The 115,343-nt window shown below is 49.4% G+C and carries 95 protein-coding genes and 2 tRNA genes; 60 read left to right on the forward strand and 37 right to left on the reverse strand.

Features of this window, described 5'->3' with window-relative positions:
• The 3 genes from NWE93_00005 to pyrE all read left to right on the forward strand — a co-directional run.
• A partial coding sequence (locus NWE93_00005; protein ID MCW3998605.1) for a hypothetical protein occupies positions 1-617 on the forward strand: 617 nt, incomplete at its 5' end.
• 447 nt (positions 618-1,064) lie between these two features.
• The gene (locus NWE93_00010; GenBank protein MCW3998606.1) at positions 1,065-1,763 is read left to right on the forward strand and encodes an MBL fold metallo-hydrolase; all 699 of its coding nucleotides are present in this window, start codon (positions 1,065-1,067) and stop codon (positions 1,761-1,763) included.
• Positions 1,760-2,389 (forward strand): orotate phosphoribosyltransferase, encoded by a 630-nt coding sequence (pyrE, locus tag NWE93_00015; GenBank protein MCW3998607.1) that lies wholly within the window; start codon positions 1,760-1,762, stop codon positions 2,387-2,389. Before NWE93_00010 ends, pyrE begins: the two co-directional genes overlap by 4 nt.
• Positions 2,390-2,394: 5 nt before the next feature.
• Here the strand turns inward: pyrE and NWE93_00020 are convergent, their stop codons facing one another.
• From NWE93_00020 to NWE93_00030, 3 genes are all read right to left on the reverse strand, one after another.
• Positions 2,395-2,955, reverse strand: coding sequence for a TATA-box-binding protein (locus tag NWE93_00020; protein MCW3998608.1), 561 nt, complete (start codon positions 2,953-2,955; stop codon positions 2,395-2,397).
• Between the two features lie 67 nt (positions 2,956-3,022).
• Positions 3,023-3,706, reverse strand: a complete 684-nt coding sequence (locus NWE93_00025; protein ID MCW3998609.1) for a S26 family signal peptidase — start codon at positions 3,704-3,706, stop codon at positions 3,023-3,025.
• A 97-nt stretch (positions 3,707-3,803) separates the two neighbouring features.
• Entirely contained in the window at positions 3,804-3,974 is a 171-nt protein-coding gene (locus tag NWE93_00030) for a chorismate-binding protein (GenBank protein MCW3998610.1), read from the reverse strand.
• A 317-nt stretch (positions 3,975-4,291) separates the two neighbouring features.
• Here NWE93_00030 and NWE93_00035 point away from each other — a divergent pair, with 317 nt between their 5' ends.
• From NWE93_00035 to NWE93_00060, 6 genes are all read left to right on the forward strand, one after another.
• On the forward strand, positions 4,292-7,168 hold the full coding sequence (locus tag NWE93_00035) for a DEAD/DEAH box helicase (protein MCW3998611.1): 2,877 nt from the start codon (positions 4,292-4,294) through the stop codon (positions 7,166-7,168).
• A 115-nt stretch (positions 7,169-7,283) separates the two neighbouring features.
• Positions 7,284-7,610 carry a hypothetical protein gene (locus tag NWE93_00040; protein MCW3998612.1) on the forward strand — a complete coding sequence of 109 codons (327 nt, stop codon included), beginning with the start codon at positions 7,284-7,286 and terminating at the stop codon, positions 7,608-7,610.
• A 38-nt stretch (positions 7,611-7,648) separates the two neighbouring features.
• Positions 7,649-8,125 (forward strand): class I SAM-dependent methyltransferase, encoded by a 477-nt coding sequence (locus tag NWE93_00045; protein MCW3998613.1) that lies wholly within the window; start codon positions 7,649-7,651, stop codon positions 8,123-8,125.
• A 333-nt stretch (positions 8,126-8,458) separates the two neighbouring features.
• Positions 8,459-8,956, forward strand: a complete 498-nt coding sequence (locus NWE93_00050; protein ID MCW3998614.1) for a YkgJ family cysteine cluster protein — start codon at positions 8,459-8,461, stop codon at positions 8,954-8,956.
• A gap of 125 nt (positions 8,957-9,081) precedes the next feature.
• On the forward strand, positions 9,082-14,646 hold the full coding sequence (locus tag NWE93_00055; protein ID MCW3998615.1) for a PQQ-binding-like beta-propeller repeat protein: 5,565 nt from the start codon (positions 9,082-9,084) through the stop codon (positions 14,644-14,646).
• Between the two features lie 108 nt (positions 14,647-14,754).
• Positions 14,755-15,537, forward strand: a complete 783-nt coding sequence (locus NWE93_00060) for a sugar phosphate isomerase/epimerase (GenBank protein ID MCW3998616.1) — start codon at positions 14,755-14,757, stop codon at positions 15,535-15,537.
• Here the strand turns inward: NWE93_00060 and rnz are convergent.
• From rnz to NWE93_00080, 4 genes are read right to left on the reverse strand one after another with little or no spacing between them, the layout of a single operon-like run.
• Positions 15,526-16,446: a ribonuclease Z gene (gene rnz, locus NWE93_00065; GenBank protein ID MCW3998617.1), complete on the reverse strand. Its 921-nt coding sequence runs from the start codon at positions 16,444-16,446 to the stop codon at positions 15,526-15,528. The genes NWE93_00060 and rnz overlap by 12 nt on opposite strands.
• Positions 16,443-17,492: a THUMP domain-containing protein gene (locus NWE93_00070; protein MCW3998618.1), complete on the reverse strand. Its 1,050-nt coding sequence runs from the start codon at positions 17,490-17,492 to the stop codon at positions 16,443-16,445. Before NWE93_00070 ends, rnz begins: the two co-directional genes overlap by 4 nt.
• Positions 17,492-18,373, reverse strand: coding sequence for a ribose-phosphate diphosphokinase (gene prs / locus NWE93_00075; GenBank protein ID MCW3998619.1), 882 nt, complete (start codon positions 18,371-18,373; stop codon positions 17,492-17,494). The genes NWE93_00070 and prs overlap by 1 nt, the downstream gene beginning before the upstream one ends.
• A gap of 52 nt (positions 18,374-18,425) precedes the next feature.
• Positions 18,426-18,596: a type II toxin-antitoxin system HicB family antitoxin gene (locus tag NWE93_00080; GenBank protein ID MCW3998620.1), complete on the reverse strand. Its 171-nt coding sequence runs from the start codon at positions 18,594-18,596 to the stop codon at positions 18,426-18,428.
• Positions 18,597-18,724: 128 nt separating this feature from the next.
• Between NWE93_00080 and NWE93_00085 the strand changes: the two genes are divergently transcribed.
• Positions 18,725-19,231, forward strand: a complete 507-nt coding sequence (locus tag NWE93_00085; GenBank protein ID MCW3998621.1) for a tetratricopeptide repeat protein — start codon at positions 18,725-18,727, stop codon at positions 19,229-19,231.
• 25 nt (positions 19,232-19,256) lie between these two features.
• Here NWE93_00085 and NWE93_00090 read toward each other — a convergent pair whose 3' ends face one another.
• Together NWE93_00090 and NWE93_00095 are read right to left on the reverse strand one after the other, a co-directional pair.
• Entirely contained in the window at positions 19,257-19,595 is a 339-nt protein-coding gene (locus NWE93_00090) for a UPF0175 family protein (GenBank protein MCW3998622.1), read from the reverse strand.
• Positions 19,585-20,097: a hypothetical protein gene (locus tag NWE93_00095; protein MCW3998623.1), complete on the reverse strand. Its 513-nt coding sequence runs from the start codon at positions 20,095-20,097 to the stop codon at positions 19,585-19,587. The genes NWE93_00090 and NWE93_00095 overlap by 11 nt, the downstream gene beginning before the upstream one ends.
• 115 nt (positions 20,098-20,212) lie before the next feature.
• On the opposite strand from NWE93_00095, the gene NWE93_00100 reads away from it, so the two are divergent.
• A complete protein-coding gene (locus tag NWE93_00100; protein ID MCW3998624.1) occupies positions 20,213-20,998 on the forward strand; it encodes a lipoate--protein ligase family protein in 786 nt (261 codons plus the stop codon).
• Here the strand turns inward: NWE93_00100 and cysS are convergent.
• Both cysS and NWE93_00110 read right to left on the reverse strand, forming a co-directional pair.
• Positions 20,995-22,413, reverse strand: coding sequence for a cysteine--tRNA ligase (gene cysS, locus NWE93_00105; GenBank protein MCW3998625.1), 1,419 nt, complete (start codon positions 22,411-22,413; stop codon positions 20,995-20,997). The two genes, NWE93_00100 and cysS, sit on opposite strands and share 4 nt — an antisense overlap.
• A gap of 228 nt (positions 22,414-22,641) precedes the next feature.
• Positions 22,642-22,866, reverse strand: a complete 225-nt coding sequence (locus NWE93_00110; protein MCW3998626.1) for a type II toxin-antitoxin system HicB family antitoxin — start codon at positions 22,864-22,866, stop codon at positions 22,642-22,644.
• A 339-nt stretch (positions 22,867-23,205) separates the two neighbouring features.
• Between NWE93_00110 and NWE93_00115 the strand changes: the two genes are divergently transcribed.
• Positions 23,206-24,051, forward strand: a complete 846-nt coding sequence (locus NWE93_00115; protein ID MCW3998627.1) for a PDC sensor domain-containing protein — start codon at positions 23,206-23,208, stop codon at positions 24,049-24,051.
• Positions 24,052-24,053: 2 nt separating this feature from the next.
• Here the strand turns inward: NWE93_00115 and NWE93_00120 are convergent, their stop codons facing one another.
• Positions 24,054-25,382 (reverse strand): tRNA (N(6)-L-threonylcarbamoyladenosine(37)-C(2))-methylthiotransferase, encoded by a 1,329-nt coding sequence (locus NWE93_00120; GenBank protein MCW3998628.1) that lies wholly within the window; start codon positions 25,380-25,382, stop codon positions 24,054-24,056.
• A gap of 207 nt (positions 25,383-25,589) precedes the next feature.
• Between NWE93_00120 and NWE93_00125 the strand changes: the two genes are divergently transcribed.
• The 7 genes from NWE93_00125 (at position 25,590) to NWE93_00155 (ending at position 32,106) form a co-directional block, all read left to right on the forward strand.
• Positions 25,590-25,745, forward strand: a complete 156-nt coding sequence (locus NWE93_00125; GenBank protein ID MCW3998629.1) for a ribbon-helix-helix domain-containing protein — start codon at positions 25,590-25,592, stop codon at positions 25,743-25,745.
• Entirely contained in the window at positions 25,738-26,025 is a 288-nt protein-coding gene (locus NWE93_00130; protein MCW3998630.1) for a hypothetical protein, read from the forward strand. The genes NWE93_00125 and NWE93_00130 overlap by 8 nt, the downstream gene beginning before the upstream one ends.
• Positions 26,026-26,105: 80 nt before the next feature.
• Positions 26,106-26,816, forward strand: coding sequence for a DNA alkylation repair protein (locus NWE93_00135; GenBank protein MCW3998631.1), 711 nt, complete (start codon positions 26,106-26,108; stop codon positions 26,814-26,816).
• A gap of 335 nt (positions 26,817-27,151) precedes the next feature.
• A complete protein-coding gene (locus tag NWE93_00140) occupies positions 27,152-27,961 on the forward strand; it encodes a hypothetical protein (protein MCW3998632.1) in 810 nt (269 codons plus the stop codon).
• A gap of 161 nt (positions 27,962-28,122) precedes the next feature.
• On the forward strand, positions 28,123-30,789 hold the full coding sequence (locus NWE93_00145; GenBank protein ID MCW3998633.1) for a PQQ-binding-like beta-propeller repeat protein: 2,667 nt from the start codon (positions 28,123-28,125) through the stop codon (positions 30,787-30,789).
• Between the two features lie 183 nt (positions 30,790-30,972).
• A complete protein-coding gene (locus NWE93_00150; GenBank protein ID MCW3998634.1) occupies positions 30,973-31,245 on the forward strand; it encodes a hypothetical protein in 273 nt (90 codons plus the stop codon).
• A 453-nt stretch (positions 31,246-31,698) separates the two neighbouring features.
• Positions 31,699-32,106 (forward strand): restriction endonuclease, encoded by a 408-nt coding sequence (locus NWE93_00155; protein MCW3998635.1) that lies wholly within the window; start codon positions 31,699-31,701, stop codon positions 32,104-32,106.
• A gap of 2 nt (positions 32,107-32,108) precedes the next feature.
• Here NWE93_00155 and NWE93_00160 read toward each other — a convergent pair whose 3' ends face one another.
• Genes NWE93_00160 through NWE93_00170 form a run of 3 tightly spaced genes read right to left on the reverse strand, consistent with a single transcriptional unit; the run spans position 32,109 to position 34,606 of the window.
• Positions 32,109-32,675 carry a YkgJ family cysteine cluster protein gene (locus NWE93_00160; GenBank protein ID MCW3998636.1) on the reverse strand — a complete coding sequence of 189 codons (567 nt, stop codon included), beginning with the start codon at positions 32,673-32,675 and terminating at the stop codon, positions 32,109-32,111.
• A 50-nt stretch (positions 32,676-32,725) separates the two neighbouring features.
• Complete coding sequence (locus NWE93_00165) at positions 32,726-33,535, reverse strand: DUF996 domain-containing protein (GenBank protein MCW3998637.1); 810 nt, start codon at positions 33,533-33,535, stop codon at positions 32,726-32,728.
• A 51-nt stretch (positions 33,536-33,586) separates the two neighbouring features.
• Positions 33,587-34,606 carry a hypothetical protein gene (locus tag NWE93_00170; protein MCW3998638.1) on the reverse strand — a complete coding sequence of 340 codons (1,020 nt, stop codon included), beginning with the start codon at positions 34,604-34,606 and terminating at the stop codon, positions 33,587-33,589.
• Between the two features lie 231 nt (positions 34,607-34,837).
• Between NWE93_00170 and NWE93_00175 the strand changes: the two genes are divergently transcribed.
• From NWE93_00175 to NWE93_00190, 4 genes are all read left to right on the forward strand, one after another.
• Complete coding sequence (locus NWE93_00175; protein ID MCW3998639.1) at positions 34,838-35,950, forward strand: glycosyltransferase family 2 protein; 1,113 nt, start codon at positions 34,838-34,840, stop codon at positions 35,948-35,950.
• A 134-nt stretch (positions 35,951-36,084) separates the two neighbouring features.
• Positions 36,085-36,159 (forward strand) — tRNA-Arg (locus NWE93_00180).
• A 230-nt stretch (positions 36,160-36,389) separates the two neighbouring features.
• Entirely contained in the window at positions 36,390-37,187 is a 798-nt protein-coding gene (locus NWE93_00185; GenBank protein MCW3998640.1) for a hypothetical protein, read from the forward strand.
• Positions 37,188-37,345: 158 nt separating this feature from the next.
• Positions 37,346-39,949: a PQQ-binding-like beta-propeller repeat protein gene (locus NWE93_00190; GenBank protein MCW3998641.1), complete on the forward strand. Its 2,604-nt coding sequence runs from the start codon at positions 37,346-37,348 to the stop codon at positions 39,947-39,949.
• A 251-nt stretch (positions 39,950-40,200) separates the two neighbouring features.
• Here NWE93_00190 and NWE93_00195 read toward each other — a convergent pair whose 3' ends face one another.
• A complete protein-coding gene (locus NWE93_00195; protein MCW3998642.1) occupies positions 40,201-41,013 on the reverse strand; it encodes a hypothetical protein in 813 nt (270 codons plus the stop codon).
• A gap of 137 nt (positions 41,014-41,150) precedes the next feature.
• Between NWE93_00195 and NWE93_00200 the strand changes: the two genes are divergently transcribed.
• Complete coding sequence (locus tag NWE93_00200) at positions 41,151-43,781, forward strand: hypothetical protein (protein MCW3998643.1); 2,631 nt, start codon at positions 41,151-41,153, stop codon at positions 43,779-43,781.
• A gap of 158 nt (positions 43,782-43,939) precedes the next feature.
• Here the strand turns inward: NWE93_00200 and NWE93_00205 are convergent, their stop codons facing one another.
• From NWE93_00205 to NWE93_00215, 3 genes are all read right to left on the reverse strand, one after another.
• Positions 43,940-44,947: an Lrp/AsnC family transcriptional regulator gene (locus NWE93_00205; GenBank protein MCW3998644.1), complete on the reverse strand. Its 1,008-nt coding sequence runs from the start codon at positions 44,945-44,947 to the stop codon at positions 43,940-43,942.
• Between the two features lie 23 nt (positions 44,948-44,970).
• On the reverse strand, positions 44,971-45,975 hold the full coding sequence (locus NWE93_00210; protein ID MCW3998645.1) for an Lrp/AsnC family transcriptional regulator: 1,005 nt from the start codon (positions 45,973-45,975) through the stop codon (positions 44,971-44,973).
• A gap of 273 nt (positions 45,976-46,248) precedes the next feature.
• Complete coding sequence (locus NWE93_00215; GenBank protein ID MCW3998646.1) at positions 46,249-46,680, reverse strand: CBS domain-containing protein; 432 nt, start codon at positions 46,678-46,680, stop codon at positions 46,249-46,251.
• Positions 46,681-46,873: 193 nt separating this feature from the next.
• On the opposite strand from NWE93_00215, the gene NWE93_00220 reads away from it, so the two are divergent.
• The 4 genes from NWE93_00220 (at position 46,874) to NWE93_00235 (ending at position 51,135) form a co-directional block, all read left to right on the forward strand.
• On the forward strand, positions 46,874-47,566 hold the full coding sequence (locus tag NWE93_00220; protein MCW3998647.1) for a hypothetical protein: 693 nt from the start codon (positions 46,874-46,876) through the stop codon (positions 47,564-47,566).
• Entirely contained in the window at positions 47,559-47,834 is a 276-nt protein-coding gene (locus NWE93_00225; protein MCW3998648.1) for a winged helix-turn-helix domain-containing protein, read from the forward strand. The genes NWE93_00220 and NWE93_00225 overlap by 8 nt, the downstream gene beginning before the upstream one ends.
• A 279-nt stretch (positions 47,835-48,113) precedes the next feature.
• Positions 48,114-50,891, forward strand: coding sequence for a PQQ-binding-like beta-propeller repeat protein (locus NWE93_00230; protein ID MCW3998649.1), 2,778 nt, complete (start codon positions 48,114-48,116; stop codon positions 50,889-50,891).
• 171 nt (positions 50,892-51,062) lie between these two features.
• Positions 51,063-51,135, forward strand: a tRNA-Gln gene (locus NWE93_00235).
• Positions 51,136-51,380: 245 nt separating this feature from the next.
• Here NWE93_00235 and NWE93_00240 read toward each other — a convergent pair.
• Positions 51,381-52,319 (reverse strand): serine/threonine protein phosphatase, encoded by a 939-nt coding sequence (locus NWE93_00240; GenBank protein ID MCW3998650.1) that lies wholly within the window; start codon positions 52,317-52,319, stop codon positions 51,381-51,383.
• A 574-nt stretch (positions 52,320-52,893) separates the two neighbouring features.
• Here NWE93_00240 and NWE93_00245 point away from each other — a divergent pair.
• The 6 genes from NWE93_00245 (at position 52,894) to NWE93_00270 (ending at position 67,396) form a co-directional block, all read left to right on the forward strand.
• On the forward strand, positions 52,894-53,943 hold the full coding sequence (locus NWE93_00245) for a serine/threonine protein kinase (GenBank protein MCW3998651.1): 1,050 nt from the start codon (positions 52,894-52,896) through the stop codon (positions 53,941-53,943).
• Between the two features lie 172 nt (positions 53,944-54,115).
• The gene (locus NWE93_00250; protein MCW3998652.1) at positions 54,116-54,712 is read left to right on the forward strand and encodes a nucleotide exchange factor GrpE; all 597 of its coding nucleotides are present in this window, start codon (positions 54,116-54,118) and stop codon (positions 54,710-54,712) included.
• A gap of 26 nt (positions 54,713-54,738) precedes the next feature.
• On the forward strand, positions 54,739-57,411 hold the full coding sequence (locus NWE93_00255) for an Hsp70 family protein (protein ID MCW3998653.1): 2,673 nt from the start codon (positions 54,739-54,741) through the stop codon (positions 57,409-57,411).
• A gap of 145 nt (positions 57,412-57,556) precedes the next feature.
• Positions 57,557-60,520: a hypothetical protein gene (locus tag NWE93_00260; GenBank protein ID MCW3998654.1), complete on the forward strand. Its 2,964-nt coding sequence runs from the start codon at positions 57,557-57,559 to the stop codon at positions 60,518-60,520.
• A gap of 101 nt (positions 60,521-60,621) precedes the next feature.
• Positions 60,622-63,267 carry a PKD domain-containing protein gene (locus tag NWE93_00265; GenBank protein ID MCW3998655.1) on the forward strand — a complete coding sequence of 882 codons (2,646 nt, stop codon included), beginning with the start codon at positions 60,622-60,624 and terminating at the stop codon, positions 63,265-63,267.
• A gap of 67 nt (positions 63,268-63,334) precedes the next feature.
• The gene (locus NWE93_00270; GenBank protein MCW3998656.1) at positions 63,335-67,396 is read left to right on the forward strand and encodes a protein kinase; all 4,062 of its coding nucleotides are present in this window, start codon (positions 63,335-63,337) and stop codon (positions 67,394-67,396) included.
• Between the two features lie 13 nt (positions 67,397-67,409).
• Here the strand turns inward: NWE93_00270 and NWE93_00275 are convergent, their stop codons facing one another.
• A complete protein-coding gene (locus NWE93_00275; protein ID MCW3998657.1) occupies positions 67,410-68,198 on the reverse strand; it encodes an ArsR family transcriptional regulator in 789 nt (262 codons plus the stop codon).
• A gap of 175 nt (positions 68,199-68,373) precedes the next feature.
• Here NWE93_00275 and NWE93_00280 point away from each other — a divergent pair, with 175 nt between their 5' ends.
• The 6 genes from NWE93_00280 to NWE93_00305 all read left to right on the forward strand — a co-directional run bounded on the left by NWE93_00280 (position 68,374) and on the right by NWE93_00305 (position 77,171).
• Positions 68,374-68,610: a hypothetical protein gene (locus tag NWE93_00280; GenBank protein MCW3998658.1), complete on the forward strand. Its 237-nt coding sequence runs from the start codon at positions 68,374-68,376 to the stop codon at positions 68,608-68,610.
• A 6-nt stretch (positions 68,611-68,616) separates the two neighbouring features.
• Positions 68,617-71,034, forward strand: a complete 2,418-nt coding sequence (locus NWE93_00285; GenBank protein ID MCW3998659.1) for an ATP-dependent Clp protease ATP-binding subunit — start codon at positions 68,617-68,619, stop codon at positions 71,032-71,034.
• A gap of 203 nt (positions 71,035-71,237) precedes the next feature.
• On the forward strand, positions 71,238-73,349 hold the full coding sequence (locus NWE93_00290; protein MCW3998660.1) for an AAA family ATPase: 2,112 nt from the start codon (positions 71,238-71,240) through the stop codon (positions 73,347-73,349).
• A 14-nt stretch (positions 73,350-73,363) separates the two neighbouring features.
• The gene (grpE, locus tag NWE93_00295; GenBank protein ID MCW3998661.1) at positions 73,364-73,909 is read left to right on the forward strand and encodes a nucleotide exchange factor GrpE; all 546 of its coding nucleotides are present in this window, start codon (positions 73,364-73,366) and stop codon (positions 73,907-73,909) included.
• 11 nt (positions 73,910-73,920) lie between these two features.
• Entirely contained in the window at positions 73,921-75,882 is a 1,962-nt protein-coding gene (locus NWE93_00300; protein ID MCW3998662.1) for an Hsp70 family protein, read from the forward strand.
• A 14-nt stretch (positions 75,883-75,896) separates the two neighbouring features.
• Entirely contained in the window at positions 75,897-77,171 is a 1,275-nt protein-coding gene (locus NWE93_00305) for a tetratricopeptide repeat protein (protein MCW3998663.1), read from the forward strand.
• Positions 77,172-77,624: 453 nt separating this feature from the next.
• Here the strand turns inward: NWE93_00305 and NWE93_00310 are convergent, their stop codons facing one another.
• The 5 genes from NWE93_00310 to NWE93_00330 all read right to left on the reverse strand — a co-directional run bounded on the left by NWE93_00310 (position 77,625) and on the right by NWE93_00330 (position 81,823).
• The gene (locus NWE93_00310) at positions 77,625-78,014 is read right to left on the reverse strand and encodes a PIN domain-containing protein (GenBank protein ID MCW3998664.1); all 390 of its coding nucleotides are present in this window, start codon (positions 78,012-78,014) and stop codon (positions 77,625-77,627) included.
• Positions 78,007-78,210 (reverse strand): AbrB/MazE/SpoVT family DNA-binding domain-containing protein, encoded by a 204-nt coding sequence (locus tag NWE93_00315; protein ID MCW3998665.1) that lies wholly within the window; start codon positions 78,208-78,210, stop codon positions 78,007-78,009. The genes NWE93_00310 and NWE93_00315 overlap by 8 nt, the downstream gene beginning before the upstream one ends.
• 149 nt (positions 78,211-78,359) lie before the next feature.
• Positions 78,360-79,457: an iron ABC transporter permease gene (locus NWE93_00320; protein ID MCW3998666.1), complete on the reverse strand. Its 1,098-nt coding sequence runs from the start codon at positions 79,455-79,457 to the stop codon at positions 78,360-78,362.
• On the reverse strand, positions 79,436-80,248 hold the full coding sequence (locus NWE93_00325; protein MCW3998667.1) for a methyltransferase domain-containing protein: 813 nt from the start codon (positions 80,246-80,248) through the stop codon (positions 79,436-79,438). Before NWE93_00325 ends, NWE93_00320 begins: the two co-directional genes overlap by 22 nt.
• 57 nt (positions 80,249-80,305) lie before the next feature.
• Positions 80,306-81,823, reverse strand: a complete 1,518-nt coding sequence (locus NWE93_00330) for an ABC transporter substrate-binding protein (GenBank protein ID MCW3998668.1) — start codon at positions 81,821-81,823, stop codon at positions 80,306-80,308.
• A gap of 115 nt (positions 81,824-81,938) precedes the next feature.
• Here NWE93_00330 and NWE93_00335 point away from each other — a divergent pair, with 115 nt between their 5' ends.
• The 14 genes from NWE93_00335 (at position 81,939) to NWE93_00400 (ending at position 98,751) form a co-directional block, all read left to right on the forward strand.
• On the forward strand, positions 81,939-82,712 hold the full coding sequence (locus NWE93_00335; GenBank protein ID MCW3998669.1) for an ABC transporter ATP-binding protein: 774 nt from the start codon (positions 81,939-81,941) through the stop codon (positions 82,710-82,712).
• Positions 82,713-82,844: 132 nt separating this feature from the next.
• Complete coding sequence (locus tag NWE93_00340) at positions 82,845-83,675, forward strand: winged helix-turn-helix transcriptional regulator (GenBank protein ID MCW3998670.1); 831 nt, start codon at positions 82,845-82,847, stop codon at positions 83,673-83,675.
• Between the two features lie 191 nt (positions 83,676-83,866).
• Positions 83,867-85,114 carry an ABC transporter substrate-binding protein gene (locus tag NWE93_00345; protein MCW3998671.1) on the forward strand — a complete coding sequence of 416 codons (1,248 nt, stop codon included), beginning with the start codon at positions 83,867-83,869 and terminating at the stop codon, positions 85,112-85,114.
• Entirely contained in the window at positions 85,111-86,187 is a 1,077-nt protein-coding gene (locus NWE93_00350) for an iron ABC transporter permease (GenBank protein ID MCW3998672.1), read from the forward strand. The genes NWE93_00345 and NWE93_00350 overlap by 4 nt, the downstream gene beginning before the upstream one ends.
• A 108-nt stretch (positions 86,188-86,295) precedes the next feature.
• Complete coding sequence (locus NWE93_00355; protein ID MCW3998673.1) at positions 86,296-88,320, forward strand: putative cobaltochelatase; 2,025 nt, start codon at positions 86,296-86,298, stop codon at positions 88,318-88,320.
• Positions 88,321-88,324: 4 nt separating this feature from the next.
• Positions 88,325-89,386 carry an ABC transporter substrate-binding protein gene (locus tag NWE93_00360; GenBank protein ID MCW3998674.1) on the forward strand — a complete coding sequence of 354 codons (1,062 nt, stop codon included), beginning with the start codon at positions 88,325-88,327 and terminating at the stop codon, positions 89,384-89,386.
• On the forward strand, positions 89,383-90,459 hold the full coding sequence (locus NWE93_00365; GenBank protein MCW3998675.1) for an iron ABC transporter permease: 1,077 nt from the start codon (positions 89,383-89,385) through the stop codon (positions 90,457-90,459). Before NWE93_00360 ends, NWE93_00365 begins: the two co-directional genes overlap by 4 nt.
• Positions 90,456-91,280 (forward strand): ABC transporter ATP-binding protein, encoded by an 825-nt coding sequence (locus tag NWE93_00370; GenBank protein MCW3998676.1) that lies wholly within the window; start codon positions 90,456-90,458, stop codon positions 91,278-91,280. The genes NWE93_00365 and NWE93_00370 overlap by 4 nt, the downstream gene beginning before the upstream one ends.
• Positions 91,277-95,053, forward strand: a complete 3,777-nt coding sequence (gene cobN, locus NWE93_00375; protein ID MCW3998677.1) for a cobaltochelatase subunit CobN — start codon at positions 91,277-91,279, stop codon at positions 95,051-95,053. The genes NWE93_00370 and cobN overlap by 4 nt, the downstream gene beginning before the upstream one ends.
• Positions 95,050-95,829 carry an adenosylcobinamide amidohydrolase gene (locus NWE93_00380; GenBank protein ID MCW3998678.1) on the forward strand — a complete coding sequence of 260 codons (780 nt, stop codon included), beginning with the start codon at positions 95,050-95,052 and terminating at the stop codon, positions 95,827-95,829. The genes cobN and NWE93_00380 overlap by 4 nt, the downstream gene beginning before the upstream one ends.
• Complete coding sequence (locus tag NWE93_00385; protein MCW3998679.1) at positions 95,826-96,686, forward strand: ATP-binding cassette domain-containing protein; 861 nt, start codon at positions 95,826-95,828, stop codon at positions 96,684-96,686. The genes NWE93_00380 and NWE93_00385 overlap by 4 nt, the downstream gene beginning before the upstream one ends.
• Positions 96,686-97,435: an ABC transporter permease gene (locus NWE93_00390; protein MCW3998680.1), complete on the forward strand. Its 750-nt coding sequence runs from the start codon at positions 96,686-96,688 to the stop codon at positions 97,433-97,435. The genes NWE93_00385 and NWE93_00390 overlap by 1 nt, the downstream gene beginning before the upstream one ends.
• A gap of 28 nt (positions 97,436-97,463) precedes the next feature.
• Positions 97,464-97,868, forward strand: coding sequence for a DUF3795 domain-containing protein (locus NWE93_00395; protein ID MCW3998681.1), 405 nt, complete (start codon positions 97,464-97,466; stop codon positions 97,866-97,868).
• A gap of 163 nt (positions 97,869-98,031) precedes the next feature.
• Positions 98,032-98,751 carry a YsnF/AvaK domain-containing protein gene (locus NWE93_00400; protein ID MCW3998682.1) on the forward strand — a complete coding sequence of 240 codons (720 nt, stop codon included), beginning with the start codon at positions 98,032-98,034 and terminating at the stop codon, positions 98,749-98,751.
• 286 nt (positions 98,752-99,037) lie between these two features.
• On the opposite strand, the gene NWE93_00405 is transcribed toward NWE93_00400, so the two are convergent.
• Positions 99,038-100,315 carry an alkaline phosphatase family protein gene (locus NWE93_00405; GenBank protein ID MCW3998683.1) on the reverse strand — a complete coding sequence of 426 codons (1,278 nt, stop codon included), beginning with the start codon at positions 100,313-100,315 and terminating at the stop codon, positions 99,038-99,040.
• Between the two features lie 362 nt (positions 100,316-100,677).
• Here NWE93_00405 and NWE93_00410 point away from each other — a divergent pair, with 362 nt between their 5' ends.
• Both NWE93_00410 and NWE93_00415 read left to right on the forward strand, forming a co-directional pair.
• Complete coding sequence (locus NWE93_00410) at positions 100,678-101,562, forward strand: alpha/beta hydrolase (GenBank protein MCW3998684.1); 885 nt, start codon at positions 100,678-100,680, stop codon at positions 101,560-101,562.
• 301 nt (positions 101,563-101,863) lie between these two features.
• A complete protein-coding gene (locus NWE93_00415; protein ID MCW3998685.1) occupies positions 101,864-102,859 on the forward strand; it encodes a TIGR03557 family F420-dependent LLM class oxidoreductase in 996 nt (331 codons plus the stop codon).
• A 41-nt stretch (positions 102,860-102,900) separates the two neighbouring features.
• Here NWE93_00415 and NWE93_00420 read toward each other — a convergent pair whose 3' ends face one another.
• The 8 genes from NWE93_00420 to NWE93_00455 all read right to left on the reverse strand — a co-directional run bounded on the left by NWE93_00420 (position 102,901) and on the right by NWE93_00455 (position 108,691).
• The gene (locus NWE93_00420) at positions 102,901-103,239 is read right to left on the reverse strand and encodes an ATP synthase subunit C (protein MCW3998686.1); all 339 of its coding nucleotides are present in this window, start codon (positions 103,237-103,239) and stop codon (positions 102,901-102,903) included.
• An 80-nt stretch (positions 103,240-103,319) separates the two neighbouring features.
• Positions 103,320-103,475 (reverse strand): hypothetical protein, encoded by a 156-nt coding sequence (locus NWE93_00425; protein ID MCW3998687.1) that lies wholly within the window; start codon positions 103,473-103,475, stop codon positions 103,320-103,322.
• A gap of 11 nt (positions 103,476-103,486) precedes the next feature.
• Positions 103,487-103,933 (reverse strand): universal stress protein, encoded by a 447-nt coding sequence (locus tag NWE93_00430; protein MCW3998688.1) that lies wholly within the window; start codon positions 103,931-103,933, stop codon positions 103,487-103,489.
• The gene (locus NWE93_00435) at positions 103,920-104,573 is read right to left on the reverse strand and encodes a V-type ATP synthase subunit D (GenBank protein MCW3998689.1); all 654 of its coding nucleotides are present in this window, start codon (positions 104,571-104,573) and stop codon (positions 103,920-103,922) included. Before NWE93_00435 ends, NWE93_00430 begins: the two co-directional genes overlap by 14 nt.
• A 2-nt stretch (positions 104,574-104,575) precedes the next feature.
• The gene (locus NWE93_00440) at positions 104,576-105,976 is read right to left on the reverse strand and encodes a V-type ATP synthase subunit B (protein MCW3998690.1); all 1,401 of its coding nucleotides are present in this window, start codon (positions 105,974-105,976) and stop codon (positions 104,576-104,578) included.
• 5 nt (positions 105,977-105,981) lie between these two features.
• On the reverse strand, positions 105,982-107,751 hold the full coding sequence (locus NWE93_00445; GenBank protein ID MCW3998691.1) for a V-type ATP synthase subunit A: 1,770 nt from the start codon (positions 107,749-107,751) through the stop codon (positions 105,982-105,984).
• Position 107,752: 1 nt separating this feature from the next.
• Positions 107,753-108,370, reverse strand: coding sequence for a V-type ATP synthase subunit E (locus NWE93_00450; GenBank protein MCW3998692.1), 618 nt, complete (start codon positions 108,368-108,370; stop codon positions 107,753-107,755).
• 12 nt (positions 108,371-108,382) lie between these two features.
• Positions 108,383-108,691 carry a V-type ATP synthase subunit F gene (locus tag NWE93_00455; GenBank protein MCW3998693.1) on the reverse strand — a complete coding sequence of 103 codons (309 nt, stop codon included), beginning with the start codon at positions 108,689-108,691 and terminating at the stop codon, positions 108,383-108,385.
• 74 nt (positions 108,692-108,765) lie between these two features.
• Between NWE93_00455 and NWE93_00460 the strand changes: the two genes are divergently transcribed.
• Positions 108,766-110,796, forward strand: coding sequence for a hypothetical protein (locus tag NWE93_00460; protein ID MCW3998694.1), 2,031 nt, complete (start codon positions 108,766-108,768; stop codon positions 110,794-110,796).
• Here the strand turns inward: NWE93_00460 and NWE93_00465 are convergent.
• Positions 110,793-111,806, reverse strand: coding sequence for a V-type ATPase subunit (locus NWE93_00465; protein MCW3998695.1), 1,014 nt, complete (start codon positions 111,804-111,806; stop codon positions 110,793-110,795). The genes NWE93_00460 and NWE93_00465 overlap by 4 nt on opposite strands.
• Positions 111,807-111,847: 41 nt before the next feature.
• On the reverse strand, positions 111,848-112,159 hold the full coding sequence (locus NWE93_00470; GenBank protein ID MCW3998696.1) for a hypothetical protein: 312 nt from the start codon (positions 112,157-112,159) through the stop codon (positions 111,848-111,850).
• A gap of 482 nt (positions 112,160-112,641) precedes the next feature.
• Between NWE93_00470 and NWE93_00475 the strand changes: the two genes are divergently transcribed.
• From NWE93_00475 to NWE93_00485, 3 genes are all read left to right on the forward strand, one after another.
• A complete protein-coding gene (locus tag NWE93_00475; GenBank protein ID MCW3998697.1) occupies positions 112,642-113,994 on the forward strand; it encodes a hypothetical protein in 1,353 nt (450 codons plus the stop codon).
• Between the two features lie 368 nt (positions 113,995-114,362).
• A complete protein-coding gene (locus NWE93_00480; protein ID MCW3998698.1) occupies positions 114,363-115,052 on the forward strand; it encodes a hypothetical protein in 690 nt (229 codons plus the stop codon).
• Positions 115,027-115,332: a winged helix-turn-helix domain-containing protein gene (locus NWE93_00485; GenBank protein ID MCW3998699.1), complete on the forward strand. Its 306-nt coding sequence runs from the start codon at positions 115,027-115,029 to the stop codon at positions 115,330-115,332. Before NWE93_00480 ends, NWE93_00485 begins: the two co-directional genes overlap by 26 nt.
• Positions 115,333-115,343 lie beyond the last annotated feature (11 nt).

Consider the following 115,343-nt stretch of genomic DNA (forward strand, 5'->3'; position numbering starts at 1 on the left):
TCTATGATGCCCCCTTTAACTATGTAAGGTTCACCGTCGAGTACCCCTACAATGTGTACAATGTTTACTTGGATTCGGTGCGTGTTGTGCCTTTGTTTTATCATGACCTTTCGGTTTCTTGTGTGGGGGAGGGTTTTACTTCTCCTTCGGGTACGGTGCAGTATGAGAATGGTACGTATGCTGGGGTGACTGCGTATCCGGCGCCAGCTTGGCTGTTTAGTTACTGGACACTGGACGGCCAATACGCAGGCGCCAGTCAAACGATATCGGTTAACATGACCCAGTATCATAGTTTGGTGGCGCATTTTGTTGAGGCGCAATCGCTCCAGTGGCTAACGGTGAATGCCTATGATGATTATTTGGGTCCGGATTATCCGTATGCGCCTGCGGTTTTTGTGGATGGCTACTATGTGGGTGTGGCGCCGGTTTCGTTGCAGGTGGCTGTGGGGAGGGATCATTGGGTTACGGTTGATTACAGCGTGTACAGTGAGTACTGGTTTTTGACTGCTTACCTCTATGATTTCACTGGCACCTACAACGGCTACTCTTATGAGTGCACCGTGTTTTTTTCGCCCAGCTACAGCACCACCATTAACGCGGAGTATCTGCCTTGGTAGCGGTGGCTGCTGCCCCTTTTTTCCTGGGCTACCCTGAGCAAGTGTTGGCGCCGCCAATGCATACGCTCCGCTATGTGTGGGGGAAAGCCCGTTTTTGTCTTTATATAAGGGGAGGGAGAGGCTGGTGGAGCAGCAGACGTTTGCGATATGTCTTTAATATATAGGATTGAAATGTTGTCTGTTCTGCTTGTGGCGGGCTCCACAACCAGCCTGCAATATGCCAAAGCGCCCAAAGCAAAAACGGGTTGTTTTACTCAATCCGTAGGTTGTTGTTGTGTAAAGAGGGGTCCCCCACAACAACTATAGAAAAAAAGCAAACACAGATTTTTGGTGTACCGGCAGCTGCCCCTGCTGGAATTGGGTTGCCGCAGCATCGAATAATGCTCCCCGCTTGGTTTGCGATACTTCTTTTAAACCAAACCTGCATACTAGAGGTGAGGAACCAATTTGTCCATCCAAAAAAACCCCCAAGCTAACACTGTCTATTTTGTGTGGCTTAACCAGTACAGCGGCATCCTGCTTAAAACCCCCACCGTAACCCTCGCCATCGACCCCGCAGACATCAAACCCAAAAGCCTCCCAGCCCTCGACGCCATCCTAATCACGCATGAACACTACGACCACCTCGACCAGCCCCTAATCGCCGCGCTCCAAGCAGCCACCAACTGCCAAGTAATCGCCGACGCAGCCTCAGCCCAAAAACTCCAACTCAACATCCCCCCCAGCAAGCTCCGCTCGGTCAAACCCGGCGACCAAGTCCAAGTCGGCGCAGTAACCGTGAAAGCCCAGAAATGCAACCACAACGCCAAAGCCCCCGTCACCTACATCGTGACCAGCGAAGACAACCTCAAGATATACCATACCGCCGACAGCTTGCCCTTTGGGGAGCTAGCGTTGTTGGCGCAGAAGGAACAGTTTGACGTGGTCTTCTGCTCGGTGGGGATTGCGCCTGGAGCCAGCCCCAAATCGGGGTTTGAGATTGCCCGCCTCACCAAGCCGCCGCTTGCTGTGCCCTACCATGCTGGTTCAGAGAGAAGCCTAAACGAGTTTGCTGCGTTGATTAAGCGGGATTTGCCTAAGACGGCATGTTTGGTTCCTCAGCTAAACAGGATTTATCAGGTTTCTAAAGGAAGTGAGAAAGAGTGAATACAGAAAAAGTAAGCGTGGACAAGAAAAGCCAGATGGCAAACATCCTCTACAAGATAGACGCAGTGAAATTCGGGGTCTTCCAGTTATCCTCAGGCAAAGCCAGCCCCTACTACATCGACCTCCGAGTCATACCCAGCTTCCCCGACGCCTTCAGAGAAATCTGCGACTTCTACGCCGCCGCCATCAGCAGCCAGCTTGGACTTAAAAGCTTCGACCGCATCGCCGGCATCCCCCTAGCAGGCATACCCTTTGCCTCGCAAATTGCCTATAACCTCCAAAAACCTTTCCTCTACGTCCGCAAAGACATAAAACTCCACGGCAGAGAACGACGCGTAGAAGGCATCTTGGTTTCAGGCGACAGGGTATTGCTGCTTGATGACTTGTTGACAACTGGTTTAACGTTGAAGAACGCGGTGGAAGCGGTTCGAGCCGAGGGCGGAGTGGTGTCTGATGCGGTGGTGTTTTTGGACCGCGAGGAAGGCGGAGATGAACTGCTTGCGGCAAGCGGCGTTACGGTGCATGCGCTGCTAAAAATCAGTGAGGTAGCGAACACACTCTATGACATAGGCGCCATCGACCGGGAAAGCCTCAAAACCATACTTAAACAGACAAAAAAACGTTAACTGCGCTACTCATAGTAGATCAGGTCGGTTTCTTCCAGCAGCGAATGCAATTTCTCCACGGCAGCATAGACGTCGGGTTCATGCTTGGCGCCTGTGCAGACCAGTTTGCCGCTGGCAAAGAGCAATATAACCACTTTAGGCTCCTCCATACGGTAGATTAAACCCGGGAACTGCTCAGGTTCATACATGGCATGCCCAAGACTGTAAGCTGCCTTTTCAAGGTCAATCATGCCGCCTAACCCCCCGGAAGCAACGATGTTTTGGATTTTCAATTCGGGTTTGCTGATGATGATTATTCCGCCCCGCTTAAGCTCCTTCACCACCTTCATGACGGCTCGCTTAGCCTCCTTTTCAGATTTAGCGCCTGTGCAAACCATTTTTCCGGAGCTGAAAATTAAAGTGGCCGTTTTGGGACGTTTAAGCCGGAAGACCAGGCCGGGGAACTGTTCGGGGCGATATTCCACGCCGGGGTAGCCCTTAACCACTGAGTTCAGGTCGACTTTCTGGTTAAGTGTTGCAGAAGCGACCACGTTTTCGATGCTTATTGAAGCTTTCACTTTGGGCATAAGTTCCCCCTCCTCTGAATAAACTGCCTTAGTTTGATTTTATCAGAGGCTGTGTTTATAAATACATCTATGGCTGCTTGACGCCGGGGTTTTGTTGTTCAGCAACCGCTTTTTTGCGCCGCAAAACCGGAGCAGCGAACTCAACGATGATTAGCAGCATAATGAGCACAACGATTAGGGGCAGCATCCACGAGTTGCTTTTCATAATCAGGGTCACCCAGCCAAAGTAAGGTATCCGCATGACCACTTTGCCCAAAACAAGGTCCTCAGATACCCCCTGGCCTGTTGTCCAGAGCGTGTGTGAGTCATACTGGGAAACATCCGGTGGTGAGGGCCATGTGTCTCCGTTGCCGTCGCCCTTAGTCTGGAAAAACCATGTGCCCTCTTCATCCTGGTACTTAGCGACAATGCGGTGAACGATAGGTGTAGCCTCCGAGTTGGCGCCGCCGACTGGTTTCTGGTAAACGATGATGTCGCTGTTGGGGTAATCAGCATTCAACTCTGCAGGATCCACGCTTTGGATAACGATAATGTCCCCTACATGCAAGGTTTGATCAAAAGGGTGACTAAAACCGTCGCATCCACCCTGCATGGTGCACATGCTGCCGCTTTCCACCACCCGCAATGGAACGCTGTTTCCTAAGGCTAACCCAAGCCCAAAGAAGAAGGCTAGGATAACGGCGGCGACTAGGCTGATGCTAACTGCGGTTTTTACGTATTCGTTTCTAAGAAGTCTTCTCAGGTCAGTCAATAGCTTTCACTGACTTGATACTTCCAAGGAGCATTTAAGCTTTAAAGTGGCTTCTGGAAAAGAAAAATAGAGAGTGCTTAAGGGAAGCACTGTTCATTTAGATTTTCTGTTTACTTAGTACTTCGCGGAATACGTTGCCGCATTTGGGGCATTCGTAGAGGCCGATTTCTAGCTGCATCCGTTTTCCTTCTTTGTCGGGGCGGCCTGCCATCTTCCATGTTTTCTTGGGTTTTGCTGCTTCGGTTCCGCATTTTGGACATTTCGCCATGGTTGTTTTCCTCCGTATTATCGCTTTGATGGCATTCGGCTGATAAGATAAAAAAGTTTCCATAGTGTTCGCATAGATATTTTTCTGTTCAACATGAAAATTAGACATCTAAATGTTAAATCCATGGAAACAGTGGTAAAGAAGTGTGGAAACCAAGCCATACACCCCTCGGTATTCATCAAGAACAACACCAATAGAACAGGAAACCAAACAAAACCAACGTAACTTCACCCCTGATATACGCAGCTTTGCATCCCCAACATTTTTTAAGGCACCGCGAAAGCTATACTTCTAATCGATTCGAGGCACACTTTGTATTGCAAGCAACTTCTGAGAACGCTTTTGAAATGCTTGTCAAGCCAGTGCGAAGGCTAATAGAGCAGAGAGGATTCTCTAAACCCACCGAACCCCAAGCTAAAGTCATCCCCAAAATCCTCGACGGCAAAAACGTCCTCCTCATATCGCCCACCGCAACCGGAAAAACCGAAGCCGCCTTCCTTCCCGTCCTCAGCATGCTTCTTCAGCAGCCCAAAACCCCCGGCATAAAAGTGCTCTACATCACGCCGCTACGTGCGCTCAACCGCGATTTGCTGGAGCGCCTCCAGTGGTGGTGCAACAACCTCGACATCAAGTTGGCGGTGCGCCACGGCGACACCGAACAGAAAGAACGCACCCGACAAAGCCAATGTCCACCCGACATATTAATCACCACACCCGAAACCCTGCAGGCAATCCTCTCTGGGTGGCTGCTGCGTCAGCATCTCCAAGCCCTTAAGTGGGTGGTGATTGATGAGGTGCATGAACTCGCCGACAGCAAACGGGGTAGCCAACTCTCGCTGGCGCTGGAGCGGGTGCGGGGGTTAATCGGCAGGGACTTCCAGATGATTGGGTTATCCGCCACCGTGGGCAGCCCAGAGAAGGTCGCGGAGTTCCTCGTCGGCGATAAACGCCCCGTTGAAACCGTGCGGGTATCCGTTGCCAAGATGGTTAAGCTCCAAGTAATTTTTCCCCAGCCCACCGAGGAAGATGTGCGTTTCGCTGGCAAAATCTACACTCACCCCGAGGTGGCGGCGCGCCTGCGGATCATCCGTGATTACATGGAGAAGCGCAAGTCAGTTTTGCTCTTCACTAACACTCGGTCGGTTTCGGAGGTTCTGGCTTCACGCTTCAAAGTCTGGGACGAAGACTTCCCCATCTCCATCCATCATGGTTCACTGGCAAAGCCCTCCCGCATCGCCGCGGAAACCGGCCTTAAACGTGGCGCACTCAAAGGCTTAATTGCCACAAGCAGCCTTGAACTCGGCATCGATGTTGGACACATTGATTTGGTGATTCAGTATATGAGTCCACGGCAGGTGTCGCGGCTTATCCAACGCGTCGGCAGAGCCGGGCACACCTACGGTGACCTCTCAGAGGGCATAATCATAGGCATGGACTCCGATGACACCCTTGAGGCCCTGGTGATTGCACGCCGCGCATTGCAGGAGCAGCTTGAACCCATAAGCCTGCCTGATAAACCCTACGATGTGCTGGCGCATCAAATCGCTGGGCTGCTGCTTAAAACCAGACGCTTAACCTTTAATGAAATCCTCGCAGTATGCCAGAACGCCGCGCCCTATCAGAATCTAACAGTTGAGGACGTCGAGAAAATCATTAGGTACATGCATCAGCGGTTTCCACGGCTGGCATGGGCGTCCTTTGAGGATCAGGTGGTTCTGCGTCCCCAACGCACCAAAGCCCTCTTTGAGTACTACTTTGATAATCTCTCCATGATTCCTGAGGAGAAGCAGTTTCTGGTCATAGATGAAACCGCAGATTCCTCCATCGGGGTACTCGACGAGGCCTTCATGGCTGAGTACGGTAAACCCGGAACCAAATTCATCATCCGCGGCAGCCCCTGGCAAATCATACATGCCACCGAAGACAAAGTCTACGTTCGCCCCGTCGAGGACCCCGCCGGCAGCATACCCAGCTGGATAGGCGAAGAAATCCCGGTGCCCTACGAGGTCGCCCAGGAATTAGCTGAGGTCCGCGGCTTTGTTGAGGAGCAGTGGCAACGCGGCGCCACCCCCGAGGAAACCAGCCAGATGCTCTCGGAACGTTACCCCGCCGACGCCCAGACCATCCTGCATGCCATAGCGGAGACCGCCGAGCAGGTGTACAGCGGCTTCCCCGTGCCTACGCCCGAGCGTATCGTGGTGGAGGAGTGGAGCGAATTTGTAATTGTGCATTCGAATTTTGGTTCGTTGACGAATCGCGCGTTGGCGCAGCTGCTTGGGCAAGTGCTCTCCGATAAGCTGGGACGCGGCATCGTCGTGCAGCATGATCCCTACCGCATATTTGTACAGACCATGGGCGCCATCTCCTCGGAACGTTTGGTGGAGGTGCTTAAAGAAATCAAGGATTTGCCCGAATCCACAGTCCGCAGCACCTTGACTGCCTCCACAATCAAAACGGGGCTGTTTAAGCGACGCGTCATCCAGGTTGCCCGCCGCTTCGGCGCCCTAAAGAAGTGGGCGGATTTTGGCAATGTGAGCCTGCAAAAACTCATCTCCAGCTTCGAAGGCACCCCAATATATGAGGAGGGCCTCAAGGAGGTGTTCAGCAAAGACCTTGACGCTGACGGATTGGTTATGGTTCTGGGGCGTCTGCGTGAGGGCAAGACGCGGTTGCAGGTGGTGAAGACAGGCGGTAACCCGACGCCGGTGGCTCGTGTGGGCATAGAGCGGGTAAGCATGAAGACTGATTTGATTCCGCCCGAGCAGATGCGGGCTGTGCTGGTGGATTCGGCTAAGGCGCGGCTGCTGAATGAAACAGGCAACTTTGTCTGTGCGGCATGCTGGGACTGGATGGCTATGGTGCGCATAAAGGATTTGCCTGATAAACCCCTGTGTCCCCACTGTGGCTCAGCCGCGATTGGGATGCTTAAGGTGGAGGAGGAGAAAGCGATGGGTCTGGTGGAGAAGCGGGGCGAGCATCTGGCTAAGAACGAAGTGAAGATGCAGGCGCATGCCAAGCAGACCGCGGAGCTTATTGAGCGGTACGGGAAAGCGGCGGCGGTGGCTTTGAGTGGACGCCGAATTTCAGCTAACGATGCCAAGGCGGTTCTGGAGAAGGAGCCTCGGGTTTCTGATGGCTTCTTTGAGTTGGTTTTGGAGGCTGAACGTAAGGCGCTGAGTCGTCGTTTCCGTTAAGCGACGTTTTGGTTAGCCTGCTGGCGAGTATTCAGACTTTTAACATCATCTTTTTAAGTGTAGAACCATTTATTTCTTGGTTGTTCGCTCGTTATGCATATAGGAGTATGCGTGTGTGGAAATAAGCCGAAAAAACCTACGCAAAGAAGTTCTGGAACGTATCAAATTCATGAAAACCTGCGTTATGGCCCGCGAGCTTTGTCTGCTAGTGCGCACCAACAGAGCAATTCTGGAGCCCAAGGACGTAAAGGATGTCTGCATGTACATTTCGAATCTATGCCGCGAGGAAGGCTGCGGTGAACCCAGCGAGTTATGCGCGAAGGCTGCACATGCAATCGGAGAGGCAGATGAGGAGAAGTATCTGGATTTATGCGCTCAGAGCTGCGTGAAATGCGGTGAGGCTCGGCGTCCGCAGGCTAAAAAAGATGCCTATGTTGCTTGACTTGTGAATGGCTTGTTTAGGGATGTGTGTTAAGAGAAATGTTTATCGCGCCTTTTGTTCCCAGCCCCAGCAGCGTGGTTGAGTATATGCTTAAGCTTGCCGGCTTGAAGTCAGGCGAGGTACTTTTTGATATGGGTTCAGGTGATGGCCGAACCGTGATTATGGCAGCTAAAACCTTTGGCGCCCGGGGCGTAGGGATCGAGTTACGTGAGGATTTAGCTAAAAAAGCCATGAGTAACATCCATGAGAGCGGACTTGAGGGCCGCGTGACAATCATAAACGACGACATGTTCAACGTGAATTTAACCAGCGCCGACGTGGTTTACCTGTACTTGACCACCAGCGCCAACGAGAAAATCAAACCTAAACTTGACCGGGACCTAAAACCTGGCGCCCGCGTGGTCTCCCATGACTACGAAGTGGTTGGGTGGCGGCCCGAGAAAATCGAGAACTTCTGTGAAAACCCCCAGTTGGGCTACCCCTCACATACGATTTATCTGTACCGCAAACCCTGAGTTTTGCTGGTGCTCACAGCAGACCTCCCTCCCCCTATTTAATAAGGAATCAAGACGGTCGGGTCCATTTTTTCTTAGTTGTTGCTTGGCAAGGCGCCTTTACACAACAACCTGTGGCGTTTGTGGGCGGCTGCTTTTCTGTTTTAGATTGTTTAGGCGGTTGCTGGCGAGTTGTGCAATATGCCACAAGCAGAGCCCCCGGGATTTTGATCCGCTCTGTCAGGGTGATTTGCCGCGGCTTGTGCCAATTGGCCTCACAGTAGAAGCATCAAAATCCTTTGGTGCCCAACAACAATTATAAGCTGGCGGCTCGTCAACAGAAAAGCGGTTTAAATGCAGTTTGTTCCATGGCAAAATGTGGCGGATTGGCGATGCAGAGGCTGCGGGTACTGCTGTAAACTCTACAGCGTCGTCTTGGGTTTTACCGAGTGGCTGCATCTCACCAAGACCTTCGGGGCAGAAACCACCGAGGCGGGGCTAAACCGCTTCTTCATCAAACGCTGCAGTGATGGTAGCTGCGCTTTTCTCTGTAGCAGCAACCGCAACTACTTCTGTGGGCTGCAAAGCATGAAGCCTCAGGCCTGCAAAATCTGGCCGTTTAAGGTGCTGGCGGAACCCAAATACGGCGAGGAAAAACAAGCCGCGTACCTGTACCGGGGCAGCACAATCTATGTTTACGTTGATACCATGTGTAACGGGTTGCGTTATGGGGCGCCGACCTGGGAGTTTGAGCGTGTGGTTGTGCGGGAGTTTGCGGAGTTATCGCTTGGGCTGCGGCAGGTGCAGGTTAATTCCACTAGGAGCCCGCCTGCGGAGTGGCGAAGGATTTAGCTTAATTTTTTATTTTACATATTCAGGTTCGGAATATATTGCATCTGATTTTGAAGACTTATTCATAATTCATAAACGTCAAATATGATTAGCGCCTGTCTGCTTGCTATATGGTGTGTTCAGATATGAGGCTAACAAAAACTTTAACTTCGATAGTAATTGCAGCATTAATCTTATCCTGTTTCATAACTTTATACAAAGCCGAGCCTGCCACGGCCGTATCATCAAATGGCACGATAAACTTTAACGTAAGCGGCTTAGCGGCTGGCACAAGCTGGACCGTGCAAGTGCAAACTACCAATCATACCCAAACCAGCAGCACCTACTCCACATCTTGGATCGAAGGAGTGCCCTGTCCATGGATTGTCTATGTGCCTGCCGGATACACTTCATCATCCACCCTATCCGGAACCGCATACGTAGCAGCGTACGGAACAACAAACATAAACGTGGCCTTCACGGCTATACCCGGTGCCTACGATGTGGTTTTTACCCAAACCGGTTTAGCCTCAGGCACACGCTGGAGCGTAACCCTCAACGGCAACACACAAACATCAACCACCGACACTGTCACATTCAGTGGCGTGTCCGATGGTTCATACAGCTACTTTGTCAATGCCCCCGGAGGATACAATGCCTCAGTAACCTTTGGCGCCATCACTGTGGATGGAGAAAACGTGGAGCAGTCAGTGCTGTTTACTTCTCAATCTGACAGCTGGAGTATGTTTGGGAATGGTCCAGCCCGCACTGCAAGCTCCACCTCGATTGGTCCCCTGACGAACTCTTTGGCGTGGTCAAAGTCTACCGGACAATTCGGAGAATACTACCTTGATTTTTCGCCTGCTGTGGTTGTGGGTGATGTTTTCTACATATGCTCAGGACATTACGTCTATGCTCTTAACGCATTCACTGGAGACCTGATTAATACATACGATTTGGGATCAACTTATAATGATGATTCCGGACCCGCTATGGTGGAGGATATTTTATACTTCGGTTCATCAGGCGGGAACGTTACTGCGTTAAATATTACTTCAGGCGACATCGTTTGGACCTATACAACTGGTTCATACATAACAGGGTCCCCGGTAGTAGCAAACGGAGTCCTCTACATAGGTTCATATGATGATAAACTGTACGCGCTAAATGCAACCAACGGCAACCTGGTCTGGTCATATAATACTGGCGCAGACGTGTGGACTTCACCAGCCGTCTCTAACGGGCTTGTCCTAGTCTACTCCAATGGGAAACTGTATGCAATAAACGCGCAGACGGGCAGCCAAGCGTGGAACTATTCCGTGGCAAGTGCTCAATATTATAACGATGCACCAGTTGTCCAAGATGGCATAGTTTATGGGTGCCTATTCCAAGGCTCTGGTGCCGGCGCCTTCTTTGCTTTAAACGTCACTAGTGGCGCAGAAATTTGGTCTTACAGCGCGTATTCTTTCGGTGGAGCCGCTGTAGCTAACGGCGTTGTTTACTTTAACGACGGTGATGATGGTTACCTGCGTGCTCTGAACGCCACTACAGGCGTCGGAATTTGGTCAAGGGACCTATCGCTGTATGATCAGGGCCCAATGGTTTCAGGTGACGTAGTGTATGTGGTGTCCTATAATGGAATTTATGCCTTGAATGCGACAACTGGCAACACCATCTGGTCTTATTCGTTTTATAATTACATGGGTTCGGACTCAGGTACGCCTATTATCGCTAACGGTATAGTTTACGTTTTCGTACCCGGCGATATGATGATGTTTGAGGAGGAAGGTACAATATACGCCTTCGGAAACCCTGAGCAATACACGTTAAACATGACAACTGTGGGTCAGGGCACCGTTGAACCAGGAAACCAAACTTACAATGCAGGAAGCACCGTTAACTTGGTCGCTATCCCCGATGCAGGCTGGAGCTTTAGCGGCTGGAGCGGCGACGCATCAGGCACAACCAACACAACCCTCAGCATGGACGGCAACAAAACTGTAACCGCCACCTTCACCCAAGACATCTACGCCTTAACCATGCTTACAGTAGGCAACGGCCAAGTCAACCCCGGAAACACCTCTGCTACCTACCGATACGGCGACACAGTAGATATCAAAGCAATCAACGATGCAGGCTGGTCTTTTAGCGGTTGGAGCGGTGATGCCTCTGGAACAAGTAACACAACCCTGATGATGGATGGCAACTTAACGGTTACTGCAACCTTCACTCTTATCCCAACCTACGATGTAACCTTCACGTGCACTGGTTTAGCTTTGGGCACAAGCTGGAATGTAACCCTTGACGGAAGCACCCAGACCTCAACCGCTGCCTCCATAACCTTCACGGGGCTCCTCAGCGGCAACTACGCCTACACGATAGGTGCGGTAGCTGATTATACTCTGCAATCTCTCTCATCAACAGGAACATTACCGGTAAATACGGACCTGGACATACCCTTAGCGTTTACTTATAATCTGGACTGGCCTATGTTTGGATACGACTTGGCACGTTGTGGTTCATCCCCCGTTAATGGACCCGCCACCAACTATACAAAATGGATCTATACGACTGGCGGCGTGATAAGTTCGTCTCCATCAATTTATGGGGGCGTGGTCTACGTGGGGTCAAACGATGGTTACCTGTATGCATTCAATGAATCCGACGGCAACATCCTTTGGACCTACAAAGTCAGCGGTATAATTCAGTCAAGCTCCGCTGTAGCTAACGGTGTCGTGTACATTGGCTCCTCCGAAAGCATCCTGTATGCCTTAAACGCCTCAACGGGCACCAGCATATGGAACTTCACAGCAGGCAACGTCATCTATTCTTCTCCAGCGGTTGCTAACGGCATTGTCTATGTAGGCTGTTACGATAAGAACCTCTACGCGATCAATGCCTCAACCGGCGCGTTAGTTTGGAGCTACACCACAGGCGGCCCCATAGACCTCTCTTCTCCCGCCATAGTAAACGGCGTCGTTTTCATAGGCTCAACAGACAGCAAGCTTTACGCAATTAATGCTTCGACCGGTGCTAAACTGTGGAGCAGCGATCTTGGTGGGGCAATATATTCGACTCCTGCGGTAGCCAACGGTTTAGTCTTTGTAGGTACAGAAGGCAGTAAAATATACGCTTTGAATGCAACTACAGGCGATGAATGCTGGCAACTCTCGACAGGCGGCGCAGTTTACTGTTCCGCCGCGGTTGACAACGGAGTAGTCTATATTGGCTCTTATGACAAAAAGATGTATGCACTCAACGCTTCCACTGGAGCAGAAATCTGGAGCTTTACTGTGGACGGCTACATTTTAGCTAAACCCTCAATTGCCAGCGGCGTCATATACTTCGGATCCTTTGACGGACAGCTCTACGCCTTAAACGCAACCGACGGGGAAGCAATCTGGAGCTACCAAACCGATGCAATCTATGTGTCCCCCGCAGTCACAGATGGTTCACTATATGTGGGTTCATCCAACAACAACATAATTGCTTTCTCTGCTCCTCAAGTGATAACCTTAACCATGAACACGGTTGGTCACGGCACAGTGCAGCCGGGCAACGGAACCCAACTGTACGGTTCAACAATAGACCTGCAAGCTATCCCCGATGAGGGCTGGAGCTTTGCTGGTTGGAGCGGCGATGCCTCTGGAACAAGTAACACAACCCTAATGATGGATGGCAACAAGACAATCACAGCCACATTCAGCAAAGACGTATGCATCTTAACCATGATAACCAAGGGCAAGGGCAGCGTGCTCCCCGGCAACGTATCTTACCTCTACGGTGACTCAGTTGACCTCAAAGCCATCGCTGATGCAGGCTGGAGCTTTGCTAACTGGACCGGCAGTGCTTCGGGTACATCCAACACCACCATTACGATGACGGGTAACTTTACGGTCACTGCAACCTTCACCCAGGACACCTACACCTTAACCATCATCACGGTGGGTCAGGGCAGCGTCACCAATGCCAACACAACCTTCCTTTCAGGCACCACTGTTGACCTCTCCGCCACAGGCAGTACTGGCTGGCACTTTGCCAACTGGACCGGCGATCTCTCTGGGTCAGTTAATCCGAGTAGCATCTTGATGGATGGCGACAAAACTGTCGTTGCAAGCTTTGCTAAAGATGTCTGTATCTTAACGATGGTTACGGTTGGCAGCGGCAGTGTTCTTCCAGGAAACGTCACTTATCTGTATGGTGACTCTGTTGATTTGAAAGCCATAAACAATGCAGGCTGGACTTTCGCTAACTGGACGGGCAGCGCATCGGGTACATCCAACACCACCCTAACCATGACTGGCAACTTGACGGTAACCGCGACCTTCACACAGAACATCTACACCTTAACCATCATAACCGTGGGACAGGGCACCGTTACCCCCGGCAACAGCAGCTACCTCTCAGGCGCAACCGTGGACCTTAAAGCCTTCAACGCAGCCCACTGGACATTCGCGAATTGGACAGGCGGCGCATCGGGCACATCCAACACAACCATAACCCTCAACGGAGACATGACCATAACCGCTACCTTCACAAAGATAACCTACGTCGTTAACTTCGCTGCCTCTGGCGCCAGCTCGGATTACGTGGAAAGCATCCTGATTGTGGACGGCACCGAATACCCGCTCAGCGCGCTTCCGCTGTCCTTCACCTGGGACTCAGGCTCAACCCACACCTACAGCTACGCCTCATTGCTGAGCGTAAACAGCGGTAAACGCTACGCTTGGGCATCAGCTAGTGGGCTATCAACCTTGCAGGGCGGCACCTTAACCGTGTCAGGCGAAGGCACCGTCACAGCCAACTATGGCACCCAGTATCTGCTGGTGGTAAGCACCCCGTATGGTTCAGCAAGCGGCAGCGGCTGGTACAGCTCAGGCTCCTCTGCGTCGGCAAGCATCAGCGGCTCCACCTATGGCTCAGGCGACACGCGCCAGGTCTTCACGGGCTGGAGCAACGGGCAAACCGGCACCAGCTTCTCGGTGACGATGGATTCCGCCAAGTCAGTGCGTGCTAACTGGGCAACCCAGTATCTGGTAACCCTCACAGCTAACCCAACTGAAGCCGGCTCCACTACGCCCCAAACCATCTGGGCATCTGCAGGAACAATCAGCATCTCTGCATCGGCAAACAGCGGCTACAGGTTTGCTTCCTGGACAGTAGAGGGCTCAGCCACCATAGCCTCCGCCTACGCTAACAGCACCTCCGCAGCCATCTCTGGCCCCGCAAACATAACCGCGAACTTTAACAGCGGCAGCCTCATCGCAACCGTAACTACCAGCGGCGAAACCTACGATGTTACCCTCAGCGGCGACATAGCGTCAAACCAGATGTCCAACATAACCATCACTCCGCATCAATCAAAGAACACCACCACCGTGGGATTCACTGTAACCGGCGAATCCGGCACCTCTGGCACAGGCAACTTGACGCTTTCCAAGAGCGCCATACCCTACGGCACCACCCCGCTGGTCTATGTGGACGGCGTCTTGGTTGAGGAGCAAGGCTACACCGAGGACGCAGACAACTACTACATCTGGTACACCGTGCACTTCAGCAGCCACGAGATGACCATAGAGTTCACGTCAACTCAGAATGCACCTGACCAGGGCTTAGGCGTCTGGCTTGGAGTCGGCGCAGCAGCTCTGCTGTTTGCTGTGCTGCTGGTGTTGATTGTGCTCTTTAAGCGCAGCAAACCAAAACGGGCATAGCAGGCAATTAAGCCCTGCCTCTTCCCCTTTTGGGTTTTTTCTCTTTTTAACATTATCTATTTTAGGCTCGATGGCTCTTAACCAGAAACATCTCCTGAGGAATCCTGCATGGTTAAAGCTAAAGTCGGCGTCTCAATGCTCTACTGTCTAGGCGAACCCTTCAACCGCATGGTCAAGCGCCTCGGCTCCATGGATACCAAGTACATCGAAATCCTCGACGACGGCACCCACGACCTAAACAAAGCCCGCATCAGCCAACTTCGGGAAGCCGCCAAATCTTTCGGCTTAACCTACTCGCTGCACGCGCCCTTTGCGGACATAAACATCGGCGCCCCCGCCAAACCCATGCTTGCCGCCTCCATGAAGCGCCTCAAGCAGTCGCTGGCAAACGCCCGTGCAATCGACGCGAAAATGTGGGTTTTCCACCCCGCACAGCGCACCGGCATCGGTCAATTCTACCCCGACGAGGACTTTAAAGCCATGTGCCGCAGCGTCGAGGAGCTCTATGCGGAGGCTGAGGAATACGGCGTTAACATGGCGATGGAGAATCTGCCGCATAAATACTGGTTTTTGATGAGCACCCCCGCGGAGTACCTGCGCTTCTATAGGGAAACTAATCTGCCCATCGGCATCACCTTGGATTTGGGGCATGCGCATCTGGAGGGACAAATCGAGCCCTTCATCAGCCAACTTGCCGACAAAATCGTGCATATCCACGCCAGCAACAACCACGGCTTAGACGACGAACACAACGGAGTCTGCGACGGCACCATCAACTACGTCTCCTTCACAGAGTCGCTAAAGAAAATCGGCTACGACAAAACCGTCGTGGTGGAGTCCATGCGGGGCGTACCCGAAAGCATAGCGCGCCTCAAGCAGCTACTGGTTTAGGGGCAGCTCCAGCTCTAAGCCGTCTTCGGCAAGCAACGTGTTTGGGAACACCTTTTTTGCCTGCTCCAGCAGCGCCGACGCATCGGGGTAACGTGCGCTGATGTGGCTGAGCACCAGCTGCTTTGCTTCTGCCGCTTTTGCCTGCGCCGCCGCCTGGCTGGGCGTCGAGTGCCCATCAGTACCTGCCCGTTCAGCCATGGAGTCATCGAAGGTGCAGTCATGAATCACCAGGTCCGCGTCCTGGGCGAATTCGGCGAATGCACTGAAGGGTTTGGTGTCGCCTGTGTAGACGATTTTTCTGCCCTCCCGCACAGGACCCATAACCTGGCTGGGCTGCACAGTTTTGCCGCCTGCAAGCGCCACTGATTCGCCCCGCTGCAGCTTGGACCATAATTCGCCTTCGGGGACGCCTAGCGCCAGCGCTTTTTTGGGGTAGAATTTGCCTGCGCGGGGCTTCTCGACAAAGGCTAGACAGTAGCCGTCTACGGCGTGGCTGGATTTGACTGCTAAAACCTGGTATTGGTCTTCCTCGCAGACAACGCCTTCACCGGCGATTTCGTTGATGCTGACGGGGTAGTTTAAGCCGAAGTTAAGGGTTTCTTTGGCGCATAGCAGAAACTTCGCCAGCCCCACCGGCCCGTATACGTCGAGGGGTTCTTTGCGGTCCATAAGCGCCATCGTCTGCAGCAGCCCCGGCAAGCCCAGGACGTGGTCGCCATGCAGGTGGGTGATTAGGATTTTCATTTTGCGGTGAAAACTCACTTTTGCCCCCATCATCTGCCGCTGCACGCCCTCGCCGCAGTCAAACATCCATTGGCTACGGGGACACTGCACCAGCACAGCTGGCAAACCCCGCTTAAGCGTAGGCACGCTGCCGCCTGTTCCCAGAAACACCACACGAATACTCATGCACTCACCTTTTGGAATACTGCGATTTCCCGCGTTAACGTCGCGTGGACGTAGGCAAAGTGGGATTCGATGTGTCGAAAGCCCAGCTCTTCGCCGAGGCGGGTTATGTTTAATGTTTTAGGCGCAGCTATACAAATCCGTTGCCCCGCCCCAAGCAGCGCCGAAGCCGCGGCGAGCACTTCGGTTACCAGCTGAGCCGTGGTGGATTTAAGGGTGCTGCTGCTGCGTCCATAGGGGGGATCAGTGACGATTGCATCCGCCTTCTTCAGCGGGATTTTGCGGCTATCCGCCCAAATCAGCCCCTCCGCCGAAATACCAAAGTGCGCCAGATTCTTTTTTGTGCCCAAAACCATCCGCTTCTGCGCGTCCACGCCGACGGCTCGGCAGCCGATGAAGGTGGCTTCGATGAGGCTGGTGCCAGTGCCGCAGAACGGGTCAAGGAGCACCGACTCGGCTTTGGCATGTGACAGATTTACCATGCACCGCGCCATCTTGGAGGGCATCGCGGAGGGGTGGAAGAAGGGTTTTTTGCGTGGGCGGCGTTCGCTGAAGGTTTTGCTGGTTATCTCGGTGAGTTTGAGCCCCAAAATTAGCTTATTATCGGTGATTACGCCCAGGAAGGTTCTGTCGGGGTTTTTGAGGTTAACTTTGGCGCCTGGGGTTTGGCGTAGGATTTGCCCGCCCAGCTTGACTTCCAGCGTCATAGTGTTGATGTCGGCGTCGGCGTAGTTTTTTATGCGGTCAATTCTGACCACGAAGGATTGGCCCTCTTTAAGCACATCTGAGAAGTCGACTTTGGAGGCTGCTTCCAGAATATCCTGGTAGGTTGCGTTAGCTACAAGCAGTTCCTGTGCACAGACCCGCGTGTAAGCAGAACGCAACTGCACAGCCTTCACGCATTCCACGTCATCGGCTTCTAAACGCAGAATCTGATCCATCATGCCTCTGTCAGAGTAGCCGTAGCCTTCCGCCTCCAAAATCGCCTTAGCCTCAGCGGCGGGCAGCGTCGGGTTCTCGCCTGAAAGCAGAAAAAACAGTTTTGGCACTAACGTGTCCCTTTGAGTTCTTGGCTAAGAAGCGGCGCCAGCGACACCTTGCTGATTGCGCCCGGCACGCTGTCGGTGCCCACGATTTCCTCCACGCCCGCGTCGAGGATGCGTTTCTCCGCGTCGCCGATGAGCAGCCCGTGTACGCAGCCGCAGAACACATGGGAGGCGCCGTTTTCGCGCAGGATTTTGGCTGCTCCCACGATGGTGCCGCCGGTGCTGATGATGTCGTCGAGGATAATGACGGTTTGGCCCTTCACGTTTAGGCCCTCGGCGGTCTGCACGGTTTGCCCCGTGTAGCGGTCCCGGGTCTTGTTAAGGTGCCCCGCGTCGCCGCCCAACACAGATTGCGCCTGCTGCGCGATGTACATGGCGCCCTTATCGGGGGATAGCGCGTATGCGCCGCGGTGGCCTTTCTTGACGAAGTAGTCGGCGATGAGTGGGATGGCGCTGACGGTGCGCGCTGGGAAGGGAAACTGCGAGAGTGAGTGCTCGGAGTGGATGTTGACGGTGAGGAGTTCATCGATGCCTGCGGCTTTAAGCATCCGCGCGATGGTTTCCACGCTTATGCCCTCGCCGGAGAGGAACATTTTGTCTTGCCGCGCGTAGGCAAGGTAGGGCACGGCGGCGGTGACTTTGGCTGCGCCCGCGCGTCTGGCACAATCCGCCAGAAACGATAGCTGGAATAATCTGCTGTCCTGCATGGGGGGGCAGGTGGTTTGGATGATGACGACTTCTTCGCCCGCTACGTCGCCGTCGAGGCGCACGTAGGATTCGCCGTCGGGGAAAATCTTGGATACCACGGGGACGTTTGGGAAGCCTGTTTGGGCTGAAACTGCCTCTGCTAAGGGTTTGGATGCGGGGCCAGAGATGATTTTCATGCTGTTTCCTCTGTGCCTTTAGCAATGCAGAATCAGGTTTTAAGGCTTTATCTTAATTGTCTGTTCCCTTAACTTCCAAGTAGCCTTCGATTGCTTCCTTGATGTTGTTTAAGGCTTCCTCTTTGGTTTCGCCTTCAGATGCAACTGGTAACTCCACGCATTTAACTACAAAACCGCCTTCTTCAGCAGGTTCCAGGAGAACCGTGAGTTTACGAGTGACCATCAAACAGCCTCAAAATTATGCGCCGCAACCTCCATAAGAACATATCCTAATCTGGCCAGAAATTACGCCGTATACGACTGCATAACAGTTTTAAGGGTAACCCAAATCTTCTTGAGAAAGTGCAAGGCATGAAAACATCGCATGTAATCCGAGATATGCAGAAAGCCAGCCTGACAGCCGAGCGGCTCAACCGAGAAGGCAACTATGCGAACGCGGTGGAAGCCTACAACAAGGCGCTCCGCATCTGCGCCACGCTTCCCGCCACCTCAGACTTTGACCGACGCCGCTTCGAAGCCCACTGCTACGCCGGCTTATCCGCCGCGCAGGGCAAACTGGGCAAGCATCTGGAGTGCTTTGCCTCAGCCAACAAAGCCCTCGCGTTCTACGATGAATGCGGCGACAAATACCCGGCGGATGTGGGCAGGTGGCTGATGGCTCAGGTTAATCAGGGCACGGCGTTGGCGACTTTGGGGTGCCCCGCGGCGGCGCTGGAGGCTTTGGCGCGTGCCAAGCAGCTGCTTGCCAGCCATGGATTGGATACGCCGGAGAATAAGCGGTGGCTGGAGGCTGTGGACGCCAACGTCTCGGTGATTGAGGCGCATTTGGCTGGGCAGCAACCTAAAAAATCTGAGTAGCACCTCAGGCTTTTCGGAGACCCTTTTAGGAATCGGCTTTATCCTTGTTAAGTTCTTTCTCCAGCAAAGCCACGCCTTCCCTAAAATCATCCATCGAATAATCCGATTTGTAACCCTTACATACCAGATAATCAACCATCTCTGGAATGGTAAGTTGCGCCCTCTCTGCTGCTCCACTCAGTGAAATCTTGCCTTCCATGTAGAGTTTTGCAGCTTTCTCCTTTTCCAATTCTGCTGCCCCCCTTTCAACGAGTCTCCTAATGATAACTGAGCGGTCTACACTTTCTAATTCAGCTTCTCTATCTATGTATTCAAGGAATTTTTTTGGCAATCGAACCCCCACACTTGTTGTTTCAGTGGTCAATTTTTTCCACCTCCATCATGATGGATTCTACTACATTGTTAGAAAACCAGCCGATTTTCTTAAGTTCTCGCAGGCATCTGATTGCCCTGCTTTTGGTGATTATTTTATTTTTTGCGAGTATGAAGATGATTTCGAGAGAGGAGATTAAGTTAAGATTAAGAATGAGGCGTAGCTGTCTTACTTTGTCATCGTTGCTTGCAATCACGTTGGCTTTTTTTTGGATATAGAGTGTAACTGCTTCCAATTCTCCACTATGTAGGCCATACTTTTTCAGTTCTCCAAGCAGCTTTTCGTCTGTTACTTTGACTACTTTGATGACTCCTTCTTTCTCGAGCTTTTGGACAACGAATGCATCAGGATATTGGGCTTTAATGCCTCTTTCAACAACCTCTGCATGAACGCTAGGCGGTATTATAACTTGTCCAAACATTTCACAGGCTTCTCTAAGCACTCCACCTTTTGCCAGATGAATTAGGATCATGGAGTCTTTTACAGCTAGCACTCTTAATCGCCGTTAACAAAAAATAATTTTGTGCACAGATATAAGGTTGTCGCCTTATTCATTACATAACAGTTTTAAGGGTAGCCCGTTTTTCTCTTGGAAACGTGAAGCTCCTATGGATACTTGGCGTTATCTTCCCCTCCAAACTCACAGCGCAGCTATGAACATGGCCATCGACGAGGCGATTATGCAAGCCCGCATCGCCGAAAAAGTTCCCAATACGCTGCGCCTCTACCGCTGGCAACCCTCCGCCGTGAGCATCGGACGCAACCAGCAGCCCCAAAACCAGGTTTACCTCGACGCGGCGGCGCAGCTGGGCGTGGATGTGCTGCGGCGTATCAGCGGAGGCGGCGCCGTCTACCACGATTTTGAAGGCGAAGTCACCTACAGCGTAATCGCCAAAGCCACAGATTTAGGCTCAGCCGATGTGCCCAGCGTCTACCTTAAAATCTACGGCGCCATAACCGATGCGCTGCGGCTGCTGGGGGTGCCCGCGGATTTCAGCGGCGGCGACGCCAAAAACTGCCCTAACCTCACTGTTGCGGGAAAGAAAATCAGCGGCAGCAGCCAGGTCATAAGCCGCGGCGTCGTGCTCCAGCATGGCACCGTCCTGGTCAATGTGGATTTGCCCAAGATGTTCCAGCTTTTGCAGCTTAGAGGTGTCTCCTGTACCCAGGCCGCGGACATCGGCAGACGCAAAATCACCAGCATCCAAGCAGAGCTGGGACACAAAATCAGCCCCGGCACCGTTGCCAACGCGCTGGCACAGGGCTTTAAGGCAATCCTCAAAATCCAGCTGCTCGAAGCCGAACTCACCGCCCAGGAAAAAGCCGCCGCAGAACAGCTATGCAGAGAAAAATACGCCGCGCAAGAGTGGAATTTGGGCGGAAAACCCGCTTAAGCTGCCTTCTCTTTGTGCCACCGGATGCCCTGCGCGGTGTCCTCAAGCACGATGCCCCTCTCTTTTAGTTGCGCGCGGATGGCGTCGGCTTCTTTCCAGTTCTTGGCTTTCCGGGCTGCCTCCCGCTTCTGCACGAGCGCGTCGATGTCGCTGCCCAGCGCCTCCTCCACCTCGACTTTGCCGATGACTCCTAAAACGCCGTCGATGCGCATCATCAAGCCGCCCACGTCCGCGGCTTCCTGCTTGCTGACAAGGTTAGCGTCGAGTAGAGCGTTCATTTCTCGGACGAAATCAAACAGCGCCGACAATGCGATGCCGATGTTGAGGTCATCATCCATGGAGCCGCCAAAGCACGCTTCAAGCTTAGCTGTTAAGGTGGCGATTTTGCCCACCTCGGTTGTGCCCTCGGCTTCATGCAGTCGCCGCACGAAGTTGCGCAGCCGATCCACCGCCGCCTTCGATGCATCTAGCCCTTCGAAGGTGAAGTTGAATTGCTGCCGATAATGCGTGCTCATGAGTAGGTAGCGGATAACGATGGGGTCATAGCCCTTCGAGAGGAGGTCACGCAGCGTGTAAAAGTTGCCTAGACGCTTGCTCATCTTTTTGCCCTCAACCTGGAGGTGCTCGTTATGCATCCAGTAATGCACAAACGGTTTGCCCGAGGCGGCTTCGGACTGGGCGATCTCGTTTTCGTGGTGCGGGAACATGTTGTCGATGCCGCCGCAGTGGATATCAAAGGTTTCGCCCAAATATTTGGTGCTCATCGCAGAGCATTCGATGTGCCACCCCGGGCGACCCTTGCCCAGCTCGGTTTCCCAGAACACATCGCCGTCCTCTGGCGTCCAAGCTTTCCAGAGCGCGAAGTCCTGTGCCTCCTCCTTAGCGTACTCGTCCTGGCTGACCCGCGCGCCGGCTTTGAGTTCGCCCACTTTAAGATGCGAAAGCTTGCCGTAGCTTGGATATTTGGCAACTGAGAAATAGATGGAGCCGTCTTCGCCGCGGTACGCGATGCCCTTCTCCATCAGCGCCTTAATCAGCGAGATCATCTCGGCTATGTGGTCGGTGGCTTTGGGGTAATAGTCGGCGGGAAGGATGTTGAGGGCTTTGATGTCCTCAAAGAAGGCTTTAACGTAGAAATCCGTGAATTGCCCCAGCGCTATGCCCTGTTTCTGGCTGCCCCGGATGGTTTTGTCGTCGATGTCGGTGAGGTTCATGACATGGGTGACTTTGTAGCCGCGGTAGAGTAGCCAACGCTTAAGCAGGTCCTCGAAGAGGAAGGCGCGGAAGTTGCCGATGTGGGCGTAGTCGTAGACGGTTGGGCCACAGGTGTAGAGTTTTACTTTGCCTGCCTCGATGGGCTTGAATTCTTCTTTTCGGCGACTTAAAGTGTTAAAAATGAATATGGTTGGTTGCATGGCTATTTCTCCTTTATTAGTTTGAGGAACTTTTGGCGGTTTATTCCTGCCTCGTTTAGTATGGCTCTGAGCAGGCCAGGTTTAATATCTTTTCCCGGATGCATCGGAATTCCAATTCGCGTATTCTTTGTGTTAATTAGAATCACATGGGAGCCCTTTTGTCGAACGACTCTGAATCCTTCTTTTTCTAAAATTTTTATAAGGCGATTCGGGTCGACAGGGGGGATTTTAGGCAAGGGCTTTCACTTTTTGGATACCCACGACTTTTTCTTTCATTAGCTCTTTCTTTTCCTGCTGCGAGAGGGTTTCCCAGTAGAGGTCTATGGCTTCCTTTATGTTCTCTAGGACCTCAGCTATGCTGTCGCCTTGAGTGTGGCATCCGGGCAGAGCAGGCACCATTGCAACGAAGCCGCCCGTTTCATCTTCAAGAAGTACAACATCAAAGTCGTGCATTTCAAATCCGCCAAGCTAAATACGGCGTCGAAATTATTTAAGCATTCATCATTTAAATTCCCCTTAAAATCTGACGGGTTACCACCTATTTATCAAATGCATTTAGAATGGCAAGTAGCAAGCGCCCAGATATACCAAGCCAACCCCAGCAAATTCCCATCCTTTACGCATAAACCCACACAAACACACAGCTAACACAGCATCAAAGCAGCAGTTGTGCAGCCTATAAATAGAGGGGGGGTAGAGAGAAAATCGCAACAGACCTTTGCTGCTGGATTATGCAAAGTCTTATAGTCGTGTTGCCGATAACTTAGTTTCCAATTTAGGAAGATACCGTCAATGAGTAAATCTGAGCTTGCAGCAATAATCTTGGCAGTAGCCCTAATTGCCTCTGTAGCAGCAAACATCTACTTGCTAGCTCAAACTGCAGTTTCAGCTAGCGCCGCCAAAGTCGAGATGGTCAATACCCTCAGCCAAATCCAGACTCAAATTGACGCTGAACTAACCCGCATCGGCCAAAGCCTCGCCTACGCCGCAAAACAGCTCTCCACAACAGGGTTAACCGGCGACCAAGCCAACGCAGTCCTCGCCAAGTTGGCAGCCAACAGCTCCTACATCATAAACGCCGCCACCGAAAACCTCGACAACACCATCGTGGCAGTTGCACCCCAGAACTGGAGCCAAATCCTAGGCCGAAACGTAGGCGAACAAGTCTACCTTAACCCCAACCCCTACGGCGAAGTTACCCCTGTCATGTCACCGGTGATTGCTCTGCAATCAGACATAATGGGCAACGCCCTCGCCGCACCCATCTTTGACAGCCAAAACCGCCTAATCGGCGCAGTCAGCGTCATCTTTGACCCCCAAACACTCATAGGCAACACCGCAGCCTCCGCCCTAAGCGGTAAACCCTACGAGTTAATCGGCATGCAACTTGACGGCATGATGATTTATGACTCTGACCCCACGCAGCAGTGGCGCAACATGTTCACTGACCCAGCCTACCAGGGCTTCGCGGAGCTTTTGGCTTTGGGGCACCGCGTGGTGGATGCGCCTTCGGGTTATGGCACCTACAGGTTTACTCTCGCGGATTCCTCAACGGTGGTGCATAAGGAATGCTACTGGAGCAGTGTGTGGGCGTTTGGGCAGCAGTGGCGACTTGCCCTCAACCACGCATTACAGTAGCCCTAAATGGCTATGTAGCCTAATTCGTCGTTGGCGTGGTCTTCGGCGATTTTGCCTTTCAGGTAGGTTTCGGCGGCTTGGGTAACTTCCACCTTTACTGTTTTGCCCAGCAGGTTCTCTTGGCTTTTTACTGCGATGGGTTTGTAAGCGAAATTACGTCCAACCCAAGAATCCTCCACTTTACCCTGCTCATCAAAGATAACTTCGCCTATCCAGCCCACCCAGCACCTGTTGCGTTTAGCCGCTATTTGCCTTGCCAACTCGGCAGCGACTGTGCTTCGGCGTTTAGTCTGCTCTTTATCCACCAATCCCTCATGCAGCTCCCAAGCGGCAGTTTTGGGTCGAGCAAAAAACTTGGACACGTTAGTTACGTCAGGTTCAACTTCACGCATCAACTGCAGCGTGTTCTCGAAAGCCTGCTCGGTTTCGCCGGGGTAACCCACAATCACGTCAGTCGCCAAGGTCAAGTCAGGAAACATTTCCCTGAAAGCCTCCACAATCCCCTTAAACTCCTCAGCAGTGTAGAATCTCCGCATGCCACGCAGCACGGCATCGTCACCGCTTTGCACGGGCAGATGCAGGAACTTGAAGATTTTCGGGCTCTCAAACGCCGCAATCAACCGCTCCTGAATGTCGCTGACCAAATTCGGCGTCATCATGCCCACGCGAACCCGAAAGTCCCCTTCAAGGTTGCCTACCTTGCAGAGCAACGCGGCCAAATCGGTTTTTATGTCTCTGCCGTAGCTGGCGGTGTCCTGCGAAGTCAACCAGAACTCCCTTGCGCCCTCCGCGAAGTCGGCTTGTATGCGCGCTGTGATTTCCTCTATGCTGTAGCTTCGCAGTTTTCCCCGTGCCTGCACCACGCAGCAGTAAGCGCAGCTTCCCAAGCAGCCGAAGTTGATGGGAACTATGCTGACTGCGCTGTTTTTGCGCATTTTAGGTAGGGTAAGCTGCGGAATTTCTTGAGGTACAGTTAAATCCACGATGTGCTCGCCTCTAAGCACGCGTTCTGCGACTTCGACGATTTTTTTGCCTATTGCTGGACCGACTGCAGCGTCGAAGTGTGATTCTTTTGTGAGGCGTTCGTAACTGATTCTGGGCAGGCAGCCTGCCACGATGATTTTTTTGCCGTTTGGGGCATGTTTTATGTCGTTTATTATGTGGTTTTCGGTTGGGCCTTTTACGGCGCAGGTGTTGTAGATGATGAGGTCGGCTTCTGTTTGGTTGTCGGTGAGGGTGTATCCTGCGGTTTGGAGGCATCCGGCTAGGGTTTCTGTGTCTGCGGTGTTGCTGGAGCAGCCGTAGGTTTTGATGTGGACTTTTTGGGTCATGTTGTTTCTGGGGGTTAGTTGCTGTGTCTTGGCATAAAAACGTAATGTTTGCTGGTTTGGTTTTGACAGGTACCTAGACAAACCCTGTTTTTTTATTTATAAGCGCTGGCATGAACATGTTATGTACATATATGTAGCATATATGTGTAGAAGTATAAGTGTGCAGTAGCGTTGTATATTCATAAAACCAGGGGAGAGATAACCCACTTGAAACTAATCACACTGTACTTACCTGAAACGTATATAAAAGCTTTAGACCAGCTCGTGGACGAACGATTCTATCCCAACCGAGCCGAAGCCATCAGAGTCGCCATCCGCGACCTAATCAGCGCAGAAGTCTGGAGGCGCAAAGGCGTTGACTAAACAGATAAATGATGACTTAAAATGCGGCCTAAGCATCGATGACGTCAAAGTCGAGGTCCAACCAGCCTGCATCCCCGACTCACTTGTCATCGCTGCCCCAAGTATCGTAGTTAAACCCAAAAGCAGTAAAGTTAAAGCAAGGATGGTTAAAGCAAAAGTGGTCACCAAAAAAAGCAGTTTAGAAAAAGCCACCAGTCACCTCTACGATTTAGAGGACAGCCATGGACCCGAAAAATGCCTCAACATCGACTTCGGGCTCTACCAAATGGAAGACTACTAAGCCTTCCCTTCCTCATTTTTAGAATTTAGCTTTAGCCCGTTTTGGAAAAACTCTTATCTGCAAACACACAATAGGTATGTATGCAATCGATTGTTTCCCAAATCCGCGCAGACCTAACCGCTAACGTGGACATAGAAACCCAGCGTGGCGCCAAACGTTACTTTAAGGAAGACATCAAAGTCTACGGGGTGAAAACTGCGACGGTGGGGAAAATCGCTCAGAAATTTTGGCGGCAGGCAAAAGAGCTGCCGAAAGGCGAGATTTTTGATTTATGCGAGGAGCTTTACCGTTCTGGCTTCATGGAGGAGGCGTTTGTGGTGTCGGATTGGATGCCACGCTACATCGATCACCTTGAGGCAGATGACATCCACATTTTCAGGCAGTGGATAAGTTCCTATGTGACGAATTGGGCGGAATGCGATGGCTTCTGCAACCACACTGTCGGCGACTTGATCCAAAAGTTTCCGCTGATCGTGGATGAAGTTAAGAGCTGGGCTAAAAGCGGTAACCGCTGGCTGAGGCGTGCATCGGCGGTTAGTTTTATTGTGCCGGCAAAGAAGGGCATGTTTTTGGCGGATGCGCTGGAAATCTGCGATATGCTGCTGCTCAGCGGCGATGATTTGGTGCAGAAGGGCTATGGGTGGCTGCTTAAGGAGGAAAGCCGAGTGCATCAGCAGGAGGTTTTCGATTACGTGGTGGCTCACCGCGAAGTTATGCCTCGAACGGCGCTGCGCTACGCAATTGAGTTGATGCCCAAGGAGCTTAAAGTGGAAGCTATGAAGAAAGCCTGACGTGCAATTTTTTCTCTATCCCCCCTTATTTATAGGCTCCACGCCTGTTGGTTTGGTGCTGTGTTGTCTGTGCATTTGTTTGGTTGGTTTGGTTTGGGTGTGGCTTCTGCTGGGTTGGCTTTGGCTGGGCTAGGCGTTTGGCGGATGGCTGACTGTTGAGGCGATTATGATTTTTTTGTTGCATTCGCGGTAGTGCCGCGAAGAGTAAACCGAAGAACGCAAATGCCGGTTTTGACTGTCAAGTTTTATGTAATGAAAATAGTCGTTTCTACCCGTATTCGCGCACTATTTCGATTCTGGTAACTTATAAATACTATTTGGTGCAAAACATATACATGCTCATCGATGACGCAATCGGTAGTGACATTAATCTCTTAACTAAACTGGGACTTACGACCCTTCAAGCCCAAGTCTACTTTATGCTTACCCAAACGGAAGAAGCAACAATAAAAACAATTTCCAATGTTTTAAAAATCGACCGAGCAAATTTGTATCGCATAATGCCGCAACTACAAAAGCTCAATCTTGTTGAGAAAACCCTATCAAATCCAACATTATTCAATGCACTACCTCTCGAAGATGGTATATCGATGCTCTTGGAACAAAGGGCCAAAGAATACAGAGAGATAAAGGAAGAAACAAACGAACTGCTATTGCGGAATAAAAGAGAACACAGGGAATCGACTGCTAATGATGAATGCCAGTTTGCTTTCGTTCCTGATGGTAAACTGTCAATGCGAAGAATTGGTGAAATAGAGAATTCGACTCAAAAAACCTTTGATCTTATTTGTTATTGGACGTGTTGTGAGTTTGAGAAAAATGATAAGATACACCCTGGTTTCATAAAATTAATGAAAAAAGGGGTTCAATTGAGGCAACTGGCTTATATCAAAGATAACGATGAGATTCCAAAAAAACCATTGCGTATCCAAAAATATGCCAATTTTAATTTAAGATTTACTCGAACGCCTCCAAAAACTACGATAAGTATTTCTGATAGCAAACAAGCCCTACTTACTGTTTTTCCTTATTTGCTGAAGAGTGGAACGCCTAGTTTATTCGTAAGCAATTCTGGTATTGTGTCGATTCTGCAAGATTATTTTGAGCTAATGTGGCATGATACCGCTGCATTCGATTTCCCCTGATTTATTATCGGGGTACTTTTTTAATTTTTAATTGCTTCATATTTTTCTTTCTTCTAATCTTATATGACAAGGGCTTACCTGTAACTGTTGCAAACATACGCAATTACTTAAAAACCGAACTAGACAACGTCGTTAACATAAAAATTGGAGAAAAAAGAAAAATGCTAAAAAATAAAAAAACCTTATCCGCTAAATTAGCTACTATTTCAATCTGCTTAATGCTTTCAATTGCAGCATCAACATTTCTGATATCTAGTGTTAATGCACATGACCCTGCATGGGAGATTCCCACTTATGCCTACATTATCGCTGCACCAAATCCAGTTGGTGTAGGACAACATGTGAACGTTATCATGTGGCTCGACCTTACTTTCCCCAGTGCTGCTTACACAAACGATTATCGATGGCACAACTATAACCTCACAATCACAAAACCTGATGGCTCAATCGAAACCGAGATTTTTGAAACATGCACTGACACCACATCTGCACAGTACTATGGATATACCCCAGACCAAACTGGTAACTACACTTTCACCTTTAGCTTCCCCGGACAAGATCATGACGAATACGGTCACTCATCCTCATCAGCGTACGTTGGCGATACTTACCTCTCCAGTTCTGCAACAACAACACTTGCTGTACAAGAAGAGCCTATATCTACAGGCATCAGCAGCTACCCTCTGCCTACTGAGTACTGGACCCGCCCAATCTACGGCGAAAATACCGACTGGTGGGCTATCTCCTCTAACTGGCTTGGCAGTGGTTCTCCACAACGCAACAGTTTATACGTGGCTGATGCCGTGGGATCACAAACCTCTCACGTCATGTGGACTAAGCCTCTTCAAGCCGGCGGAGTCGTTGGTGGCGACAGTGTGACCGTTCAAGGCGACACATACTTCGAAGGTTCTGCATACATCAACAGATACTCAAACCCAATAATTGTTAACGGCAAACTCTACTACACCGAACCAGTATCATTCTCAGGCAGCACTGCTGGTCCAACCGACTGCGTTGATCTACGAACAGGCGAACTCTTATGGTCTCGAAGTGACGTTCCATCGCTGTCATTTGCAATGGTGATGGATGTTCCTCCTGGGAACCCCAATCAACACGGAGTTTTCCCGCCAGTTCTGTTTACAAGCAACTTTGCCCGCGCTTTTGATGGAGACACAGGCGACCCACTATTCAACTGCACCAACGTTCCCACAGGGACCTCAGCTATGGGTCCAAACGGAGAAGTATTGCGATATGTGCTTTCTAACGCTGGCAACGATACAAATCCCAACTGGTACCTAGGTCAGTGGAACTCATCTAAAATATGGTATGCTGGAGCCTCTGGATTATCACCCTCGATAGTAAATGCAACCGGTTCAACAGCTACAATGTCTGGCGGAGTCCTCTCTGGAAACATCATCGTTGACGCAGGCATTAATGACCAGACCAATAGTAAATGCCGCTATGACTGGAACGTTTCAGCCGCATGGAGAAACTCTATGACTCTAACACCCACGGTAATCGCAGCCAGATACGGTGACATCATGATATGCCGTAACGGTACCTTACCTTCGATGGGTCTTGCATTATCTACCGTAAGCTATACACCATACACCTACTTCGCGGTCAACCTCAATGAAACTAAGGGCGTCGTGGGTTCGATACTTTGGATGAAGACCTACAATCCCCCCTCGGGCAACCTTACTATATTCCAAGGCGGCTACGGCTTCTCTGAACGCATCTTCCTCGAATCCTACAAAGAGACCGGCCAATGGGTAGCATACAGCATGGACACAGGCGCGAAGCTTTGGGGACCAAGCATATCGCAAACCGAAATCAACGCCTTAGACTACTACGGAAACCAATTCTCTGGTGCTTCAATCGCTCAAGTCGCATACGGCAACGTCTACACCAGCGAATTCGGCGGCATACTCTACTGCTATGACGCAAAAACCGGCGAGCTGAATTGGTGCTACGGTAACGGCGGCGAAGGCAACAGCACAAACGCAGGCTACTACAGCCCAAGAGGTAACTATCCAATGTTTGTCGCTAACATCGGCAACGGCATAGTCTACCTTGAAACCACCGAACACACAGTTACCACACCAATCTACAAGGGCGCAACCACCCGGGCCATCAATGCAACAGACGGCACAGAACTCTGGACGCTATCCGCTTACACGGGCGGCGGCGCATCAGGTGCAGCTTACGCAATCGCAGACGGCTATACCACATACTTTAACGGCTATGACAACCAGATATACGTCCTCGGCAGAGGCGCAACGTCAACAACCGTTTCAGCGCCGCACATTGGCTTATCGCTAGGTACACCGCTTATCATATCGGGTTCAGTAACGGACCTTTCTAGCGGCACCACACAAGACGAGCAAGCAACAAGGTTCCCCAATGGCGTTGCATGTGCTTCGGACGAAAGCATGACTGATTGGATGAGTTATGTATACCAGCAAAGGTCTCTCCCGACTAACTTTACTGGAGTTACAATATCTATCGATGTCATCGACGCAAACGGCAACTACCGAAATATCGGTACAGCACAAACCGATTCAACCGGCACCTATAGGTTAACTTGGACACCAGACATTTCCGGCGACTACACAGTTCTCGCCACCTTTGCAGGCACAAACGGCTACTGGCCTTCCTATGCTGAAGACGGCTTCACCGTCATGGACACTGCCGCTGCCACCGTCGTACCCACAACCGAGCCAGTCTCCATCGCCGACCAATACTTTGTCCCCGCGGTCACAGGGCTGTTCATAGCTATCATCATAGTGATGGTTCTAGTCTTACTTGGGCTTAGGAAGCGACCATAAAACGTTGCAATCAACAATATTCTTTCCCCCTTTTTCTTTAAGATACTCTGCGGATATTTAATGAGGGCTGAGTGGGCTTTGGAATGATGTTCACGGTGGAGTCAAACTCATCGTGTTTGCATTTGATCTTTTCTCCTAAATTGTGTCCAGCGCCCCAGCAAACCCAAATACCTAAGTGAAAATATGTCTTGGTTTGATCAAGAAAAAATAGCTCAGATCGGGTTTAATCAATCCCAATTACTACTTTATTTCGCTATTTTATTTCTGGGCGATCCTTCTAGGGAAACATTGTCGAAGGTAACAGATTTATCTTCTGATGAAGTGGAACGGACTTTGCTTGAATTGCAGAAAATAGGATTAGTCAAAAAAGCGGATACTACCCCACCTGTATTGAAAGCATCTACGTTGGAGGTTTTTGCCCAGATAATAAAAGATCGGCGGGTGTGGTACCACTAGAATATCCGAGTGGAATAGTAGTTCAAAGGTACCTTGGCTTATGATGAACACGATCAAGTGCGCACTAAATTGTAGTTGTCTTCCCATTTTTTAGCGAAAAGGAATTTCGTAGAAGCACGGATGGAGCTGAGTGGTGGTGAAATTTCTCGGCGTATGCGTCACCTATTTGTGTTCTTAGGTGTTTGAGCGCCCTACATGACAATCGCGCAGGAAGTCAGGCTAGAAAGCCCTCTCAGTCACAACAAAAATCGCCTAAACTGACGGCGCAAGAAAGGGTTTGGAGGGAAAATCGAGTTAAGAGCCACCTCGATATGGATGCTTTTTTGTTTTGAAAGCATGCGGGCAGAATTCTCGTGGATTTTCCAGTTACTTGGCAGTTCTTGTTAAAAAACTGCACGGTCGTCCATAATACTAATATAGCCTACGTTTTTTCCCTTAAAATGGGGAACGGGATTGGACTATAACCTGCATAATGGCAAAAGACTTGAGGAACATGTTGAACCACTGTTTAGGTTTATGGGCTACAGCACACAATTCACCACCGTTCTGCACACACGCGCCGCCCACATCATCGCAGAGATGGACGGCGTCAAAGGCAGACATAAAGTGCTCATAGAATGCGCAAACCCCATCAATGAACCCCTCGGCTTATATGAAGTCCAAAAGTTCTGCTCCAGAGTTGCCTACGCCCGAGAAGACGGCAAAGTCCAAAATGGCCTGCTGGTTTCCACCACCGGTTTCACTCCAGAAGCAATTGCATGGTGCAAAAAATACTGCTCCTTTGTTGACCTAAAAACCTACAAGCAACTCATGGCGACGTCGGCGAAATTCGGCAAAATGCTTAGGAAATTCCTCAAGTAATCCTACTTTCTTTTTTGTATCCTGTTTAAATCCTCAAAAAGCATCAGTTCATCCCCTGTTACTCCTGCCCTGCGCAGTTTCGATACACAGTTCTGGTACTGCTTATCGGAAAGCTCGGCGGCTCTGGTGGGCTCGGTTGTGCTGCAGAAAACTTCTTTTACTTTTCTGCCCCGTTTTAGGGCACTGCGCTGTTTCTTAAAGCGGGTGAGGGCTTCGCAGTCCTGCGATAGCATCGCAAAGGGGGTGTCGGGGAATCGTCGGCAGCCCTCGGGGCGAATCAGATAGATGCTGCAGAGTTTCCCATCTAGAAACGGGCAGGGCGTATGCATGACGTAGCGGTCGTATTCTTCTTCGCCCTTCTCCAGCAAAACCGCCAAGTCCTCGTAGAGCAATTTGAGTTTAGCATGGATTTGCGGCTGCTCCTCCTCGGTGGCTTTGATTGGTCCAGCCGTCAGGAAATCGTCGAGTTTGCAGCAGACGCCGCATTTAGTGCAGAGAAACGGCAGGTTAACCGACCAGCGGCCTGTTTTGGTTTTTGTTTCTATGTGGAGGTAGACTGTTTCAAGCATCCGTATCCTCACTGATGCTTCTGCAGGGGAGGGTTTCTACTTTTCGTTAGCTAGGAAAGTTTTTGTCCGCATCGGGCGCAGTAGAGGGCGTCGGGGAGGTTTTGGGCGCCGCAGCTGGTGCAGACCCTTACCTGAGTTGAAGTCGGGGCTGGAACCGCATTGTATCCGCTGTATGTTTGCTGGGAGGACGGCTTTATCCTAAAGAATGCCATGGCTAAAAGTGCCCAACCGACATACTGCACCAAGCTTCCAGGAAGCATGATTAAGGTTAAGTTTTGAGTGTCCACAGTCATGCTTGCGACGGCTACTAATCCAATCACAATAGACAAAATACCCCCCAGCAGCAGTAATCTGGCGCCGTGCTTAAAGAGGGGCACACTGGTTTTTTGTGAAAGCAAATTAAACGCCAGCACTTCAAAGACTACGTAAATCAATCCAATGAACTCAAAAATCGTTATGAACGGAGAAATATACGGTGAGAGCAGGGTGGAAATATCGGATTGGCTTGGGTTCGGGTTAAGCCCAGTGGCTATGCTGCCTATGTTTGCGAAGAGGTATGCAAACATGAATGCCGCCGCCGCGACCGCAACGACTACGGTTATGACGATTCCGTATAGTATGTAGTTGAAGATTCTGCGTTCCTGGTAGTCGCGTGAGAACCCGAACATTGCAACCCAGAAAAGGATGGTGCCTAAAAAGGAAAATATGCCGATTATGCCTGAAATGGCTGCGGCGGCAAGGTTAGCCGCCAATTCGCCTGCGTAGGCTAACTGGACCGCTGTTATGACGCTGCCGATGACGCCGATAAGAATAAAACAGGTTGCTACTATGCCTAAAGTTCGGTTGCTTGAAACTACCATTTTTTTCCCCGCATGCATATGGGGGCTTTTAGGGATAAGTTTTTTGTTCAACTAATGAGTATTGGCTTTGCCGCATGCGTAACCGACGCGCAGCTTATCCACTTCTTCGCGTCGGGGCAACGTCACTGTTACAGCTCGGCTGAGGCTGTCTTTTCCAAACTTCACGGTGGCTGACTGGGTTTTTGTGTCGCTGTAAAACGCAGTTAACTCCGCGGCGGCTTTGACGGCTGCTTTGGTTTTGGGTCCCTGCAGAAGCGACAAGGGCCCCATCACATCCGCTACCTCGAATGCAAAATCCCCCCTTGCCTTGTTGGCGGCTAAAAACTTGTTCTCCGCCAGGTTTCTACCCACGATAACCTTGTTTTCTCCAACCCGGAAATGCCTGCCCACACGCAGCAAAGCCACATCCCCCACGGAAACCCGACGCTTATGCTCGAAGAGGTCCCGGAGTTTCTTGGCGTATTCCTCGCAGGTTAACAGGCAGCCTCCTGCCGGCGAGGGATAGGTGGTTATGCCGAATTGTTTGGCAAGTTCAAACTGGGGTTTGCGTGACCGCCCAGAAATCGATAGGAGCTTGCCGCGATCAACCAGTCCCTTCCGCTCAACCTCGGTCTCTGCAAGGCACCGCGCGGAAAGCGGACGCAGCAGCTTGCCCTTCAAGCCGGCTTCTGCCTCGATGGTTTTAAGGGCGGGTCCATGCTGAGACATGGGGCGTTCCCCGAGGACTTCGCCTGTGAAGAGGAAATCCGCGCCGATTTGCTTGGCGTACTGCTTGGCTTTTTTTAGGATGAAGATTTTGCAGTCCACGCAGGGGTTGATGTTTTTGCCGTAGCCATGCTTGGGGTGGCGTAGCATGCGGATGTATTCGCAATCAGCTTTAAGCACAACCAACGGTACACCCAGCTGCTCTGCACCTGTTTCAGCTTCGGTTTTGCCGTCTTTTTTGGGGATGCCAAAGGGGGTTTTTACGTTGAGTGCCACCACTTCGATGCCTTGGCGCCGAATCAACTCAGTGGCGAGAATGCTGTCTAGTCCCCCGGAAAATAGGCTGATTGCTTTGGTTTTTGCCATAGCTTCTATACCCTGCTCTGGGCATAATAATGTACCTGTAGCGGAAGTGGAATCTGCGCGAAATCCCGCGTGGTGTCTAAGAATAGCATAAAGAGGGTTACCTAACCGTGTGGCTGTCTAAAAATCCGCGGCTAACATCCAGAAGAGGCGCTAACCCCCTTGAACGTAGAATAATTTAAAAAGCTACACGCACATACACGTGATGGCTTATTGCGTATTCGAGGACTACAGTTGGACACCGACATCAGCATCTTCGTACCCATCTACAAGGAATCCGAACAAATAGAAGGCATGCTTGACGCACTATGCTCCCAAAACGTCAGCAAAGAAATCTTCGTCACAGTCGATGCACCCACCCCCGAATTCGCCCACAAGATCCAGCAACAGAAACGAGACAACGTCACCTTCCTCATTAACCCTGAACGCATCGGAAAATCTAATGCGTTAAACAGCACCGTCGAGTTATCCCACGGCAAAGTACTGCTTTTCCTCGACGCAGACGTCGGCATCCCCGATGACCCCGATTACCTGCGAAAAATCGTTATGGAAATGCAGCACACCGACGTTTTAGACATAAAAAAACGCGTTGTCAAAGACAAATCCTTTCTCTCCAAGATGGCTTACTACGAGTACTTAACCTTCAACATCAGCTCCTGGCTCGCTTCGAGGTTCATGCACAAGTGCCCCGCCGTCAACGGCGCAGCATTCGCCATCAGACGCGAAATGTTCGAGCGGGTGCATGGCTTCCGCCAAGTCGTCGCCGAAGACATCGACATAGCAACCCGCGCCTTTCTGGAGGACAGCCGCTTCTCCTATTCGCAGGATGTTGAAGTCAAAAACGTGGTGCATGGGGACTGGCGCAGATGGTTCACTCAACGCCGCCGATGGGCAATCGGGCAGGCACTGTGGCTTAAAGACTGGAACAAGCAGCTTGCGCGGCGCTTCGTGACTAAGCCCCAGGTTTTCTTACCCAGCCTCTTTTTCCTCTACCCCTCCGTCACCGTTTTCTTTTTAAGCGCGCTGGTGCCGAGCCTCTGGATGTATAATGGGCTGCTGTTCTTCTCGCTGTTCCTCTCAGTCAAATTCAACATAGCCCTGCCCATTTTCCTTGTTTCCTTAGCCACCGCAGACATGCTTAAAGTGCTGCTTATTTCCCTCTCCGGCTTCGCCATAACCGCCGCTGTCTTCTATGGCTTTGGACGTAAACTGGGCTTTAAGGAGATGAAGGTGCATGAACTCTTCGTCTACTACTTCTTCTACTCGTCGGTGTGGATGTTCATTATCCTTGCGGGGCATGTTCAGGTGCTGTTCGGCAAAAAAGCGGGTCCCGACTGGAAAACCTAAGCTTGCGCCGCCCTTCCTCTTTTCCCCCGCTGCCTAAGCGCTTCTTCACATTTTTTGGGTTCAAAGAAAAAGTTTGCCGCTGCCTTTTACAGCAACCCTTAAAACATGAAAGTCCATTTTTATCTTCACCCCGTGGGTTGTTAGCTCAGCACGGATAGAGCGCCAGCCTTCTAAGCTGGAAGTCGAGGGTTCAAATCCCTCACGACCCGCATTTCTTATGTCCCAAAAAAATGGTGGTTTGCTGAAGACAGTTGATTTGTCTTGACTGGTCTGTTGTCTGATAGCTAAATCATGTGATGCTATCTCGAAAAAGCATCGGTCACAAAGCCAGAGTAAACCGCCTAAAAAAATGGAATATTTAAAAATTTGGTGCAATTCTGGAATAAACGGTACTAATTCTGGTAAAAATATATACGCTTAGGCCTCACCGAGATGGCTGATGCTGACTATCGATATATCCACCGATGTTCAACTGTTTACTGAACTGGGGCTTAGTCCCCTTCAGGCGCAGGTTTATATTACATTGGCAAAAATGGAGAAGGCAACCATAAAAGCAATCTCGGCAGCCTCAAAAATAGATCGGGCAAATGTCTACCGTGTTATGTCGCAACTGCAAAAACTTGGTCTAGTCGAGAAAATGTTAGCCAACCCAACCTCCTTCAAAGCGGTCTCTGTTCAAGATGCCATGACTATGCTTCTTGAAGACAATAACAGAAAATATGAGGAAATCAAGAAAAAAGCGATAGAACTGCTCCAGAGACATAAACAAGAAAACGAAACCCTGCCTGACATAGACGAGTGCCAATTTGCTTTGGTTCCTTGTGGTAAATTAACGTTTAAAAAAATCGATGAAATGCTTACTTCCACACAAAAAAGCCATGACCTCTTAGGTTATTGCCGCGATTTCTCAGCTGACATAGACAATATTTACCCCCGAGCAAAGACGCTTCTGGCAAGAGGCGTTAAAGTGAGACATATTATCTTTCTTGAAGAGAACGAGAAGCCCCCAAAGGAGCTTTCGGCTCTTAAAAAATATGGCTTACTTGAAGTGAAATTCACTCGCCTGCCTCCCCGTTCTACGGTATCCATCTATGATAATAAGCAAGCCTTTGTCAGCATTTTTCCCTCTCTATCCAACGGTGAAACACCCAGCCTATGGATTAGTAACCTAGGCATCGTGTCGATTATCCAGAGCTACTTTGAGGACCTCTGGCAGAATTCCCTCGACCTCCCCTAAATCGCCAGTAACATCTCTGTACTTGTTTTTAGATACTTTTTTCTTATTTAGACTATTCCTCGATAACTTTTCACTCTGTTACTGTTGCTTACATACGCCATTTTTTAAAAACTGCCCTAACCAATCCCTTCCTACAAAAAATGGAGAAAAAAGAAAAAATGTCCGAAAAACAAAAATCAGCAACCACAAAAAAGCTAACAATCGCATTCTCAATCTGCATCATTCTATCGATGACAGCATCAACAATACTGCTACCTACCACTAGCGCGCATGACCCAGCATGGGAAATCCCAACGTTTGCCTACATAAACGTCGCTCCGAACCCTGTTGGTGTTGATCAGACAGCAACCATTGTGGTTTGGATGGACAAGTTGATTGACGGAACCTTGATGACTAATAACATCAGATTCCACAACTATCAAGTTGTAATCACAGACCCTGATGGAGAAACAGAAACCATCGACTGGGAAACCGTAACTGATACAACTTCTTCAGCGTATACTCAATGGACACCTACGAAGGTGGGCGTATACCAACTGAACTTCACGTTCCCTGGACAAGACTACACTGACTATGAATACAGCCAAACTTCCAGCTATATCAACGACACTTACTTGCCTAGCACTGCATCAGTGAATGTTACTGTACAAGAAGAAGCAGTAACTGGCGGTTCGAGTGCTCCTCTTCCAACAGAATACTGGACACGCCCAATCTACGGCTTAAACACTGACTGGTACGTTGTTTCCTCTAACTGGCTTGGCACTGGTTCACCTCAACTCAACACAAGATACGTAGCTGACGGTGTGGGACCCAGTACTTCTCACGTTATGTGGACTAAAGAGTTACAGTACGGAGGAGTTGTCGGCGGCGACGAATACGAAATCGACGGCGTTACCTACTATGACGGCATGTCGTATAACCAACGCTTCTCCAACCCAATAATCATGCAAGGAACCCTCTACTACCAGGAGCCGAAAGGTAACTCTGGCAGTGGCGGAGACTACGTTGCAGTCGATTTATTGACCGGAGAAGAGCAATGGCGCATCAATGCATCAGCAACAGGCATATCGCTTGTACCATCATTCGGCCTACTCTATGACTATGAAACAGGAAACCAACACGGTGTATTGCCTAACGGTGCCTTAATCGCAACTCAAACAAGCGGCGGCGTCACAAACTGGATTGCTTATGACCCCGAAAATGGACAGCTAACTGGCATGAACTGGACAGGTGTACCTTCAGGAACGAAGGTTATGGGTCCAAACGGTGAAATCTTGATCTACACATTGACTAACTACGGAAACACCTCGAACCCTAACTGGTATTTGTCGCAATGGAACAGTTCTAAGGTTCTCTCTACCTCATCAAGTGGCTATGCGACCGCGACTGCAAGCGCATGGTATTCAGGGACAACCAACGTTAGCACGGCAATCAGCTATGACTGGAACGTCTCAGTGTCATTCTTAACCTCAGGTTCCAACAGTATCGTATATGGCGTCTACGATGACATACTTCTTGGCAGAAGCGGCTCTCTATCATCGTTCAGTACACAAACACAATACACAATGTGGGGCATAGATATAACACAGGATTCATCGCAATTCGGCAGTAAGCTCTGGATGAAAACATATGACCCAATTGATGACAATATGACTTTGGTTCAAGGTCCCGTCGACGCAGATAGTCGCGTGTTTGCTATGGGCTACAAAGAAGTCATGCAGTGGGTTGGCTATGACCTTGACACTGGCGAATTAATTTGGGGCCCAACTGACTCTCAAACAGCCTTTGACTACTACGGAAACATCATGTTCGCAAGCCCAACTGGTACAGCAGCATACGGAAACTTGTACTCCTCTGCATACGGTGGTATCCTCTACTGCTATGACATGACTACTGGTGACTTAGAGTGGACTTATGGCAACGGCGGTGAAGGTAACAGCACAAATGCTGGAACCAACAACGTTTGGGGGCGGTACCCAATTTTCCCAGGCGCAATCGCTGACGACAAAGTCTATTTGTTCACAACTGAGCACTCGCCTAACTCGCCTCTAGCGAAAGACGTGTTGGTACGCTGTGTTAATGCCACAGATGGGTCCGAAATTTGGACTCTCAGCGGCTACAGCGGCGGTTCAACGTATCCAAGCCAATTGGCTTTAGCAGACGGCTACTTAACATTCCTCAACCACTATGACATGCAAATCTACAGTGTCGGCAAGGGACCAAGCTCAACGACGGTAACAGCTCCCAACGCAGGAATCGAACTCGGTAAATCACTTGTCATTTCAGGCTCAGTCATAGATGTCTCAGCAGGCACAGAACAAGATGAACAAGCACGTAAATTTGCTAATGGAGTTCCAGTGTCTTCAGATGAAAGCATGACTGATTGGATGGCATATGTCTATCAGCAGCAAAGCATGCCAACCGACTTCACAGGTGTTGACGTTACAATAAGCGTTATCGACGCAAACAACAACTATCGCGAGATCGGCACAGCAGCCACAGATGCAAGCGGCTACTATAGTCTCAACTGGACACCTGACATCGAAGGCAAATACACAGTCATCGCAACCTTCTCTGGCACTAATGGCTACTACGGATCATACGCAGAAAGCAGCTTTGTTGTTGACCCAGCATCAGCAACCCCATCGCCATACCCCGAGGTCACAGTGCCATCTACTGAAATGTACTTTGTCGCCTCAACACTTGCAATCATCATCGCAGTCGCAATCGTCGGTCTACTGATCCTTAAGAAACGGCCATAAACATTGTAATCTATCAGTTTCCCTTTCCCCTTTTTTAGTCAAAAAATGTGTGCATAGGAAAACGGGGCTGAAAAGACTCTGGTTTCGGTCATGATGAATAGCCAAATCATCGTGTTTGCATATTCTTTTCTCCTAAATTTCCCAGGGTCCCAGCAAACCCTTCCCCTCCTTTCACCGCACTATCTGATTGCAGCTTCTCAATCTAACAGTTCTGCGATTTTTAAGGTTAAGCGCTCAGCGTGAGCATTTTTCTATACGGTTAACAGATTTCCTGCGGCTGCATCCCCCTTGCGGGTAGGCTTAAGTGCCTCTGCGGAACTCCATTTTTCCTCAAAATACTGCTCCAATATCTCCACGAGCCGCCAATTATTAGACCACAAACTCGGCACAGGCACTTTTCTCTCCAGGGCAAAGGTGACTTGTTTGCCGTCAAAGATATGCATTCCCCATTCAACATTTGACAGGCACTTAGCCTCCAGCAACCGATTATATCGCTTCAACATCAGCTGCAGCATTGCACTATTTGCCACGGGCTTTGTGGTTAAGAACCTTATTTTCACTCCCCTCTCCAGTGGACCCTCAAACGCCTCCAAAATTTCGGGGAATACAAAAGGAACGCTTACATCCACTCTGCTCTCAGCTGAATCAAACAGTCTCTGAAGAGTGCTCGAGAGGAGGGTAACCTCGTTGGTTATGGAGAACTGCGGGCTATCATCTGCCTCCTCGGCTGTATGCAAGGAAATCGAGTTGAAATTATCCAACAGCGCATCCATGCTTTGGTGTATCCTTTCATCCTCTTTTTTCCTGTTCTCCAGCAAAATTGAAAGCCCAGTTTTTAGCTCGGTGGCGCGGAAAGTAATGGGTTGAGTTATCATTTTCTCAACTAGACCTTTCCTTTCAAGAATCGGCATCGCCGTGTAGATGTCTTGCCTTGCAATCTTTGATGCATACGCAATTGTTTGGGCGTTTGCTTGGCCAAGTTTGGCGAGGCTTAAGTAAATCCTTGCTTGTTTAGATGTAAGCCCCAAACCTATTAATGCTTCAATATGTTCATCCCTAAACATCCCCAGTAACCCCCAATAGCAGGTATTGCGGCTATTCTTTTTAAAATTTTTCCCTTCCCGTCGCAAGCGCCGCTTTTTACAAGCGTTTAAACGTTTTTCGACCAATCATAGCGGCAGAGATTCAGGAGAAAAGTAACATGATAAACACAAAAAAGATAGCTGCAATTGTAATTATGACATTGATGCTTGCATCAATCGGAGCAACAGCGATGGTGGCGCCTGCAAGCGGGCACACACCGAAATGGGAAATAAAAACCTACGCGTACGTCATCGCAACACCTGACCCCATCGGCATCGGACAAACCGTAAACGTGCTTCTCTGGCTGGACAAGATTCCAGGCGGAGCAGCCGCATCGAACACCATCCGCATGAAGAACTATAATCTAACCATAATCGCGCCTGATGGCACAAGAACCGAAAAAATCTTTGATGTAGTGCAAGACACCACTTCTTCACAGGGATACACTTTTAGTCCAGACCAGCTGGGCGAATACAAAATTTACTTCGACTTCCCCGGCATGACTTACACCTGGACCGATCCTCTTGCAAGCTACTTCGGACCCCCAACACCAAACGACAACACCAACGACACCTTCACACCCAGCAGCGCATCAACAACCCTGACTGTACAGGAAGAGCAAATCACAGCAATCGACACTTATCCGCTTCCAACAGAATACTGGACCCGACCAATCTTCGGTGAAAACCCAGGTTGGTGGACGATTTCATCTAACTGGCTCGGAACCGGTTCACCGGAATTCACCACGCTTCAATTTGGAGCTAACCGAGTTGTTTCTGGCGCAGTCGGCTCTGAAACTGCCCACATAATGTGGACAAAGCCAATCCAGTCCGGCGGTGTTGTTGGTGATGATGACTTCCAAACAGCAGGTGACACCTACTTTGAAGGCACAGCGTACCTCAACCGATACACCAACCCAATCATTATGGACGGCAAACTATTCTACACGGAACCCTTAGGCTACTCTGGCACAGAATCTGGAGCTACAAAATGCGTTGATTTACGAACAGGACAAATTTTATGGTCTAAGGAAGATGTTCCAGCGATGTCATTTGGCTACGTCTACGCATATCACGACATGAACTACCATGGCGTCTGGCCTCCAATCCTAGTTGCCGTTTCAGGCGGAGGGGGCTGGTTTGGTATGTCCTCACCTATGACTTGGATGGGTTACGACGGTGACACGGGCAGATGGCTATTCAACGCAACCAACATTCCCTCTGGCACAAAAGCGATGGGTCCGGAAGGAGAATACCTCCAGTATGTCATGGCTGACGCAGGTACCCCCGCTAATCCAAACTGGCGTTTGATGCAGTGGAACTCCTCTAAACTCGGTCCCTACGGCGGCATGATGGCAAACGGCGAAATAGTGGGCGTAGTCGATGGAAGCGTACCCGAACGATATGACTACAACGTATCAATCCCCTGGCATAACGGCATGACCTCAAGCGTAACATCAATCATCGCTTATGCTGGAGACGTAATGCTATGCTACAACGGCTCATTACCCAACGGCGGCTCACCCGCATCCTTCGGAGCACCCCTCAGCAGCACACCCTACACCTACTTCGCAGTAAACCTCAACGAATCCAAAGGCACAGTCGGCTCTATCCTATGGCGCACCACACTTAACCCACCAGCAGGCAACATAACCGTATTCCCAACAGGCATCGATCAAGACGACGGCGTCTTCGTTGAATACTACAAGGAAACCATGCAGTGGGTCGGATACAACCTGCGCACCGGCGCGAAAATGTGGGGACCCACAGAATCGCAATGTGCACTCGACTACTACGGCAGCGACTTCGGCGGCGTCATGACTGGGCAGCTTGCATACGGTAAACTCTACAGCTGCGGCTTTGGTGGCGTAATGTACTGCTATGACCTCAAAGACGGAAGCTTACTGTGGACCTACGGAAACGGCGAGGAAGGCAACAGCACAAACTCGGGCTTACAGACAGGACAAGGCACATATCCAACTGACATCTACGCAGTCGGCAACGGAGTAATCTACACCATCACCATCGAGCACACCTTCACAACACCCATCTACAAGGGCGCCCTATTCCGAGCCATCAACGCAACTGACGGAACAGAAATCTGGACCCTTCCAGGCGTCGGTTCCGGCTGGAGCTACGCTATCGCAGACGGCTTCTCTAACTTCTACAACGGCTATGACAACAGAATATACGTTGTCGGCAGAGGCCCAAGCCAAACCACAGTGAACGCACCTATGACGGCAGTAAACCTTGGAAGCTCACTTATCATCGGCGGCAAAGTCACAGATATTTCCACTGGCGCATCATCCGACGAGCAAGCGGCAAGATTCCCCAACGGTCTCCCATGCGCATCTGACGAAAGCATGACAGAATGGATGAGCTACGTTTACCAGCAAAGACCCCTCCCAACAACCTTCACAGGCGTTGACGTAACAATCAGCGTCATCGATGGTAACGGCAACTACCGCGAAATCGGCACCGCAACCACTGATGCAAGCGGCTACTACAGCCTCAATTGGACACCTGACATCGAAGGCAAATACACAGTCATCGCATCGTTCACTGGCACAAAAGGATACTGGCCATCGTACTCTGAAACCAGCTTCATAGTTGACCCCTCAGCAGCAACCCCTGCACCGTACCCAGAAATCGCCGCGCCACCCACCGAGATGTACTTTATCGGCTCAACGCTGGCAATCATACTGGCAATTGCAATCGTCGGCATCTTGCTTTTCAAGAAGCGACCATAGAACAGTCCAATCGTTCAATTCCCTTTTCCTTTTTTTGTTATATATGGATCGGCAAAGCGTCCGAAACAATTTTCCGGTCAAATACAGCGTTATCGATTAATTGTTCCATGTAGAATTACGGTATCTTATGCATAGTAAGGCATCCTACTGTGAGGCGCCTACATAGTGGACATGTACATTTGGGTTGAAGGCCACTTCTCTGGAACTCTCCGGGCGCTTGCTTCAATCTGCGTTATGCCCTCAATCTTTGCCATATGATCCTGAATCGTAAAAACCTGCCTGAGATCCCTGACAAGAGCAGTCACATGCAAGTCGAAGTCGCCGCTCGTCTTTGTTATTATTACAACATCAGGGATTTCAGCCAACGCATCCACAATATTGCTTGAGCAGTCCCGAAGCGAAGTGAAGGCTACATTGAAATCAATCAAGGCCTTGTAACCTAATTTTTTGGGGTTAACTTGTATAGAAACCTTGATTGCCCCCTGGTGAAGCATTCTCTCATATCTTGAAATCACTGTGTGAGTTGAAAGACCTATGTTTTTTGCGATTTCACGGAAGGATTCCCGGCCATTTTCGGAAAGCTTCTTAACAATTTCCAAGTCATAATTGTCATACTCAAAATTCCCGCTGGAGGCAACCGGGTTCTTCGCTGTTACGATTTGGTTTTCACTTTTTTCCTTGATTAACCTGAGGTTTTCTGGTATGGTTCTCACGTTAGTCCACAAATAAGCCTTCACTCCAGTGGTTGGCAGTTTGCGTCTAATCAATTCTTTAATACGGTCTAACTCGCTTAAGTTCCGGAGCCTAGCTATTACCCTAAAGTTATATACGCTGTTATACTGCCTAAACATTGTAACTTCAGTCGTCTCTTTAATAGACTGCAAAGCTTGCTCGATTTGTTGAAAATCCACCCGTAGCAGCAGTGTTGCAATGCCATCGTAGCCGAAGAGTCCATAATTCTTCTGGATGGTGGCGCCAGCTATAACGCCCTTCCGTTCTAGGGCATCGTAGCGTTTCCAAACTCGATTTTTGTCTGTTCCACATTCCTGTGCTAATTCATCGAAAGAAACGCGTCCATTGTAAAGTAGTCTTCTAAGCATCTTGGCATCCAATCCGTCAACCTTAACCACCTTGTTTTCTTTCATCGATTTTTTAGGTGCTTCCAAACTGCTTCCCTTCATGGTTTATGTTAGAATGTGGATATGTATTGCCTTGGGGAGGGCCACTTTGCCATCTGCGGGCTAAATCGGCTAATCTCAAAATCCATTTTGCTGATTCCATCGATCTGTGCAAGTACCTCTTTTATACTCAGCATCTGATCGAGGTTTTGGATCATAGCGTAGATTTGCAGATCATAGTCCCCCGTTGTTTTCATTATGCTGATAACATCCGGAATATGACTGATTCTATCGATTACAGACGGCAACTTTTCGATTAAAACTCCTGTGAAAAATATGCAGAGGGCTTTGTAGCCGATTTTTTGGGGGTTTACTTGGACGGTGACTTTAATCAAGCCGTTATCTCTTAGTCTCTCATATCTTTTCTTAGCGTTCTTAGAGGATACCCCTACAGCGTCTGCAAGGCTCGCCATAGATATTCTGCCTCTCGCTGTCAATGCATCCACGATTTTTTGGTCAACAGCATCAATCGAGATGCTTGAGACGCTTGCTGGCGGCAAACCTTTCACCTGACAAGCCCCGCCTACTCTGCACTCCTCAACTATCGCCAAGTTATAATTCATCTCTTTAACGTCCGTCCATATCGCCGTTTTCATTTCCAGAACTGAAAATTTCCTTTTTATGTTGTCTTTTATCTCGCTTAGCTGCGCAAGGGTCCTGAGGATGGCGACGACGTCTGTTTGCCCTTTGCTTCCATTGCTTGAATGACCGTAAATCTCTGGCATTTTCTGGAGGTAATTGGAGAGCTCCTCTGCCTGTGAAGGCTCAAAAGTGATGATTATATGTGCTACAGCTTTGAAGTCAAAGAGTCTATAGTTGATGTGGATGGTTGCACCGGTTATTATCCCCTCTTTCCCCATCTTTTTTATGTTTGCTTTCACTGCCTGCTTGGGGATGCCTGTTATTTTTGAAATGTCTTCTTCAGATGTACGTCCATCAGCTAATAGCTGTCTTAGGATTTTTGCTTCTGCAAAGCTGATTTGTTGTGTTACCGTTATTACCCTTACTGTATGCATGTGTGCCGCTTTTTAAATTAATCGCCATTTAATCTGGGCTGTATTGAGACTTTATGCGAGGGTTAATTTCATATTATGGTGTTTCTATATTTATTTTCGGCGATTTTGTGCAAGAATGGCGATATATGGAAAAGTTTTAAATAGCGCTTGATAAATAGTGCCTTCACCGAACTAGGAGAAAAGAAAGCAAACACTCTAAGCAAAATATTAAACTGCTGTTCAGATCGCAATTTGCGGTCTCTACAGCAGCAACCATTTCCTCGCTTTCCATAATTAAACTGTCGGCCCAGTAGGGTAGCGTCCGAGCGCATCGAGGATTTCTTCAGTGGTTGTTTTTTTGCCTACGTTGCGTACAAAATCTGAAGCCACCACGATACCTACAAGCTTATTGTTTTTTAGGACCGGTAGTCTTCGTATCCTATTGCTGGACATGATTCTTGCAGCTTCCTTCAGCGAGGTGTCAGGGTCGACGGTTATAAGCGTTTTAGTCATGACTTCTGTGACTTTCTGGTCAATCGAGGCCCGCTGCGCAACGATTCGCCGAATAATGTCACGTTCCGTGATTATCCCCACTGGAAACGCCTGAATAACCACGATTACGCAGCCGAGCCCCTTTTCCGACATAAGTTTTGCTGCATCAAACACGGTTTTACTGGCCTCTAAGGTAACCACATGTTTGGTCATGATGTCTTTAACATTAGCCATAACTATCAGGTAAGGAGAACCTTTTTTGGGATAAAAGCATTGTTATTTGACGGCTGGATGTGGGTTTTTTTTACGCAGCACCTCAAACCCACGTATTTTTGCTAAAATTACTTTGAAGTAGGCTTTTTTGCTTCATTTTACATTAAGTTTAAAAGGCTATCCTCTGAATAGTTTCTAAGTCTGGGCGAAAACAGTGAATGAACTATTAATACAGTCACTCGGCATCACTACCGCCGCTTTATCTTTAACGCTTGCTTACCTGTTTATCAAGGTATATCGATCCAAGCACTCGATTATCCTGATTGGTTTGCCCCTTGGCTTCTTTTTCCTATCGGTATCCTACCTTCTTCTTGCTGTACATCTACTCTACACTGTTTCGATTATCAGCTCCTTCTCCAGCTTTCTAATGTGGTTGCGAGTGGTAAGCCAAACCATAGGCTTTACTTTAATCGCCGTATCCTATTTCCTATCCGGAAAAAGCAAAGGAACAGTAAAAAAATACAATTTATTCACCATCCCGCTTTGGTCTATGATCGGGGTAATTTTGATTCTGGCTGCATTGGCTTTTATCGACCCCCAAGGATTGTACTCAGTATATTCCCTAAATCAGCTCTTCACTATCACTAATCTGGCTCTGTTAAGCTACATTCTATTCTTCACCGTTCGCAATATGGAGATGTATCCTACCAATGTTGCATGCTTGATCAGTGCTCCCGTTGCATTTGCTTTTGTTTGGCTGGGTCAATTCTCCTTTTTGATCTGGAAAATTGATGGGGGACAAGCCTCCTTGATTGGCTCCCAGATTGCAACGCTGGTAGGTTTAGCCCTGTTCATTCGAGTTTATTACTTAACCAGTAAGAGGTGCGCTCAACCCTTTGATGACTAGCAAGCGCAGCAAGGTCGACATCTACGCAGCCATTCTCGATTCCATTTGTCTTGAAGGGGGTAAAGATGGGCAGGCAAGTCCTACCCGGGTTGCTCACCGCGCTAATCTTCCCTATGATAGGTTCCAGAAGATACTGGACCATCTAGTCGAGCTGGATATGGTCCGTCGAACAGAGGCTGGTCTTCTGATTACTTCCAAAGGCCTCAAATGCTTCCGTGAAATGAGGAAAGCCAACGAGTTCCTCAAGAGTATGGGCTTATGTATATGAGGTTGATAGAAATCGCTTTTTACAGGCGCTTAGTTTAAAGCAGGTAATCGTTGATTTGGTTTAGGGATTCTATCTGTTGATTTATCGAGGTTTTATCGCTTGTTTATACTTAATGCAACTTCTACCCTGATGTATAGTTTCAAGTTCCAAGTTTTTACTTTAGCCGAAAAGTCACTAGATGTTCATCCAATTTAAATATCGGCTGGGGGTTGGAGTGGGGCTGGGCGAGGTAATTAACGATTGAATTGCCTAGCCCATAAATCTTTAGGAAAAAAGAAAATGCAAACAAGAAAAACTAAAACTATGGCTATAGCGGTTGCTATGCTTCTAATATCTTCATTGGCATTAGCGATCGTATCCATACAACCAACAAGCGGAGAAGTAATCAACGGAGTAAACTATGATTCAGCCACAGCCGCAGCAATCAAAGCAGGCATGACTTGGGGACAAAACGCTAACGCTTCAGCAAACCGTCTGTTGCTCTGGGACCGATTCCATGACAAGGTGCCAACTTGGTCATTTTTGATCGCCGCACCAAATCCAGTCGGTGTAGGGCAAACATTCAACCTGGTCTTGATGAACCCACAGGTTCCACAGGGCGCCCTACTGACCAATGACATCAGATACACCTTCAGCCTTAAAGTCGAAAAACCCAACGGCGAAATCGAGATGCTGCCTCCATCTGGCTCAGACAGGGGAAGCATCGAATCAGGCGGAATTATCAACGGCAAATACGTCTCTGACTCAACAGGATCAACTTTTGCAGCTTACACACCCGACCAAACAGGCAACTACACAATTACACTCTTCACTGACGAATTATTCTTCCGATGGAACGACACAGCCTCAATTAGAGACTGGACTGGCATCACTCTGCTAGCAAGCAACTATACACTCACAGTTCACGTGCAAGACGAGCAAGTATCATTGATTGGTTTACCAAACATTCAACCGACACCAACAGAATACTGGACACGCCCAATCGAAGGACAAAACGACCAATGGTACACAGTGTCATCGAACTGGCTCAGCGGCCCACGTGACCGTGACAATGGCGGCGGCGAAAACAGATACCAAGCAGACGGCATTGCACCCAACAGTCCACACATTCTCTGGACACGCCCAACTGAAGACAACGGCATAGTCGGTGGAGGAAACTACTCCCGTGACGGTGTTGGTAACGCATTCAATGCTGGCTCACAATACCAGCCAAGATTCACCAACCCAATCATCATGTACGGTAGACTCTACTACTCACCTAACGTCTTAAGTTCTGGTGCAAGTTCATTCTACGACTGTATTGACTTAAAGACCGGCGAGCTCCTCTGGGAAACCAACACTGGCGGAACAGACGTTCAAGGCTTACTAGGCGTTGCTACAACAGCGAACACACCACAATTCGGTTACTACTACAGCCAAGACGACGGTAACGAACACGGTATTCAAAACCCAGGCTGGCTATTCTCAAGCAACTTCCAAATCGGCTATCAACCAGAAAGAGGAATTCAATGGCTAAACATCACCAACGTTCCAAGAAGCGGAACCGGCGGAACACCAGGTGTATCCAGCACTTTTGACCTAAGCGCACCTAACGGAGAAATCCTAAGGTACGTAATCGGATCCAGCGCTGGCACTTACTATCTGGGCCAATGGAACTCATCCAAAGTCATCCCGATGCTACGCGCAAGCTTCAACCCACCAAACACAGCAATTGACGGCAACACCGCAGCAGCCTACGACTACAACAAAACACTCGCAGTCAAATTCAGCACAGCACCAACCATCAGAGCAGGAGTAGTTGGCGACTTCATATGGGGCAGCAACGGAACTTGGCCAACCGGCACAAGCGGACCGAACTATGCATACCCATCAGAAGTAACCATCTGGAAAATCAGCCTGAAACCAGAGAACTTCGGTCAGATAGTTTACATGACTAACCTTGATGTCGACGACGAGAAACTTAACTCAAACAACATGTTCGAAAGAGCAACCGGCTCTGAAAGACGCTTCGTAACACTCGAAGTTCCACAATGCATATTCCACATCTACGACATGGACACTGGCAAAGAAATCGCACAGACTGAAGCACAATCAGACTGGAACGCATACGGATACTTCACATGGCCAAGCCTCATCTCACAGACACAAACAAAGATGGCATACGGCATGCTCTACACTGGCGGCTACACTGGCGCAGTCTCAGCTTACGACCTTGACACCGGCGACCTAGTTTGGAGACAAGAATTCCCATCAGGCGGCGCTAAAATCCAAAACTACGTCCAAATGCTCGCTTTGATCAGTGACGGCAAAGTCTTTGTCGGCACACACGAGCACTCAGCAGACACACCACTCTACAAAGGCGAACGCGTCCACGCATTAAATGCAACCACAGGCGAGATCATCTGGGACATGTCCAGCTGGGCTTACCCCATGACTTTCGCTACCGCTGACGGCGTACTCATCTACTGGAACAACTACGATGCGCAGGTTTATGCCATCGGTAAGGGTCCAAGCCAGATGACTGTAACAGCACCTGACTTATCTGCAACTCTTGGCTCTTCTGTCACCATCAAAGGCACAGTCACCGACATCTCTGCAGGCACACAGCAAGACGAGCAGGCAGCACGGTTCCCCAACGGCGTCCCAGCAGTCTCTGACAGCAGCCAGGCGCAGTGGATGGAATACGTGTACATGCAGAAAGGCAGACCAACCAACGCAACCGGTGTCCCAGTTACCCTCTCGGTGATTGATGGCAACGGTAACTACCGCGAGATCGGCCAAGCCACAAGCAACGCAGATGGCTTCTTTAGCTTTAACTGGAAACCAGACATATCCGGCACTTACACCGTTTACGCTTCATTCGCAGGCAGTGAATCTTACTGGCCCTCACATGCAGTCACAGCCTTCAGCGTTGACGAAGCTGCAGCAACCGCAACTCCAGTTGCACCCGTTGAATCAGCCGCAGACCAATACTTCATTCCAGCCATCGCAGGCCTGTTTGTAGCAATCATAGCCATCGGTCTTTTGACCATGCTTTTGGTGCTACGCAAAAAATAAATAGCCAAAACCAAACAATCCTTCCCTTTTCTTTTTTCTTTCTTTAAATAAGCAATTTAAGTTCTCAGGTTGGTCTCTCAGACGCCGATTCTAACCCATTTTTCAGCTATCAAACCGTGGCGGCGAAGCGTTAAAGTTAATATTTGCGAGTGATGTTTCTCTGTAATCTGCAGCCCGTTGGTGTAGTGGTCAAGCATAGGGGCCTCTGGAGCCCTTGACGAGAGTTCGAATCTCTCACGGGCTACTTCTGATTAGGCATGAATTTGTACTTTTTTTGCCATGAGTTCACATAGGCATATTTCATTTTTAGAAGTAGTCGGCGGTAAGAACTTTTAGGACGACTACTTTATGGTTATGTTGCAGTCAGCGTCGCAACAGCCTATTTCTTGAGACGTTAAATCGCCTAATGTTTAATCGCTAACACAAAAGTTCCTAAGGCAACCGAACTTCTCCTAGTTAACCCCAGTTTAAGTAAGCTGAAATTTGGAGTCAGGAAATCTTTACTATTTTGTTTACAAGCTGTTCAGCAGTTTCGTGTTTTTCGGCTAAATTTATTTGTAGGTACGCCGCATGCTTGTTTTGGTAAGGCGGCTTATTGGTTGAAAAAAGCGTTAGCACCTTTCCGTGGTGGCTAATGTGGTAGCCTTCGTCGTAGAATTGGTGGCCTCGAATCAGGATTTTGACATCAAGGAGTTTGAGGATTCTGTCGGATACATCTTCGCCGAACAATCTTCCAGCGCCGCGCGGTGAATCTTCCACGCCGTTTGATTCCTCCATGGGGTCACTCCACAACATTTCCTCCAAATGGCTCTCCGCAGGATGCTTTTTGCCCGCGAACTCTATGTCTTCAATAGAAGCAGCCTTGCTGGGCAAACCTGCATGGATAAAAGCCAACTGCCCCTCAACTATTGCTGCATTGTAGAGTTTGCCGAATAGGTTGCGGAGTTGAAGGTAGATTTTCGCGGTTGCTTTGCTGCCGAATCTGTCCACAAGCTGCATGGGCAAATCATGGGGGCTGGGCATCAAATCGCCGGGGCCCTCGTGGTTGCCCCTTAGAAGAACAACCCTTGATGGAAACATTTCCTTTAGTTTCAGCACTACATAGTATACCTCAGGCGAGAGAAATCCGCGATCGCCATAATCACCCAGAAAAATTAGGTAAATTCTTTTGCGTTCTTTTGCTTTTTCGATGAAGCCGCTTTTTTGTATGATGGTTTCAAGGCACTGCAGGTCCCCGTGAAGGTCTCCGATAACTACCACCTCGCCTCTGGGGGAAATCCTGCGGATTCCCATGTCTGCTGAGACCTTCCTGTTTTTGCGTTCCTGGTCCAGCAAAGAGATTGCGTGTTTGACTAAAAGCAGAAACTCCTTGTCATTGGCATGTTGAGATTCCTGAACAAGAGTGTTGATGTTTGGAGTTTTTTGCATTTTGAACGGCATCCTGGTGGGTTGCCTTGTAATTAAGCTCCTACCTTTTTGATTAGTTTTTCTGCCGTGAAGTTGGTAGTTAGCCAAGTTCAGTCCAGCTTAGCTTCAACTACCCGAGGGAGTATTTATGTTAATGCGAACTTGCCAGTTGGTTCATCTAGCCAAGTGGTTACACAATCTTTCTCTTGATGTGATAAAACTATTATACCGAATAAAAGTAATCGTTTGCTTAAATGCGGGGAACGAAAGGATGAAAGTACAAATCAACGTTTCGTCAGGTCCAATGAGGGGACACAAATTTGAGTTCTCCGAACCAGATGTTTTCCTTGTTGGGCGAGCTCCAGACTGCCATTGTTGCCTGCAAAATGACCCCCGGATGTCACGGCACCACTTTATGCTGGAAATCGCTAAAAACACCTGCACGGTCCGTGACCTTGGAAGCTTAAACGGAACCTATGTTAACAACGTAAAATACGGCGGCAGGGACAGCGGCGAAACCCCAGAAGAAGCAGCCAAAAAAAACAGGTCGGTTCAGTTAAGAAACGGCGATTGTATCCAGGCTGGAGAAACCCAGATGCATATTCTGATTGATTTGTCTGCGCCAGTAGAAGAAGCGGTTTTTTGCTCGAAGTGTGGACGACAAATTGAAGAGAAAGCGCATCGAGCAGCCTTGTCCATTAGTAGTTGTCCTCTCTGCGCTAAATGTAAAGACAATGTTCTTCAGTCTGAAGAACTGAAAACGGACAAGAAACCCGGTGAAGATTTGGCTGACAAGGTTGTTTGCCAAGTTTACGATGAGACTAAGCAGGGGCTTCCCCACATACCCGGTTACCTGATTGTTCTAAAGTTGGGTCAGGGAGGTTATGGAACCGTCTATTTTGCCAAGCGCCTCAGAGACGGAAAAGAGCTTGCCTTAAAAACATTAACTCCCCTCAACAAAGCCGTAACAGAACGTGACGTTGCCCTTTTTCAGCGTGAGATGGATGTATGTATGGCACTTCGTCATCCTAACCTTGTTTCTTTTGAGGATCAAGGCTTCACTGAAGGGTTGCTTTACTTCGCAATGGAATACTGTTCAGGGGGCAGCCTCCATGACCTGGTCTTAAAAAGAAGCGTGCTGTCGGTGAACGAGGCGCTGCCTATTATGCGGCAAGTGCTAGATGGCTTGGCATTTGCTCACCAAAAAGGTTATGTTCACCGCGATTTAAAACCTGCAAACATACTCTTCGCTGACAGAGACCATGCAACAGCTAAAATATCTGATTTTGGGATGGCAAAAAATTTTCAGAAAGCTGGCTTTAGCGGCCTCACTTTGGCAGGCGAATACGGCGGCACAGTTGATTTTATGCCTAAAGAGCAACTGCTCAACTACAGGGATGTCAAGCCTGTTTCAGATGTTTTTTCGATTGCTGCAACCTTCTATTTCATGTTAACGGGCAAACCAGTTTATGATCTTGAAAAAGTCGATGATCCCTTGAAGGCTGTTTTGGAGGATAAGATAGTGCCGCTCTCGCAGAGAAGACAGGTGCCTAGCGATGTCGCTGATGTAATCGAGAAAGCCCTGTCGCCTGAGGTGGAGACACGTTTTCAAAACGCTGCAGAAATGAGAGAAGCCTTAGGTTGACAAGTACCATTTGATTCCATGGCGTAACCGCACGGTTGCATCTGTTAACCTTGATGGCGATAAACCTTTTATGTTTAAAATGGCGTAAGAAGGTAAAGCCCTTAAGTCCTTTCACGGTACCATAGGTCCATACCGATAGAACGACGCACTAGCAGGGAAAGTTGGGGAAAAAATGCTCAAAAAATTCAAGGAAAAACCAAAACAAATTACCAAACCATTGGAAAATCAACCCCGCCAACAGGATGTAGCGGAAGATGTCAAGGAGATCGAAAGCTCATTTTTCAGAGTTGACCGCGAATTCAAGGCTTACAGCGACGCTCTCGATAAAATTGCCATTACTTTGATGGAGATTAAAAGAGAGCTTGTCCGACAAGAGCAGGCGATGTGCGAAAAATACCAGAAAATAGCCATGGAGAAAGATTTAGCCACCGAAAGCAACCTTCGCCTCATTAAAAGAATTCTCCTGCTTAAAAACGACTTACAAGGGAACGCACAAAAACTTTCTGAAAAGCCCCTCGATGAGGTGCTACAGTTGCTTCAAGCTGACCTTTTCGGAATAGTTGACAAAGAAAAAGTTACCAAAATACCCGTCACGATTGGCGCAATATATGATCCTCTAACTTTCGAGGCCGTACCTGGACCAATAAACAATGAGGTCCCCGAAGGTACCATAGTCAGGGAAATACTGCCGGGCTACTTCTGTGGGTCAAAGAAAATACTCAGCGCAAAAGTAGAGGTTACAAAAAAAGGTGAGGTTGCTAAACAATGAGCGAACGCAAGGTAAATTTGGAAACGATGAAATGCCTAGGTATTGATTTTGGAACAACAAACACTGCCGTTGCGTTCTTTGACAACGCGCAACCACAAAAGAGGATTATCTCGATTCCATATCAGGGTGCTGCAGATTTTCTAATGAAAAAAACGGTACCATCCGCAGTGTACTTTGACGAACAAGGGGATCCAAAATATTATGGAGAAGCCGCGATTGAGGCTGGAAAAACCAAGCCCCATTTACTTGTCGACAAAATTAAGCGCATCATAGGAAAAACATACGAGGTAGCAAAGAAAGATCAACTGCTTGAAAAAATCGCGTATCAAATTGTTCCAGGCAAAGTTGTAACTGATGGAGGGGAATCCGAGAAAGAAAAACAGCATGAAGCCCTGGTTAGAGTAGGCGAACTGGTCATGAAACTCTATCGTCCAGAAGAAATTGCCGCCATGATTCTGGCAGAAGCAAAAAAAGACGCAGAAGCTTATCTCAAAGCGGAATTCGGCTATGAAAACTTGGACTACGACTTTATTGTCATTACTTTCCCAGCAAACTTTAACGTAACACAAAGGGAAAAAATTGAGCAAGCTGCAGGAATGGCTGGTTTCAACAAAGAACGCTTATTATTTGTCAATGAACCCACCGCCGCAGCTTTTGATGCTGTGTTTGAAGGAAAAATCGTTGACAAACCAGGCATAGGGCCAAAGAAGCATGATGTATTGGTTCTAAACATCGGTTCAGGCACCACAGACCTTGCGTTGGTGCAGCTTCGGTCAATTATGAAACCACAATCTTCCATGACAAGTTCGAGGTCGAATCTTAATGCGCAAAACAGGATTAAGAGAAGAGCAGACACCGTTGCAACTGGCGGCAACTCCTCCCTCGGCGGAACAGACATGGATATTGAGATAGTCAACTGGGTGATTGGACAACTAAGGAACAAGCCAGACTTCAATGAAAAGTTCGCCCCTGCCGGTCGACAAATGCTTCGATTCAATGCAGAAGACGCAAAAATCTCAATCTCCGAGGGAAGATGCCGCCAGACCCGCATATTGATCCCTGGTTTTGAAGCGATGGGACCAATTCTTGACGCTAAGAAGTTGAATACAATCGCTCGAAGCGTAGCTAGTAAATGCATCATCGAGTACAACAATATTCTTTCAAAGACAAAAATCCAAGATTCAAATTACAGCGAGATTATCCTCACTGGCGGTCCAATGGCGATGGGGGTTGTTAGGACCATGGTAACCTCAGAGTTCATAGCGCCAATTTTTAGTTGCCCAACCTGCAGCAAACAACTTCATGGCATAAGACCAGACGACGAATTCATTGGTCAAACGACAGGTTTGCCCGATGACAGAAAAGGCACAGCCAAGACCAATGCATGGCTCTATATCCATGACTTAGAAGGCAACAAAGGCGAAGAGCCGAATTGCCGCGAACACCTAATTTTCCAAGATGGAACACATTACGAAGTATCAAACACCGGTTCTGATGACAAAATTGAATGCACAATTGCTAGTGCGTTTGCTCTGCAGTCACGAAACCACACGGTAGTGGAAGGAAAGCCTGATGATCCTTTCGACCCAATGATGTGTGTCGCTCGAGGTGCCGCGATTAGCCCGTTGATTGAATACACTTCAACCCTTCCCCACACTATCCGAGTCCTAGTTAAGGGGCAGAACACTCGTGAAGTCATGAAATCAATAATTGAGCTGGATACGCAGCTTCCAGCAAGACTACATGAGAGTTGGCTGCTAGACCCATGGGAGTGCCACCTTGAAATCCACGTCTTGCAGGATATTGACGAGGAAAACAACGAGACAAAGTTTGACTCTAAAACAGAAACCTACTACGGGAACTTTGCTTATTGGGGCGATACAGAATATGCGCTTAAACCATCCGGGGCTGAGAAAAAACTGTTCTTTGCGATTGACGTGAAGACTCCTGAAGCGGATAAAATCCAGCTTTTCATCTTTGAGAATGAATCACAACTTGCAAATTGGCTAATGAGCCCAGATGGTTCCCAAGGTACACCTCTCCAGTTTAGACAAAGACAGGGCCCCTATACTATCAAACCAGAAGGCGACATTGAACTTCAGCGGGCTTGGTCTGCAATTTGGGCAGCCCTCCGCGGAGAATCGGTGGAAGGGTTCAAACTAATCTCTGATGCAACTGATCTATTTCGGTCAGCGGTTTCTTTGCGCGAGGACGGCTACAAGCTCTCAGCTGAAACAACACGGTTGGTTGACGAGGCTTGGCCAAGTTTCGGGCCTATCTACTTCTACATGAGGGATCACGCTGAAGAATTCAAAAAACAAAACTTAGGTGACAAGGAGCTTTTAGAAACTTCCAAGACTGTTGCCCAAGCAATAATTCACGATGGCAAGTTCTACCCTGAACTCGAAAAAGTGATGAGAGATAACAATTGGGAGGCTGCATTGGCAAATATGGCGATAAGCACAGAGGCAATAGGCAAACTGATAGCAAAAATCGAAGATGCCATAGGCAAAGCGGCAGGGCTAAAGCAAAAGGCGGGCGACACCATTTTGAGGTTAGCCAGCGCCCTTGAGTCAGACCTTCAGTTCCTTAAGGCACACGGCAACCAAGAAATTCTCCTCAAATCCGAAGAAGGCAGCCGCTTCATTCAAGCAACCCAAAGAGTCCAAGCGGTATTGACGAATCTAAACGCAGTATAGCGAAACATCAGAAAAGCAAGGTGGAAGACCGATTGAAAGTAGGAAGAAAAACCGTTGGCAGCATAAGAAGCAAGATAGCTCTTCTTGCTTTCGCCGTTTTCCTTCAAGTCCTTTTTTTAAAAATCGCAAAGGGAGAGCTTGGTCGATGACTAACATGCTACCCCTTGCGGTTGCGCAGGCGGCATTGCCTTCTGAGGGTTCATGGGATTCATTGATAATCGGCATAATATTCTTCATGGTTGCATGCGGAGCAACCCTATCGGTTGCCAAACGAAAAAACCCAAAGCAAGACGCCTTTTATGTTTCAAAGAGGAGTATTCTCTCTGTCTGCTGCGCCTTAAACTTTATTGTGGGAGCCATTGTAGTTCAAATCGCCGCTACAGCAGCGTATTTAGCGCTCTTCAACGGCTTGCTGAACAGCCTGGTGATCGCGACGCTGGTTCTTGTTTGGGGTCTGCTTGCACTTTCAAGCGGAATTTATGCCCTCTTCAAAAAAAGCGTTCTCCCTCTGGGCGCAGTTGCACTCAGCATGTTAGCTATAGTTTTAGGCGTCACCGATAATCTAGGCGTTGCTGATTTCTCAAGCGTTCTGTCCGCTTCAGTGTCTATGGTCGGAGTGACAAGCGGCGTTTTCTTTCTCTTCGGCTTGATTTCGCTTATGGCAAGTGTAGGTGCAGCGGTCCTCTATGTTCCTCAAAAGCTTTCCGTTACCCTTGCGCCTAAAGCTGTAACCGTAGAGATAGGAAAATCTCATAAACTGGTCGCAAGAGCTTCCGGAGGCGTCCCCAACTACTCTTTCAAATGGCACGTCAACGGCCAACAAGTCAGCGACGATGCAGTATCAGCCTCCCCCGGCAAAGGCGCAGTAGAGTCAAGCTTCATCCTTAAAGCAAGCAAAGTTGGATCAAACGACATCTATGTTGTTGTAGAAGATCACCTGTCCCCGCTCGATAAGCGTTCCACTGGCTTTGCGGGCAAACGATCAACCGCAACTTCCCAGACTATCTCGGTAACTGTGGTGCCCGCTCCACTGGTTACTCCTATAATCAGCGCTTATCCATCAACCATTGACGTGGGCCAATCCTCACTTATCAGCCAATCAAAACCTGTGTCAGGAGGCGTTAAACCCTACAGCTACCAATGGCTCCAAGTGGACTCCATTGGGCAAGCCTCCGCTATTCCCGATGCAACCAGCGACAAGTATACACTCTACATTCCAGAAGGCACGCGCCTGGGAACAAAGGGTTTTCAACTCAAAGTTAATGACTCTTTAGGCACGGTTGTAGTTTCAAACGTTGTCTCGGTTAAACTTAATGCTGCGCCTACGGTTGTAATAGCCGCCGAATCGCAAAAAGTCGATGCTGAAAAAACATTGCTAATTAGGGCTACTGCTTCGGGGGGAACGCAGCCTCTGGTTTACGGGTGGTATGTTAACAACCTAAAAGTGGCTCAGGGCACAGAGAGTGTTTACTGTTTTGTTTCACAAAGAATTGGTACAAACGAAGTCTATGTAACAGTTGACGACAGTGCTACCCCAGCGGTCAGCGCAAAATCTAATGTCCTCTCGATATTAGTTGCTCCAATTCCGCTGTCTGCCCCTGTTGTTGGCGTCAAGCCATCCTCAGTCGCCGTAGGACAAACTGCCGTGCTCTCTGAAACCAAGATAGCACATGGAGGAGTTCCTCCTTACCGCTATCAATGGCTTGAAGTTGTCGGCAATAGGCAACCAACCCTGATTGAAGGTGCAACCCAGCCTCAACTCCGCGTCCTCGGCGAGGAAAAAGCGATTTCAGAGCCCAGAAGCTACAGTCTTCGCGTTACTGATTCTGCAGGTACAGTTGTGGAGTCAAACCGAATAGGAGTCAAAGTCAATCCGCCTCTTACAATAGAAAGCATAGAACCACTGATGGGTATTGTTGCCGTAGGCCAACCTGAGACACTGACTGTTCAAGCGGTTGGAGGCACAGGAGAATACCGATACGAATGGTACGTTAACAATGGACGCGTGTCAGGAAACGGTGCGAGTTTCGATTTCTCAGCGAAGCAAACAGGTCTCTACAAGATTTACGTCAAGGTATACGACAGCGCTGAGGTATCGGTAGTTGGGCAATCTGAAACATGCAGCGTAATCAACTGCATACTGCCAAAGGCAGCTGCCGACATCAACAAGTGGCTCAACGACGAAGACTGGGACAGAGTAGTAGGATTTGACCTTTTGGAATTTGTTCAAAACACCGAGTCTGAGGAGGACTTTCTTTCTAGTCTTGATGTGTTTAGAGATTGCATAGAAGACTACTGTGCAGACCAGTCAGACCAAAATCCGCAAGATTGGCCTCGTAACTATACCAACGCAGCCATAACCCAGTCATACCGTGCCCTGCAATCGGGCCAAAGAAACCTGCTCTACACAAGACGCATCGCTCCGAGAATTTTTAACGACTGGAAGCTAACAAGAACAGAGGACATTGAGAAACGTACAGGCTGGATGAATACGGTCCTTGAAGAAATCAAAAAAGACGTCGAAAAACCATGGACTGAAAGAAACATTCAAACGGTAACCCGCAACCTGCAACTGAAAATTCTAGGGCAGATCGGCTTAGATATCGGTATGTACCTTGCAGGCAAAGAGCAGAAGCGGTATCAAGAATCGCTTTTCTTCCTCAAAGATGCAGTGAACAGAATACCTCGGTCAAACGATAGGTTCTGGCTAGCAAACAACTGGCTTGGCGTGACATTGGGAAACCTCGACCGCTACAGTGAAGCCATACCATACCTGCGGACGGCTGTGGAAGTACACGGATCCGAGGATGATTATCGACTGCTGATTGGTGCGCTGATGCAGCAAAAGCAATGGGGCGAAGCAAAACGAGTCTGTGAAGAGTTCGGCAAGAAATTAAAGTTCAGCAGCTCTCAGGACATTCTTTACTATGCCATCATCCTTGCGCACCTGGAAGAATTTGATGGCGCTCTGTATATGGCTAAAGAAGCCGAAAAATACGCTAAGCAGGAGAGGGACACGGAAATGGAGAAGACCTGCAATGGTTGGGTTGATCAACTCCAAAAAGTGGTCAACCAAAGACGCAACAATCCGTATGGATATTACAGGTAATGAGGAAACCAAATATGACGAGAACCCCCTTAAAACCGGCCAATGCAAGGCTACATAAAAAAAATAGCTTACTTGTTTCCTTACTTATTGTCAGTGCCATAGTGGTGCCTCTTGTCAATCCACCAATGTTTACCGCTGCTGTACCTACGCCGTATGTTATTACAGGCAGCCTCTCACCAACCAACGTTAATTACCATACAATATCGAATGTCGCTGCAGGCGACAGACTTGTAGTTAACATTACATCTACCATTAGTAGCGGTTACAACTTGGGATTCCACTCGAAAATCCTTTACCCAAACCTAACTGCAGCCCAGTCCTTAACAAGTTCACCGTACTACCCAAGTAATCCCCACCAGTACAATTTTACCGCTGCGGTGAGCGGAAACTACTATCTAATGATTTATGACGCCACCTCCTCAATGAACTATACAGTAACTTCTAGCCATTCTGTTTCTTCAGAGAAGCCTCCTGTCTTGACTCCTTATGTGGTTTCTGGAAGCTTACCGGTTAACATGATAAACTACCATGCGATATCAAACATCCATCGGGGCGACGTTGTTTTGCTCACTGTAAACTCCAGCATCGGTAGTGGCTACAACGTCGGGTTCTGGTCTGCCATTATGTACAGTAATCTTTCGACTGCTGTAGCCATAGACAGTTCGCCATATTATCCTGGGAACCCTCATATCTACCAGTTTATCGCACAAGCGGATGGACCTTATTATGTTGAGGTTTATCATGGGACTTCAGACCTTAATTATTCCATTACTTCAAGTCACCCTGTTTCTTCTGAGACGCCTCCGGTATTAACTTCTTACACGGTTTCGGGGAGCTTGCCTGTCGACACCATAAACTATCACAGGATAACTAACATTCATCGGGGCGATATTGTTTTGCTTAGTGTTAGTTCTAGTATAGGCAGCGGCTACAATGTTGGATTTTACTCTGCTATCCTTTTTAGTAATCTTTCGACTGCTTTTGCCATAAATAGTTCGCCGTATTATCCTGGGAATCCTCATATTTACCAGTTTATTGCGCCAATTGATGGGACCTATTACCTTGAGGTTTACCATGGAACTCAGGACCTTAATTATACAGTTACTTCAAGCCATCCGGTCTCTTCGGAAAAACCGCCTGTATTAACTTCTTACACTGTTTCCGGCACTTTGCCTGTTAATATGATTAACTACCACCAGATCATTAACGTACATGCCGGCGACATTGTTTTAGTCAGCGTTAGCTCCAGCATCGGTAGTGGCTACAACGTCGGGTTCTGGTCTGCCATTATGTACAGTAATCTTTCGACTGCTGTAGCCATAGACAGTTCGCCATATTATCCTGGGAACCCTCATATCTACCAGTTTATCGCACAAGCGGATGGACCTTATTATGTTGAGGTTTATCATGGGACTTCAGACCTTAATTATTCCATTACTTCAAGTCACCCTGTTTCTTCTGAGACGCCTCCGGTATTAACTTCTTACACGGTTTCGGGGAGCTTGCCTGTCGACACCATAAACTATCACAGGATAACTAACATTCATCGGGGCGATATTGTTTTGCTTAGTGTTAGTTCTAGTATAGGCAGCGGCTACAATGTTGGATTTTACTCTGCTATCCTTTTTAGTAATCTTTCGACTGCTTTTGCCATAAATAGTTCGCCGTATTATCCTGGGAATCCTCATATTTACCAGTTTATTGCGCCAATTGATGGGACCTATTACCTTGAGGTTTACCATGGAACATCCGACTTAACCTACATAGCGGTTTCTAGTCATCAAGTATCAGGCTTGGTCCCAGCGCCCGTGCAATCCGACTTCTCTTTCAGCCCACTGAGTCCTCAAGCAAACAGTAAGGTCACTTTGACCGACCAATCACGCGGCAATCCTGTTACTTGGCAATGGAATTTTGGCGACAGTTCCACCACAAGCACCCAACAGAACACTGACCACACCTATTCAACTTCAGGCGATTTTACAGTGACTCTGGCTGTCACAAACGCAGCGGGCAGCACAAGCACCTTTAGCAAACCAATTCACGTAAGCCCTGCGCCGACAACTTCGCCTACTACGCAACCGACGACTCCGCCTACCACACCTCCCAGTGGGAGTGGACCACAAGCTGACTTCACAGTCAGTCTGCAAAGGGTTCTAGTCCTCGACACCGTTAACTTCCGGGACGCATCCACAGGAAACCCGACTGCTTGGCTGTGGGATTTTGGTGATGGCCAAACAAGCATGGAGAAAAACCCAAGTCATGTTTACCAAATAGTGGGCACCTACACGGTTACACTTAGAGTGTCCAATGAATATGGCAGCGACACCGCCACAAAACAGGGCTTCATAACTGTTAACCCGTTTGTTAAGCCAATCGCTAAATTCGGCATAAACGATGTGTCCCCGATTCAGGGAAAAGTGAGAGCATATGTTGGGCAAACACTCCAGTTCTATGACCTCTCAGAAAGCACTGCAACCAGCTGGCTCTGGGATTTTGGCGATGGCACAACGAGCGCACAGCAAAATCCAACCCACATCTACTGGCAAACAGGCAATTACACGGTGGCACTTACCGTCACCAACTCAGCGGGCAGCGACACACAAATAATTGACAGCGTTCTAAACGTTGCCTCCGACCAGTTTACTCTTCTGTTGTCGCCTGAAGTGAATGTTGGAATACGATTGTTTGCGGTGCTACTGACTGGTGGAATAGTTCTCTCGATGGTTAGGCGTTCTAAGCACTCATAGGACAAAACCTAAAACTACCATGCAACATAATTAAACGCTAAGAGCAGAAGGGGAGAACATCTTGCCAGTGCCTAGAGAAATCACCGCGGACCAACTGATAGAAAAACTAGACCAAATTCTCCAAGACATCCATGAAAAAGGCATGTTCTACTTCGTCAGAGTAGACGGCACTATGTTTGTTCTTGGCCCAACCGATGTATGCAAACTTGCCAGGGGATTAGTTGGGCAAAAACGTGGTTGGCCTCTCCGCCTGCAAAGCCAAGACATATGCACTGTGAGAGACATTGAGCCGCTCAAACAGAGTCTTGCATACATTTTCAAAGATGGCACATGCCTAGCCATGTCCATAAAAGAATCCGATTACGACGCAATTAAGCAAAATGTTGAAAAGCCTGCAAGTGAAGAACGGCAAAAAGGCTTCTCAGAAACCTTGCCCAATGGTGATAGATCGCCGCCAAACAAGATCTCCGACTCCTGGGTTGAAGGTCAGGTCGTCGCTGGACTGTACTTGATTTTGGATGAAATCGGAGAGGGCAGTTTTGGAAAAGTGTACAAGGTCAGACACCAACTCTGGCAACAGGACCTGGCAGTCAAGGTTCTCAAGAAAGAGACTCGGTCTAATAGGGCAGCGGTTGAACGCTTTTACAGAGAAGCCCAAGCGTGGACAGAACTGGGTTTGCACCCTAACATAGTGACATGTTACTATGTGCGGGAACTGAATAAGGTTCCAAAAATATTTTTGGAATATGTATCTGGAGGAACCCTCAGAGGAGCAATAGAGAACCTAAATCTGGACCAAGCAATGGACTTTGGAATACAGATTTGCCGAGGCATAGCCTATGCGCATCAGCAAAATCTAGTTCATCGAGACCTAAAGCCGGAGAACTGCCTGCTTACCGAGAGTGGCGTACTAAAAGTAACAGACTTTGGCTTGGTAAAATTGGTAGAATCACTAAATATGGGCGGCGTCGAGGCGGGGAAAACAGGCACAGCTGGAACTCCAGAGTATATGGCGCCTGAACAGTGGGGTTCAGCATCGAAGGCTTCAACCAAAGCTGACATCTGGGCATTGGGCGCTGTGCTGTATGAGATGTGTAGCGGTACTAGGGCTTTTGGGAGTAGAAAGGGTGAATCTATCCATGCGTTCCATGCTCATTTGATGCATACAAATTGGTCGCATGCTGAGCTTCCTAAAACTGTCCCCTACAAACTGGCGAAGTTAATAGAGCAATGCTTAGAGATTGACCCAGAGAAGCGACCTGAAAGTGCAGTTGCCATAGAAGATAACCTTACAGAAATATACCGCAAGGTCACCAAGCAACCGTACCCCCGCCAGAAAGTTGAACAAATCGCCCTTTTAGCAACCAGTTTAAACAACAAAGGCGTCTCGCTCATCGACCTTAAAAAAACAACAGAAGCCTTAGAAGCTTTCTCAGAAGCCCTTAAGGTTGACCCCTCGAACCCTGAAGCTGTCTACAATCAGGCGCTGCTTCAGTGGCGAAATGGCGACATCACCGACTTGGAGGCAGTTGACAGAGTCAAAGCTGTAAGCATCAATCTACCTGACGTTTGGAAGTCTCATTATCTTTTGGGTTTACTTCACATCGCTAGGCAAGATGCGGAGTCAGCCAACGCTGCGCTGAAAGATGCAGAAAAAATAGCTCCTCAACAACCAGAGGTACAATTGGCCCTTGCAAAGGTAGATTCTGAAAAAGAAAATTGGCCTAAACTCATGTGTACAGTGGGCGACGACTCTACATCGGTTACGGCTTTAACGTTCGCCGCGGGTACTCTGCTAATTGGTTACGATGATGGCAAACTCAGAATTTGCAATATCCGCGGGCAAACAGAAAGAACAATAACCACCAGAGCCGGCAGCGTTCTCACTGCCATATTTGCGGAAGACTACGCGAATCCATCAGTAATTGTCGCAAATAGAAAATCAATAAGTTTTTGGAACTTAAAAAGCGGCGATTGTTTTGGAACTCTACACTGCAATATTCAAGGTAAACCGGTCCAGTCGATGGCAATTTCTTGCGATGGAAAATGGGTGTTAATGGCATCCGGCGAAACAGCTCGTCTATGCCAAATTGACGTTATTAATGACGAAATTTACTATAAATTCGAGTTTAAAGCGCATAAAGACACTGTTTCTTGTATATGTCTACCGAATTATGGCCGGATTGCCGTCACAGGAAGCTGGGATTCTGCAGCGAAAGTCTGGGATACATCATCAGGGCAATGTCTGTTTTCTCTTGAAGGTCACACCAAAGGCTTAAACGCCATGCACCTGTTGCCTGACAGCACATTGCTGTTAACTGGCAGCCTCGACCATACCGCTCGGCTCTGGGAGCTGAAATCAGGAAAATGCATCAGAACCATTCAAGGACACAGCCTTTCAGTGGACGCCGTCGCAATATCGCCCAATAAGAAGTTGGGTTTAACGGCAAGTAGAGACCGCACAGTGCATCTGTGGAATTTAGAAACAGGGCAGTGCTTGAGAAGTCTAATCGGTCACAAAGCGGCAGTGACCTCGGTTGCTTTCTCAGATGACACCTTCTATGCCGCAACCGGTGACGCTGACGGCAAAGTCATGTTATGGGAAGTCGCTGATAACAAAGGTTCGGAGCCTCTTTTTGTTTTAGGGGAAGTAAGGTCGCTTGAAGACCAAATAGGGCTTCAGTATCAATTTGATGATTTGGTTGATGAAATAGAGGAAGAGATTTGGATTGGCCACTGGGAAAAAGCAGTTCAGCTGTTGAAGCAAGCAAGAGCCCTACCTGGATACGAAAGGCACCCAACAATTATGGAGCTTTGGGCAAAAATAGGTCAAAGAGGCAGAATAAGTCGATGCAAAGCCGCTTGGTGCGTTAGAAATATTGCGTTCGCAGGTGAAGTCAGCAGGGCTATTTACGCTGCTTTCTCTAGCAACGCAAAACTTGCTCTGACGTCCAGCGAAGGCTTATCAGGTGCCTACGTTTTAAACCTTGATAGCCGAGAATCCATTTCCTTAAATGCACATAGAGGCGAAATCTCTGCAGTGGCAATATCTCCTGACGGCACTGTAGCTTTGACAGGCAGCTCAGACCAAAATGCAGTGATATGGAACACAAAAACCGGAGAATGCCTATATGCACTCAAGAAGACGCAGGGAGAAACAACCTTCTTGGGTTTCTCTCCCAACGGCAAAACAGCGTTAGTGGCAAGCTCAGATGGCACAGCCAGACTTTGGAGCATAAAAACAGGAAAATGCGAAGCGACGCTCTCGGGTCATTCAAGCAGCATCCATGTGGCAGTTTTTTCCCCTGACAGCCGCCATGTCCTTACCGGAAGCACTGACCAAACTGCCCGTCTATGGGGCGCAGAAACCGGACGCTGTGTTTGCGTCTTAACTGGTCATGCAGGTGATGTGGATGCAGCGGCTTTCTCTCCGGATGGCTTGTTTGCTTTGACGGGAAGCGCTGACAACACCGCAAGATTTTGGGATTTGCAAACAGGGAAATGCCTGTTTTCGCTGCAAGGCCACAAAGACAGCATACGTTCAGTGGCTGTCTCCCCAGACGGCACGACTGCAATCACTGGAAGCGGTGACAGAACCGCTCGACTATGGGATTTAAGCACCGGCAGCCTCCTGTTCACCCTCAAGGGACACAGTGCATTGGTTTCTTCCGTGGCTTTTTCCCCAGATGCGCAATACGTGGTTACAAGCAGCTGGGACAACAGCGCCAAAATATGGGCTGTGAAAACTGGCGAGAACTTGATTGAGTTAATAGGGCACAGCGGCCCCATTCATTCCGTGACGTTTTCTCCGGACAGCCGCTTTGTTGTAACTGCAAGTTACGACAGAACCGTTCGTGTTTGGGAGTGTGACTGGGATTACGCTCTTCCTCAGAAAACTGAATGGAGCCAAGAAGCAAAACCATACCTCAGCAGTTTCCTGGCGCTTCATTTACCTTTTGTTGGTGAGGGCTTCAAATCATTCGGGAGTCCGGAATGGAAAACCGAAGAATTTGAGGAGCTGTACAAACAGCTTTCTATGCGGGGCTTCGGTTGGTTAACTAAAAGCGGGGTTGAAAAAAGACTCAAAGAATTAGCCGCTGAAATACTGCGTAAACAAGCGAACGAGTAAGTGCCTGCCCTTTTTATTGGTCCTCGGGTGGTTGACATTTAGGAAGCAGGAAAAGCAACCTTACGGTTTTGTCACCTGACAGATGGATTATGTCTTCGTCTTTGAGTTTTTCTTTTCGACCTTTCACCAATTTTTTGTCCCATAACAATGTGGGGTTTACGGCGTCTCCATGTTCAACATACCAACTGCCCTGCTCAAATGTTATCAAAGCCTGAGGTTTCCATACTCTGGAAACGGTTGAATATTTTTCCGAAAGTAAAATGTCATTGGCAGCATCGTATTTGTCGGAATTATCGGGGTCGACTCTTCCAATGTTAATGCTGGATTTTTTCAACGGGAAGTATTTGCCATCGTCGATTCCGCCCAGTACCTTGACTTTGGGTGTGCAGAATTCTTCATCCAAGTTTTTTTGGACCTTCGCTGCTTCTGTTTTTAAATCAATCGAAAGGTCTAATTTGAGCACTTTTTTGGTTGTTCTCAAAGCATTCTCTATTGCGCCCGGTACAATCAAGTAATTCATTACTGCTCTACCATTCTTTTCTCCAGGTTCTTTCCTAACTAAGCCCGTGTTAAACAGCTTTTTAAGGTGTCTTTCAATATTTTCTCTGCTGCAAACGATCTGATTTTTGTATAGTTCATGTGAGATCGATTCCACGTCAAGTGGCTGTTTTTCAATTATTTTTAGAATTTTCAGTCGAATAGTGCTGCCTAGAATCTCAAGATAACTTGCCAGTTCAACTGTCAAATCAGAACCTTCGGTACTGCCAACGGGGATTGTCTCGCTGTGATTTGCTTTAGGCAATAGAGTCACCGGTCATGATTAATAGCGCATTATTTTAAAAGCCTTTAGTTCGAACGAAAAATGTTGTGCTGCTCACCTAATTGTTGCTGTCGGTAACTAGCAAGTTACAAGATTATAACGCTAACGTTGCTAAATTTAAGTAGCGCAGGTACAATCCGTAAGGAGGTAGAATGGTATGGGTATCGTTAGTGAAATTAAGAGTTTACCGATCGCTAAACTAATCAGCGCTGATTTTATTTATTTACAAACATGTCTTCATTGTTTTGCCGCCAATCTATTGTTTCTTGGGTTTTACCCAAAACTTGATAAACCCACTGCTAAATATGCTTGGCAGACGGGTCTTGGAAATGACTACAAATTCAAGCTCTATGTCGACTGCTTTGCTGGTCTGGCATCTAAAACGTGGAGGTAAAGAATTTTGAAGCCCATCTCTGTTGGTCTTAACTTGGCTTGGCAAATTGCAGCTTCCGAAGCCGGTGCCAATCTTAATGAATACGTAACAAAAGAGTACATGCTTATTGGAATTTGCAGCCTTGAAAAAGCAGCGATGCTTAGTCCAGAGCAGGCAGGGTTAACTCAGCAGGCGCTGCATACGGTTGCGATTGAATGTGACAAAATAAAGGGTTTGTTTAGCGATTATGAGTTAAACTGTACTGAACTTAGGCGCGAAATAAGAAAAAGAATTAGCCCGGGCAACTATCGAAGCAGAGATCAGCTTATCCATCGAAGTTTGGAATGTAAACAAGCTTTTGAAAGGGCGGATACTTTATCCGAAGCAAGCGCTGAAGTAACATGTCTGCATTTCTTCGCAGCACTCATGGAGTCACCCGGTAAAGCTGTCTTAGAGGTCCTTTCTGCCAAAGCTGTCAAGCCAGAGGATTTAGCTAAACAAGCTCTGTTTTACCAAAACTCCTCTGATTTGACAAGTGAAAAGGAGCCTGTGAAACCTGCTGGAGGTCAACCAGAACAACCCAGTGGCACACACTATCTGGATAAGTACGGTAGAGACTTAACTGAGGAGGCAAAAAAGGGAAAGCTTGGTCCATTCATCGGTCGACGGTTTGAACTGTTGCAGCTGATTCAAACAATGGCGCGGAAAAGTAAAAACAACCCCGTCCTCGTTGGGGAAGCAGGCGTTGGAAAAACAGCGATTGTTGAAGCATTAGCGGTACGTATAGCTGAACAGAAAGACCGGCAAGTTTTGGAAGGCAAAAAAATAATTGAGCTAAACATCGGCAGCCTTGTCGGGGGAACAATGTATAGAGGTGAATTTGAGCAGCGGCTAACAAAGATTATTGAGGAGGCGAAGGCTCACCCGGAAATCATCATTTTCATAGATGAAATCCACAATTTGATTGGGGCTGGACGCGCTGAAGGTAGCGCCGACGCTGCAAACATAATGAAACCTGCCCTTGCCCGAGGCGAAGTCCGCTGTATTGGCGCAACAACCATCGCTGAATATCGGCGTTACATTGAATCTGATCCAGCGTTGGAACGCAGATTTGAGAAAGTAATCGTTAATGAGCCAAGCGCCCAAGAAACACTGGAAATCCTACGGGGCATTAAAGCAAAGCTGGAAGACTATCATGGTGTGGAGATTTCAGATTCATCCATGGAGGCTGCGGTGAATCTTTCCATACGTTTTGACGCTGACCACCAGTTGCCCGATAAAGCTATAGATTTAGTTGATAAAGCAGCTGCCCGCGCTCGCGTTCCCGGGTTGAGTATAGAGAGTGATTCGGACTCAACTGGCGAAACTAAAAGCAAAGATATAGAAGCCAATAAACCGGTTGTCGACGAAAACGCTATTGCAAACGTGTTATCGGATAAGATTGCGGTGCCTGTAGAGATAATTACTGGCCATTTGGAGGGCGTGGGACAAAATAGACTCATAAAATTGGCGCCTTCCCTTAAATCGAAAATAGTTGGGCAGGACGATGCGATTAACCGCGTTTGTAACCGACTGCTTCTTGCCCATTCAGGCCTGGGAAAACGAAATGGGCCCTTAAGCGTCTTTATGTTCCTTGGACCCACCGGTGTCGGCAAAACAGAGCTGGCAAAGCTGCTGGCAGAGTACTTGTTCGGTAGCAAATCTGACATGATCCGCCTTGACATGTCAGAATACATGGAGGAACATAGCACTGCAAAACTTATCGGTTCACCGCCCGGTTACGTAGGCTACGAAGCGGAAGGACAGCTGACAGGGAAGCTAAGGACACGCCCCTACTCTGTGGTTCTTCTTGATGAAGTTGAAAAAGCTCACCCCCGCGTCTTGGATATGTTTTTGCAGGTCTTTGATGAAGGCAGATTGACTGACGCTAAAGGGCGCACAGTTGACGCTGAAAACGCCATCTTCATTATGACTTCAAACATAAAACCCGACAGCTACATGGAGTTGCCCTCCATGTACGATGGTAGAAAGCAGCAGACTGGAAACGTCCGAGAACAGCTAAAAAGGATGTTTCGGCCAGAATTCATCAACCGCATCAGCGACATAATAGAGTTCCGCCAACTTAACAGTGAAGATGTAACGAAAATTCTAAAACCCATGCTAGAAAATGTCTTTGCAGTTATCAAAAACAAATGCGGGGTTACCGTCTCAACGGAGAAGGAAGCTGAAGATTTCCTCATCAGGACAGGATTTAGTTCCGATTTTGGCGTCCGCGAGCTCCAACGTGTTGTTGAAGAGCAAGTGGAAATCCCCCTAAGTCACCTGATGCTCAGAGGCGAACTCAAGAAGCATCCAAACTGGACTGTAACTGCTGGAAAAGACGGGCTTGCGTTCACTCCAACCGATGGTACTTCTAGGCGCAGTTCAGAAACAGAGCCAGTTTAGGGTCGCTGTCGGTTCGTATTAGAGGGTTTTGCGTGTCTGATGTAAGCGTTAGGTTACATCTGTCAACTGGCGAATTCGCAGGTGCAACCATCCCTACCTGACGAGTATAAAAACTGCAGAAAAGAACATTCACGGTGAAGAAGCATGTCCATCATTAAACCAAGCACAACCGTTCCAACCGTTAGGCATGGGAGGCCCGTTAGGTGAAGTTTCAACTTAAAGTCCGCGGCAGCGCAGAATTAGATGCTACCCATAGGGCAACCATTGAATCAGATTTGCCGGGTATCGAAGCCTTGAAATTCGGAACCGACGACGTGGCTTTTCTGAGGCTTGAGAAACAGGGGAAATCATGCGGCTGTATTCTTTTGGAAGTGAAGAGCGGAAATGCAAACGAGATAGTACTGGACCGTTTTAAGCAGCGGCATCTGAATGTTAAGGATGGCGGAGTGGTAGATGTTGAGGCTGTCGTGCCCAATACTGCCGAAAGAATTGAGCTTAGTGTACCGCCCGATTTCTCTGAGCGCGATGTAATTCGATTCATAGGTAAACCTCTAACAAGAAACGAGAAAACTGCTGTTTACGTTTTCAGCGGGGGACTAAACAGCGCACGAGTGGTTACTGTAAGCAATGCAAAACCTGACGGCATAGTTCTTGTCTCCACATCAACCCAGTTTATAACATCAATTATGAAGCCCGAAGTCGTTCCTATCCACTACAGTGACATAGGCGGATTAGACAGAGAAATACGTCAGATTCGAGAGGTCGTCGAGTACCCTTTTCGGTACAATGACGTTTTCGAGCACCTTGGCGTTTCACAACCGAAGGGCTTAATTCTCTATGGTCCACCTGGAACTGGAAAAACCCTTATTGCCAAAGCACTTGCCAATGAAGTAGGCGCCAACTTTATGTCCATTAGTGGACCGGAAGTGTACAGCACGTGGGTTGGCGAAAGCGAACGAAAGTTAAGAGAAATCTTTGACGAGGCAGAGAAAAAGGCGCCGTCGGTTATTTTGATTGATGAAATCGATGCTCTTGCGCCAAAACGTGGAAAATCAACAGGCGAAGTTGAGCCGCGCCTTGTGGCGACGCTGCTTACGCTAATGGATGGGTTAAGGCAGCTTAAAGGCGTAGTTGTTGTTGGAACTACAAACAGGTTAAACTCGATAGATGAAGCGCTAAGACGAGAGGGCAGGTTTGGTCACGAAATCCATATAGGTGTCCCAGATTTGGCTGGTAGAAAACAGATTCTTAAGATCCAAACCGTTGGCATGCCTCTTTTTTCTGACGTTAACTTAGACATAATCGCTGACCGAACAGCGGGTTTTGTGGGCGCCGACCTTGCGGCTGTGTGCCGCGAAGCAGCCTACAATGCGTTGAGGCGCACTTTTCCAGCGGTCGCGTTTGAAAGAGGAGAAGTTAATGCAATCGAAGACCTCACTGTAAACCAATTGGACTTTGAAAAGGCAGTAGCAACCATTCCCCCTTCAGCGATGAAAGAACTGCTCGTCGAGGTTCCCAAGGTCACTTGGAGCGACATAGGCGGCTTGGAAGAAATAAAGAAGCTGCTTATCGAGAACATCTCTTACTCTATTTCCAAACGAGAAGTCTTCAAGCAGATTGGCTTAAAACCGGCAAAAGGAATCCTGCTTTATGGGCCACCGGGCACCGGCAAAACCCTTTTGGCAAAAGCCGTCGCCAACCAATGTGGCGTAAACTTCATTGCAGTTAAAGGACCTGAAATCCACTCAAAATGGGTAGGCGAGTCAGAGGAGAGAATTCGGTTTCTATTTGCCAAAGCCAGAGAAGTTGCGCCTTGTGTCATTTTCTTTGATGAGATAGACGCTGTTGCCCCAAATAGAAGTGGCGAATCCCAATTTTTCGACACGCTCGTCAATCAGGTACTTTCCGAAATGGATGGGATAGAAAATTCGGACGGCGTTTACGTTATTGGTGCAACCAACCGAGTTGAAATGATTGATCCCGCAATCCTGAGACCTGGAAGATTCGATTACCTCATTTACGTTCCGATCCCAGACCCAACAACTAGAAAAGCTATTTTTGAGGTGCACTTGCGAAGTAAGCCGCTTTCCACAGACTTTTCGGTTGATGAAGCTGTACGTTGCTCGGAAGGGTTCTCAGGCGCTGAAATAATGGAAGCATGCCGCCAAGCAACCTGGACAGCTATTCGAGAGGCAAACTTCCAGGCAGAGAATTTTGCGTTGACGACTAATCACCTCAAAAACGCGATTGCCTCCATCGCAAAAACAAAATCAAATTTGACGGGGTCAAACCAGAGAAGAAGCTATGTTGGATAAGGAAGGGAAAAAAATTGATAGAAAACAAACCGCTAAACAAACAGTCAAATGGGAACCCAATAGAAAAGCAAACAATCGAAAACCAAGACTTCTGCGAAATAAAAGCAGCCATGTTCTCGATGCTGGAGCAAAAAGAAAACGAAAAACAACAGCTAAACTTTCTCCTGCATGAAATCGACACTTGGGCGGTAAAGCAGTGGCAAAGGGAAAACCAACTTTCCGACGACTATGATCGGGTAATTAAAAGTCTGCTTCTAGTCATTGACCACTTCGGCACGGCAAAAGAGGGTAATCGAGATATCGCCGAATGGATTCTTGGCAAAATTAAAAGGATCATAGAGGATGAGGGTTTTGAGGAGATAAAAGTGGCGCAGGGAGACTCCTTTGACGGCATTTACCACCAATGCGTTGGTCAACGCTCTGATGTAATCTCGGATGGGGATGGGGAAGTGGTAGAAATTGTTAGACCAGGATACCTGAGGAAGAATTCAAGCAACAAAGGTCAAACAGTTTTCAGACCAGTCGAAGTCATAGTAAGTCAAAAAACAAACGGTTCGTAGAGGGAAAAGAAATGACAAAGTCAATAGGAATCGATTTAGGAACCAGCAACTCAGCCGCTGCTGTTCCAGTAGGCGGCGAAACCATAATGGTTGAAAGCCGCCATGGACCCACCGTTAACGGTAAAAGTTTCCCGTCATATGTCTTGTTTGATAGTAATGGAAAAAAGAAGTCAGTTGGAAAAACGGCAAAGATGCAGGGCGCTGCCACTCCAGAGCTTCTAGTTTGGGGCGTAAAGCGACTAGTAGGTTTATCCTATGATGCTGCCTTAGCAAATGGGGAACTTAGCCGTTTCCAGTACAAAATAGAGAAAGGCCCCAACGGTTCAATCCTTATAAAAGTCGCTGATGAATACTACACGCCATCGCATATCCTTGAGTTTATTTTGCAGGAGATCAAAGAGGACGCTGAAAACCAGCAGCTTAATCCCTTGATCGGTAAGGGTTTAGACAGCTTGGTTGTCAGTGTACCGGCATATTTTGACAGCACACGTGTGACGCCGATTGTGGAGGCGGCAAAAAGAGTCGGCTTCAAAGAAGTTAGCACTATCGCTGAGCCCACAGCAGCGGCGCTTCAATACGGCTTGAACGCAGATAAGAAGGCTAGAGTGCTTACCTTCGATTGGGGAGCAGGCACACTTGACGTTACAATTATGTTGTCTGTTGAACAAAAGAACGGTGGCTTTATCTGGGGTGAACTTCGAACTTCAGGAGACGAAGCCTTAGGCGGCTTAGATATTGACGACAGCTTAATTAGCTACCTTGTCAGGACCTATGACCTCAAAGCTGTAGAAAAAAACCCCACCTTAAAACACATCCTCAGGGAAGAAGTCGAGAAAGCAAAGATCCAGTTGAGCTCCAAACAAACCGTAAACGTCGATGTGCAACTGGGAAGAACAATTCAACTTACCCGAACAGAGTTGGAAGCGGTAATTGCGCCAATTCTGGAAAAATGCCGTGGTCCCATAAGGACTGCTTTAAGCCAAGCGCATTTGCAAGCCAGCCAAATTGACCACTTGGTGTTTGTGGGCGGACCAACCTACATGCCATCGGTTCGTGCAACGGTTAGAGATGAACTGCAACGATTAGGCGCCTCCCCCGCCTTGATAAGTGAACTAGATGAGTATGAACTGAAGGGTTTGCCAGTTAATCCGATGGAATGTGTAGCTAGGGGTGCAGCCATAAAGGCAGGCGGAGAAATCAAGCTAACCTCACGAAATGAACCAAACGGTTATGGAACAATCGTGGGTTCCTCAAAGGACTTCTGTGAGTATTACTCTTCAATTATCCCGCCATTTTCTCCTTACCCAATAAAGCGAACAAAAACAATAGTGCTAGGCGGGCAAGCCCTCCGTGCCCAAATAGCTTTGGTTAGACGGCGAATGTACTGTGAGAGAGACAAAACTGTAAACAAGTATATTCACCTCGGTGACTTCGACTTCTACTTGAGAGCAACCGGGGAACCCCCCCTAATAGACATAACAATCGAACTTAATGGCAACAAAGAGTTGATCGCAACATTCACCCACAGGCAAACAAGAGAGTTCACACGTCATGAAAACTTGGATGCGTTTGCTTTAAGGGGGGATGAAATAAATATCGAAGACCAAAACCAGATGCCTGACCCAGAAATTTCCGATTCTGAGGGTAAGGACGGCCTTAGTGCGTTAATGGATAAATGGGGAAATATGCTTCCACGCCGAAACTGGAACCAGAAGGCCCTTGAAAGCTCCCTTGACTTGGCCGACAAATTGGTGAAGTCTTATTCTGCGAAGGTAACAGATGCCAGAGTGCAGGTAAAACGAGAGAGACTCCTGGAAGCGATCAACAATTCAAGGACACCTGAAATTGACACACCTCGTTTAATGAGCCGGATCCAAGAGTTCTTGGAGGCTCTGTTCTGCGCTGATGTGTTAAAAGAGCCGGAGCTTCTTGTCTACAATCAAGATCTCAGAAATATCGAGAGGACAATGTAGGGGGATGGAAGGGAATGTCAGGATTAGATGCTCAAGAAATCATTAAGCTGGTTAAAGAGGAGAAATACGAAGATGCCCTTGGCGTTGGTGTAGGAGCGAAACAGGAAGAAATCGATGAACAACACCTTCTGCTTGTTTCAGAATACAGCGACAACTACGATGTTCAAGACTCGCTAAACAACGCCAAGAGCCATTTGATGGAAGAACAAAGCAACGATTCAAACAAGGGCCAAAGACTTTTCAGAATTGGAAAAAGCGATGAAGCAATACTGTACCTTAAACGGGCAGTTAAAAGTCGGGGAACCATCGAGGACCAAGCTAGTTTAGGAGTTATGCTTGCGTCAATGGGATTCTACCGCGAAGCCATTCCATACCTGAAAGTAACGCTTGAATACCAAGCTAATGACAAGCTTGTAAACTATTGGTATGGGATGTCACTGCTTAACTTGTATTTTGTTGAAGAAGCAATCCCTTTCCTTCTCGATGGTGGCGTAAAGAACGTGCCGATCTCTGTTCCAACGTTGAAAACTGATCCGATGGGCTACGCTTATTTGCAGCATGCACGTGGCTTTGCGTACGCTAAATATGCGCGTGTTGAAGATGTACCTCAAAACTGGAAAATAGCGATTCAGGGATACAATGAGTCGTTAAAAGTTTACAACAGAAGTCTTCCTGAACAGTACAGTTTAGCACTAAACAACATAGGGTACGCATATACGAGGCTTGCTGAATTAGAGGATCCTGCCGCTAACTCCAAGAAAGCAATTTGTGCATTAAAAGAAGCATTATCGATCCGCACAGCAGACAGCGACGAAGCAGATAACGCTTGGACGATGCGTAACCTGGGATATGCCTACTTGACGCTAGCTAAAGGCGAAAGCAAAATCTTGAATTGTGAGACCTCGATAAGCATATTTAACGATGTTTTGAAGGTTTATACATTGTCGGCGTATCCCGACGAGTATGCAAAAACCAATAACTATCTCGGAGTTGCATACCTGCGAATGTATGAAGCAGAACCTTTGGTTGAATACATTAAGCAAGCAATAGGTTTTTTCAAGGAAGCCCTCAAAGTTAGAACTGCAACCCACATTCCCACAGAATTCGCGGAATCAGAGGTTAACCTCGCTAAGGCGTACGCAACACTTGCCAGAGTTTGTGACAAAACTGCAAACAAAGAGAAAGCATTGGACGCCTACAACCAAGCCTTGAAAATATATACAAAGCAAGATTTTCTGTCACTCAACCAGAAAGTTGAAAATGCCCTCCGAGAGCTTGAGGTCATATGATTAAGCTAACGCTTGTTACATTTTGAAGCGAAATTCAAGACAAACAAGAGGTTTTGCCTAAAAGCCGTTACGCGGGTCCAGAAATGAAGAGCGGAACGTGAGGTCTCAAGGCTTTGAAGCCCTTGGTAAATTAGGCGACAAGAAAGCGGTCGAACCACTGATAGTAAACTGAACGACTCTGGCTATAGCGTACGACGCACGGCAAACTATTTCTTGCTCTGCGGATGCTGATTTGGACACTTTGCTCATCTATAGTTTTATATTTAATCTATGTGATACGCAATGGTAATTGAGGTATTTGATATGGCTGATTTGAAAGGTTGCCCCTTTGGGCAAGACATGCGTAGTGACTGCAAATTCTGCGATTACGGCGACAAAAACCACTTCGACGCCGCGTCGGGGCAATGCGTAAAACGCTAAATCACTCTTAGCACAACGTTGTCTGCCGTTTTTTCATGTAATCAGAATTGTATTTTTTAAGCCTTCAAAATGGGGGTCGCCTGTGACGATTTTTGCTTGCAGCTTCTCTGCAGCTGCCAGTATAAACGCATCGGCTATTCCAAAATCCTTTGTGGTTTGCCGCATCTTGGAGTGGAAAAGGCCCGCTTGCTTAGAAAGTTGTTCGTCTATCTTTACAATTTGAGAATTGCTCAAAAGCATGTCGTATGCTGCTTCAACATCCCGTTTTTCTCTTGCGACTTTGCTGATTATTTCGGCAACGGATATTGCACATGTGTATATTTCGGCGGTGGGCTCTTCTAAGATATCTTTTAGTTTTGCCCCGTATTCGGTGCCTCTGAAATACTCTATCCAAGCCCATGCATCGACGATGTACTTATTCAAGTTGCCCTTTCATCTCGTCTTCTGTGGTGAACGGAGACATGCCCTTGAACATGCCGAAGCCATTTTTTCTGCATTTCTTTACGACTATTTCGATGCATTGGTTTTCCTTAATGTTCTGGGTTTCTACGAGTTCTTTAGGCAAGGTAACTACTATTGAACCGCCAACTTTTCTTGTTTTTGCTAAACATCCCACCATACCCGATGCCTAGTGGACAATAATCCAGCTGTAACACATAAGTTTTACTAAATTATATAGAAGTCACAGAAGCATCGTCGCCTTCTCTCAAGCACAAGCATATACGTCAGTCCACTGCATTTACAAAACCACCCATCAACGAGGGCGCTTCAGCGGCTTTGTCTTCTCTTCATCAGCAGATACAGCAGCAGCGGCCCCCCAAGAAAAGCCGTGATCGCCCCCACCGGCAGCACAATCGGCGCAATCAGGCGTCTGGCAAATATATCTGCAACCAACAGCAAGATAGCGCCGAAAAGCGCAGAGGACACAATCAGGTACCGCAAATCTCCACCGACTACTCGGCGGCAAATATGCGGCGCAACTAGGCAGATGAACCCGATGGCGCCCGTGAAGCTTACCACTGTGGCAGTTAACAGGCAAGCTGTGATAAGCGTGATTTTTCTTGTGCGGTCAACCTCTGAGCCGAGGCTTTTTGCTGCGTCGTCGCCCATCCGCATCAGGTTAATGTCCCATGACAGCCGCATGTTTATGATAAAGCAGATGACCAGTACCCCGAAAACGTAGGGGAGCTGCCACCAATCCGCCCGCGACAGGTCACCTATCACCCAAAAAACGGTTGCGCTGACAGCGTTGGATTCGGCGAAGTACTGCAGTATAGTGGTTATGGCGTTGAATATGTACACCATAGCTATGCCTGCTAAAATCATTGTTTCAGGGGATGAGCCTCGGCGTTTAACCAAAAGCAAAATAACCGCAACCGGAATCAAAGAAAAAACGAAGGCGTTGCCGACAATTAGCAGGTTGCCCTCGAAAAAGCCCGCGCCTAAAATGATGGCTACGGCTGCCCCTAAGCCTGCGCCCGCAGAGACCCCCAGCGTATAGGGCGTTGCTATGGGGTTACGTAGGATAGCCTGTGTTGTAACGCCTCCCATCGCCAACGCGGCGCCCGCGAAGATAGCCAGCAGAATCCTTGGAAGCCTCAGGTTCCAGACGACTATATCCGCTAGCGAGGAGACATGTATCCAATCGGGAAAGGCCTTGGCGAACATGGCGGCGTAGGCGTCCAGAAAAGTCATGTTGGCTGAACCCTGCGTTAAAGCGATTCCCGCCACGATAATTAGCAGGATGATGCATGCGGCAAGGAAGAGGGCTCTTTTTGCCATTAGCTTTCGGTACTTTCTTTTTTCCTCCTCCACGGTTGCGGTTGCCTCTCTTGGGGGGTTTGTTATATGTTTTTTATCCACCATATCATCGCCGCCTTCTTTTGTCGTTTCCACCAAAGCTTATTTTGTTCATCCAAAACGAGGGTGCTAGATAGAAAATCCCGTAGCTGCACTGTTTTGTCAGCTGGGATGATGTGTCTTTTTGCGAAGCTTTCTGTAGCTTCATCCAAGCTGCCGAAGCATTGTGTTACCTGGAAATCCCACAAATCCGCGTTTGCCAATATTCCCGCATCATATAGGATGTTGTATGCGCAGATGAAATCCGAAAGCTGCCCCGGCGCGGTTTCAGCCCCGTAGACGGCGTATTGTATTTCCCTATCCATCCACGGCGAAGCAGACATGAAAAGATAAACGCCTCTTCCTGCCAGCGCATCCATTTTCAGCAGGCTTTTTTCGAGGTCAGCCATCACAAGAGAGAAGGATGCTACCACGAAGTCATGTCTTGCAACTTCATTTGTCTGTAGGTCTTCAAGGGCTCCTTTGAGGCATCCGATGTTGCAGAGGTTCTCTTTCTGCGCTGCCGCCTCAAGGTGAAGCAGCATGTTAGCCGACGGATCCAGCGCAGTTACCTGCTTAACCCGTTTAGCCAGCGGTATTGTGATTCTTCCTGTGCCCGCGCCCACCTCCAGAACAGTGCATTCGATGGGGAGTTGCAGCCTGTTTAGCTGTTTCTGCGTTAAATCCTCCATGTGTCTGCAGCTTTGACTGTATGCTGCTGCTTCTTTATCCCAAAACTCGGGTTTGCTAAGTTCAGAGCGGTGAGTGTAAAATCTTGCTGTATCTCGAAGTTTAGCCCAATCCACTATGCCCGTCATGTTGCTGCTCAACTTTTTCTGAGTTTGACTAAAAAAAGGGAAGAGAAATTGCCTGTTTTAGGCTGCTGCGTTCGGTATACCGACGATGTCGCCGTTAACGCTTATTGTTGGATACAGGTAGACGCCCTTTGTGTCCAAGTTGTAGTCTAACCGTAGGAAGCGGGTGAAGTATTCCTGATGGATTGCCTGGGGGTTCCAGCTGGAGAAGACGTCGGGGTAGAGGACTTTTGCCATGTAGACTGCGCCGAGTGTGCCGCCCATTGCGTTGTTGCGGAAGTCACCTGCGATCATGTAGACGTGGCCGTTTTGGACTGCGGTAAGATTTGCGAAGCCTGGCTGAGCGATGTACTGTGCGAGTTGGTATTTCATGCCTGTGGGGTCGGTGGCGTCTATGCCTTGCGGGGGCTCTTGGGTGAGTCCACCATATGTGTATCTTACGGTGTGGACGAAAATGTAGGCTGGATTCTGGTTGAGGATAAATTCTGTATCGATAGTTATGGACGCCCCGGTTAACGATGAGGCTATGTTTTTGCCTCCCGATAAGATGCAGGCTTGGCCTAGAGTGTCCTGGGCAGTGTAGGCTTTGGGGGCACCGGTGGTAAGGGTTGGGCAATTGGTTATCATCACAGATTTCAGCTGAGCCTCGGGGATGGTGTTGACTTTTGCGTTTATGGTGGATGTGAGGTTGAGTATCCAGTTTGCATATTCTGTTGCTCGGTCGACTTTGTTGAAGATGTAGCCTGCTTTGAGGACGCCTTGGATGAAGCGGGAATCTTCCGGTTTAGTTACGTTGGGGTTGTATAAGCCCAAATATACCACGTCTACGCCGGGCAGATGGGCTGCTTTGTCAGCGGTGGCGGCGGTGAAAGTGAAAAGCGTTGTGGGGTGGAGGTTTAGGACTGCTTCGTAGTCCGGCGAACTCATTTGACCTACCATGGTTATGCTGGCGTAATTGTTAGGGTAGAACAGCTGCTTAACTGGCTCAACGCCTGCGTCGATGCCGACCACCAAGTTCTCTACGCCAAGTATGCGTACGAGCTCGGTGTTTTGGTTGTACTCAACCACCAATCGGTTTGCAGGTAACGAAACTGATATGTTGGCTTTGTTGCCGTCGAGCATGTAGATTTTTGAAGCTGTCGCGCTGAGGAGTGCATTAACTTGGGTTACATCGGCTGTGTTTACTGTGCCGTCTCTGTTTGCGTCGGCGAATTGGGTTGCGGTTCTGGAGCCGTCGATTATTTGCTGGATGTAGGTGGCGTCGGTGGAGTCGATTTTGTCGTCCATGTTGGCGTTGCCGTATATTTCTAGTGTGAGGTTCATGGCTGAGACCGTGGTGGGTTGGGTTGTCGGTTTTGCTGTTGGGTTGGCGGTTGGGGTTGGTTTTTTTGTTGGAGTGGCTGTGGGTGGGTTGCTCGTGGTTGGTTCTGTGGTGGGTTGTGGGGTTCCTGTTGGTGTGGGGGTGGATGTGTTTTGGGGTGTTTCGGTTGGTTGGAACCAGTTTTGGCTGTAACCGACTACTAGTGAGGATGCGATTATTATGGTGAGGAGGGCTCCTGCGATTATTGTTTTGTTCAAGGTGATCACGTTGTTACTTTTTTTTATTTTAGTATTACTTATACCTTGTGTTACCTTTATCGACTAAAGTAATACTAAAATAGCGCTAAACCCATCAATTCACACAGAGAAAAACATGAACATAACCGTGCAAGACCTAACCTTCAAGTACCGCAGCACCCCCACCCTCACAGAAGTCTCCCTCAAACTCAAAGAAACCGAAGTCCTCGGCATGGTCGGACCCAACGGCTCAGGAAAAACCACCCTGCTCAAATGCCTAAACAAAATCCTCGAACCCCAACAAGGCACCATCCTGCTCGACGAACAAACAATAAAGAAGCTAAACCGCCTCGAAGTAGCCAAACACGTTGGCTATGTGCCGCAAAGCTCAGCAGGCGACCAAGAATCCCTTCTAGTCTTCGACATGGTCCTGATGGGCAGAAGACCCCACATCGCCTGGCAAAGCAGCGAGCGGGACAACGAAAAAACCTGGGAGGCACTTAAAATGCTGGGCATAGAGCAACTGGCGATGCGTAATTTCTATGAACTCAGCGGCGGCGAGCAACAGCGTGTTCTCATCGCAAGGTCTCTGGCTCAGGAAGCCAAAATTATTCTGCTTGATGAACCAACCAGTAACCTTGACATAAGGCATCAGCTCGAAGTTATGGAGTTAACCCGTAAGCTTGTTGCCGAGCAGCATCTTGCGGCGGCGATTGCGATCCATGATTTGAACCTTGCGGCTCGATTCTGCGATAAAATTGTTATGCTAAAGGCTGGCGTGATTTTTGCTGCTGGCGAGGCAGAGGAAGTGTTGACTGCCCAAAATATCCGTTCTGTCTATGATGTGGAGGTTGCTGTTAACCGGTTTGATAGGGTGCCGTTTATTTTGCCGTTGGCTCCGATTCGGTAGGTTAGTGTGAGGGGTTGGTTGGGTGTTTAGTCAACCCTCATTACTTAACTTGTGATTAACTTGAGTTAAACCAAAATTTATAAGCGCCCGAAAGAAACACAACACCACAAAGCAGGGGGCTAATGGGTAAACTTGACAAAACACCAACCAAGTTTCCTTGTAAACAAAAGCGAATTCACCAAATTCCAAATCCTATTCGAAGTCATGCGCAACCAACCCCACATCAAACAAAAAGACATCAGCGACAAACTCGGCATAACCACCCAAGCAATGTCCATCTACTTCAAAAAACTAATCAAAACCGGCCTCCTAGAAGCCGGCAGCGAACGAGCCGACTACCACCTAACCCCCAAAGGCGTAGCCACAATCAAAGATGTCATATCAAAACTGGACGTCTACGTGAAAACAATAAAATCAGACCTCAAAGTCGAACACGCCTGGATAGCCCTAGCCACATGCACCGTGAAAGCCGGCGAACAAGTCGGCTTAATCTCCAAAGAAGGCATATTCTACACGGTGCCCCCAAGCAACCCTGACGTGGAAGCAATCGGAACCGCCATCTCCGATGCTGAGTCCGGCGAAGATTTAGGCTTAAAAAATCTCAATGGGCAGGTTAAGCTTAGGCAGGGCAGGATCCTTATCGTGAAGTTGCCCAGTATCCGCAAGGGCGGCTCAAAAGCGGCGGACATAGAAAAGATCCGGGCGTATTATGAGGAGTTTAAGCCGGATCGCGTGGGTGTTATGGGGGCTGTGGCGCGGGTGGTTGCCGGTAAGCTTGGGGTAAGGGTGGATTTTGAGTTCGGTATTAGTCATTCGTCTGCGGTTGCTGCTTATAGGGGGCTCGATGTTTTGGTGTTGGTTGTTGGGCGGATGGTTAATCGGGTGATTGGGGAGGTTGATTCTTTGAATATGCGTTTTGGCGGGAACATTATTTATGAAGTGAAGGATGCTCAGTTGGTTTAGGTTTGGTTTTGTCAATCAACTGTGTTCAACTTGTGATTAAATTTACTTAAACCAAGGTTTATTAGAAAAAGCTGGCTAATCCATCCAGCAAGGGACCGAGAAACCTTGCAAAAACAAACACACCAACCATCCAGCCAGCCAACCACCCACTCCCCACCTCCAAACAATAACCCAACCAGGAGGTGTAACTTTTGAAGAAAACCACAATGGCAATCGCAGCATTCATCATCGGAATCGTCCTAATCGCATCAACCTATGGCGCCTACACCCTCAACAGCCAACAACCCCCCACACCCAACACCTCACCCACACCAAACGACACAACTTCCCCCACAAGCCCCGCCTCCCCCACCGGCACCCCCAGCGCAACCACAAGCACCCCCACCAAAACAAGTACAAAAACTTCAACTTCAAGCTCCCAAACAAGTTCCAGTTCCAGTACCCCAACGCCTACTCCCGCCCCAACCAGCGTCACCGTAACAGACGGCGACAACAACACCATGACAATATCGCTTCCAGTCAAAAAAATCGCTGCTCTCGACGGCGGAATCGCGGAGATTTTGTGCGCTATGGGCGTGCAGAACCTGATTGTTGCCCGCACGGATAGCTGTACGATGCCGCCTTCGATTCTAAACGTTACTTCGTATGGCGAAAACGATTATGCTCCAAGCGTTGAGGGCCTCATCTCCCTTCACCCGGATGTGATCTTTGCAAGTTCAATGTTGCCCTATAACCCTACGTCTTACCAGCAACTCTTAGCGGCGGGTATACCTGTCTACATCGTTGACACAACCACTCCTGAACCGCTGAATCCTTCTCTGTTGACTAAAGCTGAACTCTACGCTTTGCCTACCGCAATAGACTTCACCTGTCAATTAATGCAGAAGTTCGTTCCCATAGTGGGGCATCAAGATAACGTAGATGCATACGTTACCTGGGCACAGAGCTACAACAAAATCGTCAAAGACCGCATCTACACCTTAGCATCAAGCCAACAAGTCAAAACCTACCTGGAATGGTACGGCTACGGCAGAACCTTCGTTACACAAAGCGTCTACCAAGCAGGCGGAACCAACATCGCCGAGAACCAAACCAACTTCTCGCCTGTCCTAAGCAGCGAATTCATCGTTGAACAGAACCCCTCCGCCATAATCGTGCTCATCGCCAGCAGCACCCACAACATAAACGACTTCATAGCAGCCAAAAACGATGTAACCTCTCGTCCGGCGCTCAAAAACATCGATGCAGTCAAGTACGATAGAGTTTACGTCTGTGACTTCTATGCCCGAAGCGGCGTCCGCAGCATCATAGGCTATCTCTACTGGGCAAAATGGCTTCAGCCAAGCCTCTTCTCTGACATAAACCCCGGCGCAGTGAATCAGGAGCTTAATCAAAAGTTCTTCGGAACAGCCATTCCAGGGACGTTTGCGTATCCATGACCACTAAAGCTGAACTCAAACAGCTCTACCATAAAGGTAAGAAGCGTAAGCTTCTTGCAATTTTCTCCGTTTTTTTAGCAGCAATAGCTACCGTTGTGGTTTCCATCAGCTTTGGAGCAGGCTCCCCTCGGCTGCCGGAAGCAATCCAAGTCATTTTTTCGCATTCCCTGCCTTTCCTTAACATCGACCCTGGCTCCGCGCTGGCACAAACCATAATCTGGGACATAAGGTTCCCCCGCATCGTTTTAGCCTTGGTGGCAGGTGCAGGACTCGCCGCCGCAGGCGTCACCATGCAGGGTATTCTGCGTAACCCGCTTGTTTCCTCTTATGTGCTGGGGATTTCTTCTGCCGCTGGGTTTGGCGCGGCGTTAGCTATCGTCTTCGGAATCGGCGTTGTATCCTACGTTGGCGGCTACCTAGTAATCGGTAACGCTTTTGTGTTCTGTTTAATCGCGATGTTAATCGTTTATTCGATTGCTCGACTGCGCGGCATGTCGAGTGAAACGGTGATTTTAGCCGGCGTCGCAGTTGGTTTTCTATTCTCTGCGCTTCTATCCCTTATCCAGTACATTTCCCCCGAGGACAAGGCGGTGAGCGCGATTGTTTTCTGGCTCTTGGGAGGGCTCTATTCGGCGACGTGGGAAAAAATCCTGATTTGCCTACCCATCGTCGGTGTAGCGGTGCTGTTGATGATGATGCAGTCCTGGAACATTAACATCATGAGCATGGGCGAAGACGTTGCTACAAGCCTCGGCGTCAACTCAAGGCGGGTTTTAACCATAAATATGCTGCTGGAGACGGTGGCCACCGCAAGCATAATTGCCTTCACGGGCGTAATCGGGTTTGTTGACTTGATTGCCCCCCATATAGCCCGTATGCTTTTAGGCAGTGACCACCGTTACCTTATTCCCTGCAGCGTCGGGGTGGGTGCTTTTATGCTGCTGGCTTCGGATACTGTTGCGCGTTTAATCATTATGCCTACTGAGTTGCCTGTGGGGATTATTACTTCGCTTTTGGGTGTGCCGTTTTTTATTTATTTGTTGGTGAGTAAGCGTCGGCGGAGTTTTAGGTGAGTTTTTTCTTTTTTAGTCAACTTTTTTTGTTCAACCGTTGATTAAAGTGACTTAAACTAAGGTTTATTAGTTTTTTATGGATAATCCATCCACGCAGGAAGCAAGCAAATGCACAACAAAACAGTCTACCCCTTCACCGCCATCGTCGGACAAGAAAAAATGAAAACAGCCCTCATCCTAAACGTCATCAACCCCAAAATCGGCGGAGTCCTCCTCCGCGGCGAAAAAGGCACAGGCAAATCCCTCACAGTCCGCGCTCTCGCTCAACTCCTGCCCCAAGCCGACGTGGTAGCCGACTGCGTCTTCCATTGTGATCCTACCCGCCCTAAAGATATGTGCGACGCATGCAGCGACAAAGCAGCCCAAGGAGAGAAACTCCCAACTGCAAAGCGTCCCGTATCCGTAGTCGAGCTACCCGTAGGCGCAACCGAAGACCGCCTAGTAGGAACCATAGACATCGAGAAAGCCATCAAAACAGGCCAAAAACGCTTCGAACCCGGCATCCTCGCCCAAGCCAACCGCAACATCCTCTACATAGACGAAGTGAACCTTCTCGACGACCACCTCGTCGATGTCCTGCTGGATGCGGCGGCGATGGGCGTGAATTTTGTGGAGCGCGAAGGCATCTCTTTCCATCACCCCGCCCAATTCGTTTTGGTGGGCACCATGAATCCCGAGGAAGGTGAATTGCGTCCCCAACTGCTCGATCGCTTCGCACTATCCGTGGAGATAAAAGGCATCCCCTATCGGGAAGCACGCGCGGAGATCGTGCGGCGCCGCATCGCTTTTGAAAACGACCCCCAAGGCTTCAATGATGCCCAAAGCAGCAGCCAAGAGGCGCTTCGCCAAAAAATCCTCTCCGCCGCTCAACTGCTGCCCAAGGTGCAGCTTGGCGAGGAAATGCTTGATTTAATCACTCAAATCTGCGTAGACTTCGCCGTAGACGGCCACCGCGCAGACATAACCATGTACAAAACCGCCTGTACCCTTGCGGCGTTCAAGGGCAGAACAATGGTGGCGGAAGAAGACATCACCGAAGCCGCCGAGTTGGTGCTGCCTCATCGCCACCGCCGCCAGCCCTTCGAAGAACCCAAACTTGAAGAGCAACAAATCCAGGAAAGCCTCCAAAAGTGGAATCAGAATAAACAACAACCGCAACAACAAACCTCTCCCCAGAATCCCCCTCCCCAAGATAGCCAAAACGATTCGCCCCCTGAGACTTCTGAGCAGGAGGATTCTGGGCGAGAGCAAATTTTTGAGGCAGACGCACCCTACGCGGTTAAGGCGCTTTCTACGCCTGTTCTGGATGAGTTTGAGCGTAGCGGCAGCGGCAGGCGCTCGAAGAGTTTAACCAGCAAAAAGAGCGGCAGATACGTTGCCAGCGCAGTCCCCAAGGGAAAAGTGGCTGATTTGGCGTTTGACGCGACTTTCCGCGCTGCAGCGCCGTTTCAGCTCCAGCGTAAACGTGAATTCGGCGAATGCGGAGGCTTATTGATTGAGCGGTCTGATTTACGCGAAAAAGTCCGCGAATGCAAAGTCGGCAATCTGATAATGTTTGTTGTTGACGCCAGTGGCTCCATGGCTGCGGAGGAGCGGATGACTGCCACTAAGGGCGCGGTGCTGTCTTTGCTGCTTGATGCGTATCAGCGCCGGGACCGAGTGGGCATGGTGGTTTTCCGTAGGGATACCGCCGAGCTTGTGCTGCCCCCAACCAACAGCGTTGAGTTAGCGCAGAGGTTTCTGACGGGGTTGCCAACGGGCGGACGCACCCCGATGGCCCACGGCTTATCACTGGGGCTTGACGCTATCCAAGATTACATGCGCCGAGACAAAGAAGCCATCCCCCTGTTAGCGTTGGTTTCTGACGGCCGCTCCAACGTCGCCCTCAACGGCGGCGACCCCGTGGCTGAGGCAAAGATGATTGCCCGCGAAATCGCCACCCGCGGCGTAAAAGCCCTTGCCATCGACACCGAACGCGGCTTCCTCACTTTTGGGCTGGTGAAGCAGATATGTGATGAAATGAACGGTCGCTATCTGCGTCTTGAGGAACTCAGCGCGTCCCCTATAGTGTCGGCTGTCCGCGAGGGTTTGCATGGTAATTCAGAAATTAAAAGCATGCCTTGCTGGAGGTGAAAACGTGAAGAAAATCACAATCGCTATCCTTGCAGTCGTGCTTATCGTTATTATCGCCGGTTCAACCTATGGCGTCTACACCCTTAACCAGGGCGCATCCGACAACGCTACCCCCGAAGGCAACGTGCTTACCATTGTAGACCCCAACGGGGACACCGTAAAAATCTCTCAGCCAGTGAAAACCGTTGTTTGCCTTGATGCAGTCGCAACCGAAATTGTCTGTGCCCTAGGATGCCAAAGCCGCATCATCGGGATAGATACAAGCTCAGATTTTCCCCCCTCCATCACCGCTGTGCCTAACGTAGGCGAATCTTACAGTCCAAGCGTCGAGAAGATACTTGAGATGCAGCCAGATTTGGTTCTTGGCGGCGCACCGATAAACTACTTCAACAACCAGACCTCAAAGCAGATTGAAGACGCCGGCATCCCCGTCTTTATCTGCGAAGCCATCAACCCCTCTTTGGATTCAACTGAATCCATGGTGGATGAAACCTGCGCGTTGGTGACGCAGCTAGGGCAAATCTTGCAGGTGGAAGATAACGCAACCCGCCTTGTTGATTACATGCAGGGCTACGAAAACCTCGTCGATGAGCGGCTAGCAAACCTTGCCGACAGCGAGAAACCCACGGTCTATTACGAATGGTACACTGACTGGCAAACCTCCCTTGTCCCCTCTATACCCCAAGCAGGCGGAATCAACATCGCTGAAAACGCAACCGAATACGCTCCTATCCTAAGCCCCGAATTTGTGACTCAAGCTAACCCCGACGTAATCATCCGCATGATAAGCAGCACAAAATATGAACTCGCAGATTTCACTGCTCAGCAGAACCAGCTTACCGGTCGAACCGCGCTTAAAGCCACCAGCGCCGTCAAAGAGGGCCACGTCTACATCTGTGACTACGCCATCACCGGCGGCATCGAAATGGTGGTTGGCTACGTTCAGTGGGCTAAGTGGCTGCATCCCGACCTGTTCAGCGACGTAAACCCCACAGCCATCCATCAGGAGCTGCTCGCTGAGTTCTTCCCAGGCGTCACCCTGCAAGGAGTCTACGCTTACCCATGACCTCAGCCCTCGAGCTTAAGCGGCTCTACAACAAGGGCAAGAGACGAAAAACTCTTGTCATCTTCTCCCTTTTTGCAGCATTGCTTCTAACTATGGTGTTTTCTATTAGTTTGGGGGCTGCTTCACCGGGTTTTGTTGAAGCGCTCCAAGTTATCTTCGGCAAACTTTTCCCATTCCTTGACCTTAAACCTCTTCCCCAAGTAACCCAAATCATCGTATTCGATCTGCGTCTGCCCCGCATTATCATGGCGATTTTGGCGGGTGCAGGTTTAGCGGCGGCGGGAGCCACCATGCAGGGCACTCTACGCAACCCCTTGGTGTCCTCCTATGTGCTGGGCATATCCTCGGCTGCTGGCTTTGGCGCTGCCTTGGCTATAGTGTTCGGCGTAGGTGTACTCTCGGTGTTCGGTGGGTACCTTGTGATACTTAACGCCTTCTTCTTCAGTGTAATCGCGATGTCGATTGTATATGCGATCGCTCGCCTACGTGGATTAACTTCGGAAACCGTGATATTGGTCGGCGTCGCCATCGGATTCCTCTTCTCCGCTATGCTGTCGCTGATTCAGTACATTGCCCCCGAGTATCAGGCGGTGAACGCTGTGGTTTTCTGGCTGATGGGCAGTCTCTCATCGGCAAGCTGGGAAAACATAATGATCGTTTTGCCCATAGTCCTGTTTACTATTGTTATGATGACTCAGCAGTCCTGGAACATCAACGTGCTCAGCATGGGCGAGGACGTCGCCACCAGTCTCGGCGTCAACTCCAAGCGTGTGCTATCAACCAACATGGTGCTCGAGACGCTGGCGACCGCCGCCATCATCGCATTCACCGGCGTCATCGGCTTTGTGGATTTGATTGCCCCCCATATGGCGCGGATGCTCATCGGCAACGACCACCGTTTCCTAATACCCTGCAGCGCCCTCGTCGGCGGCTTTCTGCTTCTGTGCTCAGATACGCTGGCGCGGCTGGTGATGGCACCAACCGAGTTACCCGTAGGCATCGTCACCTCGATGCTAGGTGTTCCATTCTTCATTTACATCATGATAAACCGAAAGAGGCGAAGTTTTAGATGAAACTAAGCATAAACAAACTATCCTTCAGCTACGCGGGATACGAGGTCCTTAAAGAAATTGAGTTAGAGCTAGGATTAGGCGAGATGCTGAGCATCGTGGGCCCCAACGGCTCAGGCAAAAGCACCCTGCTCAAATGCATAAACCGCATCCTTAAAACCAAACATAACACCGTGCTAATCGACGACAAAGACACCAGCACCTTAACCCTCAAGGAACTCGCCAAAGTCATGGGGTATGTTCCCCAGAACTCAACCAGCACCTTCCCCTTCACCGTCTTTGACGTTGTGCTTATGGGCCGTAAACCCTACATACACTGGAACATCGGTGAAAAAGACAACGAAATCGTCGCGGAGATGCTGGATTTCTTGGGCATCGGCCACTTGGCTATGCGGCACTTCGATGAGCTCAGCGGCGGCGAACAGCAGAAAGTCATCATTGCCCGGGCGTTGGCGCAGCAGCCGCAGCTTATGCTGCTTGATGAACCCACCAGTTCACTGGACATTAAGCATCAGCTTGAGATCCTCTGTATGCTTCGGGGGTTGGCTCGTAGCGGGGAACGCTCGGTGGTGGTGTCGATGCATGACCTTAACATGGCCAGCAACTTCAGCGACCGCATGGTTATGATTAAGAAGGGCAGCATATTCGCGGTGGGCACCCCTAAAGAGGTAATCACCGAAAAGAACATCGAGGCGGTCTACGGCATCAAAGCAAACGTAGCCCTCTCTGCGCATGGCAAACCCCAAATCACACCCATAGTAGCGGAGGAAAGCTACAGTTTCTATCCTAAACTAACCCAGATGGTCGAGGCAAAGCATCCATGACCAAAATCAAAGTAGCAATGGCAACAACCATCCCAACCGACGTCATCCCCGCCATCAACGCCGCTAACAAAATCAACCAGAAAAATCCGGGCGCCATCGAACTGCGGCTTCGCATGGGCGGCGACTACCGCGACTTCGGAGCCCTCGACGACTTCATCGCCTTCGCAAAAACCGCGCACATCGTTATCGTGCATCTGATGGGTGATTTGCCCGAGTTCGACCGGCTTGTGGAAGCCATAAAACCCGCCAAAGTGCCCCTCATGGTGTCCGCGCCCTTCTTCGGAGCCAAAAACCAAACCAAATACACCACAGTGGACGCTGAGGATAAACAAAAAATCTACTTCTACCTTAACTACGGCGGCATCCGCAACTTCGAAAACCTCATGTACTATTTGCTTAACCGCTTCACAGGCACCGATCACCCCGTAGAGGCTCCTGCTAAACCGCAGTGGGAAGGCATCTATCACCCCGACTTCGAGTCTCCGCCAACGCTGGAGGAGTATCTGGCAAAGAAAGTTGACCCCACCCGCATTACAGTGGGGCTGTGGTTTCACCAGAGCAGCTGGCAGGGCGGCACAACCGGCTACGTGGACGCGGTTATCCGCGAAATCGAATCTCAGGGCGCCAACGTGTTGCCCCTGTTTTTCAGCGGCTCCAAGAACCCTAAGCTGGGCATAAACGGCTTAGAGTGGATGGTGGACACTTATCTGCTAAAAGACGGCAAACCCCTGGTTGATGTGGTCATGAGCTTGTTCTCGTTTTCGTTTTCCACCTGCCTAGGCGGCTCCGAAGCAACGGGGGTGCTGCGGAAACTCGGGGTGCCCATCATCAAAGCCATAACTACCTGCAACACCTACACGGAGTGGCGTGACACCATGCAGGGACTCAACATCATGGATATCCCCGCCAACGTGGCTATGCCTGAATTCGACGGCGCCATAATCACCGTGCCCGTCGCCGCCATGGACTGCTGCCAAATCAACCCCTCCACCGGAACCCGCCTCATCAAATACGAACCCATACCGGAACGCACAAAAAAAGCAGTCAGCTTAACCATAAACTGGGGTAAACTGCGGCGGCTACCCAACGGCCAAAAGAAGGTGGCAATCATCTTCCACAATTATCCGCCCCGAAACGACACCATCGGTCACGCCTTCGGCTTGGATTCATCGGCTTCCGTGATGAACATTCTTGAGGGCTTAAAGCATCAGGGCTACAAGTTGGGGGAGTTGCCGCAGAGCAGCCAGGAACTCATGGACGCCATAATCGCGGGGTTAACTAATGATCGCCGCTGGGCAAGCCCCAAGGAACTCTACGAGCGTGCCCTGGACAAAATCCCCCTTGAGCAGTATGAGTCCTGGTATAGCGATTTAGCATCTGACGTCGCCGCCAAAATCGAGAAGGACTGGGGTAAACTCCCCGGTAAACTCTTCACCTACAACGGCAAGTTGCTGGTGGCGGGCTTAGTTAACGGCAACGTCTTTGTAGGAATGCAGCCTCCCCGCGGCTTTATGGAGGACTCCGTCAACATTTACCATAGCCCCGACATAGCTATGCCCTACCATTACCATGCCTACTACCGCTGGATATGCGACGACTTCGGCGCAAACGTGGTCCTGCATATTGGATGCCACGGGACACAGGAGTGGCTGCCCGGCAAATCCGTTGGGTTATCCCGCAGCTGCCAATCCGACATCACCATCGCCGACATGCCCAACATCTACCCCTACGTGCAAACCAACCCCGGCGAAGGCACCCAGGCCAAGCGGCGCGGCTACTGCTGCATCATCGAGCACCTTATGCCCGTCATGCACAACGCCGACTCATATGAGGAACTGGCTAAACTCGAGGTGCAGCTGCAGGAGTATTACCACGCCAAAACAGTTGACCAGCAGAAACTGCCGGTGCTGCGTAACCTGATTTGGGAGCTGGTGGTCGATGCCAAACTTGACAAGGACCTCTGCGTCACCCAGGACGCGGCTTTCGCCGGCTTCGACGAGTTTCTTGAGCAGCTTCACGCCTACATCAATGAGCTCTCGGACGCGCAGATCCGCGATGGACTCCACACGCTCGGGGAAGCTCCTAAAGATTCGCGTCTCGACGAGTTTTTAGTTACATTAACAAGGCTCAGCAACGGCGATGTGCCCTCGCTGCGGCAGTCGCTTGCGGAGTTGAAGGGCTACGACTTCGACGACCTGCTGGCGCACCGCGGCAAACTTGGCTTGGACGGCAAAACCAACGGCGACCGCCTAAACGAAATCGGCGCCCTCTCCCTGGAGCTTATCCAATGCTTCCACGCCGCTGACTTCAAAGAAGAAAAAATCCCTGAGGTCACCAAATCTGTTCTTGGCGTAGGCACCCCAAAAATCACCTGTGCCCTCCAATACGTCAGCGGCTTCCTCGCCCCCGCCCTCGCCCAAACCACCGACGAAGTAACCTACACGCTGCTTGGCTGCAGCGGCGGCTACGTGCCCCCCGGGCCCTCAGGCTCTATCACGCGGGGCATGGCTGATATCTTGCCCACTGGCAGAAACTTTTACTCCATTGATCCCCGCGCGGTGCCCTCCGCGGCGGCATGGGAAGTCGGCGTCTCCTTAGCCAACGTGCTGCTGGAGCGGTACCTCAAAGAGGAAGGCAAATACCCTGAATCCGTGGGCATCGTAATCTGGGCAACCGACACCATGAAAACCAAGGGCGACGACGTAGCTGAAATCCTCTACTTGCTCGGCGTCAAGCCCATCTGGGAGCGGTCCAGCGGCAGAGTAATCGGCATCCAAGCTATCCCGCTTGGCGAGTTGGGGCGTCCCCGCATCGATGTCACCATGCGCATAAGCGGTATGTTCCGCGACAGCTTCCCCGTCGTTGTTAACCTCCTTGACCAAGCCATTGAACTCGTGGCTGCATTAAATGAGCCGCATAGCCAAAACTATGTGGCAAAGCATGTGGAGACAGAGGTAGCTGAGGAAACCGCCAAAGGCACAAACCCGGCGAAGGCCCGCGAGGAAGCCTGCTACCGCATCTTCGGCGATCGCCCAGGTGCATATGGCTGCGGCGTCAGCGAAGCCATCGACTCCAAAAACTGGAAAACCCAGCAGGACCTCAGCGACATCTACATCAGCTGGGGCAGCTACGCCTACACCCGCAAAACCTACGGGTGCCAGGTGCCCGAGCAGTTCAAGCGGTGCCTACGCAAAATCAACGTCACCGTCAAAAACCAGGATAGCCGCGAATACGACATCCTCGACGGCGACGACTGGTACGACGCCCACGGCGGCATGATAAACGCTGTGAAAGTCGTCGGCGGCAAAGCCCCCCGCTCGTACTGCGGCGACAGCAGCGACCCCAAACGCGTTAAAGTCCGAAGCACACAGGAGGAAACCTGCCATGTCTTCCGCAGCCGCCTGCTTAACCCAAAATACATAGAGGGCATGAAACGCCACGGCTACCAGGGCGCGGCGGATTTGTCGCGGACTATGGATACGGTGCTTGGCTGGGACGCCACCGTGGAGGCTGTGGAGGATTGGATGTGGGAGGGGCTTGCTCAGAAGTACGTTTTGGATAAGGCTATGCAGGAATGGCTAAAAGACGTAAATCCTTATGCCTTACAGAATATGGTGGAGCGCCTCCTTGAAGCGGTGGAGCGAAACATCTGGTGGGCCTCTGAGGAGATGAAAAAGCAGCTTCAGCAGCTCTACCTCGAAATCGAGGGGCTACTGGAGGGCGCCGCAGAGAAAGGGAACGGTAACACAAAAACTGGAGAGAGAAGAAAATGAAAAACGCAGATACAATAGTTAGAGAGCAGAAACTAAACATCCACCTCGACGGGGTAGAGGCAAAAGTAATCTGGCACAAATACGACGGTGTACCCCTGAACACAACGCTGGTTTCGTTTGGCCAAAACCGCAGAGTGCTCTCCACCATCGACGGACTCAAGCATGTCCCCTACATAGGTAACGTGTATGTTCCCGGGGAATTATCCAGTAGCCACATGACGCTTCAGAGCTACGCTAAATTCCAAAAGCGTTTACCTGCAACTCTTGGCATCCGCCGCGCAGACCTCACCTTTGTAAGCACAGCCGTCAACATGGAGAAAGTAGCTGTCTGCGAAAAATCCTACGGCGACTTCAAAGTCTGCATAATCGCAACCGGCGGCGCCAAAAACAACGCGCTACGCATGGGCGTGGACAGAGGCGACTGGGTAGAAACCAAAACGGAGTTCCAAAGCGCCCAAGGCACCATAAACATGCTGCTCCTAACAAACGTCACCTTATCAGTCGGCGCCATGGCACGCGCCATAATGACTGCCACCGAAGGCAAAACCGCGGCGCTGGAGGATTTGCATTACAAGAGCACACCTTCCCCTAAGCTGCAAGCCACCGGCACCGGAACCGACAGCATGATAGTTGCCTCGGCTAACAACCCCGGCCTCAAAATCTATCATACCGGCGGACACACAAAGATGGGTGAGCTAATTGGGTTCTGCGCAAAAGAGGCGGTGACCTTGGCGCTGCGGCGGTTCGATAACGATGAGCCGGGGGAAATCAGTTGAAGGGCTTCATCTACACCGAGAATTTAACCAAGAACTACGGCGACACAAAAGCCATAAACGGCCTAGATTTGCAGGTACGCAGCGGAGAAATCTTTGGTTTTCTTGGCCCCAACGGCGCAGGCAAAACCACCACAATCCGCGTCTTAACCACCCTAACGCGGCCCACCTCAGGGTTCGCCTCGGTTGACGGGTTCGACGTGGTAACTGAGCCTGGAAAAGTCAAGAAGGTTATCGGCGTGGTTCAGCAGCACCTGACTCTGGACCGGGACCTGTCGGTTCGGGAAAACATGGAGTTCCACGCCCGCATCCACGGCTTAGATTCCTCTAAACGCAAAGCCCGCATCGCAGAGCTGCTCGAGTATGTTGAACTCACTGAATACGCCGATAAAATGGTAGACACCCTCTCGGGCGGCATGAAAAAGAAAGCCGCAATCGTCTGCAGCCTGCTACATGAGCCCAAGCTGCTGTTTCTCGACGAACCCACGGTGGGGCTGGATGCTCAGGCGCGGCGCCGCATGTGGGATTTAATGCGGAGGCTAAACAGCGACGGCACCACCATATTCCTCACCACACACTACATCGAGGAAGCCGAGGTTCTCTGCCACCGCGTCGGCATAATGCATCATGGCCGATTAATCGCTGTGGGTCAACCCGCTGAGCTTTGCCAAAAGCTAGGTTCAGTTGTGGTGGAAACCCTCAACACCGGAAAAGAAACCAGCTACGAATTCTTCGCTGACCGCGAAGCAGCAAACCGCCATATCCAAAACCTCTCCTCCGCCTCGAGAGTTATCATTCGAGAGTCTAACCTTGAAGATGTCTTTATCGAGCAGACTGGCGAGAAGGTGGGTGACAGCTAATGGCAAAAGCCCTAAATGACATCTACGCGGTTCTCTGGGTGGACCTGCGCAATATGCGGCGACACTGGAAATCCACTGTTGCCACGAGTTTGATTTTGCCCCTGCTGTACCTTGTGGCTTTCGGCTACGGTTTAGGCCGCGGCATAGACGTTGACGGCGTTAACTACCTTGCCTTTGTAGTTCCCGGCATCGTGGCGTTAACTGCGTTTTCAACCAGCTTCAGCGGCGCCGCCTCTAAGTTGCAGGTTGACAAGTTTTTCTACAAGAGCTTTGATGAGCTTTTGATGTCGCCGGTAAGTTTGCAGTCAATCATAGTTGGGAAAGCCTTGATTGGGGTGCTGCGGGGCCTGATTAGTTCCGTCGCTATCTTAGCCGTCGGCTTTCTGCTTGCTCCCACCTTGATAATCAGTCCGCTTATGCTATCTATGCTGCTGCTGTCCTGCTTTGTGTTTGCTCTATTCGGCGTTTTGATTGCGTTGGTAGTCAATACCCATCAGGGCATGAGCACATTTAGCAACCTGGTAATTCTGCCCATGACGTTTCTCTGCGGAACCTTCTTCTCACTCAGCCAACTGCCCGACGCCGCCAAAGCCGTCCTCTACTTCTTGCCCCTAACCCACTCCAGCCAACTCCTACGCGCAACCGCTCTCGACACACCGTTTCCCTGGCTGTCTTTAGCTGGCCTCTGCATTTTTGGAGCAGTCTTCTTTGGGGCAAGTGTGCTAGCGCTAAAAAAATCTAGCGTATAGCCCCCATTTTTGTTTTGAGGTGATTTGTTTGGCCCAGGGTTTTGATGCAGAACTGTTCGCGCGGTGTGGAATCAATTGTCGCACCTGCGTGGGCTTTTTTGGCTACACGCTGGATGGGAAGCGGCAAGCTCCCTGTGGCGGCTGCCCCACACGGCAGGCAACCTGCAGTTTTTTCAAGAAATACTGTGTGAACCCCAATCGAGAGAAATTCGACTACTGCTACCAGTGCCTACTGTTTCCCTGTGCTGAACTCCAAAAAATCGATCAATACTATAGCGGAAAATACGGCGTCAGCCTAATCGAAGCGTTTGAGCACATCCGATCCCGCGGCATGCAAGATTACCTGCAGAGTGAGCGGCAGAAATGGACTTGCCCGGTTTGTGGCGGAGTTATTTGTGCGCAAACCAAGCGATGCTACAGCTGCCATCCGTAGTTAGGCGTTTTCCTCCATAACCCTACGATAGGCCGGCAAAATGTCAACTTATAGTCGGCTTTATTGTGAGTTGACCGAGCGTTTTGTAGTGTATGTTTGTGTTTTAGCACTACCACATAGGTTTAAACTACTTGCATCTCCTCTAAAAACGGAGGAAAACATTTTGTCAACAACTACTGTACCATGGCGTGATACTATAAAGAAAGAAGCACGCGGAGTAAACGATCTTGACCTAGGAGAAGTGCAGGAGACAGGAACCTACTATGTGCATACGCAGCGAGGAATCGGAAGCAAAACGCAGTTCTATATCCCCAAAAGGATGTTCAGAAACTACGATGGACACACCGTTCATTTTGACATAGCTGAAAATGATGCTAACCAATTCGTTGGGAACAAATTCCCCTCGGACGAAGAATACCGAGCCAAATACGAGAGGCCAACGATGGAGAAGCCGATGGGGCCGAGCAATGCAGAGTACAATGACATGGAACGGATTCCAATCATGACTGAACGCATAGAGGTGTCAAAGCATATGCACACCGACGAAGTCACCATTACCAAAACCCCCTATATGGAGACACGTACGATGGATGTCCCGGTGATGCATGAAGAGATTAGAATCGAAGAAGCCAGGCCTGCAAGCGGCACTAAAGTTCCCGAGGTCCGAAGGGACCTCAACGAGGAAACCATCAAGATTCCCGTAAGGCATGAGGATGTTGATGTCAGACGAACACCTGAGGTCAAGGAGGAACTGGTTATTCACCGAACCCCCGTCACTGAGACCCGCCGTATCAGCGAGGATGTCCGAAGCGAAAGATTCGAGGTTACCGACAAAACCAAGGCTACGCTTGAAGAAGAAAAAAAGAAGCACTCTGTAGCGTAAAACATGAATCTGGAACAGGCACGCTGTGCTTCCCATTTTTTTAGTAACAGCCAACTAATTTTTAACCAAACAAACATGCTCATCTAAGGTGATCCAAAAATGGTTTTGCTTGTTTTCCAAAAGCTTTACCCCACAACCTAGCCGACGACCAATTAGGACAGTAACTGACTTAGCGGCTTTTTATAAGGGGAGGGAGGTAGTGGTGGAGCAGTTGATGTCGCTTCTATGTTGCTATAAATAGAGGGGGGGTAGGTGTGTGTGAGCAACAGAGTCCCCTTTGCAGCGGTTACTTTTTTAGCTCATCCAACTTGGAGACGGCAAACGGAACCAGCATCTCCTCCTCGCAGAGGCCGCCATGCTGCCCCATAAACGTAATCCTCGTAGTGAACTGCTCAAACCAAACCGTCTCGCCGCCGCAGGGCAAAATAAGCAGGTTCCCGGCGCGATCCAAAAAGTCCTGGCTTGCCGCGCCAACCCCAAACAAGCCCTCCTCCACTGCCTGCGCTGTCTCCACGATTTCCGCGCGGTCGCCGAGCTGTGTCATCAGCCACGCTTTGGTTTCCTGCAGCTTATCCTCTTTTATGTGTAGGAAAATTTCGCGTGGGCCGCCTGTGGGCATGATGGGTTTTCCGTTGCTGCCACGCTGCAGGTTCATCATGGTTTTTGGCTGTAGGTTAAGGTAGATGGTTCGGTTGGGGTTCGATTCGATTCCGCCGTGGTCTGCAGTTAGAAGCAGCAGCGTCTCTTTTGCTGTTGATGAATCCAGCTTCTCCACCAGTTCCCTTTGCAGCAGATAAGTGATCGTTGCCAACTCGGCTTGGTACTCTATGCTTTGGGGTCCATACTGATGCGAAATCGTGTCTAACGTGTCAAGGTGAACAAAAAAGTAGGCGTTACCCGAGGTTTCCTCCAGGTTCTTCCGGAGCCGAACAATCGTGTCGGAGGTTTTCAGCGAAGGCACCATGGTGCTGCCCTTGAAAATCAGTTTTGAGCATGCGTTAGAGCTGTTTGCCGCCTGCATATGCGCAAAGCTGCTGACGCCCCAGCTGCTTAGGGTCTGATGGATGCTTTTTCCATTAAACATTAAGCTGGGGTCAAAGCCCTCGTCGATGAGCTTTCGGTTTCCGCCGCCGATGCGCTCAAACTGCAAGGCGTTGATGAGCCCGATGTTTTTTAGGTAAATAAAATACTCGAGCATTCCATGCTGCTGCGGCGTTAACCCCGTGTTTAGGGTTGTTAGGGCATTGGTGGTTTGGGAGGGAAACACGCTGGTTAACGGGGAAACCTCGCCTGCCTCTGTGAGGCCTTTGAGGAAGGGGTTTTGTTTGTGGTGGTTTATGAATTGGTCAAATCCGAAGCCGTCAACAACCAGTAGCACGACTTTGTTTGCTTTTTCAGCATCAACTGTGCCTTGGCAATCCGCTAGGAGGTTGGGTGCTGAGTTTTTTATGTGGAAGTGCGAAAGGATGGTGTTTGGGATGTTTGAGATGCAGGCTCTTTCGTATTGGGGGTAGATGAAGTTGGTGTCGGGGTTTTTTGGTGTGGCGAGTTTTTGGACTAGCATTTGAGTGCCTGCTGTTTTGTTTTGGTTCTGCTGTTTTGTGTGTGGGATGGGATATAAAGTTTGGTTTATTTTGTTTAACTGTGGGTTTAGCGGTGGCCGAATAACATAATCAACCTATGATTAATTTAAGTTAAACCAAAGTTTATATCGTATGCTGGCTTAACCATACCAGTCAACCGCTTTGCACACAACAAAGCCTGACTGAATCTGAAAACCAAACACAGATTCAAACCGCCACCATAGATAAAAAAAAGCCGAAGCTCTGCCGTAGGGGACCCCAACCTGCCCAACCCATCCCCTACGGTAGAATAGCCGCCGCCCATAAACAACGTTGATAAACAAAACCCGCATAAACTAACAAGATGGTGCCAGTGAAAAGCCAAACCGCCGTTTTGCCCGATGGCCGACAACTCGGATACACAACCGTCGGCAAAGGAGACCCTGTCCTGTATTTTCATGGCACCGCAAGCAGCCGCCTTGAAGTTTTACTTCTAAAAGACCTTGCTGAATCCCAGAATCTGCAACTTATCGGCGTCGACCGCCCCGGCTATGGGCTGTCCAGTTACGAATCAGGCCGTGACCTGCAAGGCTTTAACGGCGACGTCAACGCTTTGATGGATCATCTGGGCATTGGTCGGTTTGGGCTTCTGGGTTGGTCAGGCGGCGGAGTGTTTGCGTTGGCGTATCTGGCGTTTTTTTCTAGCCGCGTAACCCATGCGGTCGTGGCTTCTTCACCGTCTTTACCGTTTGATGTTTCAAGTGCACATAACATGCCCCTGGCACGCTACATCATGAAGCTGCCCTTCGTGGGGGTTTTGGCGATGCGGCAGATGCGCCGAGAAGTCCTGCGTGCCGGGAACGCCGCGGCTTTTCTGTCTTCTCCGCAGGGCAAGCGGATGCTGCGTGGCTGCTCAACCGATGACTTGAGGTTTTTTGGCGACCCAGCTTGGATGGATTTGATGTATCAGTCGATGGCTGAAGCGTTCCGTCAGGGCGAGGCGGGGGTGCAGGCGGTGGTTTTGGAGCACCAGTTTTTTGCTAAGCCGTGGAGTTTTTCTTTTGATGGTGTTCCCGCGGGTAAGTTGACGGTTTGGCATGGAAGCGATGATTTGACCTGTAGGGTTGAGAATGCTTATGCGTTGTGTCGCTGTGTTGGGGGGAGTGGCTTGGAGGTTTTTGTTGGTCGGGGGCATTGTGTGTTGTTTGGGGAGTGTGGGCGGCTGGGTGGGCTTCTGAGGGGTGTTTGATTTGGGGTTGGCGGTAGTTTTATATGGTGGTTTGTGGTAATATGCTGTTGGTGTTACGAATTGGACGTTTGGTAACACCAATAACCTTTTTTTGAAAACCTTAAAAAACCACCGCGCCACTTCCCCCTTATCCCTACTTCTAATCCAATCGTCTTGGGAGGTGAATTTTTTGAGTAAATCCAAAAAGAAAGACATGACAGTCAAGGAAGCTGGACGAATGGGTGGTCAAAGAGAAAAAGAACTCGTTGAGGAAGGCAAGAAACATGAAGATGAAGATTAGCGTATGAAGGAGTATGGTTAAATGAACACAGATAAGAGTAGAATCGAGATCGGATATTCTTTAATGTCCGAGGAGCATCCACCATTAGCTCTCGTTAAATACGCCGCGCTCGCGGAGCAATCAGGCTTCAGTTTTGCGACGATATCAGATCATTACCATCCCTGGATAAGCAAGCAGGGGCAAGCACCCTTCGTCTGGAGTACTCTGGGCGCGATTTCCCAAGTTACCAGCACACTGAAGATAGGCACAGCAGTCACATGCCCCACGATTCGAATGCACCCCGCCATAGTTGCGCATGCCGCCGCTACTTCCGCTTCGCTTATGCCGAACAGGTTTTTTCTGGGCGTCGGCACAGGCGAAAACTTAAACGAGCATATCGTGGGGGAAGGCTGGCCTAGCCATGCTGTTCGCAGGGAAATGCTAAAGGAAGCCGTGGAGATAATCCGTGAGCTTTGGACAGGTGAAAAAACCAGCTATTTTGGCGCATTTTACACGGTGGAGAACGCGAAACTGTACACTTTGCCCCCTGAACCAGTGCCCATCATTGTGTCGGTTGTAGGCAAAGAAATCGCGAAACTTGCTTCGGAGATCGGCGACGGAATGATCAGCACAGAACCTAACCGTGAATACATCGACATTTTCCTCTCAAACCGCACAGACGCAGAGGCACCGCTTTACTGTCAAGCCACCGTCTGCTATGCACCCACCGAAGAGCAAGCACGTGACATCGTCTTTAAGCAGTGGCCAAACAGCGGGCTTCCAGGCGACCTAAGCTGGGAGACTTACTCAACCGAACTCATTGAGGCTGAAGTGAAGCTGGTTACGAAGCAGCAGGCATCTGAACATATTGCCTGTGGACCCGACCCCGCTAAGCATTTGGAGACTATCCAGAAATACATTGACGCAGGGTTCGATAAGGTTTCAATCCATAACGTGGGACCCTATCAGGAAGAGTTTTTCAGGTTCTACAAAGAGCACGTAATCCCCAAAATCATGGGTGACCGAAAGTTAAGATGAAAAAAATATTGTGCGGTTTACAGACTTCTACTTGGCGGTAACTAAAGTTTTAGCCAGAGCAGAATGCCCATAATTAAACCGTAAATTGCCAACGCTTCAGCCAACGCTACGATGAGGAAGCTTCTGAAGAAGGTTTCAGGTTTCTCAGCTAATGCACTGATTGCAGCACTGCCAGCCGCGGAGATTGCAAGACCCGCACTCAAAGCGGGAAGACTAATGGCTAATGCAGCGGAGATGGCGATTGCGACGCGGTCATAGTTTGCAGCATTTGCAGTGGTTGTTTGGTCCTGAACTGTGGAGACTGTTACTGCGGCTGCCATGCCCATGAGTGGTAGGAGCACGAGCGGAAGTAACACGAACAGTATTAGTTTTCGTTTCACGTTGATGTCACTCCAATGGGTATGATTGCACAATAAGCTTAGCTATTAACTTTTTCTTGTTTTAACATATCTTCCCTTGATTAAGAAGCGAATTCAAAAGCCTCGCCGATTTCAGCAGCTTTGTCTTTGAGGGCATTGAGGTCTTGGCGGATTTTCTCGATTTCAGCTTGGCAGGCGTCTTCGATGGATTTAAGGAAACGCTGGTAATCAGCTTCAAGCTTTTCTGAAGTCGGCATCTTACCTACCTCTACTTGACCACCAGCACAGGGCAGGATGAATACTCGATGACGCGTTCAGCAACGCTGCCCATCAGTATCCGCTCGGCGCCCCTATACCCGTAGGTGCCCATAACGATGAGGTCCATGTTTAGGCCCTTAGCTAAATTCACGATCTGCTCAAAGGGTCTGCCCCGTGCAACCATAGCGGTAGCCTTCACGCCGGCTTCTGTTGCTAACCCCAAAACGTAGTTTGTGTAGCGTTGCCCATCGATCTTGAGTTCCCGCTCGACCACCTCGCGTTCGGTGATCTCTGAGAATTTATCGATGACAACCTCATCCACCACGTAGACAACCATAAGTTGGGCATCGTGGTTTTTTGCGATGCCTATGGCGTATTCAGCCGCGCGGATGCTGTGTTCAGAGCCGTCGGTTGGAACCAGTATCTTCTCGATTGTTTCCGAACTAAACCTCTTCATTTAAAATCTCCTCTTGATGACTTTGAATCATGGTTTTGATGCGTTTAGTACGCACGAATTCCTCGCGTTCCTTCTCCTCCAGAACCATTTCGATCTGCTTTGCTGTGCTGCGGTAACGGGGAATCAAAACGTGGTTGAGGGCGTTGACGCGGCGCTGGGTTCGTTTGACGTCGTTGGCTATCTGAAAGGTTGTTCCTTCTGCTTTAGCTAAATGCGCCAGCAGCTTTAAGACGTTATGGAACTCCTTAAACGCGTGGTCTAACTCGGCGTTGGTGTTGGCAAAGCCATAGTCGGGTTTAACGTCGGTTGCTCCCTGAAAGGTAACGGCTGGAACCGTCACGCCCATGATGCTGCGGTAATCAATCAGGTACTCGGCTTTGTTAGTGGATCCCAGCGCCACGTTAGCGATGGTTTCCGAGCCCTTCGCCATAATCGCCTCCCGCAGACTCAAGTAAGCCTTCGCCAGCGCCTCCAACAGGTCCTCGCGGCTTTTCTCCGCGTCAAAGATGCTGTTACGCAGCTCCCGAAGCAGAATATCCCGTTTACGCTCCAGCACTTCCCGTCCGGACTCTGCTAGACTCAGGGTCTTTTTGGTCTGTATGAGGTTGATTCTGGTGGGGCTGATGTTTTCCGCCGACATACCTAGTACTTAACCTCAACGTCGGTTTTGGGCATGTACTTGTTGATGTACTCGGGTTTGACGCTGGTTAATTCTTCCTCAGGCAAATCAGAAAGCACATCCCATGCAATCGATAGGGTTTCTTCGATGCTGCGGTTCTCGTTTTTGCCTTGCTTGATGAGGGTTTTCTCGAAGTGCTCGCCGAAGCGAAGGTACTCTTTGTCTCGGGTGCCAAGGCCTTCTTCGCCTATGATTGTGACCAGTGACTTAACCGAGTTGTATTGGGCATATGCACTGTAGAGTTGGCTGGCGACGTTTGCGTGGTCTTCTCGGGTGCTGCCGGCGCCGATGCCGTCCTTCATCAGCCGGCTAAGGCTGGTTGAGATGTAGATGGGCGGGTAGATGCCCTGCTTTTCGAGTGAGCGGGAAAGCACGATTTGTCCCTCGGTGATGTAGCCGGTTAAGTCGGGGATGGGGTGGGTGATGTCGTCGTTGGGCATGGTTAGAATGGGCATCTGCGTAATCGAGCCGCGTTTGCCGATGATTCTGCCTGCGCGTTCATAGATGCTGGCGAGGTCACTGTACATGTAGCCGGGGTAGCCTTTGCGGCTGGGCACCTCCTCCATCGATGAGCTGACTTCACGCAGCGCCTCACAATAATTAGTCATATCCGTCATGACAACGAGTACGTGGCTTTCCTGATCAAACGCCAGATACTCCGCCAACGTCAAACCCGCGCGGGGAGTGATGATGCGCTCCACAGGGGGGTCATCTGCCAAATTAAGGAACATGGCGACGTTTTTGATGGCGCCGGTTTCCTCAAAGCTCTTCTGGAAAAACGCTGCGTCATCATGCTCAAGTCCCATGGCGATGAAGACGATGTTGAAGGGTTCGTTTGCGCTGCGGATTTGGGCTTGCCTAACAACCTGTGCGGCGAGTTCATTGTGGCTTAAGCCGGGGCCGCTGAAAACGGGGAGTTTTTGCCCGCGGACGAGGCTGGTTAAGCCGTCGATGGCGGATATGCCGGTTTGGATGAAGTCTTTGGGGTATTCGCGTGCGTTGGGGTTAAGGGGGAAGCCGTTGACGTCGCGTTTTTCTTCGGTGAAGAAGCGGGGGTGGCCGTCGATGGGTTCGCCGAAGCTGTTCATGACGCGTCCCAGCATCTCGGTGGAAACGGGCACTTCAAGGGGCCTGCCTAAAAAGCGGGTGCGGGTCTGCGACAGCGAGAGCCCAGTGGTGCCTTCGAAAACCTGCACGGTGACGGCTTTCTGGGTAACCTGGATAACTTTGCCAAGGCGGGTTTCGCCGCTTTGGGTTTTCACTGCAACAAGCTCGTCGTAGCCTACTTGCTTGACGTTTTCGACGACGATGATGGGTCCTGAGATTGATGAGACACCTTTATACTCTAAACCTGTTCCTGCCATAGCGATTACCTCAAACTTGCCTCCAATACCTCAAAATTCTCATGCATACGCTTCTCTAAATCATCCAGCGCCCCAACTTTATCGTTAGGTATGGAAGATTTCATGCGCATGATTTCATCCATTACTGGAAGCTCGGTGACTTTGAAAATTGGTGCACCCTTGGTAACGACGTCCTCGGCTAGCCGATGGAAATCCACGATTATCTTCAACATCATGAATTGCTTCTGTGGGCTGCAGTAGGTGTCGATGGGGTCAAGCGCGTTCTGCTGAAGCATGGCGATGCGCAGGATGCGGGCGGTCTCCAGTACCAGCCGCTGCTTATCAGGCAACGCCTCGGGGCCAACTAGCTTAACGATGTTTTTAAGTTCATCTTCCGCCTGCAATATACGCATGGCTTCTTCGCGGTAGCTGTTCCATTTCTCGTTGACGTTTTTATGCCACCAGCCTGCAAGATCAGCGACGTAGCCGCTGTAACTCTGCATCCAGTTAATCGAGGGGTAATGGCGTGCATCCGCAAGCTCCGCATCCAGCGCCCAGAAAACCCTTGTGAATCGTTTAGTATGTTGGGTGACGGGTTCGGAGAAGTCGCCGCCAGGAGGAGAAACCGCGCCGATGGCGCAGATGGAGCCCATTCGCTGGTCTGAGCCTAGGGTTTCGACGACGCCGGTGCGTTCGTAGAACTCGGCTAGTCGCGAGGGCAGATAGCTGGGGAAGCCTTCTTCAGCGGGCATCTCTTCGAGTCTGCCTGAGACTTCGCGGAGTGCCTCGGCCCATCTGCTGGTTGAATCCGCCATCAACGCGACTGCGTAGCCCATGTCACGGTAGTATTCGGCGATGGCTATGCCAGTGTAGATGCTGGCTTCACGCGCGGAAACGGGCATGTTGCTGGTGTTCGCGATTAGGATGGTGCGTTCCATCAGGGGATGCCCCGTGACGGGGTCGATGAGTTTGGGGAAGCTATCGAGGACATCGACCATTTCGTTGCCGCGTTCACCGCAGCCCACGTAGATGACGATGTTGGCGTCTGACCACTTCGCCAGCTGCTGCTGAGTGACGGTTTTGCCCGCGCCGAAGGGTCCAGGGATAGCTGCGGAGCCGCCTTTAGCGATGGGGAAAAACGTGTCGATGACCCGCTGCCCCGTGATAAGCGGTGTGAAGGCGAAGAGGCGTTTGCTGTGGGGGCGGGGTTTGCGGACAGGCCACTTCTGCATCATTGTAAGCTCAGTTTGGGCGCCGTTGGCTTCCAGCGTGGCGATGCTTTCGGCGACTGTGTATTCGCCTTCAGCTGCGATTTTGAGGATTTTGCCTTGTGTACCGATGGGGGCAAGGATACGGTGCTCGACTATGTCGGTTTCTTGGACTGTGCCCAGTATGTCGCCGCCCACGACTTCGTCGCCGACTTTGACTTTGGGTGTGAACAGCCATTTTTTGGTTCGGGAAAGCGCGGTTACTCCCCGGGCTTGCTTGATGAAGGCGCCGGTTATTTCCCGTAGCGTCTCAAGTGGACGCTGGATGCCATCGAAGGTGTTTCCCAAAAGGCCTGGTCCAAGCTCTACTGAAAGCGGGCTGCCTGTGCCGGTTGCGGGTTCTTCGAGTTTAAGGCCGGTGGTGTTTTGGTAAACTTGGATGGTTGCGTATTCGCCTTCGAGGCGGATGATTTCGCCGATTAAGCCTTCGTTGCCTACTTCGACCATCTCGTGCATGACGGCGTCTGACATGCCTTTGGCTTCGACGACGGGGCCTGCAACTCGGATAACGCTGCCTTTCGCGGTCATATTATGCAGCTCCGAAGAGTTGTTTTGCAACCGCCACTCGCAGCGCCGATGTTAACTCGGCAAGTTTGTTGTCGAGTGTGGCGTCGTAGATTATTTTGCCGTCGCTGGTTTGGATTTTGCAGCCGCCGATGAAGTCTTCTTTTTCATTGGATAATTCAAGTTCACTGCCTATTTTCCCAGATATAGTTTTGAGCATGTCTGATGTTAACCAACCTTTGTCCTTTACGTTAACTTGAACTACAAGTTTTTTCTGCCCCATCCGCTGTGCGACAGCTTCTATTAGCCCTAAAAGGTAGCTGCTGTAGTTTTTGCTTTGAGCAAACTCTTTGAGTGCGGCGGTGGCTTTCTCGAAGGCTGCATCCACCAGTTGCTCTTTGGTTTGAAGCAACCGGTTGCGGGCTTCCACCTCTGCCACGGAGGCGATTTTGCGTTTCTCCACGTCCGCTTTCTCCTTTGCCTGGGCTACGGCGGCGCGGTAGCTCTCCCGGGCTTTATCGTTGGCTATTCGCAGGGTTTCTTTAGCTTCGGTTTGAGCTGCCAAAATCAGGGCTTCAGCTTCCTTTTGCACGTCGCCTATGACTTCGCTGGCGATTGCTGCAATTCCAGTTTTTACGCTCATGGGGTAGTCTCTCTACATTTTTATGCCTAAGATTTTGCCGATGGTATCCGACAGCTTCACGGTGTTCTTTGCGCCTTTGCTGCCGGGTAACTCTACAATCAAAGGGGTCACGCGTTCCTGCCGCACCCTATCCACCTGTGCCTGTATAGCAGGCTCCAGGGCGAAGGCTTCGCTGAGGATAATTATGGCTACGTCACTGCGTTCCAGAGCCTGGTTTAAGGCGCGGATGGCTTCCTCAACCGAATTTGCCTCTGCCCCCTCGACGCCGACCAAGCGGAAGCCCGCAAGCATGTCACTGTCGCCTATTACGTAGCCAATCATGCCGTCACCTAATATAACTTTAAATGCTTGTTGGTAAGTTCAAAATACTGTTAAAAATGTTGCGACCCGAAAGAATGACTTCGACATCCATTATATGTATAAAAAAAGATGTTGAGTCCATCCTTGAAAAGTTAAGCGCATTTGGCGAGTTCCATATTGAGCCGTCGGCAAGTGATGAGGCAAGTCTGGGAGAATACAACCAGAGTATCCAAACCGTCGAGGAACGTCTGCTGGATGTCAAGGCGTTAACGGGTCAGATTGTTAAGGAAAAAACGGGTTTACTTGATTTATTTAAGGTAAAGCAGCCCACGACTGTGGATGTGACAGCGGACAACTGGAGAAGCCTTCTTGAAGACACAAGCAAAAGCATACTGACGCTGAAAAAGGAAATCGCGGGCTTAAATGCTTCGCTGGAGAGTCTCAAAGGAAAAGCCGCTGAGCTAGTCCAGCTAAGAGACATGCTTGCTACGATGAATGAAATCGGCGTGGACCTTGCCAGCATCAACAAATTCAAGCTGCTTCACGTTGACATGGTTAGATTGCCCGAAAAGAACCTGGAATCGTTTGAAACCGCCATCGACCAGCTGCCGCTGGAACTGCATAAGTGCTCGATGGTCGGCGACTTTATGTTTATACTCATCGCCATGCCCGCTAAGCACCGTGATGAAGTAGAAAAAATTCTTCATACCTACCATGCTGAAGTTTTCGTTTTGCCCTCTGAGCTTCCACCCGACGCAGGCGAAGCCCTCAAGTTGGTTAAGGCGCGTTTGCAAAGCAACTCGGAGGAGCAAAAGGAGCTTCAGGGCAGACTGGATAAGCTGGGTGAAGAAAACAAGGGAAACCTCGCTGCGTGGACGGAGAGTAGCGAGAACATTTTGGAGCTGCTTAACGCAGAGAAAAAGATTCTGCAGTCAGGCAGGCTTGCCACCATCAAGGGCTTTGTTTCCCAGAAGAAGTATCCTGAACTCAAGCAAACCGTGCATGGGATGCTCAACGACCGAGTGCTGTTGCTGCCGGAGGGTTCAATGGAAGATGAGGAGGCGGCGCCGTCCAAGTTTAGGCATGGCCGCTTAGTGAGGCCCTTTGAAGAAATCACCAAGCTCTATGGCGTCCCCAAATACAACGAAGTTGATCCCACCCCGCTTATCGCCATCACTTTCCCAATTATCTTCGGGTTAATGTTTGCAGATTTCGGGCAGGGACTGGTGCTGTTTATCGGCGGCTTAACAGTGGGTATGCTAATTAAGAGCAATCAGGGCATGAAAAACACCTGTTTCATCGTTGCTGTCTGCGGTATAGGCGCTATGGCTGCGGGTTTAGTGTTCGGTGAATGCTTCGGCAGAGAACTTATCCCTGCTCTCTGGTTTAGTCCAGTGCCCCATGTGGCGGGCGGTGCAGAAGCGTTAGCGCATGCATCCACCACCGTGTTTAACTTCTTGATATTCGCGTTGATGGTGGGGGTTGTTCAGATCATTAGCGGCTTAATCATTGAAGGCGCCAACTTTGCCCTCAAGCACCAATACATCGATACCTTCCTTACGTCTGCGCCTAAAATCGGGTTCTACATCGGCGGCATCTGGCTCATCGCCACCTACCAGCTTGACTTCGCCGCTTGGCTTGCCGGACCCATTCTTGCCCCCATAATACCCTTCGCCATCTTGGTTGCGGGTAAACCTCTTTACTTGATGATAGCTAAACCCAAAGTAGCCCATGCAAGCGAGCATGCGGAAAGCGACACTTTCGTGGGCAGACTCTTTGAGGGCGGAGACTTCTTCACCAGTCTGCTTAGCAACACAATCTCTTATAGCCGTATTTTGGCGTTGCTGATGGCGCATTGGGCGCTGCTGCTGGTCACCTACACGGTTGCAGAGTTGATTGCGCCTGCGGGTTCAGGCATACTGGGCGTGGTATTGGCGGGTGTCATCGTGGTTTTCGGCAACATCGCCGTTATGGCGTTGGAGGGCTTAATCGTGTTTATCCATACGCTTAGGCTGCACTTCTATGAGTGGTTCAGCAAATTCTATGGGGGCACAGGCGTCGAGTTTAAGGCGTTTAAGCAGAAATTCGTCTATACCAAGCTGACTTTCAAGAAAGAGAAGACTTAGAATAGAAGCTGATTGCGGATGAGGTCAGGCTGCAATTCGCCGTCGATGCCCAACGCCACTGCACGCAGGTTATAGACTTCTGCTTCTTTTTGGGTGATAAACGCCAGCGGCATACCAATGTTAAAGGTGGTGGTTATGGTGCCGCTTTTAGCGTTTTTCAGTCTGGCTTCTTTGAAGGCACGCTCGGCGGCTGCCAGGATAACTTCGGGGGTGCCTTCCCTGCTGAAATATTCGCTGTAGCGGCTTGCAAGGGCAACCTTGTATGCTGCCTCAAAGTTCTGCGCGGAAAGGATAGCTTCTGCGATGCTGCGGGTGAGGTTGAAGTAGTTTTGGGGTATGGCTAGGCGTAGCCAGTTGGAGTCGTAGTTGAGGTTTTTTGCGCGCAGCAGCGAAATCAGGATGTAGCCGTCGTTTTCGATGCTTGCGTAGATGTGTGCATGCGATTTTTCTCTGCGGGGCAGCTTCTGGTAGGCTTGGTAGAGGTGCTCGTAATAGAAGGCGTCGAGGAACACGTCAAGGCAGGTGGTTGAGCCGTTTTGGTTGTAGCTTTCCAGCCCCGAAGAAAGCGGAGCATAATAGGGGGTTTTCATGAAGCTATGCACCAGCGCAACCATCGTGGAGGCTTTAGCGGCTTCCTCAAAAACTAGGTACTTTTTGATGTGACAGGGCACAAAGGGGTAGAGCTTGGCGAGTTTCTGCTCCGCTGAAAGCTTGGCGACGGTGGCTTTCACCAGCAACTTGACATTCTCCACCTCAAAACGCAGCAGATACAGCTGCAGATAGTCGGTGGCGGCTTTGGGGGAGTACTTGATGATTTTTTTGTAGAGTTCAATTAGGTTCTCGTTGAATGCGCGTTCCAGTTTGCGTCCTGTGAATGGAGGCGTGATTTTGCTGATTTGCTCCTGGTAGGGTGTGTCGCGGAGCTGTGAGGCGAAGTCAGCGAGGTTTTTGCTGTCCGCCAAAATTTTGATTTTGGAGTCGGTGAGTAAATCGCCACGTTGCGCCCCAATTTTGGCAAGGACCGATGCGTAGCGGGTTGTCTGGGTCAGATTTATTCCTCTAAAACCGCTTTAACAATCAAGGAAACAGCGCTGTCCATGCGCTGCATCGCTTGGGCTTTGAGTTCGGCGGCTTTCTGCTCGTTGGCATCCAGCAACTCGGCTCTGTGCTGGTTGGCTTCCGATACGGCTTTGCCGTAGATTTTAGCGGCTTCTTCTTCACCGTAGGCTTTGCTGTTAGCCATTAACTTGTCGGATTCCTGCTTTGATAGTAACGTGATGTTTTTTGCCCTCTCTTTGGCTTCAGACTGGATCTGCTCAGCCTGCGCTTCGATCTTTTTAAGTTCATCCCAAACCTTCTGCATCGCTAACCACACCACATACCCTATAGCTTAAAGATGCAAACATAAGATTGTTACGGTAAACAACAACAAAACAGCAGCAAACACTACACCTGATACAAGAACAAAGCAGCAATGGCGAATCGCGCAAGTGGCATGAGGCAACAGCGTGTGGTGACTTAGCCTTTTCTGTTTTTTAATCCTGCGTGAACGCTGGCTCTCTGTTGCTTGCACAAATCTAAAGGCCCCTTTTATATAGGCGGTATATGGAAACGTATGCGCAGCCAGCAGAAGTTCTATCCATGCTAGATAGCGCTATGCAAGCACCACACTACTGAATCGCTGGCGCCGCTATAGGCAGTTGTGCCGCTGGCGTGAGGCGAGAGAAAAAATGTTTCGGCAATGAACACGTGCCCTTCTGTTGTTAAGTCAAGAAACTTTGACAAAGCTTAGTCAACATCTCTGGACAAGAACGCTTTTAACGCTAAAACGTTGAAAGAGTAAGTATGGGAAAAGTGGCTGAGGGTATAGCTTTACTGCTTATACTTTGTTCCTTAATTGTGACAGTTACTCAGTCTTTTGTCCTTCCCGCATATGCTCAACCAACATGGAATACGCATTTGGTCGACGATAAAGGTTGGAGCGGTTCCTTAGCAATAGACTCTTACGGTAACCCACATGTTCTATACAGTGACTTTTACGTTAACAACTCATACTATGAGACCATATATTTGAAATCGAACTATGTCGTCTGGGATGGCGCAAACTGGAGTGCCCAATCCTTAGACCCGGCGATAATAAATGGAAACTTCGCACTCGATTCGAACAATCTTCCGCATATCATTTATCTTGATAACAACATTCTAAAGTATGCGTTTTTTAATGGTGACAACTGGATTTTTCAAACAATAGATTCATCGGCAACGAGTTTTTCTACGGTTTTAGACTCAAAAGGCAACCCTCAAACAGTGTATACAACCTACGGCAATGGAATAAGCTATTTGAAATATGCGCACTTAGAAGGGTCAAGATGGAGTAATAAGGTTATTACGTATCTTAACACAACAGGCCATGGTCACAAATCGGTCTCAATTGCTCTAGATTCAAGCGATAACCCACAAATTATTTACCTTGAAAATATTGATTATAATTTTGGGAAAAACGGTTTATGGTCAACTAATAATGTAAACTTTGTTGAACTTAGCGTTTCAAAATGGAGCATTAAAACTGTAGCTTCAAATGTCTCACAGATTTACAACGTAGCCGTTGACGCTACTGGTAAACCAAGCTTTTGTTATGTTCAAGATCAGAATTTTTCATATACGACAGATAATAGTTTCAGATTTGATTCATCGTTAAATTATGCAAATTGGGATGGGATTGTTTGGCATACTCAAGCTCTTGATTCTCCAAGTCTGAAGGATGGGTACAAAAATGGGCAAGCGTATTTACATTTAGATTCTTACGATAATCCTCAGATTTTCTTCTACACCACTAACTACAGCAACCAAACACTAAGCAGTTTAATGTATCTGCAATGGACAGGGACAAACTGGGCTATTCAGAAACTTGGCAATTTCCCCAATATAGATGATTATTACGTGGACATGGCACAAATAGTTGATGTCGCCTTTGATTCCCGGGGAAACTTGAATTTGCTGTATGGTGGTGAGGTGGGAACTATACGTTCAGCCGCTGTTTTCGGACAATTAACCTATGCCAGCATAGAACTCCCCGGCTATACGCCAACCGTATTGTGGACCACAATCGCTTTAATCATTCTGTCTGTTATCTTAGTTTTTGTGACGGCTTTGTTGCTTTTTAGAAGGCATCGGAAAACCGCAGGCTCCACGCAATGACCTTTTCCGTACTATCGCGGGTTGGGTCAGGGGTGTATTGTTTGGTTTTTCACTTTGGTTCTGCCGGTGGTTTGATTTATCCACTAAAAGTTTTACGTTAAAAACGTCAAACCGCTCCGCAGCGACAGCATTCAAACAACCTTTGTTTTTATAAGGGGAGGGAGGTAGTGGTGGTGCAGCAGTTGCCGCTTCTATGTTGCTATAAATAGAGGGGGGTAGAGGTGGCAGAGCAAGCGATAGGACGTTGCGTGCCCTGGCGCTTCTTCTTTTAGCTATAAAATGGTGCCTCATTGGGAAGGAGCGCGGTTTATATCGGTAGGGTTTACCTAGTGATTGAGCACTCCTCCCGGTGCATTGGGAAGTTTAGAATGGCTGAGAACATTCGTGGCGCCGAGTTAACTGAGCAGAACGTGGTTGCTAAGGTAGCTGAGCTTATGGAGACGCTTGACCAGGTTAAGCAGTACAATGCGTTGACCTCTGCGCTTAAGAAATTCGCGCTCATCGTGGTGAGTTCTATCATTGTTTTTTTGGCTGTGGGCGCCAGCATCGGCTTTCTCAACCTGGTCGCGACGCTCGATAAGCCCCAGCTTTTCCTAACTGCCCTTCTGCTGCTGCTCATACCCATAGGCGGAATCTCGCTGGGCGTGGTTTTCATCAGAAAAAAAGTGAACTCTATCAAAACAGGGGAATGGAAAGGGGAACTATCCAGCGGTTTCCCGGCGGCGCTAAAAATCCTAACGGAACTCGACTGGGACAAAACCTTCGATGAAATCTCGATTGGCAGAGTCGGCTACGCCATATACAGTTTTCTTAAATTGATGGCGTATTGGATCATAAGCTTCTTTGCTATAGCGCTGGTAGGTAATGGGGTGGCGTTTATTTTTCTGCATGAGACGGGGGTGCTTGGGGGACCCGTTTTAGCGTTGATTTCGCTTCTGGTCGTGTATTTGCTGTTGCGCAAGGACTTCTCGAGGCGTTATCATCAAATCAGAACCTTAGATAATCTACTTTGGGAGCTGCGGTGGTTTAGCGTTGAGCTTAGGCGAGCAGAGTTCTAAACCCGACCTCTACGTCATCGCCCGCATAATCAAGGCGCTTAAAGAAAAAAACAAAATGAACAAAACCGCGCTCGCCACCTCCACAGGATTAGCGTACGATAATTTGGTGAAGTATCTGGCATGGATGTCTGAGAAGGGCTTTGTCGCCGTCACCGATGAGGGGTTGGTATGCTTAACTGCGGAGGGTTCAAGGGCATACGATGATTTGGTGCAGTGGATAATTAAGTATGTGGGGAAACTCAAGTTTCCTAGGGCAAAATTCCTCAAGCTCCAGACCTGAGTGGTGCTCAT

This window comes from Candidatus Bathyarchaeota archaeon (genome assembly GCA_026014735.1).
In the GTDB taxonomy this organism is placed as follows: Archaea; Thermoproteota; Bathyarchaeia; order Bathyarchaeales; family Bathycorpusculaceae; genus Bathycorpusculum.

Coding starts and splice junctions, on each gene's coding strand:
- NWE93_00215 (MCW3998646.1), bottom strand. CDS start 46,680: ATGGCTAATGTTAAAGACATCATGACCAAACATGTGGTTACCTTAGAG.
- NWE93_00370 (MCW3998676.1), top strand. CDS start 90,456: ATGAAACTAAGCATAAACAAACTATCCTTCAGCTACGCGGGATACGAG.
- NWE93_00135 (MCW3998631.1), top strand. CDS start 26,106: ATGCAATCGATTGTTTCCCAAATCCGCGCAGACCTAACCGCTAACGTG.
- NWE93_00305 (MCW3998663.1), top strand. CDS start 75,897: ATGTCAGGATTAGATGCTCAAGAAATCATTAAGCTGGTTAAAGAGGAG.
- cysS (MCW3998625.1), bottom strand. CDS start 22,413: ATGCAACCAACCATATTCATTTTTAACACTTTAAGTCGCCGAAAAGAA.
- NWE93_00115 (MCW3998627.1), top strand. CDS start 23,206: ATGAGTAAATCTGAGCTTGCAGCAATAATCTTGGCAGTAGCCCTAATT.
- NWE93_00165 (MCW3998637.1), bottom strand. CDS start 33,535: ATGGTAGTTTCAAGCAACCGAACTTTAGGCATAGTAGCAACCTGTTTT.
- NWE93_00080 (MCW3998620.1), bottom strand. CDS start 18,596: ATGGTCACTCGTAAACTCACGGTTCTCCTGGAACCTGCTGAAGAAGGC.
- NWE93_00450 (MCW3998692.1), bottom strand. CDS start 108,370: ATGAGCGTAAAAACTGGAATTGCAGCAATCGCCAGCGAAGTCATAGGC.
- NWE93_00050 (MCW3998614.1), top strand. CDS start 8,459: ATGCAGTTTGTTCCATGGCAAAATGTGGCGGATTGGCGATGCAGAGGC.
- rnz (MCW3998617.1), bottom strand. CDS start 16,446: ATGAGTATTCGTGTGGTGTTTCTGGGAACAGGCGGCAGCGTGCCTACG.
- NWE93_00150 (MCW3998634.1), top strand. CDS start 30,973: ATGTCTTGGTTTGATCAAGAAAAAATAGCTCAGATCGGGTTTAATCAA.
- NWE93_00350 (MCW3998672.1), top strand. CDS start 85,111: ATGACCACTAAAGCTGAACTCAAACAGCTCTACCATAAAGGTAAGAAG.
- NWE93_00190 (MCW3998641.1), top strand. CDS start 37,346: ATGTCCGAAAAACAAAAATCAGCAACCACAAAAAAGCTAACAATCGCA.
- NWE93_00415 (MCW3998685.1), top strand. CDS start 101,864: ATGAACACAGATAAGAGTAGAATCGAGATCGGATATTCTTTAATGTCC.
- NWE93_00405 (MCW3998683.1), bottom strand. CDS start 100,315: ATGCTAGTCCAAAAACTCGCCACACCAAAAAACCCCGACACCAACTTC.
- NWE93_00300 (MCW3998662.1), top strand. CDS start 73,921: ATGACAAAGTCAATAGGAATCGATTTAGGAACCAGCAACTCAGCCGCT.
- NWE93_00245 (MCW3998651.1), top strand. CDS start 52,894: ATGCATATTCTGATTGATTTGTCTGCGCCAGTAGAAGAAGCGGTTTTT.
- NWE93_00240 (MCW3998650.1), bottom strand. CDS start 52,319: ATGCAAAAAACTCCAAACATCAACACTCTTGTTCAGGAATCTCAACAT.
- NWE93_00440 (MCW3998690.1), bottom strand. CDS start 105,976: ATGGCAGGAACAGGTTTAGAGTATAAAGGTGTCTCATCAATCTCAGGA.
- NWE93_00460 (MCW3998694.1), top strand. CDS start 108,766: ATGACTTCGACATCCATTATATGTATAAAAAAAGATGTTGAGTCCATC.
- NWE93_00315 (MCW3998665.1), bottom strand. CDS start 78,210: ATGGTGGGATGTTTAGCAAAAACAAGAAAAGTTGGCGGTTCAATAGTA.
- NWE93_00230 (MCW3998649.1), top strand. CDS start 48,114: ATGCAAACAAGAAAAACTAAAACTATGGCTATAGCGGTTGCTATGCTT.
- NWE93_00195 (MCW3998642.1), bottom strand. CDS start 41,013: ATGTTTAGGGATGAACATATTGAAGCATTAATAGGTTTGGGGCTTACA.
- NWE93_00475 (MCW3998697.1), top strand. CDS start 112,642: ATGGGAAAAGTGGCTGAGGGTATAGCTTTACTGCTTATACTTTGTTCC.
- NWE93_00365 (MCW3998675.1), top strand. CDS start 89,383: ATGACCTCAGCCCTCGAGCTTAAGCGGCTCTACAACAAGGGCAAGAGA.
- NWE93_00470 (MCW3998696.1), bottom strand. CDS start 112,159: ATGCAGAAGGTTTGGGATGAACTTAAAAAGATCGAAGCGCAGGCTGAG.
- NWE93_00045 (MCW3998613.1), top strand. CDS start 7,649: ATGTTTATCGCGCCTTTTGTTCCCAGCCCCAGCAGCGTGGTTGAGTAT.
- cobN (MCW3998677.1), top strand. CDS start 91,277: ATGACCAAAATCAAAGTAGCAATGGCAACAACCATCCCAACCGACGTC.
- NWE93_00260 (MCW3998654.1), top strand. CDS start 57,557: ATGACTAACATGCTACCCCTTGCGGTTGCGCAGGCGGCATTGCCTTCT.
- NWE93_00030 (MCW3998610.1), bottom strand. CDS start 3,974: ATGGCGAAATGTCCAAAATGCGGAACCGAAGCAGCAAAACCCAAGAAA.
- NWE93_00210 (MCW3998645.1), bottom strand. CDS start 45,975: ATGCATACAGTAAGGGTAATAACGGTAACACAACAAATCAGCTTTGCA.
- NWE93_00145 (MCW3998633.1), top strand. CDS start 28,123: ATGCTAAAAAATAAAAAAACCTTATCCGCTAAATTAGCTACTATTTCA.
- NWE93_00255 (MCW3998653.1), top strand. CDS start 54,739: ATGAAATGCCTAGGTATTGATTTTGGAACAACAAACACTGCCGTTGCG.
- NWE93_00120 (MCW3998628.1), bottom strand. CDS start 25,382: ATGACCCAAAAAGTCCACATCAAAACCTACGGCTGCTCCAGCAACACC.
- NWE93_00060 (MCW3998616.1), top strand. CDS start 14,755: ATGGTTAAAGCTAAAGTCGGCGTCTCAATGCTCTACTGTCTAGGCGAA.
- NWE93_00430 (MCW3998688.1), bottom strand. CDS start 103,933: ATGAAGAGGTTTAGTTCGGAAACAATCGAGAAGATACTGGTTCCAACC.
- prs (MCW3998619.1), bottom strand. CDS start 18,373: ATGAAAATCATCTCTGGCCCCGCATCCAAACCCTTAGCAGAGGCAGTT.
- NWE93_00185 (MCW3998640.1), top strand. CDS start 36,390: ATGCTGACTATCGATATATCCACCGATGTTCAACTGTTTACTGAACTG.
- NWE93_00020 (MCW3998608.1), bottom strand. CDS start 2,955: ATGCCCAAAGTGAAAGCTTCAATAAGCATCGAAAACGTGGTCGCTTCT.
- NWE93_00390 (MCW3998680.1), top strand. CDS start 96,686: ATGGCAAAAGCCCTAAATGACATCTACGCGGTTCTCTGGGTGGACCTG.
- NWE93_00480 (MCW3998698.1), top strand. CDS start 114,363: ATGGCTGAGAACATTCGTGGCGCCGAGTTAACTGAGCAGAACGTGGTT.
- NWE93_00380 (MCW3998678.1), top strand. CDS start 95,050: ATGAAAAACGCAGATACAATAGTTAGAGAGCAGAAACTAAACATCCAC.
- NWE93_00085 (MCW3998621.1), top strand. CDS start 18,725: ATGAAAACATCGCATGTAATCCGAGATATGCAGAAAGCCAGCCTGACA.
- NWE93_00200 (MCW3998643.1), top strand. CDS start 41,151: ATGATAAACACAAAAAAGATAGCTGCAATTGTAATTATGACATTGATG.
- NWE93_00280 (MCW3998658.1), top strand. CDS start 68,374: ATGGGTATCGTTAGTGAAATTAAGAGTTTACCGATCGCTAAACTAATC.
- NWE93_00110 (MCW3998626.1), bottom strand. CDS start 22,866: ATGCACGACTTTGATGTTGTACTTCTTGAAGATGAAACGGGCGGCTTC.
- NWE93_00055 (MCW3998615.1), top strand. CDS start 9,082: ATGAGGCTAACAAAAACTTTAACTTCGATAGTAATTGCAGCATTAATC.
- NWE93_00225 (MCW3998648.1), top strand. CDS start 47,559: ATGACTAGCAAGCGCAGCAAGGTCGACATCTACGCAGCCATTCTCGAT.
- NWE93_00325 (MCW3998667.1), bottom strand. CDS start 80,248: ATGACGGGCATAGTGGATTGGGCTAAACTTCGAGATACAGCAAGATTT.
- NWE93_00170 (MCW3998638.1), bottom strand. CDS start 34,606: ATGGCAAAAACCAAAGCAATCAGCCTATTTTCCGGGGGACTAGACAGC.
- NWE93_00425 (MCW3998687.1), bottom strand. CDS start 103,475: ATGCCGACTTCAGAAAAGCTTGAAGCTGATTACCAGCGTTTCCTTAAA.
- NWE93_00250 (MCW3998652.1), top strand. CDS start 54,116: ATGCTCAAAAAATTCAAGGAAAAACCAAAACAAATTACCAAACCATTG.
- NWE93_00435 (MCW3998689.1), bottom strand. CDS start 104,573: ATGTCGGCGGAAAACATCAGCCCCACCAGAATCAACCTCATACAGACC.
- NWE93_00355 (MCW3998673.1), top strand. CDS start 86,296: ATGCACAACAAAACAGTCTACCCCTTCACCGCCATCGTCGGACAAGAA.
- NWE93_00100 (MCW3998624.1), top strand. CDS start 20,213: ATGGATACTTGGCGTTATCTTCCCCTCCAAACTCACAGCGCAGCTATG.
- NWE93_00445 (MCW3998691.1), bottom strand. CDS start 107,751: ATGACCGCGAAAGGCAGCGTTATCCGAGTTGCAGGCCCCGTCGTCGAA.
- NWE93_00335 (MCW3998669.1), top strand. CDS start 81,939: ATGAACATAACCGTGCAAGACCTAACCTTCAAGTACCGCAGCACCCCC.
- NWE93_00160 (MCW3998636.1), bottom strand. CDS start 32,675: ATGCTTGAAACAGTCTACCTCCACATAGAAACAAAAACCAAAACAGGC.
- NWE93_00320 (MCW3998666.1), bottom strand. CDS start 79,457: ATGGTGGATAAAAAACATATAACAAACCCCCCAAGAGAGGCAACCGCA.
- NWE93_00410 (MCW3998684.1), top strand. CDS start 100,678: ATGGTGCCAGTGAAAAGCCAAACCGCCGTTTTGCCCGATGGCCGACAA.
- NWE93_00455 (MCW3998693.1), bottom strand. CDS start 108,691: ATGATTGGCTACGTAATAGGCGACAGTGACATGCTTGCGGGCTTCCGC.
- NWE93_00140 (MCW3998632.1), top strand. CDS start 27,152: ATGCTCATCGATGACGCAATCGGTAGTGACATTAATCTCTTAACTAAA.